General features: G+C 71.3%; 97 protein-coding genes, 4 pseudogenes and 1 riboswitch (2 of these 102 running past the window's edge). Of the genes and pseudogenes, 64 read left to right on the forward strand and 37 right to left on the reverse strand.

Annotated elements, in window-relative coordinates; translation table 11 throughout:
* The 4 genes from ACGFSA_RS04605 to glmM all read left to right on the forward strand — a co-directional run.
* Positions 1-562: the 3' portion of an ABC-F family ATP-binding cassette domain-containing protein gene (locus ACGFSA_RS04605; RefSeq protein ID WP_393300267.1), read on the forward strand. Its footprint begins 1067 nt before the window's first position; the window shows 562 of its 1629 coding nt (coding positions 1068-1629); its start codon lies off the left edge, out of view; the stop codon is at positions 560-562.
* Between the two features lie 383 nt (positions 563-945).
* Positions 946-1389: a 50S ribosomal protein L13 gene (gene rplM / locus ACGFSA_RS04610; protein WP_037688030.1), complete on the forward strand. Its 444-nt coding sequence runs from the start codon at positions 946-948 to the stop codon at positions 1387-1389.
* A 44-nt stretch (positions 1390-1433) separates the two neighbouring features.
* Positions 1434-1961: a 30S ribosomal protein S9 gene (gene rpsI / locus ACGFSA_RS04615; RefSeq protein WP_037688031.1), complete on the forward strand. Its 528-nt coding sequence runs from the start codon at positions 1434-1436 to the stop codon at positions 1959-1961.
* Positions 1962-2179: 218 nt separating this feature from the next.
* Positions 2180-3538 (forward strand): phosphoglucosamine mutase, encoded by a 1359-nt coding sequence (gene glmM, locus ACGFSA_RS04620; RefSeq protein ID WP_393299569.1) that lies wholly within the window; start codon positions 2180-2182, stop codon positions 3536-3538.
* A gap of 121 nt (positions 3539-3659) precedes the next feature.
* On the opposite strand, the gene ACGFSA_RS04625 is transcribed toward glmM, so the two are convergent.
* The 7 genes from ACGFSA_RS04625 to ACGFSA_RS04655 form a co-directional block, all read right to left on the reverse strand.
* Positions 3660-4598, reverse strand: coding sequence for a DUF389 domain-containing protein (locus ACGFSA_RS04625; protein ID WP_393299572.1), 939 nt, complete (start codon positions 4596-4598; stop codon positions 3660-3662).
* A 29-nt stretch (positions 4599-4627) separates the two neighbouring features.
* Positions 4628-5623 carry a type I pantothenate kinase gene (gene coaA / locus ACGFSA_RS04630; protein ID WP_393299575.1) on the reverse strand — a complete coding sequence of 332 codons (996 nt, stop codon included), beginning with the start codon at positions 5621-5623 and terminating at the stop codon, positions 4628-4630.
* A gap of 199 nt (positions 5624-5822) precedes the next feature.
* Positions 5823-6758, reverse strand: coding sequence for an ROK family protein (locus tag ACGFSA_RS04635; RefSeq protein WP_393299578.1), 936 nt, complete (start codon positions 6756-6758; stop codon positions 5823-5825).
* Positions 6755-8461 (reverse strand): dipeptide ABC transporter ATP-binding protein, encoded by a 1707-nt coding sequence (locus tag ACGFSA_RS04640; protein ID WP_393299581.1) that lies wholly within the window; start codon positions 8459-8461, stop codon positions 6755-6757. Before ACGFSA_RS04640 ends, ACGFSA_RS04635 begins: the two co-directional genes overlap by 4 nt.
* On the reverse strand, positions 8458-9357 hold the full coding sequence (locus tag ACGFSA_RS04645; protein WP_393299584.1) for an ABC transporter permease: 900 nt from the start codon (positions 9355-9357) through the stop codon (positions 8458-8460). The genes ACGFSA_RS04640 and ACGFSA_RS04645 overlap by 4 nt, the downstream gene beginning before the upstream one ends.
* Positions 9354-10313, reverse strand: coding sequence for an ABC transporter permease (locus tag ACGFSA_RS04650; protein WP_393299586.1), 960 nt, complete (start codon positions 10311-10313; stop codon positions 9354-9356). The genes ACGFSA_RS04645 and ACGFSA_RS04650 overlap by 4 nt, the downstream gene beginning before the upstream one ends.
* 50 nt (positions 10314-10363) lie before the next feature.
* Positions 10364-12181 carry a peptide ABC transporter substrate-binding protein gene (locus ACGFSA_RS04655; RefSeq protein ID WP_393299589.1) on the reverse strand — a complete coding sequence of 606 codons (1818 nt, stop codon included), beginning with the start codon at positions 12179-12181 and terminating at the stop codon, positions 10364-10366.
* Between the two features lie 285 nt (positions 12182-12466).
* Here ACGFSA_RS04655 and ACGFSA_RS04660 point away from each other — a divergent pair, with 285 nt between their 5' ends.
* The 11 genes from ACGFSA_RS04660 to ACGFSA_RS04710 all read left to right on the forward strand — a co-directional run bounded on the left by ACGFSA_RS04660 (position 12467) and on the right by ACGFSA_RS04710 (position 23891).
* Positions 12467-13687, forward strand: coding sequence for an ROK family protein (locus tag ACGFSA_RS04660; RefSeq protein WP_393299592.1), 1221 nt, complete (start codon positions 12467-12469; stop codon positions 13685-13687).
* A gap of 23 nt (positions 13688-13710) precedes the next feature.
* Positions 13711-15234: a M81 family metallopeptidase gene (locus ACGFSA_RS04665; RefSeq protein WP_393299595.1), complete on the forward strand. Its 1524-nt coding sequence runs from the start codon at positions 13711-13713 to the stop codon at positions 15232-15234.
* Positions 15231-16028, forward strand: coding sequence for a copper homeostasis protein CutC (locus tag ACGFSA_RS04670; protein WP_393299597.1), 798 nt, complete (start codon positions 15231-15233; stop codon positions 16026-16028). Before ACGFSA_RS04665 ends, ACGFSA_RS04670 begins: the two co-directional genes overlap by 4 nt.
* Positions 16029-16207: 179 nt before the next feature.
* Complete coding sequence (gene glmS, locus ACGFSA_RS04675) at positions 16208-18055, forward strand: glutamine--fructose-6-phosphate transaminase (isomerizing) (protein ID WP_393299600.1); 1848 nt, start codon at positions 16208-16210, stop codon at positions 18053-18055.
* Between the two features lie 24 nt (positions 18056-18079).
* The gene (locus tag ACGFSA_RS04680) at positions 18080-18448 is read left to right on the forward strand and encodes a holo-ACP synthase (RefSeq protein ID WP_266990539.1); all 369 of its coding nucleotides are present in this window, start codon (positions 18080-18082) and stop codon (positions 18446-18448) included.
* A gap of 4 nt (positions 18449-18452) precedes the next feature.
* Complete coding sequence (locus ACGFSA_RS04685; RefSeq protein WP_393299603.1) at positions 18453-19913, forward strand: NAD(P)H-hydrate dehydratase; 1461 nt, start codon at positions 18453-18455, stop codon at positions 19911-19913.
* A gap of 95 nt (positions 19914-20008) precedes the next feature.
* Positions 20009-20392, forward strand: coding sequence for a DUF488 domain-containing protein (locus tag ACGFSA_RS04690; protein WP_393299606.1), 384 nt, complete (start codon positions 20009-20011; stop codon positions 20390-20392).
* A 160-nt stretch (positions 20393-20552) separates the two neighbouring features.
* On the forward strand, positions 20553-21710 hold the full coding sequence (alr, locus tag ACGFSA_RS04695) for an alanine racemase (RefSeq protein ID WP_393299609.1): 1158 nt from the start codon (positions 20553-20555) through the stop codon (positions 21708-21710).
* A 64-nt stretch (positions 21711-21774) separates the two neighbouring features.
* Positions 21775-23037 (forward strand): alpha/beta fold hydrolase, encoded by a 1263-nt coding sequence (locus tag ACGFSA_RS04700; protein ID WP_393299612.1) that lies wholly within the window; start codon positions 21775-21777, stop codon positions 23035-23037.
* Positions 23006-23560, forward strand: coding sequence for a tRNA (adenosine(37)-N6)-threonylcarbamoyltransferase complex ATPase subunit type 1 TsaE (gene tsaE / locus ACGFSA_RS04705; RefSeq protein WP_393299615.1), 555 nt, complete (start codon positions 23006-23008; stop codon positions 23558-23560). Before ACGFSA_RS04700 ends, tsaE begins: the two co-directional genes overlap by 32 nt.
* Positions 23561-23690: 130 nt before the next feature.
* Positions 23691-23891, forward strand: coding sequence for a hypothetical protein (locus tag ACGFSA_RS04710; RefSeq protein WP_393299618.1), 201 nt, complete (start codon positions 23691-23693; stop codon positions 23889-23891).
* A 240-nt stretch (positions 23892-24131) separates the two neighbouring features.
* Here the strand turns inward: ACGFSA_RS04710 and ACGFSA_RS04715 are convergent, their stop codons facing one another.
* Complete coding sequence (locus tag ACGFSA_RS04715) at positions 24132-24701, reverse strand: hypothetical protein (RefSeq protein ID WP_393299621.1); 570 nt, start codon at positions 24699-24701, stop codon at positions 24132-24134.
* Positions 24702-24851: 150 nt separating this feature from the next.
* Here ACGFSA_RS04715 and tsaB point away from each other — a divergent pair, with 150 nt between their 5' ends.
* The 9 genes and pseudogenes from tsaB (at position 24852) to ACGFSA_RS04760 (ending at position 30246) form a co-directional block, all read left to right on the forward strand.
* Complete coding sequence (gene tsaB / locus ACGFSA_RS04720; RefSeq protein ID WP_384043665.1) at positions 24852-25514, forward strand: tRNA (adenosine(37)-N6)-threonylcarbamoyltransferase complex dimerization subunit type 1 TsaB; 663 nt, start codon at positions 24852-24854, stop codon at positions 25512-25514.
* Positions 25511-26026: a ribosomal protein S18-alanine N-acetyltransferase gene (rimI, locus tag ACGFSA_RS04725; protein WP_393299624.1), complete on the forward strand. Its 516-nt coding sequence runs from the start codon at positions 25511-25513 to the stop codon at positions 26024-26026. Before tsaB ends, rimI begins: the two co-directional genes overlap by 4 nt.
* The gene (gene tsaD / locus ACGFSA_RS04730; RefSeq protein ID WP_393299627.1) at positions 26026-27123 is read left to right on the forward strand and encodes a tRNA (adenosine(37)-N6)-threonylcarbamoyltransferase complex transferase subunit TsaD; all 1098 of its coding nucleotides are present in this window, start codon (positions 26026-26028) and stop codon (positions 27121-27123) included. The genes rimI and tsaD overlap by 1 nt, the downstream gene beginning before the upstream one ends.
* A complete protein-coding gene (locus ACGFSA_RS04735; protein WP_366694805.1) occupies positions 27120-27395 on the forward strand; it encodes a hypothetical protein in 276 nt (91 codons plus the stop codon). The genes tsaD and ACGFSA_RS04735 overlap by 4 nt, the downstream gene beginning before the upstream one ends.
* A 376-nt stretch (positions 27396-27771) precedes the next feature.
* Positions 27772-27987 (forward strand): annotated as a pseudogene (locus ACGFSA_RS04740) (YciI family protein); the annotation flags it as partial.
* A 50-nt stretch (positions 27988-28037) separates the two neighbouring features.
* On the forward strand, positions 28038-28502 hold the full coding sequence (locus ACGFSA_RS04745; protein WP_393299630.1) for a VOC family protein: 465 nt from the start codon (positions 28038-28040) through the stop codon (positions 28500-28502).
* Positions 28503-28755: 253 nt separating this feature from the next.
* Complete coding sequence (locus ACGFSA_RS04750) at positions 28756-28887, forward strand: hypothetical protein (RefSeq protein WP_393299633.1); 132 nt, start codon at positions 28756-28758, stop codon at positions 28885-28887.
* Positions 28888-29160: 273 nt separating this feature from the next.
* A complete protein-coding gene (locus ACGFSA_RS04755) occupies positions 29161-29826 on the forward strand; it encodes a hypothetical protein (protein ID WP_393299635.1) in 666 nt (221 codons plus the stop codon).
* A 54-nt stretch (positions 29827-29880) separates the two neighbouring features.
* The gene (locus tag ACGFSA_RS04760) at positions 29881-30246 is read left to right on the forward strand and encodes a hypothetical protein (protein WP_393299639.1); all 366 of its coding nucleotides are present in this window, start codon (positions 29881-29883) and stop codon (positions 30244-30246) included.
* Between the two features lie 6 nt (positions 30247-30252).
* Here ACGFSA_RS04760 and ACGFSA_RS04765 read toward each other — a convergent pair whose 3' ends face one another.
* The gene (locus ACGFSA_RS04765) at positions 30253-31473 is read right to left on the reverse strand and encodes a methyltransferase domain-containing protein (RefSeq protein ID WP_393299642.1); all 1221 of its coding nucleotides are present in this window, start codon (positions 31471-31473) and stop codon (positions 30253-30255) included.
* A gap of 283 nt (positions 31474-31756) precedes the next feature.
* Here ACGFSA_RS04765 and ACGFSA_RS04770 point away from each other — a divergent pair, with 283 nt between their 5' ends.
* From ACGFSA_RS04770 to groL, 3 genes are all read left to right on the forward strand, one after another.
* Entirely contained in the window at positions 31757-32116 is a 360-nt protein-coding gene (locus ACGFSA_RS04770; protein WP_393299645.1) for a hypothetical protein, read from the forward strand.
* Positions 32117-32396: 280 nt separating this feature from the next.
* Positions 32397-32705: a co-chaperone GroES gene (groES, locus tag ACGFSA_RS04775; protein ID WP_003998759.1), complete on the forward strand. Its 309-nt coding sequence runs from the start codon at positions 32397-32399 to the stop codon at positions 32703-32705.
* A 100-nt stretch (positions 32706-32805) separates the two neighbouring features.
* Positions 32806-34431, forward strand: a complete 1626-nt coding sequence (gene groL / locus ACGFSA_RS04780) for a chaperonin GroEL (protein ID WP_327244799.1) — start codon at positions 32806-32808, stop codon at positions 34429-34431.
* Positions 34432-34524: 93 nt separating this feature from the next.
* On the opposite strand, the gene ACGFSA_RS04785 is transcribed toward groL, so the two are convergent.
* The 4 genes and pseudogenes from ACGFSA_RS04785 to ACGFSA_RS04800 all read right to left on the reverse strand — a co-directional run bounded on the left by ACGFSA_RS04785 (position 34525) and on the right by ACGFSA_RS04800 (position 37316).
* On the reverse strand, positions 34525-35220 hold the full coding sequence (locus ACGFSA_RS04785; RefSeq protein WP_393299649.1) for an ester cyclase: 696 nt from the start codon (positions 35218-35220) through the stop codon (positions 34525-34527).
* A 72-nt stretch (positions 35221-35292) separates the two neighbouring features.
* Positions 35293-35697, reverse strand: a pseudogene (locus ACGFSA_RS04790) (NAD(P)-dependent oxidoreductase); the annotation flags it as partial.
* A 136-nt stretch (positions 35698-35833) separates the two neighbouring features.
* Positions 35834-36607 (reverse strand): SDR family NAD(P)-dependent oxidoreductase, encoded by a 774-nt coding sequence (locus ACGFSA_RS04795; RefSeq protein WP_393299652.1) that lies wholly within the window; start codon positions 36605-36607, stop codon positions 35834-35836.
* Between the two features lie 34 nt (positions 36608-36641).
* A complete protein-coding gene (locus ACGFSA_RS04800) occupies positions 36642-37316 on the reverse strand; it encodes an MOSC domain-containing protein (protein ID WP_393299655.1) in 675 nt (224 codons plus the stop codon).
* An 81-nt stretch (positions 37317-37397) separates the two neighbouring features.
* Here ACGFSA_RS04800 and ACGFSA_RS04805 point away from each other — a divergent pair, with 81 nt between their 5' ends.
* Entirely contained in the window at positions 37398-38288 is an 891-nt protein-coding gene (locus ACGFSA_RS04805; RefSeq protein WP_393299658.1) for a LysR family transcriptional regulator, read from the forward strand.
* A 90-nt stretch (positions 38289-38378) separates the two neighbouring features.
* Here ACGFSA_RS04805 and ACGFSA_RS04810 read toward each other — a convergent pair whose 3' ends face one another.
* Positions 38379-38711, reverse strand: coding sequence for a WhiB family transcriptional regulator (locus ACGFSA_RS04810; RefSeq protein WP_358860549.1), 333 nt, complete (start codon positions 38709-38711; stop codon positions 38379-38381).
* A gap of 413 nt (positions 38712-39124) precedes the next feature.
* Here ACGFSA_RS04810 and ACGFSA_RS04815 point away from each other — a divergent pair, with 413 nt between their 5' ends.
* The 4 genes from ACGFSA_RS04815 to ACGFSA_RS04830 all read left to right on the forward strand — a co-directional run bounded on the left by ACGFSA_RS04815 (position 39125) and on the right by ACGFSA_RS04830 (position 43464).
* Positions 39125-39736 carry a response regulator transcription factor gene (locus tag ACGFSA_RS04815; RefSeq protein WP_003948568.1) on the forward strand — a complete coding sequence of 204 codons (612 nt, stop codon included), beginning with the start codon at positions 39125-39127 and terminating at the stop codon, positions 39734-39736.
* A gap of 278 nt (positions 39737-40014) precedes the next feature.
* Positions 40015-40590, forward strand: a complete 576-nt coding sequence (locus tag ACGFSA_RS04820) for a sigma-70 family RNA polymerase sigma factor (protein WP_030084428.1) — start codon at positions 40015-40017, stop codon at positions 40588-40590.
* Positions 40591-40729: 139 nt separating this feature from the next.
* A complete protein-coding gene (guaB, locus tag ACGFSA_RS04825) occupies positions 40730-42235 on the forward strand; it encodes an IMP dehydrogenase (protein ID WP_393299663.1) in 1506 nt (501 codons plus the stop codon).
* A 104-nt stretch (positions 42236-42339) separates the two neighbouring features.
* Entirely contained in the window at positions 42340-43464 is a 1125-nt protein-coding gene (locus ACGFSA_RS04830) for a GuaB3 family IMP dehydrogenase-related protein (protein ID WP_030914322.1), read from the forward strand.
* Positions 43465-43531: 67 nt separating this feature from the next.
* Here the strand turns inward: ACGFSA_RS04830 and ACGFSA_RS04835 are convergent, their stop codons facing one another.
* Positions 43532-44122, reverse strand: a complete 591-nt coding sequence (locus ACGFSA_RS04835; RefSeq protein ID WP_393299666.1) for a hypothetical protein — start codon at positions 44120-44122, stop codon at positions 43532-43534.
* Between the two features lie 105 nt (positions 44123-44227).
* Positions 44228-45490, reverse strand: coding sequence for a nucleotide sugar dehydrogenase (locus ACGFSA_RS04840; RefSeq protein ID WP_393299669.1), 1263 nt, complete (start codon positions 45488-45490; stop codon positions 44228-44230).
* Positions 45491-45739: 249 nt separating this feature from the next.
* Between ACGFSA_RS04840 and ACGFSA_RS04845 the strand changes: the two genes are divergently transcribed.
* Positions 45740-47446, forward strand: coding sequence for a glycerol-3-phosphate dehydrogenase/oxidase (locus ACGFSA_RS04845; protein WP_393299672.1), 1707 nt, complete (start codon positions 45740-45742; stop codon positions 47444-47446).
* A gap of 36 nt (positions 47447-47482) precedes the next feature.
* Here the strand turns inward: ACGFSA_RS04845 and ACGFSA_RS04850 are convergent, their stop codons facing one another.
* Positions 47483-48571 carry a serine hydrolase domain-containing protein gene (locus tag ACGFSA_RS04850; RefSeq protein ID WP_393299674.1) on the reverse strand — a complete coding sequence of 363 codons (1089 nt, stop codon included), beginning with the start codon at positions 48569-48571 and terminating at the stop codon, positions 47483-47485.
* 119 nt (positions 48572-48690) lie between these two features.
* Here ACGFSA_RS04850 and ACGFSA_RS04855 point away from each other — a divergent pair, with 119 nt between their 5' ends.
* The 5 genes from ACGFSA_RS04855 (at position 48691) to ACGFSA_RS04875 (ending at position 59100) form a co-directional block, all read left to right on the forward strand.
* Entirely contained in the window at positions 48691-50676 is a 1986-nt protein-coding gene (locus tag ACGFSA_RS04855; protein WP_393299677.1) for a protein kinase, read from the forward strand.
* 167 nt (positions 50677-50843) lie between these two features.
* Complete coding sequence (locus ACGFSA_RS04860; RefSeq protein WP_393299680.1) at positions 50844-53480, forward strand: protein kinase; 2637 nt, start codon at positions 50844-50846, stop codon at positions 53478-53480.
* Between the two features lie 124 nt (positions 53481-53604).
* Complete coding sequence (locus tag ACGFSA_RS04865; protein WP_393299683.1) at positions 53605-55251, forward strand: serine/threonine-protein kinase; 1647 nt, start codon at positions 53605-53607, stop codon at positions 55249-55251.
* Positions 55252-55605: 354 nt separating this feature from the next.
* Complete coding sequence (locus tag ACGFSA_RS04870; protein WP_393299686.1) at positions 55606-57222, forward strand: succinic semialdehyde dehydrogenase; 1617 nt, start codon at positions 55606-55608, stop codon at positions 57220-57222.
* A 48-nt stretch (positions 57223-57270) separates the two neighbouring features.
* Positions 57271-59100 (forward strand): GMC oxidoreductase, encoded by a 1830-nt coding sequence (locus tag ACGFSA_RS04875; RefSeq protein ID WP_393299689.1) that lies wholly within the window; start codon positions 57271-57273, stop codon positions 59098-59100.
* Positions 59101-59195: 95 nt separating this feature from the next.
* Here the strand turns inward: ACGFSA_RS04875 and ACGFSA_RS04880 are convergent, their stop codons facing one another.
* Together ACGFSA_RS04880 and ACGFSA_RS04885 are read right to left on the reverse strand one after the other, a co-directional pair.
* A complete protein-coding gene (locus tag ACGFSA_RS04880; protein WP_393299692.1) occupies positions 59196-60209 on the reverse strand; it encodes an LAETG motif-containing sortase-dependent surface protein in 1014 nt (337 codons plus the stop codon).
* A gap of 661 nt (positions 60210-60870) precedes the next feature.
* A complete protein-coding gene (locus tag ACGFSA_RS04885) occupies positions 60871-61119 on the reverse strand; it encodes a hypothetical protein (protein WP_393299695.1) in 249 nt (82 codons plus the stop codon).
* Between the two features lie 34 nt (positions 61120-61153).
* Between ACGFSA_RS04885 and ACGFSA_RS04890 the strand changes: the two genes are divergently transcribed.
* Together ACGFSA_RS04890 and ACGFSA_RS04895 are read left to right on the forward strand one after the other, a co-directional pair.
* Positions 61154-61483, forward strand: coding sequence for a hypothetical protein (locus tag ACGFSA_RS04890; RefSeq protein ID WP_393299698.1), 330 nt, complete (start codon positions 61154-61156; stop codon positions 61481-61483).
* A complete protein-coding gene (locus tag ACGFSA_RS04895; protein WP_393299701.1) occupies positions 61459-61875 on the forward strand; it encodes a DNA-binding protein in 417 nt (138 codons plus the stop codon). The genes ACGFSA_RS04890 and ACGFSA_RS04895 overlap by 25 nt, the downstream gene beginning before the upstream one ends.
* Positions 61876-62019: 144 nt before the next feature.
* Here ACGFSA_RS04895 and ACGFSA_RS04900 read toward each other — a convergent pair.
* A pseudogene (locus tag ACGFSA_RS04900) lies at positions 62020-62342 on the reverse strand (IS200/IS605 family accessory protein TnpB-related protein); the annotation flags it as partial.
* A gap of 641 nt (positions 62343-62983) precedes the next feature.
* Positions 62984-64000 carry a helix-turn-helix domain-containing protein gene (locus tag ACGFSA_RS04905; RefSeq protein ID WP_393299704.1) on the reverse strand — a complete coding sequence of 339 codons (1017 nt, stop codon included), beginning with the start codon at positions 63998-64000 and terminating at the stop codon, positions 62984-62986.
* Between the two features lie 427 nt (positions 64001-64427).
* Between ACGFSA_RS04905 and ACGFSA_RS04910 the strand changes: the two genes are divergently transcribed.
* Entirely contained in the window at positions 64428-68129 is a 3702-nt protein-coding gene (locus ACGFSA_RS04910) for a S8 family serine peptidase (protein ID WP_393299708.1), read from the forward strand.
* Positions 68130-68323: 194 nt separating this feature from the next.
* Here ACGFSA_RS04910 and ACGFSA_RS04915 read toward each other — a convergent pair whose 3' ends face one another.
* Positions 68324-68629, reverse strand: coding sequence for a chorismate mutase (locus ACGFSA_RS04915; protein WP_393299711.1), 306 nt, complete (start codon positions 68627-68629; stop codon positions 68324-68326).
* Between the two features lie 383 nt (positions 68630-69012).
* On the opposite strand from ACGFSA_RS04915, the gene guaA reads away from it, so the two are divergent.
* The 4 genes from guaA (at position 69013) to ACGFSA_RS04935 (ending at position 73558) form a co-directional block, all read left to right on the forward strand.
* Positions 69013-70608, forward strand: coding sequence for a glutamine-hydrolyzing GMP synthase (gene guaA / locus ACGFSA_RS04920; protein ID WP_393299713.1), 1596 nt, complete (start codon positions 69013-69015; stop codon positions 70606-70608).
* A 167-nt stretch (positions 70609-70775) separates the two neighbouring features.
* Positions 70776-71546, forward strand: coding sequence for a class II aldolase/adducin family protein (locus ACGFSA_RS04925; RefSeq protein ID WP_393299716.1), 771 nt, complete (start codon positions 70776-70778; stop codon positions 71544-71546).
* A 113-nt stretch (positions 71547-71659) separates the two neighbouring features.
* Positions 71660-72925 carry a hypothetical protein gene (locus ACGFSA_RS04930; protein WP_393300270.1) on the forward strand — a complete coding sequence of 422 codons (1266 nt, stop codon included), beginning with the start codon at positions 71660-71662 and terminating at the stop codon, positions 72923-72925.
* A gap of 123 nt (positions 72926-73048) precedes the next feature.
* Complete coding sequence (locus ACGFSA_RS04935; RefSeq protein WP_393299719.1) at positions 73049-73558, forward strand: DoxX family protein; 510 nt, start codon at positions 73049-73051, stop codon at positions 73556-73558.
* Between the two features lie 156 nt (positions 73559-73714).
* On the opposite strand, the gene ACGFSA_RS04940 is transcribed toward ACGFSA_RS04935, so the two are convergent.
* On the reverse strand, positions 73715-75025 hold the full coding sequence (locus ACGFSA_RS04940) for a PspC domain-containing protein (protein WP_393299722.1): 1311 nt from the start codon (positions 75023-75025) through the stop codon (positions 73715-73717).
* Between the two features lie 189 nt (positions 75026-75214).
* Between ACGFSA_RS04940 and ACGFSA_RS04945 the strand changes: the two genes are divergently transcribed.
* Positions 75215-76501 (forward strand): PspC domain-containing protein, encoded by a 1287-nt coding sequence (locus ACGFSA_RS04945; protein WP_393299725.1) that lies wholly within the window; start codon positions 75215-75217, stop codon positions 76499-76501.
* Positions 76498-77193, forward strand: coding sequence for a LuxR C-terminal-related transcriptional regulator (locus tag ACGFSA_RS04950; protein ID WP_393299728.1), 696 nt, complete (start codon positions 76498-76500; stop codon positions 77191-77193). The genes ACGFSA_RS04945 and ACGFSA_RS04950 overlap by 4 nt, the downstream gene beginning before the upstream one ends.
* 110 nt (positions 77194-77303) lie before the next feature.
* On the opposite strand, the gene ACGFSA_RS04955 is transcribed toward ACGFSA_RS04950, so the two are convergent.
* The gene (locus ACGFSA_RS04955; RefSeq protein WP_393299731.1) at positions 77304-78353 is read right to left on the reverse strand and encodes an NlpC/P60 family protein; all 1050 of its coding nucleotides are present in this window, start codon (positions 78351-78353) and stop codon (positions 77304-77306) included.
* 353 nt (positions 78354-78706) lie between these two features.
* On the opposite strand from ACGFSA_RS04955, the gene ACGFSA_RS04960 reads away from it, so the two are divergent.
* The gene (locus ACGFSA_RS04960) at positions 78707-79060 is read left to right on the forward strand and encodes a hypothetical protein (RefSeq protein WP_393299734.1); all 354 of its coding nucleotides are present in this window, start codon (positions 78707-78709) and stop codon (positions 79058-79060) included.
* Between the two features lie 73 nt (positions 79061-79133).
* On the opposite strand, the gene ACGFSA_RS04965 is transcribed toward ACGFSA_RS04960, so the two are convergent.
* Positions 79134-80297 (reverse strand): NlpC/P60 family protein, encoded by a 1164-nt coding sequence (locus ACGFSA_RS04965; protein ID WP_393299737.1) that lies wholly within the window; start codon positions 80295-80297, stop codon positions 79134-79136.
* Positions 80298-80304: 7 nt separating this feature from the next.
* Positions 80305-80470, reverse strand: a riboswitch (cyclic di-AMP (ydaO/yuaA leader).
* 257 nt (positions 80471-80727) lie between these two features.
* Here ACGFSA_RS04965 and pcrA point away from each other — a divergent pair.
* A complete protein-coding gene (gene pcrA, locus ACGFSA_RS04970; protein WP_393299740.1) occupies positions 80728-83181 on the forward strand; it encodes a DNA helicase PcrA in 2454 nt (817 codons plus the stop codon).
* 145 nt (positions 83182-83326) lie between these two features.
* Here pcrA and ACGFSA_RS04975 read toward each other — a convergent pair whose 3' ends face one another.
* On the reverse strand, positions 83327-84817 hold the full coding sequence (locus ACGFSA_RS04975; RefSeq protein WP_393299743.1) for a M23 family metallopeptidase: 1491 nt from the start codon (positions 84815-84817) through the stop codon (positions 83327-83329).
* Positions 84818-85113: 296 nt separating this feature from the next.
* Positions 85114-85977 (reverse strand): esterase/lipase family protein, encoded by an 864-nt coding sequence (locus ACGFSA_RS04980; RefSeq protein ID WP_393299746.1) that lies wholly within the window; start codon positions 85975-85977, stop codon positions 85114-85116.
* 351 nt (positions 85978-86328) lie between these two features.
* Between ACGFSA_RS04980 and ACGFSA_RS04985 the strand changes: the two genes are divergently transcribed.
* Entirely contained in the window at positions 86329-86742 is a 414-nt protein-coding gene (locus tag ACGFSA_RS04985) for a cobalamin B12-binding domain-containing protein (RefSeq protein ID WP_266982434.1), read from the forward strand.
* Positions 86743-87038: 296 nt separating this feature from the next.
* Here ACGFSA_RS04985 and ACGFSA_RS04990 read toward each other — a convergent pair whose 3' ends face one another.
* Positions 87039-88637 carry a DUF5691 domain-containing protein gene (locus ACGFSA_RS04990; RefSeq protein WP_393299748.1) on the reverse strand — a complete coding sequence of 533 codons (1599 nt, stop codon included), beginning with the start codon at positions 88635-88637 and terminating at the stop codon, positions 87039-87041.
* A 17-nt stretch (positions 88638-88654) separates the two neighbouring features.
* A complete protein-coding gene (locus ACGFSA_RS04995; RefSeq protein ID WP_393299751.1) occupies positions 88655-90052 on the reverse strand; it encodes an SWIM zinc finger family protein in 1398 nt (465 codons plus the stop codon).
* A 118-nt stretch (positions 90053-90170) separates the two neighbouring features.
* Between ACGFSA_RS04995 and ACGFSA_RS05000 the strand changes: the two genes are divergently transcribed.
* The 5 genes from ACGFSA_RS05000 to sucD all read left to right on the forward strand — a co-directional run bounded on the left by ACGFSA_RS05000 (position 90171) and on the right by sucD (position 97619).
* On the forward strand, positions 90171-91283 hold the full coding sequence (locus ACGFSA_RS05000; RefSeq protein WP_393299754.1) for an AAA family ATPase: 1113 nt from the start codon (positions 90171-90173) through the stop codon (positions 91281-91283).
* The gene (locus ACGFSA_RS05005; RefSeq protein ID WP_393299757.1) at positions 91280-93652 is read left to right on the forward strand and encodes a DUF5682 family protein; all 2373 of its coding nucleotides are present in this window, start codon (positions 91280-91282) and stop codon (positions 93650-93652) included. Before ACGFSA_RS05000 ends, ACGFSA_RS05005 begins: the two co-directional genes overlap by 4 nt.
* Complete coding sequence (locus ACGFSA_RS05010) at positions 93649-94884, forward strand: VWA domain-containing protein (RefSeq protein WP_393299760.1); 1236 nt, start codon at positions 93649-93651, stop codon at positions 94882-94884. Before ACGFSA_RS05005 ends, ACGFSA_RS05010 begins: the two co-directional genes overlap by 4 nt.
* 647 nt (positions 94885-95531) lie before the next feature.
* Positions 95532-96713 (forward strand): ADP-forming succinate--CoA ligase subunit beta, encoded by a 1182-nt coding sequence (sucC, locus tag ACGFSA_RS05015; RefSeq protein WP_266982419.1) that lies wholly within the window; start codon positions 95532-95534, stop codon positions 96711-96713.
* A 21-nt stretch (positions 96714-96734) separates the two neighbouring features.
* Positions 96735-97619 carry a succinate--CoA ligase subunit alpha gene (gene sucD, locus ACGFSA_RS05020; RefSeq protein ID WP_037688208.1) on the forward strand — a complete coding sequence of 295 codons (885 nt, stop codon included), beginning with the start codon at positions 96735-96737 and terminating at the stop codon, positions 97617-97619.
* Positions 97620-97725: 106 nt separating this feature from the next.
* Here the strand turns inward: sucD and ACGFSA_RS05025 are convergent, their stop codons facing one another.
* Positions 97726-98934 (reverse strand): sigma factor-like helix-turn-helix DNA-binding protein, encoded by a 1209-nt coding sequence (locus ACGFSA_RS05025; protein WP_393299764.1) that lies wholly within the window; start codon positions 98932-98934, stop codon positions 97726-97728.
* A 116-nt stretch (positions 98935-99050) separates the two neighbouring features.
* Between ACGFSA_RS05025 and ACGFSA_RS05030 the strand changes: the two genes are divergently transcribed.
* The gene (locus tag ACGFSA_RS05030) at positions 99051-100754 is read left to right on the forward strand and encodes a DUF6350 family protein (RefSeq protein ID WP_393299767.1); all 1704 of its coding nucleotides are present in this window, start codon (positions 99051-99053) and stop codon (positions 100752-100754) included.
* Here ACGFSA_RS05030 and ACGFSA_RS05035 read toward each other — a convergent pair.
* Positions 100744-101604, reverse strand: coding sequence for a hypothetical protein (locus ACGFSA_RS05035; protein WP_393299770.1), 861 nt, complete (start codon positions 101602-101604; stop codon positions 100744-100746). The genes ACGFSA_RS05030 and ACGFSA_RS05035 overlap by 11 nt on opposite strands.
* 323 nt (positions 101605-101927) lie before the next feature.
* Here ACGFSA_RS05035 and purN point away from each other — a divergent pair, with 323 nt between their 5' ends.
* A complete protein-coding gene (purN, locus tag ACGFSA_RS05040; protein WP_393299773.1) occupies positions 101928-102584 on the forward strand; it encodes a phosphoribosylglycinamide formyltransferase in 657 nt (218 codons plus the stop codon).
* Complete coding sequence (purH, locus tag ACGFSA_RS05045) at positions 102571-104145, forward strand: bifunctional phosphoribosylaminoimidazolecarboxamide formyltransferase/IMP cyclohydrolase (RefSeq protein ID WP_393299776.1); 1575 nt, start codon at positions 102571-102573, stop codon at positions 104143-104145. Before purN ends, purH begins: the two co-directional genes overlap by 14 nt.
* Before the next feature lie 211 nt (positions 104146-104356).
* On the opposite strand, the gene ACGFSA_RS05050 is transcribed toward purH, so the two are convergent.
* Positions 104357-104920 (reverse strand): RDD family protein, encoded by a 564-nt coding sequence (locus tag ACGFSA_RS05050; RefSeq protein ID WP_393299779.1) that lies wholly within the window; start codon positions 104918-104920, stop codon positions 104357-104359.
* A gap of 236 nt (positions 104921-105156) precedes the next feature.
* On the opposite strand from ACGFSA_RS05050, the gene ACGFSA_RS05055 reads away from it, so the two are divergent.
* The 5 genes and pseudogenes from ACGFSA_RS05055 to ACGFSA_RS05075 all read left to right on the forward strand — a co-directional run bounded on the left by ACGFSA_RS05055 (position 105157) and on the right by ACGFSA_RS05075 (position 109836).
* Positions 105157-106035 (forward strand): bifunctional methylenetetrahydrofolate dehydrogenase/methenyltetrahydrofolate cyclohydrolase, encoded by an 879-nt coding sequence (locus ACGFSA_RS05055; protein ID WP_366135651.1) that lies wholly within the window; start codon positions 105157-105159, stop codon positions 106033-106035.
* Between the two features lie 20 nt (positions 106036-106055).
* Entirely contained in the window at positions 106056-106868 is an 813-nt protein-coding gene (locus ACGFSA_RS05060) for a DUF3017 domain-containing protein (RefSeq protein ID WP_393299782.1), read from the forward strand.
* A gap of 21 nt (positions 106869-106889) precedes the next feature.
* Positions 106890-107150, forward strand: a pseudogene (locus ACGFSA_RS05065) (NADP-dependent isocitrate dehydrogenase); the annotation flags it as partial.
* Between the two features lie 488 nt (positions 107151-107638).
* A complete protein-coding gene (locus ACGFSA_RS05070) occupies positions 107639-108664 on the forward strand; it encodes a DUF2690 domain-containing protein (RefSeq protein WP_393299785.1) in 1026 nt (341 codons plus the stop codon).
* 182 nt (positions 108665-108846) lie between these two features.
* Positions 108847-109836 (forward strand): malate dehydrogenase, encoded by a 990-nt coding sequence (locus ACGFSA_RS05075; RefSeq protein WP_358863140.1) that lies wholly within the window; start codon positions 108847-108849, stop codon positions 109834-109836.
* Between the two features lie 253 nt (positions 109837-110089).
* On the opposite strand, the gene ACGFSA_RS05080 is transcribed toward ACGFSA_RS05075, so the two are convergent.
* Both ACGFSA_RS05080 and ACGFSA_RS05085 read right to left on the reverse strand, forming a co-directional pair.
* Positions 110090-110818, reverse strand: a complete 729-nt coding sequence (locus ACGFSA_RS05080) for an isocitrate lyase/phosphoenolpyruvate mutase family protein (RefSeq protein WP_393299789.1) — start codon at positions 110816-110818, stop codon at positions 110090-110092.
* A 70-nt stretch (positions 110819-110888) separates the two neighbouring features.
* Entirely contained in the window at positions 110889-111401 is a 513-nt protein-coding gene (locus tag ACGFSA_RS05085) for a carboxymuconolactone decarboxylase family protein (protein ID WP_393299792.1), read from the reverse strand.
* A gap of 47 nt (positions 111402-111448) precedes the next feature.
* Between ACGFSA_RS05085 and ACGFSA_RS05090 the strand changes: the two genes are divergently transcribed.
* Positions 111449-112852, forward strand: coding sequence for a PLP-dependent aminotransferase family protein (locus tag ACGFSA_RS05090; protein ID WP_393299795.1), 1404 nt, complete (start codon positions 111449-111451; stop codon positions 112850-112852).
* Positions 112853-112888: 36 nt separating this feature from the next.
* Here ACGFSA_RS05090 and ACGFSA_RS05095 read toward each other — a convergent pair whose 3' ends face one another.
* The 3 genes from ACGFSA_RS05095 to ACGFSA_RS05105 form a co-directional block, all read right to left on the reverse strand.
* Positions 112889-113743 (reverse strand): hypothetical protein, encoded by an 855-nt coding sequence (locus tag ACGFSA_RS05095; RefSeq protein ID WP_393300273.1) that lies wholly within the window; start codon positions 113741-113743, stop codon positions 112889-112891.
* Positions 113744-113838: 95 nt separating this feature from the next.
* Entirely contained in the window at positions 113839-115044 is a 1206-nt protein-coding gene (gene rocD / locus ACGFSA_RS05100) for an ornithine--oxo-acid transaminase (protein ID WP_384371497.1), read from the reverse strand.
* A gap of 114 nt (positions 115045-115158) precedes the next feature.
* Positions 115159-115343 carry the end of a hypothetical protein gene (locus ACGFSA_RS05105; RefSeq protein WP_393299800.1) on the reverse strand. 505 nt of this gene lie beyond the right edge of the window, so the window shows 185 of its 690 coding nt (coding positions 506-690); the start codon falls outside the window, past its right edge — the gene reads right to left on this strand; the stop codon is at positions 115159-115161.

Consider the following 115343-nt stretch of genomic DNA (forward strand, 5'->3'; position numbering starts at 1 on the left):
GATCTACTACGGGGAACGGGTGGCCGTCCTCGGCTCGAACGGCTCGGGCAAGTCGCACTTCCTGCGGCTGCTGGCCGGGGAACCGGTCGCGCACACGGGGGAGTGGAAGCTCGGTGCGCGGGTCGTGCCCGGGCATTTCGCGCAGACGCACGCCCATCCGGAGCTGATGGGTCGCACGCTCGTCGAGATTCTGTGGACGGAGCATGCGAAGGACCGGGGCGGGGCGATGTCCGTACTGCGCCGGTACGAACTGGAGCGGCAGGGCGACCAGCCCTTCGAGAAGCTGTCCGGCGGGCAGCAGGCACGGTTCCAGATCCTGCTGCTGGAGCTGGCGGGAACCACGGCGCTGCTGCTGGACGAGCCGACGGACAACCTGGACCTGGAGTCGGCGGAGGCGCTGCAGGACGGGCTCGAGGTGTACGACGGGACCGTGGTGACCGTCACGCACGACCGGTGGTTCGCGAAGTCCTTCGACCGGTACCTGGTGTTCGGGTCGGACGGGGTGGTGCGGGAGACGGCGGAGCCGGTGTGGGACGAGCGGCGGGTGGAGCGGGCGCGGTAGAGGATGAAGGGGCGGGTGTGATGCGGGGTTCCGCCCCCCCAGGCCCCCGCTTTTCAAGCCGGACGGGCTGGATCCGGCGCCGGGAGAGGCCGGATCCGGCGGCCGGACGGGCTGGATCCGGCGCCTGTCCGGACGCCGATCGGCGCCCTGACAGGCGGGGTCTGCGGCGCGTTTTGACCCGCGTGGGGGAGCGACGGTATTCTTCTGGTTTGTTATGCGTATTGGCTTGGTCGTTCTCACGCGAGGGGCCCTTACGCCGGTCCACCGGGCCGATGACCAGCGGCAGGCACTCGGGTTGCGTCCCCGTAGCGCCGCCAAGGTTGGTTCGATCGTCCGGGTGGCCTTGTCAGGACTCACTCACTGAAGAAGCGAAGGCTACGACCGTGCGTACGTACAGCCCCAAGCCCGGCGATGTGACGCGCCAGTGGCACATCATTGACGCGCAGGACATCGTCCTGGGTCGTCTGGCCACCACGGCTGCGAACCTCCTCCGAGGCAAGCACAAGGCGATTTACGCCCCCCACATGGACATGGGCGACTTCGTCATCATCATCAACGCCGAGAAGGTTCACCTCTCCGGCAACAAGAAGACCCAGAAGATGGCGTACCGCCACTCCGGGTTCCCGGGTGGTCTGCGCTCCGTGCGTTACGACGAGCTCCTCTCCAAGAACCCGGAGAAGGCTGTCGAGAAGGCCATCAAGGGCATGATCCCCAAGAACACCCTGGGCCGTCAGATGCTCTCGAAGCTCAAGGTCTACGCGGGCGACCAGCACCCGCACGCTGCGCAGCAGCCGGTCCCGTTCGAGATCACCCAGGTCGCGCAGTAGTTCCGGCCTCCCCCTAAGACGTAAAGAAAGATCTGAGGAGAATCGTGGCCGAGACCACTGTTGAGAACCCCATCGAGGGCACCGAGGGCGAAGAGGTCTTCGCCGAGGTGACCACCTTCGAATCCGAGGTTCCCGTCGAGGGCGAGTACACCAGCGAGTCGCTGGCGTCCCGCTTCGGCGAGCCGCAGCCTGCCGCCGGCCTTGGCCGTCGCAAGAACGCCATTGCCCGCGTCCGGATCGTTCCGGGCACCGGCAAGTGGAAGATCAACGGTCGCACCCTTGAGGACTACTTCCCCAACAAGGTGCACCAGCAGGAAGTCAACGAGCCCTTCAAGGTGCTCGAGCTCGACAACCGCTACGACGTCATCGCCCGCATCTCGGGTGGCGGCGTCTCGGGTCAGGCCGGTGCCCTGCGCCTCGGTGTCGCCCGTGCGCTGAACGAGGCGGACGTGGACAACAACCGCGCCCCGCTGAAGAAGGCCGGCTTCCTCTCCCGCGACGACCGTGCGGTCGAGCGCAAGAAGGCCGGTCTCAAGAAGGCCCGTAAGGCTCCGCAGTACAGCAAGCGCTAATCCGCCTGCTCACCCGCTGTACACGTTCGCCCCGGAGGCACTCCTGTGCCCCCGGGGCGTTCGTTTATTGGCACCCACAGGCGTATAACGGCATCAGACGTTCATAGGCCCGCCATGCTTGGCATGGCTCTTTGTTGCCTTGCGTCGTCCTGGGTCATGCCTGTCATGACTTGTTTTGTTTTCGCAGTTCGGTTTCGGAGCATCTTCGGAGGACACCAGTGGGACGACTCTTCGGCACGGACGGTGTGCGCGGCGTCGCCAATGCGGACCTGACGGCCGAGCTCGCGCTCGGTCTGTCGGTCGCTGCGGCGCATGTGCTCGCCGAGACGGGCACCCTTGAGGGGCATCGGCCGACCGCGGTGGTGGGCCGTGACCCCCGCGCGTCCGGAGAGTTCCTGGAGGCCGCCGTGGTGGCCGGTCTGGCGAGCGCGGGCGTGGACGTCCTGCGCGTCGGTGTGCTGCCCACCCCCGCGGTGGCGTACCTCACCGGCGCGCTGGGCGCCGACCTCGGCGTGATGCTCTCCGCCAGTCACAACGCCATGCCGGACAACGGGGTCAAGTTCATCGCCCGCGGTGGTCACAAGCTCTCCGACGAGCTGGAGGGCCGGATCGAGACGCTCTACGAGCAGCACCGCACCGGTGAGCCGTGGGCGCGTCCGACCGGTGCCGGTGTGGGACGGGTCACGGATTACACCGAGGGCTTCGACCGGTACGTGGCCCACCTCGTCGCGGTCCTGCCGAACCGGCTCGACGGGCTGAAGGTCGTCCTCGACGAGGCGCACGGCGCGGCCGCCCGGGTCTCGCCCGAGGCATTCGCCCGGGCCGGCGCCGAGGTCGTCACCATCGGGGCCGATCCGAACGGCCTGAACATCAACGACGGCTGCGGCTCCACCCACCTGGAACTGCTGAAGGCCGCCGTCGTCGAGCACGGCGCCGACTTCGGCATCGCGCACGACGGCGACGCCGACCGCTGCCTCGCCGTGGACGCCTCGGGCGAGGAGGTCGACGGCGACCAGATCCTGGCCGTGCTGGCCCTCGCCATGCGCGAGGCCGGGCAGCTGCGCAAGGACACCGTGGTCGGCACGGTCATGTCCAACCTCGGCTTCAAGATCGCCATGGAGCGGGAGGGCATCCACCTTGTCCAGACCGCCGTCGGAGACCGATACGTCCTGGAGTCGATGAAGGCGGAGGGCTACGCGCTGGGCGGCGAGCAGTCCGGCCATGTCATCGTCCTCGACCACGCCACGACCGGTGACGGCACACTGACCGGCCTGCTGCTGGCGGCCCGGGTCGTCGCCACCGGCCGTACGCTCGCCGACCTGGCCGGTGTCATGCAGCGGCTCCCGCAGATCCTGGTCAACGTCCGGGACGTCGACAAGTTCCGGGTCGCCACCTCCCCGGAGCTGGCCGCCGCGGTCGAGGAGGCCGAGCGCGAGCTGGGCGACACCGGGCGGGTACTGCTGCGCCAGTCGGGCACCGAGCCGCTGGTACGGGTCATGGTCGAGGCGGCCGACATCGATCAGGCACGGTCGGTGGCCGGGCGGCTGGCCGACGTGGTGAAGTCCGCCCTCGGGTGACCTTCGCCGCACGAGGGTCAGGTGCCGCCCGGTGTTCCTCCTGGAGGGGCGCCGGGCGGCGCCGTGTGCGGCTGGTGCCGGGCGACAGCCGAAGGACCGTCGCCGGCCCCGGGCCGTCGCGTCAGGCAGCCCGGATCCGACGCCGGTGCATCGCCCACAGCGCCTTCTGGACCAGCAGTGTCAGCGTGCCCGCGAGCACGATCCCGCCGAGGTTCGCCATCAGCTGGCCCACCGAACCCCACGTCTGGGAAAGGTCCTGGTAGCTGAAGGCCACCGCCGCGTTGGCGGCCGCGGGCACCGTCGTCACCGAGATCGCGACGCCGATCAGCGCCCCCGACTTCGCCGAGGTGAGGGAGAGCGTCCCGCCGATACCCGCCAGGAACGCCACCACGAACGACATCCAGTCCGGCTGCCAGATGAACGCCGTATTGGGCCGCTTCGCCTCGATCATCGCCTCCGTGAACAGCCCGAGGCTGTTCATCATCCAGGCGAACCCGGCCGTCAGCACCATCGCTACGGCGAACCCGCCGACCAGCGCCCACAGCGACCGCCACACCAGCCGCGGGGCGCGCTGCACCAGCGCCGTGGAAATGCCGGCCAGTGGCCCGAACTCCGGACCCACCGCCATCGCGCCCACGATCAGGATCGCGTTGTCCAGCATCACACCGCAGGCCGCGAGCATCGTGGCGATCGTGAGGAACGCCAGGTAGGTGACGCTGAACGTCGACTCCTCGTGGGTGACGTCCGCCAGCTCCTCCCACAGCACCGCGTCCGCGCCCTCGCCCGGCGCCTCCTCCTCGGCCCGGTCGGCATGGGCGGAGAGCGCCAGGTCCGTTTCCTCGACGCTGATCGAGCCGGACTCGTCGATGCCGAGCTCGCGCAGCGATGCGATCAGCTCGTCGCCCGCCTCGCGCGCCACGTCGCACGTCACGACATCGCCCGCGGGGTCGAGGGCGACACCGGGCATGACCACCAGATGCGTGGCGCCGACGGTGTGCTGCACGACGTGCACCACCTCGTCCGTGCGGTCGTGAGGGACGATCAGGCGCAGATGCAGCACGCGGATACTCCCGGGGAAGCTCGGGGGACTCAGAGTTTGCGCAGCGAGAGACGCTGGACCTTGTGGTCCGGGCCCTTGCGCAGCACCAGGGTGGCACGGCCGCGTGTGGGTGCCACATTTTCCAGCAGATTGGGCTTGTTGATGGTCCGCCACATGGTGCGGGCGTACTCCATGGCCTCCTCCTCGGAGACCTGGGTGTACTTGCGGAAGTACGAGAACGGGTTCTGGAAGGCCGTCTCGCGCAGCTGGCGGAAACGGTTGAGATACCAGGTCTCGATGTCCTCGGCCCGCGCGTCCACGTACACACTGAAGTCGAAGTAGTCGGCGAGCCCGACCCTGGTGCGGCCGTCCTTGCCGGGGAGCGCGGGCTGCAGCACGTTGAGGCCCTCGACGATCAGGATGTCGGGGCGGCGTACGGTGAGCCGCTCGCCCGGCACGATGTCGTAGATCAGGTGCGAGTAGACGGGCGCCGTCACCTCGTCCTTGCCGGCCTTGATGTCGGCGACGAAACGGGTCAGGGCGCGCCGGTCGTACGACTCGGGGAACCCCTTGCGCGACATCAGCCCGCGCGCCCGGAGCTCCTTCATCGGCAGCAGGAACCCGTCCGTGGTGACGAGCTCCACCCGGGGGTGCTCGGGCCAGCGGGCGAGCAGCGCCTGGAGGATACGGGCACTGGTGGACTTGCCGACGGCGACACTGCCGGCGACGCCGATGACGAACGGGGTGCCCCGCTGCTCGCCATGGCCGTTGCCCGCGTCCCCGAGGAAGGTGTTCAGGGCGCCGCGCAGGCCGGAGGTGGCCTGGACGTAGAGGTTGAGGAGGCGGGAGAGCGGCAGGTAGACGTCGCGCACCTCGTCGAGGTCGATGACGTCCCCGAGCCCGCGCAGCTGCTCCACCTCGTCGGCGGTCAGCGGCAGCGGCGTCTTGTCGCGCAGGGCGCTCCACTCGGCGCGCGACAGGTCGACGTACGGCGTCGAAGCGGGCTCGGCGCGTCGGTGGGTGCTCCGTGGCGGCGAAGTGATCACGGTTTCATTGTTGCGGGAGTTTTGACGCAGTGGGGGGTGGGGTCGGTCACGTGGAAGGGCTGCGGGCCGGTGTCCGCGCCCTGCGGCGGACACCGGCCCGTTGCGTACCACTCTGTGGCCAGGACTTCTGGCCCTTGGCGTCGACGACGGCGGGCTCGTGGCATCGGAGCCCACTCGTGGCGCCTTCGACCGGGCTTCCTCAGACCCCGACCTTCGCCGCCAGATCCCGTCGGGCCCGGGCCGCGGCGCCGACCGGTACGGCGTCGGCCCCCAGGGCGGCCCTGACCAGCCGGACCGGGTGGCCGCTGACCGGCGGGTCGGCGGCCAGCGACGCCAGGATGAGGGGTTCCAGCAGGGGCCAGGCACGGCTGACCCCGCCGCCGACCACCACCGTGGTGATGTCCACGACGCCGGCCGTCATCACGATCGCCCGGGCGATCCCGGCACCGGCGGCCCGGTACACCGCGAGGGCGTCCTGGTCACCGTGGTCGGCGGCCCGCGCGACCTCGCGGGCGGTCAGCCGGCGGCCGGTGCGGTCCGCGTAACGGGCGCCGATGGAACGGCCGGAGGCCAGGGTCTCCAGATGGCCCCGGCCGCCGCACGAGCAGAGCAGATCACCGAAGCCGGGGATGTGCCCGATCTCGCCGGCCGCGCCGTGCGGCCCGGCGAACAGCGCGCCGCCGGTCCACAGCGCGCCGCCGACCCCGGTGCCCAGGGTCATCCCGAGGACATCCGACTCGCCGCGCACGGCGCCGCCGGACACCTCCCCGTAGAGGAAGGCGTTGACGTCGTTGTCCAGGAAGACCGGGACACCCAGCGCCTCCTCGACGGCGTCCGTCACCGCGAAGCCGGCCCAGCCGGTGAAGGAGTCGCTGGCCACCAGGATGCGGCCGGTGACGGAGTCCACCAGGCCGGCTGCGCCGACCCCGCTGCCGACGAGGCGGCCGGGGGTGCGCTCCAGCAGCGGGGCCAGCGCGCCCAGGGCCGCGCCGATCATGGCCTGGCCGCCGTCGGCTGCCGGGGTCGCCACCTCGGCGCGGTCCAGCACGGCCAGGTCCTCGTCGCAGAGCACCACCTGGGTGGTGGTGCCGCCGATGTCCACTCCGGCGAAGAGCGTACGGTCATGGGTGCTCACCCCTGGGCCTCCGTCCGGCCGGCCGCAAGGGTGGCCAGGCGTTCGGCTCTGCGGCCGCGCTGGATCACCGGGTCGGGCACCGGCACGGCGGCCAGCAGTCGGCGGGTGTAGTCGGTCTCCGGGTGCAGCAGGGTCGCGCCGGTGGCGCCCTGCTCCTCGACCCGGCCGGCCCGCATCACCACGACGCGCTGGGCGAAGTGCTGTACGACGGCCAGGTCGTGGGAGACGAAGAGACAGGCGAAGCCCAGCTCGTCCTGGAGGTCGGAGATCACTTCGAGCACCGCCTCCTGCACGCTCACGTCGAGCGCGCTGGTGGGCTCGTCGGCGACCAGCAGCCGGGGCTCCAGGACCAGGGCGCGGGCCAGGCTGACCCGCTGGCGCTGACCGCCGGACAGCTCCCGGGGGGCGCGCCGGGCGAGTTCACGCGGCAGCCGGACCCGGTCGAGGACGGCGGCGACCTTGCTCTGGCGGTCCTTGGCGGAGAGCTCGCGGCGGTGCACCCTGAGCGGCTCGGCGATGCACTCGCCGACTGTCATCCGGGCGTCCAGCGAGGCCACCGGGTCCTGGAGGACCACGCCGATACCGGCCCGCAGCGCCCGGCGGGCCCGGGACCGGGTGCCGGCCAGGTCGGTGCCGAACAGCGAGACGGTGCCGGAAGTCGGCGGGATCAGACCGAGCGCGACCCGGGACGCGGTGGACTTGCCGGAGCCCGACTCGCCCACCAGGCCCAGGGTCTCCCCGGCGTGGACGGCGAGCGAGACCCCGTCCAGAGCCCGCACGGCGCCCTTGCCACGGCCGAACACCACGGAGATGTCGCGGAGTTCGACCACTGGCTCGGTGTCCGGACGGGTGGCTGCGGCCGCCGCCGGCCGGCCCGCCTCGGCGACCGACAGCCGGGGCACCGCGGCCAGCAGCCGCTTGGTGTAGTCGTGGGACGGGCGGAGCAGCACGTCCTCGACCGGTCCGGTCTCCACGATCTCGCCGTGGTACATCACGGCGACCCGGTCGGCGAAGTCCGCGACCACGCCCATGTTGTGGGTGACCAGCAGGACGCCGGTGCCGGTCTCGACGGCGAGCCGGCGCAGCAGGTCGAGGATCTCGGCCTGCACCGTGACGTCCAGCGCGGTGGTCGGCTCGTCGGCGATCAGCAGGGCGGGCTCGTTGGCGATGGCCATGGCGATGACCACCCGCTGGCGCTGTCCGCCGGAGAGCTGGAAGGGGTAGGCAGTGGCCCGCCTCTCCGGCTCGGGGATGCCGACCTTGCGGAGGAGTTCGACGGCCTCGGCGGCGGCGTCCTTGGCGGACACCTCGCGGTGGTTGCGGATCACCTCGGCGATCTGCTTGCCGATCCGGGTCAGCGGGTCCAGCGCGGTCGCCGGCTCCTGGAACACCATGGAGACGGTCCGGCCGCGCAGCGCCGCCAGGTCGGCCTCATGGGCACCGACCACCTGGGTGCCGGCGATGGTGGCGCGGCCGGTGGCACGGGCGTTGCCGGCCAGCAGGCCCATCGCGGCCAGCGCGATGGTGGACTTGCCGGAGCCCGACTCGCCGACCAGGGCGAGCGTCTCGCCGGGTCTGACGTGCAGGGAGACGCCCCGCACGGCCGGCACCTCGCCGGTCTCGGTGGTGAAGATGACGCCGAGGTCGTCGAGTTCGAGAATCGGCCCGGCCGGCGGGGCGGCGGAGCGCTGGGTGGCGGTCATCCGCGTCCCCTCACGTCGAATGCGTCGCGGAGTCCGTCCCCGATCGCGTTGAACGCCCAGACCACCAGGATGATGGCCAGGCCCGGCGGCAGGATGAGCCACCAGTAGCCGGAGTAGGCGGCGGTGAGACCGGCCGAGAGCATGCCGCCCCAGTCGGTGGCCGGCGGCTGGACGCCCAGGCCCAGGTAGGAGACGTAGGCGACCAGCAGGATGGCGTCGGCGATCTGGAAGGTGGTCGCGACGATGACGGTCGAGACCGAGTTCGGCAGGATGTGCCGGGTGATCGCCCGGGAATGCGTCCCGCCGATGGCCCGCAGGGTCAGCACGTAGTCGCGGTTCTTCAGGGTCAGCGTCTCGGCCCTGATCAGCCGGGACGGCACCAGCCAGGAGACGAAGCCCAGGATGACGATCAGCCCGGTCAGGCCCGGGGTGGTGATGGCCGAGACCACCAGCAGGATGAAGAGCGCCGGGATGGCGATCCCCGCGTCCACGATCCGCATCATGACCGCGTCGATCCAGCCGCCCGCATAGCCGGCGGCGGCGCCCCACAGGGTGCCGATCACGGTGGCCAGGATGCCCGCCGCGAGGCCGACGATCAGCGACACCTTGCCGCCGTACATCAGCCGGCCCAGCTCGTCGTGGCCGACCGCGTCGGTGCCGAGCCAGTGCGAACCGCTGGGGGCGAGGTTGACCTGCTGGAGCATCGTGTGGGTCTGGTCGGTGGAGTACACCAGCGGACCGACGAAGCAGAACAGGAAGAAGAAGACCACGACGCCGAGCCCGACCACGGCGAGCCGGTTGCGCAGAAAGCGCCGGACGGCGAGCCGGGAGCCGGAGACCGCACCGGCGGCGGTGGCCGTGCCGGGCGCCTGACCCGACTGGATGACGGCGCTCATGCCCGGCCTGCCTTCACTCGGGGGTCGATGATCCGCTGGACGATGTCGGCGAGCAGCGTGCCGACCACTGTGGCGATCGCGATGACCAGCACACAGCCCAGCAGCACCGGGTAGTCGGAGGACTGCGCGGCGGTCCAGAAGAGCAGGCCCATGCCGGGGTAGTTGAAGAGCTGTTCGACCACCAGGGCGCCGCCGAACAGCACCGGCACGTAGTAGCCGAGCATGGCGATCACCGGCGTCAGCGAGTTGCGGAACACATGCCGCCACAGGATGGAGCGGGAGCGGGAGCCACCGGCCCGCGCCGTCCTGACGTAGTCCTCGGAGAGGTTCTCCAGGGTGGCCGCCCGCATGTAGCGGCTGAACACCGCGATCATCGAGGCGGCACCGGCGATGACCGGCAGCACCAGCGCCTGCGGGTCGGAGAGCACCTGGGCGAGCGTGTCCCCCTGCGGGGCCTGGGACGGGAACCACGGCAGCACCTGACTGAACACCAGCACCAGGATCAGCCCGAGGAAGTACACGGGTGTGGAGTAGGCGATGAAGCTCAGCGTGGTGATGACGTAGTCGACGGGCTTGTTGCGCCGGACGGCCTGCCACATGCCCAGCGGGATGGCCAGCACGAGGCCGACGATCGCCGACAGGGCGGTGAGGACCAGGGTCTTGGCCAGCCGCTCGGTGATGAGCTGGGAGACCGGCTCATTGAGGGTGTACGAGGTTCCGAGGTCGCCGTGCAGCAGCTGGTTCAGGTAGTAGAAGTACTGCACGGGGAGTGGCTTGTCGAGGCCCTGCTCGTGGTTGAAGGACGTGATCTGCTGCGCCGTGGCCTGCGGGCCGAGGATCCCGCGAGCGGGACCCCCGGGCAGGGCGTGCAGCAGACCGAAGACCACGATCGTCACGATGACGATCACCACGACGGCTTGGAGGACCCGTCTGATCAGGTACGAGGAAGTGCTCATGTGTTTTCCGGTCGCTTCGGCTCAGTGGTACGCACGGTCACCGGCTCGGCTCACTTGGTGGTCCACTTCCACATGGCGGGGTGGAAGTTGGCGAGCGAGTCCTGGGCGAAGCCGCTCAGGCCGTTCTTGACCACGGAGACCTGGTAGTCCGGCTCCGGCAGCCAGATGACCGGGAGGTCCTTGGCCAGGGCGGCGCTGTACTTCTGCACCGCCTCGTTGGAGGAGGAGGTGGTGGTCTGGGTGATCAGCTTGTCCACGGCGGAGTTGGAGTAGCTGCCGAAGTTGGAGCCGCCGCCGGTGGCGAAGAGGGAGTCACCGCTCGGGTAGGCCGGGAAGTACCAGCTGCCCGCGGTGCCGAAGAACGACAGCTGCCACTTGCAGCCGGCCTGGTCGGCCGTGCACTGGCCGGCCTGCGAGAGGACCGAGTTGACCGGGGCGGTCTTGATGGTGAAGTCGATGCCGGTCTTGGCGAACGACGACTGCAGGGCGCTCATCATGTTGTCGGTCACGGTCGAACCGGACTGCGAGAGCACCTGCATCTGGAACTTGGTGCCCTTGTCCACGCCGGCGCCGCACTGGCTGCCGCCGGTGCCCGGGCTGGTGCACACCATGGTGCCGTTCTGCTCGGTCCAGCCGTGGCTGGTCAGCAGCTTCTTCGCCTTGGCGGTGGAGAACGGGTACGGGTTGTTCTTCTGCTCCGACGAGACGAAGGACGAGCTCTGGCCCTGCGGGATGGGGCCGTAGGTGGGGACCGCGGTGCCGTTGAAGACGACCTTGGAGAGGGTGGTCTGGTCCACCGACATCTGGATCGCCTGGCGGGCGTAGAGCTGCTTGAAGACCGCGCCCATGGTGGGGTTGTTGAAGTTGTAGGGCATGTAGGTGATGGCCCAGCCGGACCACGGCTTCACCGCGTAGCCCTTGGAAGCGAAGGACGACTCCTGGCTGAGGTCGGTGGCGTTGATGTAGCCGTAGTCGACCGTGCCTGCCCGGAGCGCGTTCTTCTCGGCGTCCGTGGTGGTGAACGGCAGCAGGTTCACGTTCTTGATGTTGGCCTTGCCGCCGCCGTCGTACTTGGCGTTGGCGGTCAGCTCGACCTTGCCGGCCGTGGAGAACGACTTGATGGTGTACGGGCCGCTGACCGTCTTCCAGAGCGGGTCGGTGGCGTAGCCGGAGATCTTCTTGGCAGCGCCGTTCAGGTACGTCCAGACCTTCTTGGCGCCCGCGGTGGTGCGGTCGAGGTCCGACACGGCGCCCGAGTCACTGGTCTTGTCCCAGACGTGCTGCGGCATCGGGCGGATCATGCTCAACTCGTTGGCGAGCATCCACTGCTGGTTGTACGTCTGGTCGAAAGAGATGGTGAAGTGCGTGTCGTCGACGATCTTCAGCGAGGTCCAGTTGTCAGGCGCCTTGCCCGGGCTGTAGCTGGCCCAGTCGGCCTTGTTGGCCTTGACCAGGTTGAACCAGAACTCCACGTCCCGGGAGGTGATCGGCTTGCCGTCGCTCCAGTGCCGGTCGCCGAGCGTGATCGTGACGCTCTTGCTGTCCTTGGCGAAGTCGGCGGCGGTGGCCAGCGAGTTGTCCTTGTTCCAGCCGACCTCGCCGGTGGAGCCGTCGTACGCGATCAGCGGCTCCCAGACGGACTGGGATATGGAGGAGTTGTTGGTGTTCAGGTGCGCGGCGGTGCCGACCGGGAGGATCCAGTTCGGCGTGAAGTTCGCCGGCAGCGCGTAGTTGATGGTGTCCGACGAGCCGGATGCGGACGACGAGGTGTCGCCGCCGGAACAGCCGGTCAGCAGAGCGCCCGCGGTGACAGCGGCGCCCGCGACGAGGGCCCAGCGGCGGCTGTTCGCCGTGTGAGCAAGGAACATGACTCTCCTCAGAGTGAAAGGACCCGTATCTGTCCCGGGACCGGCACTGCGTTCACGACAGCTAACGACGGACGCGCCGAAGAAACAAACAAGAATTAGTAAAAAGTAAGTTACTGCGCCTCCGAAAAAAGCCTACCCACTCCGATCGCTCCTCTACATTGGGTGCATTTGGGTGGATTGAAAGGGTTTCAGGGATGGCTCTCTTCCTTCGCGAAGCTGTTCCCCTGCGCCAAGCGCGGGCGTATTGTCTTCGCCACACACACCGTTGCGGAAGTTACTTCGTACATGACTGAAATAAGTGCATGGGACCGCAGGGCCACGAAAGGCGCCCCAGCCCTCGCCGCGCGGGTCCTGGAACTCGTCGCATCGGGCCAGGCCTCGTCACGCGCCGAACTCGCCGGACTGCTGGGGGCCGCCGCCTCCACCATCTCGCTCACCGTGGCCCATCTGGTGGAGCGCGGGCTGATCGCCGAGGAGGGCACCCAGTCCTCCACCGGCGGGCGCCCCCGCAAAGCGCTGAGACTGGGAAGCAACGACGAGTTCGCCGTCGCCGCCGACCTCGGCGGCCGGCACGCCCGGATCGGTGTGGTGCTGCCCGGCGGCGGTCTGACCGATGTCTCGACCGTCCCCTTCGTGATCGCCGACGGCCCCGAGGCGGCCCTGCCCCGGCTCGCCGAGACCCTGGAGGCGCTGGCCGAGCAGCGCGGCCGCGGCCGGCTGCGCGGGGTCGGGCTCTCGCTGCCCGGGCCGGTGGACGTCGCGTCGGGCTCGGTCGTCCTGCCGTCCCGGATGCCGGGCTGGAACCGTTTCCCGGTCACCGCCTGGCTCGAGGAACGCTTCGGCGTCCCGGCCGCCGTGGACAACGACGCCAACTGCATGGCGGTCGGCGAGCACACCGTGCGGCCCGCAGGGCACCGGCAGACGATCATGGTGAAGATCGGCTCCGCGATCGGCGCCGGCGTCATCGCCGACGGACGTCTCTACCGAGGTGCCACCGGCGCGGCCGGTGACATCACCCACATCCGGATCGACGGCGGCGCCGACATCCCCTGTTCCTGCGGCAACACCGGCTGCCTGGAAACCGTGGCGTCCGGCGCCGCCCTGGTCCGCATCCTGCGCGAGCGCGGGGCCGACGTCAGCAGCACCGAGGACGTGGCCCGGCTGGCCATCGACGCCGACCCGGAGGCCACCCGCGCGGTCCGCAGGGCCGGCGACCACCTCGGCCAAGTGCTCGCCGCCAACGTCAACTTCTTCAACCCGGACGCCGTCTATCTCGGCGGCATCCTCTCCACCCTGGAGCCGTTCGTCGCCGCCGTGCGCAGCCAGCTTTACGAGAGCTGCCACCCGCTGGTCACCGAACACCTCACCATCGAGCGGGCCAGCCTGGGCGCCGACGCCGGACTGGTCGGCGCCGGGCAGTTCGCCCTGCAGCGCGCCCTGGCCCTCGCCCTGGGCGAGGTCGGCGGCACCGACCAATTCCGCGCCCCGGCGCCCCGCCACGCCTGACACCCCACCCCCTACGAGGAGCCATGCCGCAATCCCGTACCGCCGCAGCCCGCCCGGTCATCGCCATCGCCGGACTCGGCATCGAGTCGTCCACGTTCTCTCCCGCCCGCACCCAGGCCCCCGCCTTCCACCCCTCGCGCGGCGCCGAGGTTCTTGACCGCTACCCCTTCCTGACGCCCGGTGAGGAACTGCGCGAGGCGGCCGACTGGCACGGCGCCCTGGTCGGCAAGTCGCTGCCGGGCGGCACCGTCACCGCCGCCGCCTGGGCCGAGCTGACCGACGAGCTGATCGAGCGGCTCGCCGCGCTGCCCGAGCCGGACGGCCTCTGGTACGACATCCACGGCGCCATGACCGTGGAGGGCATCGACGACGCCGAGGCGGTGCTGCTGGAGCGCATCCGCGCCACCGTCGGCCCCGACGTGATCATCTCCACCTCGATGGACCTGCACGGCAACGTCTCCCGCGAACTCGCCCACGGCAGCGACCTGATCACCTGCTACCGGATGGCCCCGCACGAGGACCACATGGAGACCAAGGAGCGGGCCGTCCGCAACCTGGTGGACCTGCTGGTCTCCGGCGCGCCCCGCCCGGTCAAGGCCTGGGTGCCGGTGCCGGTGCTGCTGGCCGGCGAGCAGACCTCCACCCGGATCGAGCCGGCCAGGAGCGTGTACGCGGCCGTGGACGAGGTCGAGGCCATGGACGGTGTGATCGACGCCGCGATATGGGTCGGCTACGCCTGGGCCGACGAACCGCGCAACCGCGCCGTGGTGGTGGTTACCGGCACCGACCGGGCCGCCGTGTCGGCCGGTTCCGAGCGCCTGGCCCAGGGCTTCTGGAAGGCCCGCGACGACTTCGACTTCGTCGCCCCGACCGGCACCTTCGACGGCATCCTGGACGAGGCCCTGGCCTCCGACCGGCGCCCGTACTTCATCAGCGACACCGGGGACAACCCGACCGCGGGCGGCGCCGGCGACGTGACCTGGGGTCTGACCCGGCTGCTGACCCGCCCGGAGTTCCAGAAGGACGACGGCCCGACCGCCATCTACGCCTCGGTGCCCGGACCGGCTGCCGTCGAGACGGCCGTCGCCGCCGGTGTCGGCGCCACCGTCACGGTCACCGCCGGTGCCGAGGTGGACGACCGGCACGCGGGCCCCGTCACCCTGACCGGTGTGGTGCACGCCATCCGGCACGGCGACCGCGACGCCGAGACCGAGGTCGTCATCCGGGTCGGCAGCGTGTACGCGATCCTCACCAAGCTGCGCAAGCCCTACCACCACGAGCACGACTTCACCGACCTGCGCCTCGACCCGCGCGGCGCCGACATCGTGATCGTGAAGATCGGCTACCTGGAGCCCGAGCTCTTCGACATGTCGGTCGGCTGGAAGATGGCGCTCACCCCCGGCGGTGTGGACCAGGACCTGGTACGCCTGGGCCACCACCGCATCCGCCGCCCGATGTTCCCCTTCGACCGCGAGATGGCCGACCCGGACTTGTCGGCCCGCATCATCCCCGCCTCCGACCAGCCGCTGACCGGGGACGACGAGTGACCGCACGCCCCGCCCTGGAGATCGCCGTCACCTCACCGGCCGGCGCCCGCGTCGCCCGGGAGAACGGTGCCGACCGCGTCGAGCTCTGCGCCGCCCTGGAGCTGGGCGGCCTGACCCCGTCGGCAGCCCTGGTGGAGGCGGTCGCCGGGGCGGGGCTGCCGGTGCAGGTGCTGGTCAGGTGCCGGCCCGGCGACTTCGTCCATGACGCGGAGGAGATCGCGCTGATGGCCGCCGAGGTGCGGTCCGTCATCGCCTCCGGCGCCTCCGGTGTGGTGATCGGCGCGCTGACCGCCGATGGTGCCCTGGACACCGTGGCGGTCGGCCGGCTCGCCGAAGCGGCCCGCGCCTCGGGCCGTCCGGTGGACATCACCCTGCACCGCGCCATCGACCAGTCCGCCGACCCGGTGGCCACCGCCGCATTGCTGCCCTCGCTCGGCCTCACCCGGGTCCTCACCTCGGGCGGCGCCCCCACCGCGGCCGAGGGGCTGGAGACGATCGCCGCGATGGCCGCCTCCGCCCCCGGGGTGCAGGTGATGGCCGGCGGAGGGGTGCGCCCCGCCGACATCCCGGCCCTGACCTCCGCCGGAGCCGCCGCCGTCCACCTCTCCGCCAAGACCAGGGCGCTGCCCCGGCGTGGCGGCGGCTGGGTACCGCTCGGCGCCGGGGGTGCGTCGGCCGAGCAGGACACCCACTTCGTCACGGATCCCGACGTGGTGGCCGAGGCACGGCGGGCGGTGGGGACGGAGGGCTGGTGTCCTGCGCCGGGAGCGCCGGGTTCGGGGCCCACGGCCTGAGCGACCAGCGGATCGCGGAGCTTCGGCGGGGGCGCGGGAGCGGGAAGCGGACCCGGGGCCGCCGCTCGCAGCGGATCGCGGCGACTGCGCAGACGAATGATCCCGGCCGCCCCGCGCCCCTTCTGCGACGATGCCGAGTGAAGTGAGGGGAGGGCGGCCACGAAAGGATCGGGATCGTTATGTGTGGAATCGTCGGGTACGTCGGTGGGCAGTCCGCGCTTGATGTTGTCGTCGCAGGGCTGAAGCGCCTCGAATACCGCGGGTACGACTCCGCGGGTGTCGCCGTTCTCGCGGACGGCGGGCTGGCCTCCATGAAGAAGGCCGGCAAGCTCGTCAATCTGGAGAAGGCGCTGGTCGAACAGCCTCTTCCGGCCGGGACCACCGCGATCGGGCACACCCGGTGGGCCACCCACGGCGGACCCACCGATGCCAACGCCCACCCGCACCTCGACAACGCGGGCCGCGTCGCCGTCGTGCACAACGGAATCATCGAGAACTTCGCCGGGCTGCGCGCCGAACTCGCCGAGCGCGGGCATGATCTGGCGTCCGAGACCGACACCGAGGTCGTCGCCCATCTGCTCGCCGAGGCGTACTCGTCGACCGGTGACCCGGCAGAGGCGATGCGACAGGTCTGCCGGCAGCTCGAAGGGGCGTTCACCCTGGTCGCCGTGCATGCCGACGAGCCGGATGTGGTGGTGGGAGCCCGGCGGAACTCACCGCTCGTGGTCGGAGTGGGGGACGGGGAGGCGTTCCTGGCCTCCGATGTGGCCGCGTTCATCGCGCACACCCGGTCGGCGATCGAGCTGGGGCAGGATCAGGTCGTCGAGCTGCGGCGGGAGTCCGTCACGGTCACCGACTTCGACGGACAGCCCGCCGAGGTCCGTAAGTACCACGTGGACTGGGACGCCTCCGCCGCCGAGAAGGGCGGCTACGACTACTTCATGCTCAAGGAGATCGCCGAGCAGCCGAAGGCCGTGGCCGACACGCTCCTCGGGCGGATCGACCGCTCGGGCTCGCTCCACCTCGACGAGGTGCGCATCGCGCCGAGCGTGCTCCGGGAGGTCGACAAGGTCGTCGTCGTGGCCTGCGGGACCGCCTACCACGCCGGGATGATCGCCAAGTACGCCATCGAGCACTGGACCAGGCTGCCCTGCGAGACGGAGCTCGCCAGCGAGTTCCGGTACCGCGACCCGATCCTCGACCAGCGCACCCTCGTCATCGCGATCTCCCAGTCCGGCGAGACGATGGACACGCTGATGGCGCTTCGGCACGCCCGCGAGCAGGGGGCGAAGGTCCTCGCCATCTGCAATACGAACGGGTCGACCATTCCGCGTGAGTCCGACGCGGTGCTGTACACGCACGCCGGTCCGGAGGTCGCCGTCGCCTCGACCAAGGCGTTCCTGACACAGCTCGTCGCCTGCTACCTCGTCGCCCTGTATCTCGGCCAGACCCGCGGTACGAAGTGGGGCGACGAGATCCGGACCGTCGTCCGGCAGCTCTCCGAGGTCCCCGGGCAGGTCGAACGGGTCCTGGAGACCATGGAGCCGGTGCGCGCGCTGGCCCGTTCGCTCGCGCACAAGAACACCGTCCTCTTCCTGGGGCGCCACGTCGGTTACCCGGTCGCCCTCGAAGGCGCGTTGAAGCTCAAGGAACTCGCCTACATGCACGCCGAGGGCTTCGCCGCCGGCGAGCTCAAGCACGGGCCGATCGCGCTGATCGAGCACGATCTGCCAGTCGTCGTGGTCGTGCCGTCGCCGCGCGGGCGTTCGGTGCTCCACGAAAAGATCGTGTCGAACATCCAGGAGATCCGGGCCCGCGGCGCCCGCACCATCGTCATCGCCGAGGAGGGCGACGAGGCGGTCGTTCCGTACGCCGATCATCTGATCTGGATCCCCGCTGCGCCTACGCTGCTTCAGCCGCTGGTGGCGACCGTGCCCTTGCAGGTCTTCGCCTGCGAACTGGCCACCGCCCGCGGCAACGAGGTGGACCAGCCGCGCAATCTGGCGAAGTCCGTGACAGTCGAGTGAGTCGAAGAATGAGTGAGTGAGCGCGTGATCATCGGGGTCGGGATCGATGTGGCGGAGATCGAACGGTTCGGCGCGGCGCTGGAGCGTACGCCGCATCTGGCTCAGCGGCTCTTCCTGGAGCGGGAGTTGCTGCTGCCCAGCGGTGAGCGGCGCGGTATCGCCTCGCTGGCCGCCAGGTTCGCCGCCAAGGAAGCCGTCGCGAAGGCGCTCGGTGCGCCGGGCGGGCTGCTGTGGACGGACGCCGAGGTGTACGTCGAGGACAGCGGCCGGCCCCGGCTGCGGGTCCGCGGCAGTGTCGCCGCCTGCGCCGCCGAGCGGGGCGTACGGCACTGGCATGTCTCGCTGAGCCATGATGCGGGGGTGGCGTCGGCCGTGGTGATCGCGGAAGGTTGACCGTATGCGAACCGCGTACAGCGTGAAGACCGTACGGGCCGCCGAGCGTGCCCTGATGGCACGGTTGCCGGAGGGGGCCCTGATGCAGCGGGCCGCCGCGGGACTCGCCGTGGCCTGCGGCGATCTGCTGCGGCGCAATGGCCGCGTGTACGGGTCCCGGGTCGTCCTGCTCGTCGGCAGCGGCGACAACGGCGGTGACGCGCTGTACGCGGGCGCCCGGCTGGCCCGGCGCGGCGCGGGCGTCCGCGCGCTGCTGACCTCGCCGGGCCGCGCCCACGAGGGCGGGGTCGCGGCGCTCCGCGCGGCGGGCGGGCTGGCCCAGGACGCGGCGCAGGTGGGCACGGACCGGATCGGCCGTGTTGATCTGGTGGTCGACGGCATCACCGGCATCGGCGGGCGCGGCGGGCTGCGCCCGGACGCGGCCGCGCTGGTGCGCGCCTACGAGGCGACCGGGGCGCCGATTCTCGCCGTCGACCTGCCCAGCGGTGTCGAGGCGGACACCGGGGAGGTACTCGGCGACGCCGTGCGGGCCGATGCGACGGTCACCTTCGGTGCGTACAAGCCGGGGCTGCTCATCGACCCGGCTGCCGACCTGGCGGGCGCGCTGCACCTCGTCGACATCGGGCTCGGCGACGAGCTGCCCGGCGTACCCGATCTGGAGGCGCTGCAGTACGCCGATGTCGCCGCGCTGCTGCCGCTTCCAGGCAGCGAGAGCGACAAGTACCGGCGTGGTGTCGTCGGCATTGTTGCCGGGTCCGCGCGGTATCCGGGAGCGGCGGTGCTCGCCGTCGGCGGGGCGCTGCGGGGCGGTGCGGGCGCGGTGCGGTACGTCGGCCCGGGCGCCGGTGCCGTGATCGCCCGGCACCCGGAGACCCTGGTCCACGCGGGCCCGCCGTCGAAGGCGGGGCGGGTGCAGGCGTGGGTCGTCGGACCCGGGCTCGGGGACGGTACGGACGCCGTCTCGGCGGTCGCCGACGTGCTGGACGCCGAGGTTCCGGTGCTTGTCGACGCGGACGGGCTGCGGCTGCTCGACGTCGCCGTCGTGCGGTCGCGCACCGCGCCGACGGTGCTCACCCCGCACGCCGGGGAGGCCGCCGCGCTGCTCGGCGTCCCGCGCGAGGAGGTCGAGGAGGAGCGGCTCGCCGCCGTCCGGGAGCTCGCCGTCCGCTACCGCTCCACCGTGCTGCTCAAGGGGTCGACGACCCTGGTCGCCGACGGCACCGGTCGCGCTCCCGTCCGGGTCAACCCGACCGGCACACCCTGGCTGGCCACGGCGGGCAGCGGCGACGTCCTCTCCGGGCTGACCGGTTCCCTGCTGGCCGCGGGTCTCGACCCGCGCGACGCCGCCTCCGCCGGTGCCTATCTGCACGGCCTCGCCGCCCGCCGCGCCTCGGACGGCGGCCCGGTCTCCGCCCAGGACGTCGCGGACGCGGTCCCCGCGGCGTGGCGTGACGTGCGGGCCTGAGAGATCCTGGGCACTAGTGCCGTGACTGGCAAAGCTTGCCGGGAGGGGCACCAGACACGGAACCGCGGAGGAGAGCCGGTGAGGAGTGGTCGACAGTGGGCAGCGACTCCGTACGCGTACGCCGGGTGTACGACCCGCAGGAGGACGGTGACGGGACCCGCGTCCTCGTCGACCGGCTCTGGCCCCGCGGCGTCGCCAAGGACCGGGCACGGATCGACCGGTGGCTGAAGGACCTCACTCCGTCGAACGAACTCCGCTCCTGGTACCACGAGGACCGCAGCGGCACCCGGTACGACGACTTCGTGGACCGCTACCGCGCCGAACTCGCCGACCCCTCCCACACGGCGGCGGTGCGGGAGCTGGTCGAGCTGGTCCGCGGGGGCGGCCCGGTGACCCTCGTCACGGCGGTGAAGGACATCCCGCACAGCCATGTCCCGGTCCTCGTCGACCACGTGGAACATGAGCTGCGCCATCGGTGACATCAGCGGCCTTTCGACCGCTGCCGCCACCGATGACGCACCCCGGGCCGCGCCTGCGGATCGGACCGCACCCCGCGAGCCCGGCATGATCCGAAAGAAAGGCCCTGACCGCACCCGGCACCTGAGGGTCCTGGCGTACGCCTCTGAGAGACTGGGCGCGATGAACGAGACAGCGTCCTTGAGAGCCCGAGCCGAGATCGACCTCGCCGCACTGCGCGCCAACGTGCGTGTTCTGCGCGCCCGGGCGGCCGGCGCGCAACTCATGGCCGTCGTCAAATCCGATGCGTACGGGCACGGGGCGGTGCCCTGCGCCAGGGCAGCGCTCGAAGCCGGGGCGACCTGGCTCGGCACCGCGACCCCGCACGAGGCGCTCGCCCTGCGCGCCGCCGGGCTCGGCGGCCGGGTGATGTGCTGGCTGTGGACACCGGGCGGCCCCTGGCGCGAGGCGATCGAGGCCGACATCGATGTGTCGGTCAGCGGCATGTGGGCGCTGCGCGAGGTGGTCGCCGCGGCCCGGGAGGCCGGACGGCCGGCCCGCATCCAGCTCAAGGCCGACACCGGACTGGGGCGCAACGGCTGCCAGCCCGCCGACTGGCCCGAACTGGTCTGTGCCGCCCGCACCGCCGAGGGCGAGGGCACGGTGAAGGTCACCGGCCTCTGGTCGCACTTCGCCTGTGCCGACGAGCCCGGCCATCCGTCGATCGTCGCCCAGCTGGCGGTGTACCGCGACATGGTCGCGCACGCGGAGAAGGCGGGCGTCGAACCCGAGGTGCGGCACATGGCCAATTCCCCGGCGACGCTGACGATCCCCGAGTCGCACTTCGACCTCGTGCGGACCGGCATCGCCATGTACGGCATCTCGCCCAGCCCGGAGCTGGGCACCCCGGCCGATTTCGGGCTGCGCCCCGTGATGACGCTCGCCGCGTCGGTCGCCCTGGTCAAGCAGGTGCCGGCCGGGCACGGCATCAGCTACGGGCACCACTACACGACGTCCGCCGAGACGACACTCGGCCTGATCCCGCTCGGCTACGCGGACGGCATTCCGCGCCACGCCTCCGGGCGCGGCCCGGTCCTGGTCGGCGGCGCCCGGCGGCGGGTCGCGGGCCGGGTGGCCATGGACCAGTTCGTCGTCGATCTCGGCGGGGACACCGTCGAGGTGGGCAGCGACGCGGTGCTCTTCGGCCCGGGGGACCGGGGCGAGCCGAGCGCCGAGGACTGGGCGGAGGCGGCCGGCACGATCGCGTACGAGATCGTCACCCGCATCGGCGGCCGCGTGCCGCGCGTCTATCTGAACGAGATCCCGACCGGTTCTCTCTGATCCGCTCTGTCCTGCACGTCCTGACCTGACCTGACGGACAACGACCGACGAGGAGCACGGCACGGTGAGCGAGATCAGCGCGGGGGACGCGATGGCGTCGGCCGCTTCGGCGGTCGGCTGGCGCCGGGCGGGCATCGCCGGAGCCGCCATAGGCGTGATCGCCGCCGGTGCGGCGGCCGGTGTCGCGGTCGAGCGGATGACCGTCGGCCGGGGCATGCGCAGGCGGGCCAGGCTGGCGCTGGACGCCTCGGGGCCGTACGGCTCGCTGCGCGGCATGCCCGGCCGGGCCGCCGCCGACGACGGCACCGAGCTGTACTACGAGACCGACGAGGTCGAACCCGACGGCGGTACGGGCGCGGGCGCCGGCCCGGGTGCGGGCACCGGGCCCGCCGGTACCGGACCGCGCAGACGCCGGCTCTTCGGCCGCAAGGTCCCCGGGCCCGTCACCGTCGTCTTCAGCCACGGCTACTGCCTCAGTCAGGACTCCTGGCACTTCCAGCGGGCGGCGCTGCGCGGCCTGGTGCGTACCGTGCACTGGGACCAGCGCAGCCACGGCCGGTCCGAGCGCGGCCGGGGCCAGGCGCAGGGCGTGACGGTCGGGATCGACCAGCTCGGCCGCGATCTGAAGGCGGTCATCGACGCGGCGGCCCCCGAGGGGCGGCTGGTACTGGTCGGGCACTCGATGGGCGGCATGACGATCATGGCGCTCGCCGAGCAGTACCCGCAGCTGATCCGGGACCGGGTCGCCGCCGTCGCCTTCGTCGGTACGTCGAGCGGGAAGCTCGGCGAGGTCAGCTTCGGGCTGCCGGTCGCGGGTGTGAACGCCGTGCGGCGGGTGCTGCCCGGCGTGCTGAAGGCGCTCGGCTCGCAGGCGGAGCTGGTGGAGCGGGGGCGGCGGGCGACCGCCGATCTCTTCGCCGGACTCATCAAGCGGTACTCGTTCGGTTCGCGGGACGTGGACCCGGCGGTCGAGCGGTTCGCCGAGCGGCTCATCGAGTCCACACCGATCGACGTGGTCGCGGAGTTCTACCCGGCCTTCACCGAGCACGACAAGAGCACGGCGCTGCCCGCGTTCCGGGACGTGCCGGTGCTGATCCTGGCGGGCGACAAGGACCTGGTGACGCCCAGTTCGCACAGCGAGGCGATCGCCGACCACCTGCCGGACGCGGAGCTTGTCATCGTGCCGGACGGCGGGCATCTGGTGATGCTGGAGCACCCGGAGACGGTGACCGACCGGCTGGCGGACCTGCTGGTACGGATCGGAGCCGTACCGGCAGCGGCTAACGTTGGCGGGCATGGAAGCACCGCACAACAGCCCGGCAGCTGAAACCGCGCACACCCCGGCGGCCATGACCACACAGGCCCAGGTCATCGCCCGTCTCGATGTCACGTCCGCCGAACAGATGCAGGCGCTGGGCCGCCGTCTCGCCGGTCTGCTGCGCCCCGGCGACCTCGTGATGCTCAGCGGCGAGCTCGGTGCCGGGAAGACGACACTGACCCGGGGGCTCGGCGAGGGTCTCGGGGTGCGCGGCGCCGTCACCTCTCCCACCTTTGTGATCGCCCGTGTCCACCCGTCCCTGAGCGGTGGTCCGGCGCTCGTCCATGTCGACGCGTACCGGCTGGGCGGCCTCGACGAGATGGAGGACCTGGACCTCGATGTGTCGCTGCCGGAGTCGGTGGTGGTCGTGGAGTGGGGTGACGGCAAGGTCGAGGAGCTCTCGGACGACCGGCTGCAGGTGCTGATCCACCGCGCGGTCGGCGACACGGACGACGAACGGCGCTCGGTCACGCTGGTCGGGATCGGGGAGCGCTGGTCAGGACTGGGGGCGGCGCTGGAGGCCGGCCGCTGAGAGCACCGACACGTTTCCGACAGGCTGTCGGCATATTGTTGCGCGGGGCGGGCCGGGCGTGGTCACATGGATGCCGAGAGCTGGTTAGGCCTGCCTAACCACGCCTTCCACCGGAGCCCAGGAGGCATCCATGCCGACGCCCGAGCGTGAAGCGGAGCCGCAGCCGCAAGTGACGTCCGCGGTGTCGATGAAGGATCTGCTGGCGGCCTGCGCCGCGGCGACCGCGGTCTCGACGCCGCCGTCGGAGGAACGGCAGGAGAACCAGGAGCGGCACGAGCCCCGGGAGCAGCAGGGGTCCCAGGGGTGCGACGGGGAGCGCGACGCCGCCTGAGGTCTTCCATGTGGACGGGGGGCCGGATCGGGGGGCGGTTCGCCGCGGAGCGGCAGGTGCCGCCGTGGTGCGTGCGGCCGCAAGGCGGCGGAAGAAGCCCACGCGAAGGGCGTCCCCCATGCCTTGAAGACACCTTGAACGCCATGGGGGAGCCGGCGACCGACGACATCGCCGCAGCTGTGCGTGCCGAAACCGCCATGATCCGAACGAGAGGCCCCGGGCCGCACGTCCCCGGTGGCGTTACGGGACGACGACCACCTTGGCGCCGACCGTCGCGAACGCCCACATGGCGTCCCCGTCCGCGCGCTTCATCCGTACCCCGCCGGTCTTCAGCTTCGGGTCCGGGCTCTCCATGGAGCCGTCCTGTGCCGCGCTGAACCCCACGGGCACATCCCCGTCGGCCATTGCGAACCGCACCACGTGCTCGATCAGCACGCCGTCCGAACCCTTGATCGAGCCCGAGCGCGAACCCACCTTGTAGACCCCGGGCCGGGGGCTCAGGGCACTCGGCATGACGGCGAAGGTCCGGGTCACCTTCCCCTGCGCGTTGATCAGCCACACGCGCCGGTCGCCCAGCGCGTACACCACCCGCGCCCCGGTCCCGGTCCCGGATTCGGTGGGAAGCGCGGCCGGACGCTCTTTGTCCTTCGGTTTTTCGTGGCTGACGGCGGGGGCGCTGCTGGACGCCTTGGCCCGGGGGACGGCGACGGAGTCGGGGGCGTTCGCCGATGCCTGGTAGGCCAGGAAACCGATCGCGACGACTGCCGCCGCGGTGAGCCCGGCCACGATTCCCGAGCTGCCCCTTGCCACCGTGCGTGCCCCTTTCGCCGACGTCCGTATGTCGTACAAGCGTTTACGTCGTACCCGCGTCTACCCGGTGACGGTAGCAGCAGGGGCCGGTGGGAACGGGATGCCGTACGGGGCGCCATGGAGCCGTCGGCGGAGCCGTAGGCTGTTTGCGTGCTCTTGCTCGCCGTGGATACCGCCACCCCCGCCGTCACCGTCGCCCTGCACGACGGGAACTCCGTCGTCGCCGAGTCGGGCCAGGTCGACGCCCGAAGGCACGGGGAGCTGCTGCTGCCCGCCGTCGACCGGGTCCTCGCCGAGGCCGGGGTGAAACTCGACGCCGTGACCGGTGTGGTCGTGGGCGTCGGCCCCGGCCCGTACACCGGTCTGCGGGTCGGTCTTGTGACGGCCGCGACGTTCGGCTCGGCGCTCTCCGTGCCGGTCCACGGGCTGTGCACGCTGGACGGTCTCGCGTACGCCGCCGGGCAGGGCGGACTGGAGGGCCCGTTCGCCGTGGCGACGGACGCCCGCCGCAAGGAGGTCTACTGGGCGCGGTACGAGGATCCCCGTACCCGCGTCGGCGAACCCGCCGTCGACCGGCCCGCCGACATCGCCGAGCAGCTCGCCGGACTCCCGGTGGTCGGGGCGGGCGCGGCGCTCTACCCCGACGCGTTCCCGGACGCCCGGGGTCCCGAGCACGTCAGCGCCGGGGCGCTCGCGGCGCTGGCCGCCGAGCGGCTCGCCGCCGGAGCGGAGCTGCTGCCGCCGCAGCCGCTGTATCTGCGCCGGCCCGACGCCCAGGTCCCGAAGAACTACAAGGTGGTCACCCCGAAGTGACGAGCCCGACTGCCGTGCTGCGTGAGATGCGCTGGTGGGACATCGACCCGGTGCTGCGGCTCGAACACGAGCTGTTCCCGGAGGACGCCTGGTCGGCCGGCATGTTCTGGTCCGAGCTGGCGCACGCCCGCGGGCCGCAGGCCACCCGCCGCTATGTCGTCGCCGAGGCCCCGGACACCGGACGCATCGTCGGGTACGCGGGACTCGCCGCCGCCGGAGACCTCGCGGACGTCCAGACGATCGGCGTCGCCCGCGACCACTGGGGCGGCGGGCTGGGCTCCGAACTCCTCACCGATCTGCTGAAGCACGCCACGGCCTTCGAGTGCGCGGAGGTGCTCCTCGAAGTCCGGGTCGACAACACGCGTGCGCAGAAGCTGTACGAACGCTTCGGCTTCGAACCGATCGGCTTCCGCCGCGGCTACTACCAGCCGGGCAACATCGACGCACTCGTCATGCGTCTCCACGTACAAGAACCCGCACCAGAGCACGTACAGGAAACTGGGACTGACTGATGGCTGACGAACCGCTCGTACTCGGTATCGAGACCTCCTGCGACGAGACCGGCGTCGGCATCGTCCGCGGTACGACGCTGCTCGCGGACGCCGTCGCGTCCAGCGTCGACACCCACGCCCGCTTCGGCGGCGTCGTCCCGGAGATCGCCTCCCGCGCGCACCTGGAGTCGATGGTCCCCACCATCGAACGCGCCCTGAAGGAAGCGGGCATCAGCGCCCGCGACCTCGACGGCATCGCCGTCACCGCCGGTCCCGGGCTGGCGGGCGCGCTGCTCGTCGGCGTCTCGGCGGCGAAGGCGTACGCGTACGCGCTGAACAAGCCGCTGTACGGGGTGAACCACCTCGCCTCGCACATCTGCGTCGACCAGCTGGAGCACGGCCCGCTGCCCGAGCCGACGATGGCGCTGCTGGTCAGCGGCGGCCACTCCTCGCTGCTGCTCGCGCCGGACATCACCAACGACGTACGGCCGCTGGGCGCGACCATCGACGACGCGGCGGGCGAGGCGTTCGACAAGATCGCCCGGGTGCTGAACCTCGGCTTCCCCGGCGGCCCGGTCATCGACCGGCTGGCGAAGGAGGGCGATCCGAAGGCGATCGCGTTCCCGCGCGGACTGAGCGGCTCGCGCGACCCCGCGTACGACTTCTCCTTCTCCGGTCTGAAGACGTCCGTCGCCCGCTGGATCGAGGCGAAGCGGGCCGCGGGCGAGGAGGTGCCGGTACGGGACGTGGCGGCGTCCTTCCAGGAGGCCGTCGTCGACGTGCTCACCCGGAAGGCCGTCCGGGCCTGCAAGGACGAGGGCGTCGACCACCTGATGATCGGCGGCGGCGTCGCGGCCAACTCGCGGCTGCGGGCGCTCGCCGAGGAGCGCTGCGAGCGGGCCGGCATCCGGCTGCGGGTGCCGCGACCCGGACTGTGCACGGACAACGGGGCGATGGTCGCGGCCCTGGGCGCCGAGATGGTGGCGCGCAACCGTCCCGCGTCCGATCTGGAACTGTCGGCGGACTCGTCGCTGCCGGTGACGGACACGCATGTGCCGGGCAGCGCGCACGACCACGACCATGTGCACGAGATCAGCAAGGACAATCTCTACTCATGACCGTCGCCCTCATGTGGGAGGCCCGGGCCGTGGACGGCCGGGGCGCCGAACTGCTGGAGTGGGCCCGGGCGCGCACCGGTGAGCTGGCGGACGAGCCGCTGCGGTACGAGCTGCTGCGCGCCCCGCAGGACCGGGTGCTCGTCATCACCTGGTGGGAGGCGGCATACGGCGCCGAGCTGCCCGAGCTGCCCGAACCCGCAGCCGAGTTGATCACCCGGGCGGTGCACCGATGGCGGTTCGAGGTGGCCGGCGGCTCCACCGGCGGAACATGAGAAAACTCAAGGGATCCTGAGATTTTCCGAAGGAAAACCGAACAACGGTTCCCGTCGTCATGATTCGGACTTGCGTTCCTCGACGTGACCGGAGAGAAGAGACGCCCCCGCCCGCCCAGGGCGGCCGCCGCGGTGATCGGCTGCGTGCTGGTGCACGGTCACCATGCCTGTCGTCACCGCCCCGTCCGACCCCAACCGGGTGGTGGCGCAGGAACCGGCCGCGAGCAAACTGTGGGCGTCCCTGCGGTAGTCCGGAAAGGTCTCCCGGAAATTTCTTCAACTTCTTCGGGAGAGTGTGTCGATTGCGGCGTCCCCCGTTCGACGCGAGGGTGACAGGCAGGGAAAGCCCCCGCCCCCCCCGCACCGAGGAGTCACCATGCCGCGCTTCCTGTCGATGGTCCGCATCGATGAGCAGAACCTCCCCTCCGAGACCCCCGACCCCGACTTCGAGGCGCGCATGGGTGCACTGTTCGAGGAGATCAGCAAGGCCGGGGTCATGCTGGAGACCGCCGGGCTCACCCCCACCTCGCAGGGGACCCGGGTCACCTGGAAGGACGGCAAGCTGAGCTACACCGACGGGCCCTTCACCGACTGGTCTACCTTGCACAGCCAACGCCCGTACGGACAGCCGAGGAGCAGGCCATGCAGAAAATCAAGACCTTCCTGTGGTTCGACAGCCAGGCCGAGGAGGCCGCGAACTTCTACGTCTCCGTCTTCGGCGGCGACTCGAAGGTGCTCGGCATGTCGCACTACACCGAGTCGTCGCCCGGTGAGCCGGGCACCGTCATGACCGTCGACTTCCGGCTGGCCGACCAGGAGTACGTGGCACTCAACGGCGGTCCGCAGTTCCCCTTCACCGAGGCGATCTCGCTCGCAGTCGACTGCGAGACGCAGGCGGAGGTCGACGAGCTGTGGGACAGGCTCACCGACGGCGGCGAGGAGAGCCAGTGCGGCTGGCTCAAGGACAAGTACGGGCTGTCCTGGCAGATCGTCCCGCGCGGGCTGTCCGAGGCGCTCTCCCACCCTGACCCGGCCAAGGCGGACCGGGCCATGAAGGCCATGCTCGGCATGAAGAAGCTCGACATCGAGGCGCTGCGCAACGCCTGACGGTGTCCGTGCAGCCCGGCCGGCGGCTCCCGGCCGATGCGGACCGGGCCCGGTGGGCCGGGTGCGCGACACGTGCCTCAGGGTCGCCCCGGTGGCCACCAACTGGCGGGCCATGGGCGGGAATCGGCCAACCGGCCGATCGGGCTGTACGCCACTGAGGTGGCCCGGGTCGCGCGGGCGCATCGGCCGGTCCGGCAGCCTCGTTGACCGCGTGACCGGGGCGCATCGGGCGCCCGTCGCGAGAGGAGCCATCATGTCCGACCAGTACGACTACAGCCCCGAGTCGGGGGCGGGCGGCGACCGCGCCGACGACTCCGAGTACGACAGCGCGGACGCCGGGTTCGACGGGTACAGCGAGTACCCGGACGGCCGGTCGGACAGCTGAAACCGGACGGAACGGGCGGGATCCCCGTCGCCACCGGCCCCGCCCGTCCCGTACCCCGTTCCGGCCCCTCATTGGACCAGCGCCGTCGCGATCCCGTCGGCCGCGGCGATCAGCCACTCCGGGTCCCCGTACAGCCGCCCCCAGTGGGCCGCCGTCACCGAACGCGCCTGCGCCCGGCGGCGCACCCGGTCCCGATCATCCGGACAGCCTGGAGCGCGCTTCAACGCAAGTCACGCCGGACCGTGCCCGCACCCGGTCGGTAGGGTCGGGCCCATGTCCCGCCGCACACTGCTGCCGCCGCCCCCTCCGCCCGTCGGGATACGTTCCTGGCCCGACAGGGAAGCCCTGCTCGCCGACCGGGCGGTCGTCCTCGGCGAGCTGGCCACCCTGCATGTGGGGCGCGGCCGGCTGGTGCTGCTGTGGCTGTGGGGCGCTCTGTGCGCGCTCGGCTGGTCACTGGTGGGGACCGCGATCCTCACGTTCGAGGAGTCGTACGACATCTTCAGTGCTGTCCTCGGCGTCGTCCTCGCCGCCCTGGGCGCCTGCTGCGTCGTGCCGTCGGTGGTCTTCGTCGTCGTCGGTCTGCGCCGCGACCGGCAGATCCGCAGACTGCTCTACGCCTGGGGAGAGTTGGACCGCGATCCGGACGGCGACATGCGGCTGCGGGCCCCCGGTGCGAGCCTCGCCTGGATGCTGCTGTCGTTCGCGCTGTGCGCGGTCGGGCTGTACGCCTGCGTGGCCGTCCCGGCAGGCGCGGAGGCGCCCGAGGACACCTACGGTGCGGTCGCCCTCGTCATGGGACTCGGGATGATCGGCTGGCTGCTCGGTCTGATCGGCGTCACCAAGGCGTTCGCGCACCGCCGTTGGGTGCTGAGGGTGCTCGTCGGGGCGCCCGGGTCCGGGCCGCTGTTCTCCGTCGGCAGCGGTGCTCACCGCTGAAACCGCCTCTATCCTGGCCCCGTAAACAGGATCCGCTCAGGGGGAGGGTGCCACATGGAGTGGTACTGGTGGGTGCTCATCGTCTTCTGGACCGGCGGCTTCGGATGGGCGGTCGACAACGTCCGTACGGCGCTGCGCAACCGGCACACCCGCAGGCTGGAACTGCTGGAGGCGGGCAAACAGGAACGCCTGGCCGTCGAGGCGGCGAACCGGCCGCCGGAGCCCGTTTGCGGCTGCACGCACCACCTTGCGATCCATGACAAGCAGGGAAGGTGCCATGAGCGGGTCGAGGTGCCGACGGCCTGGGACGAGAGCAAGAAGCCGGTCCGCTTCGAAGCCGGGCAGTGCAACTGCCAGCAATACGTGGGCCCGCAGCCGCTCTCCCAGGTGTACGCGGACGACCTGACCGACCTGGCCTGACGGCCGTCAGGCCAGGTCGGGCCGCACGGGGTGGCCGATCAGCATGGTCGGCGCCCCGGCGACCCGGGTCAGGAACACAGTCGCCGCGTTGGGGCCCTGGAGCTTCATCTTCCGGCGCAGCTCCTCCGGTTCGACGGCCGAGCCCCGCTTCTTGACGGTCAGGACGCCGACCTTCCGCTCCCGCAGCAGCGCCTTCAGTTTCTTCATGTTGAAGGGCAGTTGGTCGGTGATCTCGTACGCGGAGGCGTAGGGGGAGTCGTACGGCTCGTCGCTCGTGACGTAGGCGATCGTCTCGTCGACCAGCCGGCCGCCCGACCGCTCCACGATGTCGGCGACCAGATGGGCGCGGATGACGGCGCCGTCCGGCTCGTACAGATAGCGGCCCACCGGTCCGACGGGCGGGGCGGGCAGTGCGGCCGGGGCCGACAGGGTCGCGCCCGCCGGGAGCAGTGTGGCGCGGTACGAGCCCGGGGCGAACCCTTCGCCGAACCAGAGCACCGCCTCCTTCACGTCGCCGCCGTCCGAGATCCACTCCGCCTCCGCCTGTGCCGGGATCGCCTCGTGCGGGATGCCGGGGGCGATCTTCAGCGCGGCGCGGGGGGCCGTCAGCGCGGCGCCGGTCGCCCAGGAGAGCGGCGGTGAGTACGCCTCGGGGTCGAAGATCCTGCCGCGTCCGCCGCGCCGGGCGGGGTCGACGAAGACCGCGTCGTACGCGGACGTGTCGATCTCGGTGACATCGGCGCAGCGCACCTCGATCAGGGTGTCGAGACCGAGTGCGGCGGCATTGGCGCGGGCCACCTCGGCGGTCAGCGGGTCGCGGTCCACGGCGAGGACGGAGATGCCCGCGCGGGCGAGGGCGAGGGCGTCACCGCCGATCCCGCAGCAGAGGTCGGCGACGCTGCGCACGCCCGCTTGGGCGAAGCGCCGGGCGCGGTGGGTGGCGACCGAGGTGCGGGTCGCCTGCTCGACGCCGTTCGGTGTGAAGAACATCCGGTACGCGTCCTCGGCGCCGAACTTCGCCACCGCCCGCTGCCGCAGCCGCGCCTGCCCCAGTGCCGCCGACACCAGCGGGGCCGGATGGCTGCGGCGCAGCCGGGTGGCGGTGGCGAGCTCCTGGGAGGGGTCGTAGGCCCGCAGCTCGGCGAGGAGTGCCTCGCCCTCGGGTGTGCGCAGGGCCGTGAAGGCGGCGAGCAGGTCGGTCGGGTCGGTCGGATCGAAGGCGTTCACCGGCCCATTGTGAGCCAGCCGGGGGACCGCGCGGGCCCGGCGGAGGTGTCGGCCGGGGCGGCCGAGCAGCTACGGGCAGGATGCGAAACCATGCGGCTTGTACGACAAAAGGAAGATTTAACCGCACAGGGGTATGGGCCGGGCGTGGTGCGACGCAGACCGGGCCATGTGGTCCTGGCCGCACTCCTGGTCGCCGGGGGCGGCTCCATGGCCGACTGGTCCGCGCGGTCATGAGGACCATCACGGACAAGGGGTACGCCGTGGCCCGGCTGGAGGACTGCGTATGAGAAGGGCGCACCGGCTGCTCGCCGGACTGCTGGCAACCGGTGCGCTCCTGACCGCCACCGCCGGGTGCGCGCAGTCGGTCGACCCGATCGAACGGCTGGGCCGGAAGGCCGCGCAGAAGGTGAGCCGGCCGCACCGGACGCCGGGGCCGGGACCGGCGGCGGAGTCGGAGCGCCGGCAGGGTGTGCGGGGTGATGAGGGGGCGGCGGGGCCGATGGTCGTCGGCTCCTGCGGCCGGCCGGGGCGGCCACCTGAGTCCGGGCCCTCGTGGGTGTCTCCGCCGCTGAGGCGCTGGTGGCCCGACCGGTCGGGACCGTCCGGCGGAGCGGGCGCCGGGACGGGGTGCGAGCGGCGGTAGCCGAGGTGCCCGATCCGTACCGTCACGAGGCACGGTGCGATCGTCGTCCCGATCGGAGCAGTCCGGTGCGGTGACGCCACGACCGGACTGAATTGGCACTCCGCTTGACCGAGTGCTAATCGCGGTCATAGTGTCAGCTCTGGCACTCCCCACCGGAGAGTGCCAGCAGTACTGTGCGACCGGCAGGTCCGGCACCCGCGACGACGGACCCACCTGATCGCCACCCCAGACAGTTAACCCCGCAGTTAACCCCGAGATCTCCGAAGGGGGAGGCCGGATCGTGACGACCACCAGCTCCAAGGTTGCCATCAAGCCGCTTGAGGACCGCATTGTGGTCCAGCCGCTCGACGCCGAGCAGACCACGGCCTCTGGCCTGGTCATCCCGGACACCGCCAAGGAGAAGCCCCAGGAGGGCGTCGTCCTGGCCGTGGGCCCGGGCCGCTTCGAGAACGGCGAGCGTCTGCCGCTCGACGTCAAGACCGGTGACATCGTGCTGTACAGCAAGTACGGCGGCACCGAGGTGAAGTACAACGGCGAGGAGTACCTCGTCCTCTCGGCTCGCGACGTGCTCGCGATCATCGAGAAGTAATTCACACACGTTTGCTTCCGTTCTGCGCCCCTGGTCCCCTGCGAGATAACAAGCCGGGCGGTCAGGGGCGCAGTTCGTTCGAGAGGACAGTTCAGCTCCCATGGCGAAGATTCTGAAGTTCGACGAGGACGCCCGTCGCGCCCTCGAGCGCGGCGTCAACAAGCTTGCCGACACGGTCAAGGTGACGATCGGCCCCAAGGGCCGCAACGTCGTCATCGACAAGAAGTTCGGCGCTCCCACCATCACCAACGACGGTGTCACCATCGCGCGCGAGGTCGAGCTCGACGACCCGTACGAGAACCTCGGTGCCCAGCTGGTGAAGGAGGTGGCGACCAAGACCAACGACGTAGCGGGTGACGGCACCACCACCGCCACCGTGCTCGCCCAGGCGCTCGTCCGCGAGGGCCTGCGCAACGTTGCCGCGGGTGCTTCCCCGGCCGCCCTGAAGAAGGGCATCGACGCCGCGGTCAAGGCTGTGTCCGAGGAGCTCCTCGCGACCGCCCGCCCGATCGACGACAAGTCCGACATCGCCGCCGTGGCCGCGCTCTCCGCGCAGGACTCGCAGGTCGGCGAGCTCATCGCGGACGCGATGGACAAGGTCGGCAAGGACGGTGTCATCACCGTCGAGGAGTCCAACACCTTCGGTCTGGACCTCGAGTTCACCGAGGGCATGGCCTTCGACAAGGGTTACCTGTCCCCGTACATGGTGACCGACCAGGAGCGTATGGAGGCCGTCCTCGACGACCCGTACATCCTGATCCACCAGGGCAAGATCGGCTCGATCCAGGAGCTGCTCCCGCTGCTGGAGAAGGTCATCCAGGCCGGTGGCTCCAAGCCGCTGCTGATCATCGCCGAGGACGTCGAGGGCGAGGCCCTGTCGACCCTGGTCGTCAACAAGATCCGTGGCACCTTCAACGCCGTCGCGGTGAAGGCCCCGGGCTTCGGTGACCGCCGCAAGGCCATGCTCGGCGACATCGCCACCCTCACCGGTGCGACCGTCATCGCCGAGGAGGTCGGCCTCAAGCTCGACCAGGCCGGTCTGGACGTGCTGGGCACCGCCCGCCGTGTCACCGTCTCCAAGGACGACACGACCATCGTGGACGGCGGCGGCGAGCCCGGCGACGTCAAGGGCCGGGTCAACCAGATCAAGGCCGAGATCGACGCCACCGACTCCGACTGGGACCGCGAGAAGCTCCAGGAGCGCCTCGCGAAGCTGGCCGGCGGCGTGTGCGTGATCCGTGTCGGTGCCGCCACCGAGGTGGAGCTCAAGGAGAAGAAGCACCGTCTGGAGGACGCCATCTCCGCGACCCGCGCCGCGGTCGAGGAGGGCATCGTCTCCGGTGGTGGCTCCGCTCTGGTCCACGCCGTCAAGGTCCTCGAGGGCAACCTCGACAAGACCGGCGACGAGGCCACCGGTGTCGCGGTCGTGCGCCGCGCCGCGGTCGAGCCGCTGCGCTGGATCGCCGAGAACGCCGGCCTCGAGGGTTACGTCATCACCTCGAAGGTCGCCGAGCTCGACAAGGGCCAGGGCTTCAACGCCGCGACGGGCGAGTACGGCGACCTGGTGAAGGCCGGCGTCATCGACCCGGTCAAGGTCACCCGCTCCGCGCTGGAGAACGCCGCGTCCATCGCGTCGCTGCTGCTGACGACCGAGACCCTGGTCGTCGAGAAGCCGGCCGAGGAAGAGGCCGAAGCCGGTCACGGCGGCCACGGTCACTCGCACTGACGCGCTGCCACCTCGGCTCACCGCCGCACAAGGCCCCCGTTCCCGCTGTTCAGCGAGGGGAACGGGGGCCTTCGGCTGTCCGCCGCCGTTGGATCAGTCGAGCGCGCCGAGCTGCCGCATCAGGCCGAGGAGATCCTCGTGCCACCAGCCTTCCTGGATCCTGCCGTCCTTGAACCGGAAGATCGTGGTGCCCGTCATGGTGCACTGCCTGCCCGTGGGGGCGATCCCCATGAAGTCGCCCTCGTGGGTGCCGGTCCAGGTCCACAGCGTCACGACGTCGTCACCCTCGCAGACCTGCCGGTCCAGGCTGAAGGTGAAGTCGAAGGCCGCGCGCCAACCGATCACGTCGTTCTTCAAGGAGTCGGACCCGGTCACCGTGTCCTGTTCCTTCGCGACGTCGTGGTCGATGTAGTCGGGCGCGAACACCTCGTCGATGGCTTCGAGGTTGCCCCCGACAGCGATCTCGTGGAAGAACCGGCGCGACAGTGTCTGGTTCAACTGTTCGTCACGGACCACATCGAGGTCGGTGAAGGTGGGCAACCCGTCGCAGAGCGCCACCAGCTCCTGGAAGATCTGGTCGGTCTCCGGCAGCTTCGAGTTCGCCATCGCGTCTTCGTACGAAGGGAATTCGACGATCTCGACGTAGTGGGACCCGTCGGAGCGGTCCTTGCCGATGAGGCTGTGCGTGGCCGTCCGGGTGCCCTTGGTCTGTTCGACCCATTCGTCCATGAGGCGGTCCATGTCGTCGAACCGCTCCGTCTTGCAGTCGATTACTTGTACGAATCTCATGGCGTCTCCCGGTCCTGCGGTCCGGATGGGATCCTTCCAGTTTAGAGACAGAGGCCTTTCGACGTTCGGGGCTCAGGCCGAGTGCTGCAGGCTTCCGGCGTGCACGGGGTCCGCGAAGGGCGGACCGGACGCGAACCGCTCCATCTCGTCGAGTGCCTGGTCGGCCATCCGGTGCAGCTCATCGCCCAGCGAGCCCGCGATGTGCCGAGTGAGCAGCACATTCGGCAGCTCGTACAACGGCGAGAGCACGGGCGGCAGTTCGGGATCCGTCACGTCCAGCACCGCGTGCAGCCGCCCGCTCCGCAGCTCCGGAAGCAAGGCTTCCTCGTCGATCAGCGACCCGCGAGCCGCGTTGATCGGCGTCGTGCCCGCCGCCATCGCCGCCGGCTGCGCCGCGCCGATTAGATGGTGCGCCTCCGGCAGCTACGGTGCATGCACGGAGACGACGGAACTGCTTGCGCACAGCTCGTCCAGCGCCGCGAGACGCTGGTGAGGAACGGTGAACTCGGCGACGGGCAAGGACTGGTTCGGCAACGAGCTGAAGCCCGGCGCCCCCGACATCGGCGCGTACACGGGCCGCGGCGTCAGGTAATCCGCTCACCGTCCGACCGCCCTACTGCGGACCGTACTTGCGGCCTGTCGTGGAGGTGACCCCTCCGAGCAGGCCGCGCGGCGCCACCTTCACCAGTCCCATCAGCGCCTTGTACCGCGCGTCCGGGATCGACACCGACTTCCCGCGCGCCAGATCCGCCAGCGCCGAGGCGACCAGCCTGTCCGCGTCGAGCCACATCCAGCCCGGGATGTTGCCGGTCCCCATCCCGGCGCGCTCATGGAACTCGGTCCGTACGAAGCCGGGGCACAGCGCCATCAGCCGCACCCCCGAACCGGCCAGGTCCTTCGCCGCGCCCTGGGTGAACTGAACGACCCACGCCTTGGACGCGCCGTACGTCCCGCGCGGTACGAACGCCGCCACCGAGGCCACATTGACCACCCCGCCCCGCCCGCGTTCCTTCATCCCCGCCGCGGCGGCCGAGGTCAGCCGCAGCACCGCCTCGCAGTGCACTTTCAGCATCTTCAGCTCGTCCGCCATCGACACATCCAGATAGCGGCCCTTGTTGCCGAACCCGGCATTGTTGATCAGCAGATCGACAGGCTGCCGGCGGTTCGTCAGCCGCGCCTCGACCGAGGCGATCCCGTCGTCCTCGGAGAGGTCGGCGGTCAGCACCTCGGCCTCGATGCCGTGCCGGTCGTGCAGTTCGGTGGCCTGTTCCCGGAGCCGCTCGGTGCTGCGCGCCACCAGCACCAGGTTGTGCCCGTCGGCCGCGAGACGCCGCGCGAAGGCGGCCCCGATTCCCGCGGTTGCGCCCGTAATCAATGCAGTCGTCATACCCGGCACGTTAGTGCCCCGCACACCGCACTGATCACTCGCCAGGTGCCTGCGACTCCACGTACTTCAGGGCGGCGCGCAGCGTCTCGGGATGCAATGCGGCCCGGGCCGTGAGCAGCTCCGGCAGCAGGTCCCGGCGCGTCGTCGCCGCCAGGAACTCCATCCGTACGGTGACGTCGTGGTCCGGCCGGTGCACGATCTCGACCGGGTCCCCGGCGCGGATCTCGCCCGGCTCGATCACCCGCAGGTAGGCACCCGGAGCGGCCGCCTCCGTGAATCGCTTGACCCAGCGCTTCTCTCCGAGGTGACCGGCGAACGTGCGGCACGGAATGCGGCCCGACGTCACCTCCAGGACCAGATCGGGTCCGATCCGCCAGCGCTCGCCGATCCTCGCGCCGCTCACGTCCAGTCCGGCGGTCGTCAGGTTCTCGCCGAACACGCCGTTGGCCAGCGGGCGGCCGAGCGAACGCTCCCAGGCGTCGAGATCCTCGCGGGCGACGGCGTACACGGCCTGGTCCGAGCCGCCGTGATGGCGCAGATCGCACACCGCGTCCCCGGCCACCCCACTGCCGCCGCTGCCCTTGGGGCCGGGATCGGTGACCCGCACCGGGCCGTCGGCCGGCTGCTTGTTGATCCCGGTCACGCCGCCGGCGGCGTCGGTGTAGTCGACGGCCTCGGGCCGTCCCGCATTCACAGTCAGCAGTTCCATGCGGCGAACGCTAGTGCCCCTATCCTCAAAGCCGCATGCGGATAATTCGCATCCGACCCAAGCTGCCCTTATGGTTGAAGAGTGATCGAAGCCCGTCATCTCCGTGTCCTGCGCGCCGTGGCCGCCACCGGCTCGTTCTCCGCCGCCGCGCGCGAACTGGGCTGCACCCAGCCCGCGGTCAGCCAGCAGATGAAGGCCCTGGAGTCCTCGGCCGGCACCACGCTGCTGATCCGCACAGGCCGCGAGATGCGGCTCACCCAGGCGGGTGAGGCGCTGGTACGTCACGCGTCCGGCATCCTCGCCGGGCTGACCGCCGCCGAGGAGGAGGTCGCCGCGATCGCCGGGCTGCGGGCCGGCCGGGTCCGGCTCGTCTCGTTCCCCAGTGGCAGTTCCACTCTGGTTCCCGGGGCTCTGGCCGCCCTGCGCGCCGCCCACCCGGGGACGAGGGTCTCCCTGGTCGACGCGGAGCCGCCGCGCTCGGTCGAGATGCTCAGGGAGGGTGACTGCGACATCGCTCTGGCGTTCCGCTACGGCGCCTCGGGTGGCGAGTGGGAGGACCTGGTCGTGCGCCCGCTGCTCACCGACCGGCTGATCGGCCTGGTTCCCGACGGGCACCGGCTGGCCGGCGCGGACGCGGTGGGGATCGGTGAACTGGCCGACGAGTCCTGGATCGCGGGCTGCCCGCGCTGCCGTCGACAGCTGGTGGAGGTCTGCGAGAAGTCCGGCTTCATTCCCCGGATCGACTTCGCCACCGACGACTACCCCGCGGTGATCGGCCTGGTCGGTGCCGGTCTGGGAGTGGCCGTGCTGCCGGCGCTGGCGATCGAGTCGGTACGTCCCAAGGGGGCCCGCACGGTGACGGTGGAGCCGGCGATCGAACGCGAGATCGTCGCGCTGACTCTTCCCGACCTGGCCCATGTTCCCGCGGTGGCAGCCACCCTGGACCAGCTGTCCCTGGCGGCCGCCCGCTAGGCCGGGGCCGGCGCATGCCGCTGGCCCGCCCCGCAGACATGCGGTGCAGGAACGTTTCTTCCGTTGTTGTGCAAGGTGCGGAAGGATCGATCAGCCGTGTCCGGACGGGGCGGCCATCCCTGTAGGTGCCGCCGCGATCAGCCGGTTGCGGGCCCGTCCCATGAGCTCCTCGCGCTCGTCCTCGGTCAGTCCGCCCCACACTCCGTAGGGCTCGCGCACCGCCAGGGCGTGCGCCGCACACTCGGCGCGTACGGGGCATCGCATGCAGACCTCTTTCGCCGAGTTTTCGCGGGCGCTCCGTGCTGCTCCGCGCTCACCCTCCGGATGGAAGAACAGTGAGCTGTCGACCCCACGGCAGGCCGCCAGCAGCTGCCAGTCCCACAGATCGGCGTTGGGTCCGGGAAGGCGGGAGAAATCTGCCATTGCTTGTCCCCTCGAAACCATCGTGGGTCGGAAACGTCGTTGTCGTTCGCCGTTGGACCGGTGCCCATGACCGTACATCTACGGTGTTAGTAGATGTAAATATGACTGATTGCGAATCTAGCCATAGACACCACCAAAAGGGAAGAAGAGTGACTAAATGGGGCATACGTTCAAGTGAAGTTCGGTTGACGGCTTGACGATCCGCGCCGCTCTCCTCTGTGCACGGTCCCTCACGTAGAGTGCCGAACCCGCCCCGCGGGCCCGTAACTCTTTCGAGTGACCATCGTTGAGAGGGCGGAGGCGGTTGGCAGAAAAAGCGATCGGGCAGATGTCCGAGAGCGTCAACCGCACAGGTGACGACTTGTAACAGCCTGGAGGCTCAAGGTGACGCGCATCAGCTGCGGAGGACGGTCATGACATCCGTCCTCGTCTGCGACGACTCCCCGCTTGCCCGAGAGGCGCTCCGTCGCGCGGTCGCGACCGTGCCCGGCGTCGAGCGTGTGACGACGGCGGCCAACGGCGAGGAAGTCCTCCGCCGCTGGGGAGCCGACCGTTCGGATCTGATTCTGATGGACGTACGCATGCCCGGTCTGGGAGGTGTGGAGACGGTCCGGCGGCTGCTCTCCGCCGACCCCGGGGCCCGGATCATCATGCTGACCGTCGCGGAGGACCTGGACGGTGTCGCGCTCGCGGTCGCCGCCGGTGCCCGCGGATATCTGCACAAGGACGCCTCCCGCGCGGAGCTGCGGGCGACCGTCACCCAGGCGCTGGCCGATCCGACGTGGCGGCTCGCCCCGCGTCGGCTGCGGTCCGCCGAGATGGGTGCGGCGCCCACGCTCACCGCGCGTGAGATCCAGGTGCTGGAAGGGATGAGCCATGGCCGTTCCAACGCGGAGATCGGGCGCGAGCTCTTTCTCTCCGAGGACACGGTGAAGACGCACGCCAGGCGGCTTTTCAAGAAGCTCGGTGCCTCGGACCGGGCGCACGCCGTCGCACTCGGCTTCCGCTGGGGCCTGGTCCGCTGATGACCGGCCATGACCGGTAGCCGGCCGCTTCCCCGTCCGCACTTCGGTGGACGGGGAAGCGGGGCGGCAGGACGTCGATCGGCTGCTCGGCGGCCTCGGTATGTGACGCTTCCCGGCCGATGACGCATCCTTGAGATGTGGAGTTCCTCGGGAACGATTCGGTCGAGCGGAAGGGGAGGGCGCAGGACATGACTTCCGGCGCACCCGCTCATAACGCTTCGGTGCACAACTACGGACGCGGTGCCGCGGATGAAGCGGCGTCGAGGCACCATGGTCCGATGCGCGACGACGAGACGACGGTGATCGGTGCTCTGGTGCACCGTGCCGTCGACGGCGACGCCCAGGCCACCCATGATCTGCTGGCCCATGTCCACCCCCTCGCGCTGCGCTACTGCAGGTCCAGGCTGAACCGGTTGCCCGGTGATGCTCGCCACTTCGTGGAGGACCTGGCGCAGGAGGTCTGTGTCGCGGTGCTGATGGCGTTGCCGCGCTACAAGGACACCGGGAGGCCCTTCGAAGCTTTTGTCTTCGCCATCGCCGGCCACAAGGTCGCCGATCTCCAGCGGGCCGCGATGCGGCACCCGGGGTCGACCGCCGTGCCCTCCGACGAGATGCCGGAGCGGCCGGACGATTCGCTCGGACCCGAGGAGCGTGCGCTGCTCAGCAGCGACGCGGCCTGGGCCAAGAAGCTCCTCGCCAATCTTCCGGAGAACCAGCGTGAGCTGCTGGTTCTCCGGGTGGCGGTCGGTCTGACCGCCGAGGAGACCGGACAGATGCTCGGCATGTCGCCGGGTGCGGTCCGGGTCGCCCAGCACCGCGCACTGAGCAGGCTGCGGGCCCTCGCCGAGCAGTAGAGCGGCGTCGGATTTCGTCGTACGCAGGTTCCGTACGAAGCTACAGAACCTCTAGGTGATCTTGATCGTGGAATGAGACACCCCCGGAGGCCGTTAGCATGGACATCCGCACCGATCAAGGCCATTTGGGGAAGGTGTCATGACTGCAAACGTCGACGGAGTGCCCGAGAAATTCGCGACGCTCGGGCTGACATACGACGACGTGCTGCTGCTGCCCGGCGCGTCCGACATGGCGCCCGATCAGATCGACACCTCCTCGTACATCTCCAAGAACGTACGGGTGAACATCCCGCTGCTCTCCGCGGCGATGGACAAGGTCACCGAAGCCCGCATGGCGATCGCCATGGCCCGGCAGGGCGGCGCCGGTGTACTGCACCGCAATCTCTCCATCGCCGACCAGGCCAACCAGGTCGACCTGGTGAAGCGCTCCGAGTCCGGGATGGTCACCGACCCGATCACGGTGCACCCGGACGCGACCCTGCGTGACGCCGACGAGCTGTGCGCCAAGTTCCGCATCAGCGGCGTGCCGGTCACCGACGCCGCGGGCAAGCTGCTCGGCATCGTCACCAACCGTGACATGGCCTTCGAGTCCGACCGTTCGCGCCAGGTGCGCGAGGTCATGACGCCGATGCCGCTCGTCACCGGCAAGGTCGGCATCTCCGGCGTGGACGCCATGGAGCTGCTGCGCCGCCACAAGATCGAGAAGCTTCCGCTGGTCGACGACGCCGGGGTCCTCAAGGGCCTCATCACCGTCAAGGACTTCGTCAAGGCCGAGCAGTACCCGAACGCCGCGAAGGACAAGGAAGGCCGGCTGCTGGTCGGCGCCGCGGTCGGCGTCGCGGGCGACGCCTTCGAGCGGGCCCAGGCACTCGTCGAGGCGGGCGTCGACTTCATCGTCGTCGACACCGCGCACGGCCACTCCCGCCTCGTCTCCGACATGGTCGCCAAGATCAAGTCGAACGCGTCGGGCATCGACGTCATCGGCGGCAACGTCGCCACCCGTGACGGCGCCCAGGCGCTGATCGACGCGGGCGTCGACGGCATCAAGGTCGGCGTCGGCCCCGGTTCCATCTGCACCACCCGCGTGGTCGCCGGTATCGGCGTGCCGCAGGTCACGGCTATCTACGAGGCCTCGCTCGCCGCCAAGGCGGCCGGTGTCCCGGTCATCGGGGACGGCGGCCTGCAGTACTCCGGCGACATCGCCAAGGCTCTCGTGGCCGGTGCGGACACCGTGATGCTCGGCTCGCTGCTCGCCGGCTGCGAGGAGTCCCCGGGCGAGCTGCTCTTCATCAACGGCAAGCAGTTCAAGTCGTACCGCGGCATGGGTTCGCTCGCCGCGATGCAGACCCGTGGCGACCGCAAGTCGTTCTCCAAGGACCGCTACTTCCAGGAGGGCGTCGCCTCCGACGAGAAGCTCGTCCCCGAGGGCATCGAGGGCCAGGTCCCGTACCGCGGCCCGCTCTCCGCGGTCGTCCACCAGCTCACCGGCGGTCTGCGCCAGTCGATGTTCTACGTCGGCGGCCGCACCGTCCCGGAGCTCCAGGCCAACGGCCGGTTCGTACGGATCACCTCGGCGGGGCTCAAGGAGAGCCACCCGCACGACATCCAGATGACGGTCGAGGCGCCGAACTACAGCAGGAAGTAACGCATCACCACAGGTGAGGGGCGGTCCGGGCGTACCGGGACCGCCCCTCAGCCGTGTGTCGGGGATACTGGGAACGCAGACGTAGAAGGAAAGGCCACATCATCGTGACTGAGATCGAGATCGGGCGCGGCAAGCGCGGCCGCAGGGCGTACGCATTCGACGACATCGCCGTCGTTCCGAGTCGTCGCACCCGCGACCCGAAGGAGGTCTCGATCGCCTGGCAGATCGACGCCTACCGGTTCGAGCTGCCGTTCCTGGCCGCACCCATGGACTCCGTGGTCTCCCCGCAGACCGCGATCAGGATCGGCGAGCTGGGCGGCCTCGGCGTCCTCAACCTCGAGGGCCTGTGGACCCGGCACGCCGACCCCCAGCCGCTCCTCGACGAGATCGCCGAGATGCCCGTGGAGTCGGCGACCCGCCGCCTCCAGGAGATCTACGCGGCCCCGATCCAGGAGGAGCTGATCGGGCAGCGCATCAAGGAGGTGCGCGACTCCGGTGTCGTCACCGCCGCCGCGCTCTCGCCGCAGCGCACCGCGCAGTTCTCCAAGGCCGTCGTCGACGCGGGTGTGGACATCTTCGTCATCCGCGGTACGACGGTCTCCGCCGAGCACGTCTCGGGCGCGGCCGAGCCGCTCAACCTCAAGCAGTTCATCTACGAGCTGGACGTCCCGGTCATCGTCGGCGGCTGCGCCACGTACACCGCGGCCCTGCACCTGATGCGGACCGGCGCGGCCGGTGTCCTCGTCGGCTTCGGCGGCGGCGCCGCGCACACCACGCGCAACGTCTTCGGTATCCAGGTCCCGATGGCGACCGCGGTCGCCGATGTGGCCGGGGCCCGCCGCGACTACATGGACGAGTCCGGCGGCCGGTACGTGCACGTGATCGCGGACGGCGGCGTCGGCTGGTCCGGCGACCTGCCGAAGGCCATCGCCTGCGGTGCGGACGCCGTGATGATGGGCTCCCCGCTGGCCCGCGCGACGGACGCGCCCGGCCGCGGCCGGCACTGGGGCATGGAGGCCGTCCACGAGGACGTGCCGCGCGGCAAGCTGGTCGACCTGGGCTCCGTCGGCACGACGGAGGAGGTCCTCACCGGCCCCTCGCACACCCCCGACGGGTCGATGAACATCTTCGGTGCGCTGCGCCGGGCGATGGCGACGACGGGGTACAGCGACCTCAAGGAGTTCCAGCGCGTCGAGGTGACGGTGGCGGACTCGCAGCACCGCCGCTGATTGTTCACGGACATACGGGAGGGCCCGGACCGCATGAGCGGGTCCGGGCCCTCCCGTATGCGTGCGGTCAGTCGCTCGCCTTCTTGGCACCGCCATAGGCGGCGAAGGCGGCGATGGCGATGAACATGTACGTCTTGAAGTCCGCGGCCTCGCTCCAGGCGTCGGTCAGCGCACCGAACTTGTCGAAGAAGACGTCCGTGAACGAGACGCTGAACTTGTCGGACACGATCACGGCCATGCCGATGAGCTGGCCGAGGTAGACCGCACCGAGCGACAGGACGGCGCTGACGATCGGCAGGACCGGGTTGCTGCCGCCGACCTTGCCTGCGGCGAAGCCGACCAGGAAGCCGACACCGATGGCGATGTAGCCGACCTCGCGCTCGATCGCACCGGCGATGACGCCGTAGAGGATCGCCGCGACGATTGCCGTGATCACGGCGGTGACCGCACCCAGGGCGATGTTGTCGCGAGCGGGAGCGGCCGGTGCGAACGGCGCGCCGCCGAACTGGCCGGGCTGCTGACCCGCGAACGGGTTGCCGGTCGGGACGCCGGGCTGACCGGGCTGGCCCGGCTGCTGGCCGGCGAACGGATTACCGCCGCCGGGCTGGGCGTCGTACGGCTGCTGCGACTGGTTCGGCGGCGGCACGGGCTGACTCATGGTGGTATCCCCCCTGGGACGGAGCGCACGACTGTGCGAGAAGTGACGCCGCACGCTAGCAGCCGCCTGCGACATCGCCCACCGAAATCCTTGGGGGAACCGCGCTCACAACCGGTGTGCGGCTCCGGCCGGGGTGGCGCCGCGGGTGTCCAGAAGGAGTTGGGCCTTCACGGCGAGGCCCTGGAGGTCGTACGTGCGGTGGTGCTGCAGCAGCAGCGTCAGGTCCGCGCTCGCCGCCGCCTCGTACAGCGAGTCCGCGCGCGGGACGGGCCGTTCGCGTACGCGCCAGTCCAGGACATGCGGGTCGTGGTAGCCGATCTGCGCGCCCATGTCCATCAGCCGCGTCGCGATCTCCCGGGCGGGGGACGCCTCCTGGTCGGCGAGGTCCGGCTTGTAGGTGACGCCGAGGAGCAGGACCCTGGCGCCGCGGACGGACTTGCCGTGTTCGTTCAGCAGGGTGGCGCAGCGCTGGATCACGTAACTCGGCATCCGGTCGTTGATCTCCTGGGCGAGCGAGACCATCCGCAGCGGGTGGCCGGGGGTGCGGCTGTTGTACGGGAGGTAGCCCGGGTCGACCGGGGCGCAGTGGCCTCCGACGCCGGGGCCCGGGCGGAACGGCTCGAAGCCGAACGGCTTGGTCTCGGCGCACCGGATGACGTCCCAGAGGTCGACACCGAGGTCGTGGCAGAGCACCGCCATCTCGTTCACCAGGGCGATGTTGACGTGCCGGAAGTTGGTCTCCAGAACCTTCGTCATCTCGGCCTCGCGCGGCCCGCGGGCGCGTACGACCTTGTCGGTGAGCCGGCCGTAGAACGCGGCGGCCGATTCGGTGCAGGCGGGGGTGAGGCCGCCGATGACCTTGGGGGTGTTGGCGTAGACGTGGGCGCGGTTGCCCGGGTCGAGACGGCTGGGGGAGCAGGCGAGGTGGAAGTCGCGTCCGGCGCACAGTCCTGAGCCCTCTTCGAGGAGGGGGCGCACGAAACTCTCGGTGGTGCCGGGGGGCACGGCCGATTCCAGCAGGACCGTGGTGTGCGGGCGGAGTCCGGCGGCGAGGGCGCGGGTGGCGTCGCCGACGGCGGTGAGGTCGATGGTGCGGTCGGCGCCGAGAGGGGTGGGCGCGCAGATCACGGCGGTACGGACCCGGCCCAGCTCGGCCGGGTCGGTGGTGGGCCGGAAGCCCCCCGAGAGCATGCGGCGGATCTCCGAGGCGGTGAGTGCACCTTCGACGGGGGTGCGGCCGGCGGAGAGCTCGGCGAACGGGTGTGGGTCGGTGTCGTAGCCGACGGTGCGGATACCGGCGGCGACGGCGGCTTGGGCGAGAGGCAGGCCGAGGTGACCGAGTCCGATGACGGCGAGGTCTGCGGGCATAGAGGTGGCCGTCCTTCCCTAAGACCATGAGAGCAGAAAGCGCAACCGCTGAGGACAGCGCAATGTCAGACTAGGCGTAAATATGACCTGTATGTCGCATTGCGCGGGGCCCGTCGCCCGGGTGTTGTCCACAGGCAGTGGCTGAAGTCGCGGACCGCGGACAGAATCGAGAGGTGGGTACGGGCGCCCGACCCCCCGGTCGGACCTCAGCCCCGTGCCGGACCCACCCCGATCTACCGGGAGGCAGCAGTGAGGACAGCGACACTGGGACCCGCGGAGCGTGCCGAGGCGCTCGCCGCGATGGCCGAGCGCGAACTGGACGTGCTGGTCGTGGGGGCGGGCGTGGTCGGCGCCGGAACGGCGCTGGATGCGGCGACACGAGGGCTCTCGACCGGACTGGTCGAGGCGCGCGACTGGGCGTCCGGCACGTCGAGCAGATCGAGCAAGCTGATCCATGGGGGACTGCGCTATCTGGAGATGCTCGACTTCGCGCTCGTGCGGGAGGCGCTGAAGGAGCGCGGGCTGCTGCTGGAGCGGCTGGCCCCGCATCTGGTGAAGCCGGTGCCGTTCCTCTATCCGTTGCAGCACAAGGGCTGGGAGCGGTTCTACGCCGGTTCGGGCGTCGCGCTGTACGACGCGATGTCGGTGTCGTCGGGGCACGGCCGAGGGCTGCCCGTGCACCGGCACCTCTCCCGCCGCCGGGCTCTGCAGGTCGCGCCCGCGCTGAGGAAGGACGCGCTGGTCGGGGCGTTGCAGTATTACGACGCCCAGATGGACGACGCCCGCTACGTGGCGGCGCTGGTGCGCACGGCCGCCGGATACGGCGCGCAGGTGGCGAACCGGGCCCGGGTGATCGGCTTCCTGCGCGAGGGCGAACGGGTCGTCGGCGCGCGGGTGGAGGACGTCGAGGCAGGCGGGGAGTACGAGGTCAGGGCCAAGCAGGTGGTCAACGCGACCGGGGTGTGGACGGACGACACCCAGGCGCTGATCGGTGAGCGCGGACAGTTCCACGTCCGGGCGTCCAAGGGCATTCACCTGGTCGTCCCGAAGGACCGCATCCACTCCTCGACCGGACTCATCCTGCGGACCGAGAAGTCCGTGCTGTTCGTGATCCCGTGGGGCCGCCACTGGATCATCGGGACGACGGACACCGACTGGGACCTGGACAAGGCACACCCGGCCGCGTCCAGCGCCGATATCGACTACCTCCTCGAACACGTCAACTCGGTCCTGGCCACTCCGCTGACCAGGGATGACGTCGAGGGTGTCTACGCCGGGCTGCGGCCGCTGCTGGCCGGCGAGTCGGACGCGACCAGCAAGCTCTCGCGCGAGCACACGGTGGCGCACCCGGCCCCGGGGCTCGTCGTCGTCGCGGGCGGCAAGTACACGACGTACCGGGTGATGGCGAAGGACGCCGTGGACGAGGCGGTGCACGGACTCGACCAGCGGGTGGCCGACTGTGTCACGGAGGACATCCCGCTGCTGGGCGCGGAGGGCTACCGGGCGCTGTGGAACGCACGGGCGAGGATCGCGGCCCGCACGGGACTGCATGTCGCCCGGGTGGAGCATCTGCTGAACCGGTTCGGGTCGATGACCGAGGAGATCCTGGAGCTGATCGCCGCCGATCCTTCGCTGGGCGAGCCGCTGCCGGCGGCGGACGACTATCTGAGGGCCGAGATCGTCTACGCCGCCTCGCACGAGGGGGCCCGTCACCTCGACGACGTCCTGACGAGGCGGACCCGGATCTCCATCGAGACCTTCGACCGGGGCACTCGCTCCGCGCGGATATGCGCGGAGCTGATGGCTCCGGTGCTGGGCTGGGACAAGGGGCAGATCGAGCGGGAGGTGGAGCACTACGAGAAGCGGGTGCAGGCGGAGCGGGAGTCGCAGCGTCAGCCGGACGACCTGACGGCGGACGCGGCACGGCTCGGGGCGCCGGACATCGTGCCGATCTGACGGTCCGATCGTCGGTCCGAGCCGATCGGCGGCCCTTCAGGAGATGCGGTGACGGTTCTGCCCCTCGGGGCAGAACTCGGCTTCGAGGAGGGCCGGTTCGAGGGTCGGTTCGGTCAGGGTGTCCGTGTTGATGCGGAACGTCAGGGTGTGTCGGCCGTCTCGGGTGGCTGCGGTACGGACGTAGCTGCCCGCGATGTGGCCGTTGTGACCCCAGACGGTCGTCCCGCACGAGAGCTTCTGCGGATAGATGCCCATGCCGTAGATCCCGTGCGCCGCAACGGTGTTCAGCAGGGTGCTCAGCTGGGCGGGCGGCAGCAGGCGGCCGCCCAGCAGGGCCGCGTAGAAGCGGTTCAGATCGGCGAGCGTGGAGATCAGCTCTCCGGCGGCGCCCGCGGTGCGCGGATCGAGGACAGTGACATCGCGGAGGGTGCCGTCGGCCGGGTCGCGGGAGTAGCCGCGCCCGTGCGGGGCGGGCAGGCCGGTACGGGCGCCGGGGAGCGACGTGCCGGTGAGACGGAGGGGTTTGATGATGCGGTGTCTGATCTCGGTGGCGTAGCTGTGTCCGGTGACGAGTTGAACAACCAGGCCGAGCAGGACGTAGTTGGTGTTGGAGTAGGAGTAACCGCCGGTGGTGTTCATGGGGCGGTGGGCCACGGCCGTATGGATCGCGGCGATGGCGGAGACGGGGTGCGCGCCCGGGACCGCGGTGTAGTCGTAGAGGCCGCTGGTGTGGGTGAGCAGGGCGCGCAGGGTGATGCGGCGGCCGTCGTTGCCGTGGCCGCGTACCAGCCCGGGCAGATGGCTGTCGACGGTGTCGGACAGCTGCAGCCTGTGCTCCCGGGCGAGTTGGAGGACGACCGTCGCGACGAACGTCTTGGTGATGCTGCCTGCCCGGAACCGGTCCGCCGAGCGGATGCCGGGACCCGTGGAACGGTAGGTGGCGCGGCGGACGGAGGAGGTGTCCCGGGTGAGAAGTGCCGCGGCCGGGGCGCCGCCCTCGGCGACGAGCCGGGGGAGGTACGCGGCTGCGGGCGTGAGGTGTGGTTCGCTGGGCAGGCTCGCTGTTCCGAGGCCGAACAGCGTGAGCACCGCCAGGGTGGCGCGCAGCGCCCTGAGCGTCGGCATGGCGGGGAGTCCCTTCCTCCGGCCACATCATGGCGGACCCCGGACCCGGCACCATGACCGGTCCCGGGGTGAGGGACAATGAACGCTCTGCCAGGGCGGGTTGATCGCAGAGGGGACGCATGTCGGAGGCGGAGCAGGCACGGGAGCCCCAACGGGACACGGATGGACGTCTCCTTGCGGGTAGGTACCGGCTCGGGGTGGTGCTCGGCCGGGGCGGTATGGGCACGGTCTGGCGTGCTGTCGACGAGACGCTGGGCCGGACGGTCGCGGTCAAGGAGCTGCGGTTCCCGTCGGCCATCGACGAGGACGAGAAGCGTCGGCTCATCACGCGCACACTGCGCGAGGCGAAGGCGATCGCCAGGATCCGCAACAACGGTGCGGTGACGGTCTATGACGTGGTCGACGAGGACGACCGGCCGTGGATCGTGATGGAGCTCATCGAGGGCAAGTCGCTCGCCGAGGCGGTGCGCGAGGACGGTGTGCTGACGCCGAAGCGCGCGGCCGAGGTCGGTCTTGCCATCCTCGACGTGCTGCGTTCGGCGCACCGCGAGGGCATTCTGCACCGCGATGTGAAGCCGTCCAACGTGCTGATCGCCGACGACGGCCGGGTCGTGCTGACCGACTTCGGCATCGCCCAGGTCGAGGGCGACCCGTCCGTCACCTCGACGGGCATGCTCGTCGGCGCACCGTCGTACATCTCGCCGGAGCGCGCCCGCGGACACAAGCCGGGACCGCCCGCGGACCTGTGGTCGCTCGGCGGACTGCTGTACGCGAGCGTCGAGGGCTCCCCGCCGTACGACAAGGGTTCGGCGATCGCCACCCTGACCGCGGTGATGACCGAGCCGCTCGACCCGCCGAAGAACGCGGGCCCGCTGGAGGAGGTCATCTACGGCCTGCTCGCCAGGGAGCCGGAGCAGCGGCTCGACGACGCGGGTGCGCGGGCCCTGCTCAACGACGTGATCCACGCCGCCGACAAGCCGGCCCCGGTGGTGCCGCCGCCGGCCGACTCCACCCAGGTCATGGCGCTGCCCGGAAGTGTCGTCGCTCCCCGCGCCAAGGGGGCGTCGAAGTCCGGTGAGGCGGCGGAGGGCGCCCGGGACCGGCTGCGCGGTGCGCTGCGTTCCGCGCGGAACGCGAAGGCGGCGCCGGCCGCCGCGGTGGGCGCCGCCGGGGCATCGGGCACTGCGCCGCCCTCTCCCGCGACGCCTCCGTCGGCCGCCCCCTCGACGGGCCCTTCGAAGCCTGCCCGGCCTTCGACTCCGGCGAAGCCGGCCGCTGCCGCCTCCGCCGCCGTACCGTCGCCGCGTTCCGCCACGTCGCCGACCACCCCGCCCCGTGCGTCCATCACGGATGTGGTGCCGCGCCGCACCCTGGCGGTCATCGCGGCCGTGATCGTGCTCGCCGTGATCGGCACGGTCCTCGCCCTCACCCTCAACCCGAGTGGCAAGGACGACGCGAGCGGCAGCAACGGCAAGTCCACCTCGGCCGGGGCCTCGACGGCCGGCGGCTCCCCGGACACCGACAGCGGCAGTGGCAGTGACAAGGCCCAGGACCAGGGCGGCAATCAGGACCAGGGCAAGGGCAAGGACGACAACGCGGACAAGGGTTCGGACGGTTCGAAGGGCGACGACCCGGAATCCGACACGCTGCCCACCGGATACAGAACCATCGAGAACAAGCAGTTCCACTTCACGATGGCGATGCCCGAGGACTTCCGGCTCACCCGCACGGCCGGTCGCAACTCCGGCGGCATCTACAACGTCGACGGAGGCTTTCCGCGCGTCCAGGTCGACTACACCGATTCGCCCGGCGGCGACGCCGCCGCCGCCTGGAACGCCGCCAAGGGCGCCGTCGAGGCCAGCAGCAACGGCTATCAGCACCTCGGCGTGAATGAGGTTCAGTACAACGGCTACCCGACCGTCGCCGACTGGCAGTTCGAGCGCACCCAGCAGGGCCAGCGGATCCGGGTGCTGAACCGGGGCTTCAAGGTCGATGCCACCCATGGTTACGCGATCATGATCAGCTGCAAGGCGAGCGAGTGGGACAGCAAGGAGTGCCGGACGCTGCGCAAGACCGCGTTCGACACGTTCGAGCCCAAGGACTGAGCGGCGGGTTGCGTCGACCCTGCCGCACGGCCGGCGCTTGCCACGTATGGTGAGAAGCCGAGGACCGTACGCAGCCATAACCGTAGGCGAATTGCACAGTATGTGACCGCAATTGACGGTTGATGCGGTCTCGGTGACCGGGGGACAGCGCGCTCTGGGGAGGCGTCGTGGACGACTATGCGGGTCGGGTGCTTGCCGACCGCTACCGCCTGCCGCTGCCGCCTTCCGATGAGTACGAACTGGTCGAGACCCGGGCGTTCGACACGTACAGCGGACAGGAAGTCCTGGTGCGGCACGTGCCGTTGCCGGAGGTCGTGGACGCCGAGGTGCTCGACGGGGACGGGCTACCGCCGGCGGTGCGTCGGGCCGGCGGGCGTACGGTGCGGCGGTCCACGGACCCCGCGGTCCGGCGCGCGATCGAGGCCGCGCAGGCCGCGGCCCAGGTGCCCGATCACCCGAGGCTCGACCAGGTCTTCGACGTGTTCGCCGAGGACGGATCGCTCTGGATCGTGAGCGAACTGGTCGCGGCCCGTCCGCTGGCCGCGTTGCTCGCCGAGCGGCCGCTGAATCCGTACCGGGCCGCCGAGATCGGCTCCGATGTGCTGACGGCCCTGCGGGTGCTGCATGCGCACGGCTGGACCCACCGGAACATCACCGTCCGTACGGTGCTGATCTGCGACGACGGACGCGTCATGCTGACCGGCCTGGCGGCCGGGGCGGCGGAGGAGGCGTTGTGCGGGTATGTGCCGACGCCGCAGCCCGAGGACGGGAACGGTTACGGGCGGCCCGCGCTCGAGTCGGGCCCGACCGGTCCGTTCGCACCGCCCGCGGAGCCCGCCGAACGAGCCGGACCGCCCGGACCCGTCGAGCTGCCGTCCTCGCGGGGTCCGGCCGGTGAACTGGAGGCCGCACGGTCGCCGCTGCATCCCGACGCGGCTGCCCCCGGCGCGGACGGTTCCGCTCAGCTGCGGGCCGCGCGCGCCGGAGCCATCGCCGCCTACCGGGCGGGCGCCCGCGCCGCCGCACGCGTCAGCGAGAACCAGCGACGTGCCCGGACCGGCGAGCCGGAGGAAGTGGACCGGACCGGCAGCCTCCCCGTTCAGCGTCCCGGCCCCCCCGATGCCGGCCGCCCGCAGTTCACGGGTGGGTGGGGCCCCACCGCGACGGACCCGTACGACGACGAGGCCGACGAGGACGACGACGAGTACGACGCCCCGTACGGCGGCGACGGCGGCCAGGGGCCGCCCGACCGGCGGATGCACCTGATCGGCTCATGGGGCGACGGCGCCGACTTCGGGCGCACTGTTCCCGCGGGCGGCTCCAACGAGGACGCCCTGCGCGCCGACGCCCGTCGCCACGGCAACTCCGCACCTCAGCAGCCGGAGCACCGACAGCATCCCACCTCCGGCCGCTGGGACGACATCGTCGCCGGTGACCAGGGAGCCCCCGCCTACCGCGGCCCCGCCACCACCCTCGCCGCCGAGCGCGCCCGGCAGGCACGGATCGCCGTTGTCGGCGCCGTCACCGAGCGCTGGGCACCCGAGCAGGCCGGACCGGTGCACGAGAACTGGCAGCTGGCACCGCCCATCGGCCCGGCCACCGACCTCTGGGCGCTCGGCGCCCTGCTCTACCGCGCCGTTCAGGGCCACGCCCCGTACCCCGAGGAGAACGCGGCCGAGCTCGTCCAGATGGTCTGCGGCGAGCCTCCCGCCTTCGCCGAGGAGTGCGGTCCGCTGCGTCCGGTCGTCGAGTCGCTGCTGCGCCAGGACCCCGCCGAACGCCCGGACTTCGAGGAGCTGCGCGGCTGGCTGCGCTCCCTCGTGCGGTCGGCGCCCGAGCCCGAGGCCGGTCTCGACGTCGTGCCGCTGCCGTCCGTCGACGGCACCCGGCTGCCCGTCGTGCGCCGCCGGGGCGAGCTGGTCCGCAGGCGCCGCGGCCGCATGGGCAGCGCCTCTGCGCACGGCCGCCACCGCCAGACGAGGGAGCGACCCGAGCGGTACGAGAAGCCACGGCCGCCCCGCGAGCCCAAGGGCCCCAAGGCGCTGCGCACTCCGCCCCGCCCCCGGCAGGGCGAAGGACGTGCACCGCGGCGGCTCGGACGGCTGCTGCTCGTGCTGATCCTGCTGGGCCTGGCCGCCGCCATCGCGTACGCCGTGATGTTCATGCCCAAGGCGGACAGCGGTGCCGGGCAGAGCTCTCCCTCCGGTTCCAAGGGCTCGACCGCGGCGGCCTCGGACACCGGCTCCCCCGACTCCTCCGACGGGAAGCCACCGGCACAGTCCGAGCCGCCGTCACCGTCCCGGTCACCCGGTGCGGAGCAGCCGCAGACCAGCCGCTCGGCCGTCGCGCTCGCACCCGGTTACACCCTGCGCAAGGACGCCGAGGGCTTCGAGGTCGGCGTGCTCAAGGGCTGGCAGCACAGCGCCGGCGGCGCCGACCGGCAGGTCAGGTACGGCAGCGACGGGTTCAGCCTGCTGATCGTGCCGGGCCGCGACACCGTGAAGGTGAACGGCGCCGACCCGCTCGTCTACCAGAGCGACAGGGAACGGGAGTTGCAGCCCTTCCGGGACTCCAGCTGGTCGTCGGCGACCGGGCTGCGCCGTATCGACGTCGGCCGGCAGGCCATGGCGGAAGGCCAGTTCACCTGGCAGGACGAGACCGGGCGCGAGGTGTACGTCCGCAACCTCGCGATGATCGTCGACGGCCGCTACCACGTCATCCAGGTGATCGGCCCGGAGAACGAGCGGGACAAGGTGACCGCCGTCTATGAACAGGCCATCGCCTCCTACCGCGTGAACTCCTGAGGCACCGGCAGCGGAAGAGCGCCCGCGCGACAAGCATCACAGTGCGGTTTCTTGAGCGGTGCGAGGTTCCGTGGCCGTGCTCCCCTCCGTAACCTGGCATCCGAAGAAAACGGGGCGGGGAATCGTGGAACGATCACAAGGAACGGACACGGGGCTGGTACTGGCCGGAAGATACCGGCTCGGTGAAGTCCTGGGGCGCGGCGGCATGGGCAAGGTGTGGCGCGCCCATGACGAAGTGCTGCATCGCACGGTCGCCGTCAAGGAGTTGACCGCCGGGCTGTACGTCGCCGAGGCCGACCGGGTCGTGCTGCATGCCCGGACCCAGAAGGAGGCCCGCGCCGCGGCCCGCATCACCCATCCCGGCGTGGTCACCGTTCACGACGTGATCGAGTACGACAACAGGCCCTGGATCGTCATGCAGTACGTCGACGGACCGTCACTCGCCGACGCTGCCAAGGAGAGTGGCGAGATCGCGCCGCGCGAAGCGGCCAGGATCGGCCTCCATGTCCTGAGCGCGCTGCGCGCCGCGCACAGCGCCGGCGTGCTGCACCGGGACGTGAAGCCCGGCAACGTACTCCTCGCCCGTGACGGCTCGGTGCTGCTCACCGACTTCGGTATCGCCGCGATAGAGGGCGACTCGACCATCACCAGGACCGGTGAACTCGTCGGGTCCATCGACTATCTGGCGCCCGAGCGGGTACGCGGCGGCGATCCCGGTCCCGCCTCCGACCTCTGGTCGCTCGGCGCCACGCTCTACTCCGCGGTCGAGGGACGCTCGCCGTTCCGCCGTACGTCCCCGATCTCCACCATGCAGGCCGTCGTCGCCGAGGAACCGCCGCCGCCCGCCCGGGCCGGCGCGCTCGGCCCGGTGATCACCGCGCTGCTCCGCAAGGACCCGGCGGACCGGCCCTCGGCGGCCGAGACGGAACGGATGCTGCTGGACGCGATGGAGGGGCGGGAGCCCCGGGCGGCGCAGGCGTACGTACCGACGCAGCGGGTGCCCGAGGAAGCCCTGCGGGCGACGGACCCGGGTGCCACAGGGCGCACGGCCGGCACCGGGACGGAGGCACTCGACCCCGTACCGCAGTTCACGGCCGCCCCGGTGACCCGCCGCAGCCGCGGCCGGTGGCGTACGACGGTCCTGGTCATCGCGCTGGCCGCGCTGGTAGGCGGCGGCGCCGGGCTGGCCGCGATGAAGTTCGGCGAGAGCTCCGGGACGAGCGGCCCGGAGGGCGGAACGGTCCATGCGACGAACACTCCGCCGCGCACCTCGTCCAAGGATCCGGGGCCCGGCCGCTCCGCCAAGGCAGTGCCCGACGGCTGGCACCCGGTCACCGACCCCAAAGGGTTCAGGCTGGTCGTCCCCGACGGCTGGAAACGCCGGGTGGACGGCCAGAACGTCGACTACACCCCGGACGACGGCGAGCACTACATCCGGATCAGCGTCGACCCGGAGCCCGACTTCGACAACCCGTACATGCACATGTTGGATATGGAGAAGAGGCTCACCGAGCGGCTGCCCGCCTATGAGCGCAAGACCCTCCACTCCAAGCTCTACCGCGATCGTCCCGGCTCCCTCTGGGAGTTCACCTGGACCGAGTCCAAGAAACACCCCGGCCCGCGCCACGCGATCGACCAGATGTACTTCGCGGAGGACGGCGGCCCGGAGTACGCGTTGTACATGTCGGGTCCGGCGGGGGACTGGGACACGACGCGGGACCAGTTCGACACGATGCTGCGGGGCTGGCGCGCCCCGGGTGACGCCCGCTGACGGTGCCTGCGCGTGCGGCACGATGAGCGCACGGAAAACCAGGGGGAGCAGGGGACCTGTGCTGGGCGGAGGACGGTCTGATGTACGACGTCCGGGTGTCGGCGCCGGTCGGCCGGCTCGACGTGGCGCAGGAGCAGTTCGACGCGGCACCGGACTCCTTCACCGCGGCCCGCTGAGGACCACGTTCCGCTGCCGCGCAGTTGTTTCGCGAACGGCCGGCCGGCCCGTCCGGCTCGGCAGATAGCCCCTGATCAGCAAATATGCCGCCAGTGATCGCTGGCTCGATTTGTGGGGACTGTGAAAACCTGTTACCGGCGGGTATCCAAAGTGTGCGGCTGGACATACTCTCGCCCCATGACGGACTCGCAGGCCTCTGCTGCCCACCCTGGTTCGAACCCTGTGGCCGCCGCCCCCGCGGGCGCGCGCACAGCCGCCGATGTGGTGACGCCCGAGGTGGTCGCCCAGTTGACCCGTGGCGTCGTCGGCTCCGGCCGTACCGCGAACCACACCCCCTTCACCGGGGAGAAACTCGCCGACCTGCCGGAGTCCACCCCCGAGGACGTCGCCGAAGCCTTCGCGCGGGCCCGCGTCGCCCAGCCCGCCTGGGCCGCCACCCCCGTCCGGGCCAGGGCCGCCGTCCTGCTCCGCTTCCACGACCTCGTACTCCAGCGCCAGGCCGAGGTCCTCGACCTCATCCAGCTGGAGACCGGCAAGGCCCGCCTGCACGCCCACGAGGAGGTGCAGGCGGTCGCCGTCGCCGCGCGGCACTACGGGCGCAGGGCGTCCTCGTATCTGAAGCCGAAGCGGCACACCGGTGTCGTACCGATGCTGACCAAGGTCACCGAGCTGCGCCAGCCGCGCGGCGTCGTCGGCCAGATCGCGCCGTGGAACTACCCGTTCGAGCTGTCCGTCGGCGACGCGCTGCCCGCGTTCGTCTCCGGCAACGCCCTGGTGATGAAGCCCGACACGGAGACCGCGCTCACCGCGCTCTGGGCCCGCGACCTGCTGATCGAGGCCGGGCTGCCCGCCGAGGTGTTCCAGGTTGTCCTCGGTGACGGACCGGTCGTCGGTCCCGAGGTCGTCAAGCACGCCGACTACGTCTCGTTCACCGGATCCACCCGTACCGGCCGCGAGGTCGCCCAGAGGGCCGCCGCCCGCCTGGTCGGCGTCTCGCTGGAGCTCGGCGGCAAGAACGCCATGCTGATCCTGAAGGACGCCGACGTGGAGAAGGCCGCCGCGGGCGCCGTCCGCGCCTGCTTCTCCTCCGCCGGACAGCTCTGCATCTCCATCGAGCGGCTGTACGTCCACGAGTCTGTCGCCGACGACTTCGTGGCGCGGTTCGCCGCCCGTACCAAGGCCATGCGGCTCGGCAGCTCCCTCGCGTACGGCGCCGACATGGGTTCGCTCGTCGGTGAACGCCAGCTGGAGACCGTCACGCGGCATGTCGCGGAGGCCGTCGAGAAGGGCGCCACACTCGTCGCGGGCGGCGTCGCCCGCCCCGACATCGGCCCGCTGTTCTACGAGCCGACCATCCTCGACGGCGTCGAGGCACCGATGGCCGTCTGCACCCAGGAGACCTTCGGCCCGGTCGTCTCCATCTACCGCTTCCGTGACGAGGACGAGGTCATCGCCCTCGCCAACGCCACCCCGTACGGCCTGAACTCCAGCGTCTGGACCAAGGACTCCAGGCGCGGCCACCAGGTCGCCGCCCGGCTGCGGACCGGCACGGTCAACATCAACGAGGGGTACGCCCCCGCGTACGGCAGCGTGCAGTCCCCGATGGGCGGCATGAAGGATTCCGGTCTCGGCCGGCGGCACGGCTCCGAGGGCATCCTCAAGTACACCGAGGCCCAGACGGTCGCCCAGCAGAGGCTGATCCCGCTCGCCCCGTCCTTCGGGATGGACGACGAGAAGTATGCGGCGTTCATGAGCCGCAGCCTGAAGGCGATGAAGGCGTTCCGCCTGCGCTGAGCCCGTCACACCGCAGCACGATCTGTCCTTTTCGCACCGAGGAGAGCCATGTCCCAGGACAGCCCTGCCCAGAATCAGGCCGGACCGGCGGGTGAGACCGACGACGACGCGGCGTACGACTACGACGTCCTCGTCGTCGGCTCGGGCTTCGGCGGCGCGGTGTCCGCCCTGCGGCTGAGCGAGAAGGGGTACCGGGTCGGGGTCCTGGAGGCGGGCCGCCGCTTCACCCCCGGCACCCTCCCCAAGAACTCCTGGGACATCAAGAACTACCTGTGGGCCCCCGCCCTCGGGCTCTTCGGCATCCAGCGCGTGCATCTGCTCGGCAAGGTGATGGTGCTCGCCGGGGCGGGCGTCGGCGGTGGCTCCCTCAACTACGCCAACACGCTGTACGTCCCGCCGGCCCCGTTCTTCGACGACCGCCAGTGGGCTTCCATCACCGACTGGCAGGACGAGCTGACGCCGTACTACGACCAGGCCAAGCGGATGCTCGGGGTGCGGCTCAACCCCACGATGACCCCGTCCGACGTCCATCTGAAGGCGGCCGCGCAGGCCATGGGCGTCGGCGACACCTTCCATCTCGCCCCGGTCGGTGTCTTCTTCGGCGACGGCAACGACGCCGACGGCACGGCGAGGGCGAAGCCCGGCGGAACGGTCGCCGACCCGTACTTCGGCGGCGCGGGCCCCGCCCGCAAGGCCTGCACCGAGTGCGGCGAGTGCATGACGGGCTGCCGCCACGGCGCGAAGAACACCCTCAACGAGAACTACCTCCACCTCGCCGAGAAGGCCGGCGCGGTCATCCACCCGATGACCTCCGTCGTCGCGATCACGGACGACCCGGAGGGCGGGTACCACGTCACGACCGTCCCGACGGACCGCCGGAAGAAGGGCGGGCCGACGCGGCTGCGCGCCCGCAAGGTGGTCGTCGCGGCGGGCACGTACGGCACCCAGACCCTGCTCCACACCATGAAGGACAAGGGGCTGCTGCCCCGGCTCTCCGCCAGGCTCGGCGAGCTGACCCGTACCAACTCCGAGGCGCTCGTCGGCTCCGGGACCAGCGACCGCCGCTACCGCAGGAAGCACGGCACCGCGAAGGCCGACTTCACCCAGGGTGTCGCCATCACGTCCTCGGTCCACCCCGACGAGAACACCCACATCGAGCCGGTCCGCTACGGCAAGGGTTCCAACGCCATGGGCTCCCTGTCGATCCTCCAGGTCCCGTACGGCAGCCGTCGGGTGCTGCGCTGGCTCGGCAACATGGCCAAGCACCCGGCCCTCGCCGTCCGGTCGCTCTCCAACCGCCGCTGGTCGGAGCGGACCATCATCGGTCTCGTCATGCAGTCGCTGGACAACTCCCTGACGACGTACCGCAAGCCCAGCGGTATCGGAAAGGGCCTGCTCACCGCCCGGCAGGGGCACGGGGCGCCCAACCCCACCCAGATCGAGGAGGCGACGCGCAGCGCCTCGTTGCTCGCCGACGAGATCAACGGCTTCGCCGGGTCGAACGTCGGCGAACTGATGGGTACCCCGCTCACCGCGCACTTCCTCGGTGGCTGCCCGATCGGTGCGAGCGCGGCGGACGGGGTCATCGACCCCTACCACCGGCTGTACGGGCACCCGGGCATCTCGGTCGTGGACGGCTCGGCGGTCTCCGCGAACCTCGGCGTCAACCCGTCGCTGACCATCACCGCGCAGGCGGAGCGGGCCATGTCGTTCTGGCCGAACAAGGGCGAGGCGGACCCGCGCCCGGCGCAGGGCGAGGCGTACGAGCGGCTGGCCGCGGTCGAGCCGAAGGCACCGGCGGTGCCGAAGGAGGCGTTCGGCGCGCTGAAGCTGCCGTTCCTGGGTCTGCCGACGGTCCCGCCGAAGAAGAAGCAGTAGGGCCTCTCTTTCGGACCGGGCCGGTTCCGGACAGCGGAAAGGGGCTGCACCCCCCTCCGAGTGCAGCCCCTCACGCCTACCGGTGACCTCGCCCGTTACGCGGCGGCGTCACCGTTCCTGCGACGCCGCACGACGAACATCGCACCGGCGCCGAGCACCACGGCCGCGCCGCCCGCAAGGGCGAACATCGGCACCGCGGAGGACGAACCGGTCTCGGCGAGCGTGCCGGAGACCTGGCCCTTGGTGTTGGAGGACGGCTTCGCGGCCGGGACCGGAGCGGTGCCGCCGGTCTGCGGCGTCGAACCGCTGCCGCCGGACTTCACGATCTGGAACTTGTACGCGACGTCGCTGACGCCCATGCAGTCCTTGTCGCCGACGTACAGACCGGCGCCGAGGGTGAAGCCGGCGCCGACCGGGGCGGTCGACTTCACGTTGATGCGGAGCGGGATGTCGACCTCGTAGCCCGCGCGGATCTCGTCGGACTGGCCGACGTAACCCACCGCGCGGCCGTCCTCGCTGAGGTCCTCCCACGTGTTGGTGTCCGGGTCGAGTGCCTGGAGGCTGACCTGCTTCGACTTGAACAGGTCGTTGCCGTCCTTGTCGGAGGCGGCGCCTGCGAAGTAGTCGATCTCGCGCACGGTCGTCTTCGACGAGTTGTAGACGTTCATCTTGAACTTGTGCCAGCCGCTGCCACGGGCGATCTTGCCGGGCAGGCCGTTGATCGAGATGTCCAGGTCGGACTTCTCGCACTCGGTCGGCTCCTGCGGGTCCTCGGACTCGGACGGCGTGCTGGAGGGCGTGCCGGACGGGGTGGCGCCGGTGTCCGCGGACGGCGTGCCGGACGTCTTCGCCGCAGGCTTGTCCGTCTCCTCCGCGGTCTTGCCGGTCTCCTCGGCGGGCGAGGAGGTGTTCTCGGCGGGAGCTGTGGTGGTGACCTCGTCGGACGGCGTGCCGCTGGGCGTGGTCTCGGCGCTCTCGGTCGGCTCCGGGTTCGTCGACTCGACGGTGGTGACGGTGTCGTCGGCGAACGCGACCGGGGCGGCCAGGATGGCTGCGGGTGCTATGACTGCGGTGGCGGCGGCCACCGCCATGGCGCGGCGAAGCTTCATGAAGACCTCAGAAGTACGGTGTACCGCTGTGGCCGCGGTACGCGGGTGGGGACGGGCCTTCCGCGGTGGAGTCACGGGTGGGGCCATTGTTCTGCATGCATGACCAACCACCCGCCGCAATGGTTGTCCCGGTGTTGACAGAATCTTTATGTGATACGTGCCACATGGCGCTCCGTCGCCCCCGTGGCCTGCGGAAATCCGCCGCCGCTCCATGACCAAGGGCCCCGCGGTCCGGTGTAAACCGGTCCGCGGGGCCCCTGTCGATCAGCACCGACGTCAGGGCAGCGCCGGTGCCGAGGGGCGGCGCCGGGGGCGGCGCCGCGGGAAGGTGGTGCATCGGGTCGGCGCCGCCGCGTGCGAGGTGTCGACCCACGTCGTGGGTAGTGCGATATGGGGGACTTGCCCCTTGCATCGTGCTGGATCGGCTGCGTCCCGTGCAACCGTTTCGTCCTGATACGGTCGGCTCCGGGCGTCCCCGGAGCCGACCGCTCTTGGGGTGACCGGGCTGCTGTCCCCTGCTGACCGGTCACGCACGCTGGGGCGCGGTCCCACGGCGTACCTGCAGTACGCCACACGCTCCAGCGGAGCCACGCGTGGTTTCTTCCTGAGCCGCCCCTGGCTGGCACGGACACCGGGACCAACGAAGTCGGCGAGGCGCCGGTCACGCGCCGTACGGGTGAGAGCTTGTCGGGTGGCCGGTTGATTGCGCTGCGATGGGGGCCTCGATGGTCTTGGTTCGGGCGGTCTTGCGGTGGGATTCATGGCTCCACCTTGATGGCTGCCCGGCGAGTCGGACGAGCGTCAGGCGGGTCATCGCCACCTTGATCATGGCCTCGGGGGTCGCGGTCAGCCGTTCGTGGTCGCGGGCCGGTCGACGGTTTCGGAGCAGCCGGCCGAAACTTCGCTCCACGGCTCATTGCTACATGATTTGCTACCATCGCTTCATGGACACTCCAGCGGAGTACGCCCCCGACGAGGGGCCTGCCCAGAAGGTCAGCGTCTCCATGCCGGCCGGCCGGATCGCCGCCGTGAAAGCGCGCGTCGGTGCACGAGGCTTCTCGGCCTACATCAGCGCGGCCGTCGAGCGGCAGATACAGCGTGACCTGCTGGAGGAGCTGTTGCAGGCCAAGGAGTCGGAGATCGGCCCACCGTCCCCCGAAATCCAGGAATGGGCTGCGGAAATCTTCCGGGAGGCGGAAGGGCTGGCGGCGCAGGAGCGCGCCGAGCCCGCACGTGAGGGGGACGCGGAGTGGGACGCGCGCAAGGCCGGTTGAGTCACGGCGTCGTGATCCTCGACTCCGAGGGGCTGAACAGGTTCATCCGTAACGACCATCACGTCACCGGGCTCATTCGCGCGGCCCAGTCCAAGGACGCCCTGGTCGCCATCAGTAACCTGACCCTGATCGAAGCGTGGCATTCCAAGATCAGCATGGATCGCTTCCGGTGGCACGTCTCCCACCTCCATGTGCTGCCTGTCACCGAGGCCATCACATGGCAGGCCATCGACCTCCTCCGCAATGCAAACCTCCACGGACACAAGTACGCGATCGACTCCGTCGTGGCGGCGACGGCGCTGGGCTTCGCAGGTCCCCGGATTGTTGTCACGTCGGACGTGGACGACATCAACAAGCTCTGCGGTGACCGCGTGCGCGTCGTGGGCGTCTGACGGGATCGAAACCGATGCGGGGGTCCCGCACGGATGCGACCCGCCTTGATCCATTCGGTTCCGTACCTGTTCGATCTGCGGATGACCGATACCGATGCCGATGTGGATCTGGGCGCTGTCACCGCCCCCTCCGGAGCCCTCGGCGGCCATGGAGACGAGCCGGGCCTTGAGCTTGCCGGTCGGGATGCCGGAGATCAGCTGCCGGAACCGTTTCTGAGGGCCGTGCTTCTCCCGGGTCTTCTCGGTGGTGAAGTCGAGGTCTTCGATGCCGATCGCGGCGACACCGACAGACTTGGCCCAGTTGATCAGGCGGGCAGTGCGTGGCGGATCTGGGCGTCGCGGTGACCGGCCGAACCGGACAGGTCATAGGGGAAACGCCGCGGCCCGCCGACCGGGTTGCCGTGGACATCGAGCCGGTAGGCGGCGAAGTGGTCGGCGTTGGTGTCGACGCCGACCATGCCACGCGCGGCCGGCTGGGCAACACCGCTCCGGCCGCGATTCCCCAAAGGGCCAACCCAGCTGCCCTTGTCGTAGAGACGACATGTCGCAATCACGGCACCCGCAACAGGTGACACGCGGGCCTCGGAAGCCGGAGTCTTGATCCGAACCGCGCGCTCCACGCCTGCACCTTCTCGAAGAGGCCCCCGATGATGCACCCACGGCTCCGCCCAGCCGCGCTCATAGCGGCAGGTGCCCTCATCGCCGCCCTGGCTCCTGTCCTGGCCCCGTCCTCCCACGCGGCCGCCGCCACCGCCCGCCCGGCGGCCCCCGCTTCCCGGACCTCCACCGTCACCCTCGTGACCGGAGACCGGGTGCACCTGGAGCGCTTCCCCGACGGCCGCCAGGCCGTCTCCGTCGAGCCGGGCGGGGAAGGCGCGGGGGGCAGCTACGAGCAGGTGGAGATCGACGGCGACCTCTACGTACTCCCCGGCGAGGCACTGCCGTATCTGGCCACCGGCGCACTCGGCCGCCAGCTGTTCAACATCACCGGCCTGGTGGAGCAGGGCTTCGACGACGCCCGCACCAAGAGCATCGCGCTGATCGCCCGCTACCGCTCCGGCGTCCGGCTCGACTCCGCCGAGGAGCCCGTCGGTTCCAGCCACCCCTCTCACGACAGCCACCCCCGCCGCGCCGCCTGCCACACCAACTGCGTCCGCGTCGCGGCGCCGGCGCGCTGCATCAGCACCTGGATCCGGCGCTGCACCGTGCGCTGGCTGACCCGTAGCTGCGAGGCGATCGCCTTGTCCGCGACCCCGGCGACGACCAGGGACAGCAGATACCGCTCGTCGTCGGCGACGTTCGCACCGGGCCGCGGACTGCCGCCGAAGTCGGCCAGCTCACCGGAGTCCGTGACGTGCAGCGGCGACGCCGCCGCCCACTGGCTCTCGAACAGCGCGATCAGCGCGTCGAGCAGGCTGCTGCCGTGCACCACCGCGGCCGTCGGCTCACCCATCGAACCACCCGAACCGCCGTGCATCAGCGGGCAGATGGCGATCGAACCGTCCGCGATCACCATCCGCACCGGCAGCGTCCCGGTAGCCCGCGCCTGCTCACCCGCGCGGATGCTCCGGGCAACGTTGTCGACCATGCCGGGCTCCTCCAGCAGCGCGCGCTCGTAGATAGCCTCGTACCGCACCCCACGGGCGAGCAGCTCCCACTCCTCGTCGTTCTCCGCCGCAGGCATGGCCACATGGCCGGCCTTGCAGAGCCACCGCATCTCACTGGCCCCGTACGCCATATGACGCAGCCGCTGGCGGATCACACTCACCCCCGTGATCACCTCGACAAGCTGCCCCGCGTCATGCCGCCGCCCCCCGGCCCGGTACTCCTCGGTGAGCTGCTCCACCCCCCGCCGCGCCGACTCCAGCGCCTCATGCCCACGCAGCAGCAGCGGACGCAGCGCTGCATCGGGCGCCACCGGCACATAGCGCACCGCGCCCCCCGCCGGCGAAATGGCCACCCGCCCCACCAGCCCCTTGTCGTGGAGCGAGGCCAACAGCCTGTGTGCCTGCGCCACTTCGAGCCCCAGATGCTCAGCTATCACCGCGGCATCAGCCTCACGCACCCCGACGAGGAAGCGGTACACCCGCTCCTCCCTTGCCTCGATCCCCGCGGCCTCCAGCATGAATCCGCCTCTCACGACGCCCCCACCCACCCCAACCGATGTACCACCCACCGGACAGAGCGTGATCCAACCACACCCGCACACCGGGACGATGTCCGCGCCAGTGCCCCTCCCGGCAAGCTTTGCCCCGTCGCGTCGTCCGGCACGCCCGCTCGCCGCGTTGGCCAAAAGCCCTGGTAGCTCTGCTACAAGGACTTCCGGCCGCCTTGCGATCGCACGCACCGGACGACGCTCCTCACGGGGCAAACATTGCCGGGCGCGGCACTAGCACGCACGACGGCCCTCGGACTTCGATACGCGCGAAGTGGCGGCGAGCGGACATGTCGCTTCTTCGTCAGGCGCGGCCGTAGCGTCGGTGCCCCTTCCTGCCGAGGCTTGACCCGCCGGTCGCGGAACCCTCCCTGCCGGCGGAAGGAGAGCGTTCAGCATGCGTTTCAGGCGAAGAGCCGCACTGCTCAGCTTCACCTTGGCGACCACCATGGCCACCACCGTGGCCGGCGGCGGTCTGGTGTACGGTGCCACCCCCGCACCGAAGACCGGGAAGGACGCGGTAACCACCCCGTCCCAGGCAGAAGTCCGCACCGCGAAGGTCACCCTCGTCACCGGAGACCAGGTGACGGTGGCCACGAGGGCGGGCAAGACCCTCGCCGTCAACATCACCCCGTACCACCGCAGTGCGGCCGAGCTGCGGACGTACACCGTCGGCACCGATGTGTACGTGATCCCGCGCGACGCCGAAGCACTGGTGCACAACGGCCAGGTGGACAGCCGGCTGTTCAACGTCACCCAGCTCATCGCCCAGGGGTACGACGATGCCCACCACGCGTCGACCCCGATGATCGTGCGCTACGCGTCCGGCGCCAAGGACACCGCACCCGGCGGAGCCCGCCTCACACGGAAGCTCCCTGGCGTACGCGGAGCCGCCGTCAGCGCCGACAAGCGCAAGGGCGCCGCGTTCTGGGAGGCCGTCGACGACGACAGCGCCCGCGCAGGAACCCCCAAGGCCCGCCTGTCGGGCGGCGTCCAGCGCCTCTGGCTGGACGGGAAGGTCAAGGCGCTCCTCGACAGGAGCGTCCCGCAGATCGGCGCCCCGGAGGCGTGGAAGGACGGTTTCGACGGCACCGGCGTGAAGGTCGCGGTACTGGACACCGGTGTCGACGCCACCCACCCCGACCTCGCCGGCCGCATCGTGGAAAGCCGCAGCTTCGTCCCCGGCGAGACGGTGCGCGACGGCCACGGCCACGGCACCCACGTCGCCTCCACCATCGTGGGAAGCGGAGCCGCCTCCGGCGGGAAGTACCGGGGCGTGGCACCGGGCGCCGGGCTGATCGTGGGCAAGGTGCTCGACGACGGCGGCAGCGGCTCGGAATCCTCGATCATCGACGGGATGGACTGGGCCGCGCACTCGGGGGCGAAGGTCATCTCCATGAGCCTGGGCGGCGGGGAAGGCGCCGACGGCACCGACCCCATGGCGATGGCGGTCAACGAACTGACGGCGCAGACCGGCGTGCTGTTCACCATCGCGGCGGGCAACAGTGGCCCCGCGGCGACGTCCGTCGGCTCACCCGGAGCCGCCGACGCGGCCCTGACGGTCGGCGCCGTGGACTCCACCGACGCGGTCACCGACTTCTCCAGCCGGGGCCCACGAGGCGGTAACGGCGGGCTCAAGCCGGAGATCACCGCGCCGGGCTCGCGGATCGCCGCCGCCCGCGCCGCCGGCACGACGATGGGCACACCGGTGGACGGCTCGTACACCACCGCGAGTGGCACCTCCATGGCCACGCCGCACGTGGCCGGCGCCGCCGCGATCCTCGCGCAGCGCCACCCCGACTGGACGGCGGCCCGTTTGAAGAGCCAGCTGATCAGTACGGCCAAGACCACCGCAGCCACCTCCGTCTACGCCCAGGGCGCCGGCCGCGTGGACGTGGCACGCGCACTCCGGCAGCCCGTATCGGCCAGCGGCACGGCCGACTTCGGACTGCGGGACTGGGACGCCACCGCCCCGGTCGGGAAGAAGATCGAGTACGTCAACGACGGCGACCAGCCGGTCACCCTCGCCCTGAAGGTCGAGAACGCGGGCGAGGAACTGCCGGCCGGAGTGCTCAGCCTGGGAGCCGACTCGGTGACCGTGCCGGCGCACGGCACCGCCGAGGTCGACCTCACCCTCAACACCGCCGGCGTGACGACCGGATCCCACGGCGCGCACGTCACCGCGGTCTCCGCCGACGGGCGGACGGCGGCAGTGACGGCGGTCGGCTTCGGCCGGGACGTACAGCGCTTCGACGTCACGCTGAAGGTGCTCGACCGCGACGGCAAGCCGACGAGCGGCATCGCGGCGGTCACCGCCTGGCAGCTGGGCCGCTACGGACTGCCCGAGACGTACCCGGTCGCAGCGGACGGGACCGTCGTGGTGCGGGTACCGCGCGGCGAGCACGCCTTCATCTCGGAGATCTTCCACTACACCTCCGACTGGAGCCGGCTGGAGGAGTACACCTACGCCGCCCAGCCGGGCACGGTGATCGACTCCGATCGGACCTTCACCCTGGACGGCGCCAAGGCAGGGCCGGTCACCATGACCACCTCCCGGCCGACGGAGACCAACCGCGCCCGCATCGGTCTGAACTTCCAGGCCGTGGACGGCGACCTCATCCACGACCGCGAGATGTGGCTGGACGGCGAGACGGCCGTGTACTCCATCCCGTCGCAGACCGCGAACGAGCGCTTCGAATCGCGCACCGGCTGGTCGCTCGGCGCACCCGCACTCGACGCCCGCCTCGTCGGGCACGGCAACCGGACCCTGGACGCCGCCTACCTCGAGGGCTGGACGGGCTCCGCACGTATCGACGGCACGCGCGTCCTGCGCGTGGCGAAGGCCGGCGAGGACGTCCGGGGCAAGCTCGCCCTGGTGAAGCGGAGCGCCGAGCGCACGGTGCGAGAGCAGGTCGACGACGCCGCGAGCGCCGGTGCGCTCGCCATCCTCATCTACAACGACATCCCCGAGAACTGGCTCGCAGGCAACTGGGGCACGACGGCCACCAAGATCCCGGCGATGACCCTCTCCGGCACCCAGGGCGAGGAGCTGGCGGCCCTGGACAACGCCATGATCAAGATCTCCGGTACGGCGGTGAGCCCGTACTCCTACGAACTGCTGAAGTACCGCAAGGGCGGCATCCCCGCCGACCAGCGCTACCGGGTACGCGACGAGGAACTGGCCACCGTGGACTCCTCGTTCCACGCCTCGACGCCGGCCACCGAAGGCGGATACGCCCGGCTGACGCGCTCGCCGATGCAGCCGACGGCGTACTTCGGCTTCGACCGGGTGGTCCTGCCGCGCTCCCGGACCGAGTACGTCTCCGCAGACGTGCCCACCTGGGAAGCGGTGAAGGCAGGTCCCGTGTGGGGGTGGGACGGCTCCTGGAAGCTGACGAGCATCTCGACGCTCAAGGCCGGACAGCGCGTGCACCGCGACTGGAACAAGGCCGTGGTCCGCACCGCGCTGCCGGACGCACAGTCCAACTCGGCCGTCCGGCAGGGCGATGTCGGTGTGGTCATGTCGGGCGGTCTGCTCGACACCGCGCCGGACCAGGCCTTCTCCGCCGAAGCCGCCAGCGACAAGGCGCTGTCCACCGTCTACCGGGACGGCCAGCTCCTCGGCAGCATCCGTTCGGCGCCCGTCGCCTTCCCGATGACGGCACAGCGCGCCGAATACCGCGTGGTCACCGACGTACAGCGGGACGCCCCCGGCTGGACGACCTCCACCAAGGTGCGCACCGACTGGCGCTTCCACTCCGAGCGGAAGGAAGGAATGACCCTGCTCCCCGTCCTGTCGGTCGACTACCGACTCGACGTCGACCAGGCCAACAGCGCCCGGCCGCACTCCACCACCCGCATCGGACTGGGCGTGCGCTACCCCAAGGGCCTGAACGGTCTGAAGCTCGCCGGGGCGAAGCTGTGGGCCTCGTACGACGACGGCACCAACTGGCGGCAGGTCCGCCTCGACGGCGGCCTCAACGGCACGATCGACAACCCCGCGAACGCGGACTTCGTGTCGCTGCGCGTGCAGGCCACCGATGCCGATGGCAACACCATCGAGCAGACGGTGACCCGCGCCTACCAGATCCGCCGCTGACCGATGCCGGGGCGCCTGCACCGCAGGCGCCCCGGCGTGCGCGTCCACCCAGCGACGGCCACATGGGCGGGCCACACGTGGTATCCGGCCACTGCTGGGCGACCCGATTCCGAACTCGGATACGCCTCCGGAGCCCCCGTCGGCCGCCGCGCGCCCGGCCTGCGGGTGTGTGCACGCGGCCGGCCTGCGGGGAGTCACACGCGGCCGCGGCACAGCTCCAGCAGCGTCATGGCGAGCGAGGTGCCGGGCTTGCCGAGCGCCTTCCGGTACTGGCCGAGGATCTCCATCTCGCGGGAGAGGTTGACCCGGCGGCCGCCGGAGGTGATCCGCGCCTCCTGAATGACTGCCGAGACGGCCATCCGTTCCTGGACAAGCCCGATGATCCGGTCGTCGAGGGCGTCGATGCGCTCGCGGGCGTCACCGATCAGCCGGGCGGCCTCATCGGTGTTCGCGCCGGTCTTCTCGATGGGGGTCTTCGCGGCGGCGGTGCTGTTGCTCATGGTGTGACTCCTGGGGGATGTGGTCCCCGGAGCGGTCGGACCCCGGACGCAGAACGCCCCGGGCCTGTCGGCCCGGGGCGCCTGGAACGTTGCTTGTCAGTTGCTCAAGCAGCACGACCATGGCAGCCGGCGGGCCGGATGCCATAGGTAAAGACGAAGGTCGTGTGCTGACGCATGGTGCCAGTATGGACCCGCGCCGGGCGACGGGCCAACGCGCGGCCCGGATGCTGAGACGCCGCCGGCGGCACGGCCGCGCGCTCCCTTCCGGCCGATGCCCGGAGGGCCTGCGCCCGTACCCCGGAAGGCGCGGAAATCCGTCTTCCTCGCAACCCCGGTAGAATCGGCAGAACCGACCCCCCTCTCAACGCCGGAAGGCCGCCCCCGTGCCAGCAGCACCCCCCGCCGCCCCCGACACCACACCCGACGTGGTCCTTGTCGTCGACTTCGGCGCGCAGTACGCCCAGCTCATCGCCCGCCGCGTCCGTGAGGCCCGGGTCTACAGCGAGATCGTCCCGTCCACGATGCCGGTGGCCGAGATGCTGGCCAAGAACCCCCGGGCGATCATCCTGTCCGGCGGCCCCTCCTCGGTGTACGCGGACGGCGCGCCCAGCCTCGACCGCTCGCTGTTCGAGGCCGGGGTCCCGGTCTTCGGTATGTGCTACGGCTTCCAGCTGATGGCCACCACGCTCGGCGGCACCGTCGACGACAACGGTGCCCGTGAGTACGGCCGTACCCCGCTGACGGTCTCCAAGACCGGCTCCACGCTCTTCGAGGGCACGCCCGCCGAGCAGTCCGTCTGGATGTCGCACGGCGACGCCTGCTCCGCCGCCCCCGAGGGCTTCACCGTCACCGCGTCCACGGACGTCGTACCGGTCGCCGCCTTCGAGAACGACGAGAAGAAGCTCTACGGCGTCCAGTACCACCCCGAGGTCCTGCACTCCACGTACGGCCAGCAGGTCCTGGAGCACTTCCTCTACCGCGGCGCGGGCATCGAGCCGACCTGGACCACGACGAACGTCGTCGAGGAGCAGATCGCGCTGATCCGTGAGCAGGTCGGCACCAAGCGCGCCATCTGCGGACTCTCCGGCGGTGTGGACTCCGCGGTCGCCGCAGCCCTCGTTCAGAAGGCCATCGGCTCCCAGCTGACCTGCGTGTACGTGGACCACGGTCTGATGCGCAAGGGCGAGACCGAGCAGGTGGAGAAGGACTTCGTGGCCGCCACCGGCGTCCAGCTGAAGGTCGTCGACGCCGAGGAGCGGTTCCTGAAGGCGCTGGCCGGGGTCTCCGATCCCGAGCAGAAGCGGAAGATCATCGGCCGCGAGTTCATCCGCGTCTTCGAGCAGGCCCAGGCCGAGCTCGTCGCCGAGGCGGGCGCGGCCGGTGAGGACGTCGCGTTCCTCGTGCAGGGCACGCTCTACCCGGACGTCGTCGAGTCCGGCGGCGGCACCGGCACCGCCAACATCAAGTCCCACCACAACGTGGGCGGCCTCCCCGACGACATCGAGTTCCAGCTCGTCGAGCCGCTGCGGCAGCTGTTCAAGGACGAGGTCCGGATGGTCGGCCAGGAGCTCGGCCTGCCGGAGGAGATCGTCCAGCGACAGCCGTTCCCCGGCCCCGGTCTCGGTATCCGGATCGTCGGCGAGGTCACCAAGGACCGGCTCGACCTGCTGCGCGAGGCCGACGCCATCGCCCGCGAGGAGCTGACCGCGGCCGGACTCGACCGCGACATCTGGCAGTGCCCGGTGGTCCTCCTGGCCGACGTCCGCTCGGTCGGCGTCCAGGGCGACGGCCGCACCTACGGTCACCCGATCGTGCTGCGCCCCGTCTCCTCCGAGGACGCGATGACGGCCGACTGGTCGCGCCTGCCGTACGAGGTCCTGGCGAAGATCTCCACCCGCATCACCAACGAGGTCGCCGACGTCAACCGCGTCGTCCTCGACGTGACGAGCAAGCCGCCGGGCACCATCGAGTGGGAGTAACCCCCCACCGCAGGGCCAACGCCGATGCCGTCGCTCGTTCATCCGGGCGGCGGCATCGCCGTGTCCGGGGCCGCTGCTCCGGCGAATCGATACGTGATCGCTCTGGCCACCTGCGGTGACCGGCGGTAGCTTCCGTCCGAATGCCCTGGGAGCCCCGAGGAGTCGCCATGCCCGAGCCCACGCCGATCCCCGTCGAACGGCTGCAGTTCGCGATGCCGCCCGTCCACGAGTCGGCCGGCGAGGAACGCGCGCACCGCAAGGAGCGGCTGGCCGGGGCGTTGCGGCTGTTCGGTGAGTACGGGTACGAGGACGGGGTCTCCGGCCACCTCACCGCGCGGGACCCGGAGTTCGCCGACTGCTTCTGGGTCAACCCGTTCGGCGCCCCCTTCGACGGGATGAGCCCGGAGGATCTGATCCTGGTCAACGGCGACGGGCAGGTCGTCGAGGGGCGCCATCACGTCAATCAGGCGGCGTTCGCCGTCCACGCCCAGGTGCACCGGGCGCGCCCGGACGTCGTCGCCGTCGTGCACACCCACTCCCTGCACGGCCGGGCGCTGTCCACGCTCGGTGAGTTCATCGAGCCGATCACCCAGGAATCCTGCGCGTTCTACGAGGATCACGCGGTCTACCAGGCCTACACGGGGGTCGTGGTCGACGAGGACGAGGGGCGCCGGATCGCGGCCGCGCTCGGCACCCGCAAGGCGATCATCCTGCGCAACCACGGGCTGCTGACCGTCGGTGACTCGGTGGACGCGGCCGCCTGGTGGTTCCTCGCCATGGAGCGCTCCTGCCAGGTGCAGCTGACCGCGCGGGCGGCCGGGAAGCCGGTGCTGATCGAGCACCGGGACGCCGTCGCCACCCGCGATCAGCTCGGCAGCGACCTGGTGGCCTGGATCAATTACCAGCCGCTGTGGAAGCGGATTGCCCGAACGTTCTGACGATCTGTGCGTCCGGACCGCCCCGATGCGGCACCTGCCCGTCCCGTACGGCACAATTCGCAGCAATCGGTGGTCAGTTGGCAGTACTGGGGCGGGAAAGGGCGGCGTTCTCCGTGGCGTTGGACGAGGCACGACAAGGCGCGCACGGCGGTGGCTGTACGTGCGGCGACTGCCCGCACGGAGCGCGCGAGGGACACCGGCGCGCGGTGGCCGCCTTCCTGGCCAAACGGGATGGACTCGCCGCAGGCCAGGGCCTGCCGGCCGGAGTCGCCCAGTCCGCGTCCGCGACCCGTCAGTGGGTCTCCGACGAGCTGACCGAGTCGGCCCGCACGGTCGCCGAACGCAGTCGGGAGGAGGGCGACGCCTGGCTCCACCGCGTCTGGCAGCGCACCCTGGCCGTCGTCTGGGGGAGCGTCGCCGTGCTCGTCATCGGCGAGTCGGTCACCGCGATCGGCGCGGGCTGGTCGACCGCCCGCACCGCCGGTCTGCTCGCCGGGGCCGTCACCGCGGCACTGCTGACCGGAGCCGCCCGCTTCCACCGGGTCCGCGGCGGCGTTCTCGCCCCGCTGATCGGCGAGGACAACCGGCTCTCCACCTCCCGTGCGGTCGCCGTCGCCTGGGTGCTGCTCGCCGTCTTCTCCGTACTCGTCCTCGCGCTGCAGCTGGCAGGGGCCTCCGGCCACGCGGAGCGCGACGCGCTGATCGACGGTCTGGAACTGGCGCGTGGCGCCGGGGTGCTGACCGTGCTGGCGTTGGTGTGCGCCGTCGCCGTGCTCGTGCGCCGGGTGGTGACCGTACGCGTCCTCGCGCAGCGTCTGCAGAAGCTGCGGGCGGACCGGCCGCGCGCTGCCGATCTGCTCACCGACGACTCCGGGCGCGGCAGTTTCACGGATGTGCAGTACGTGCTGGTGAGCGCCGTAGCCGTCCTCTTCGCCGCGGTCCGGCTGGCCCGCCGGCCCGAGCAGCTTCCCGATCTGCCCTGGGGGCTGGCCCTGCTGGTGGCGGTCTCCGCGGCGACGTACTTCGCGGGGAAGCACGCGGAGGGCGGGCGCCCGGTCGTGCTGTCCGTCGTACGGGCCCGGGAGGCCGGTGACCTGGACGCGCCGATCCGTACCGGCGACGACATCGAGATCCGCGGCGCGGGCTTCGTGCCGCCCGGCGCCGGGGCCCCGGACCGGCTGGCCCGCATGGTGGTCCGGATCGGCCGGGTCCATGTCCATGTCCCGCTGATCCCGGTCACCGGAGGCTTCGCCAACCCGACCGACACCGTGCTCACCGTGCCGGTCCCGGTGGAGGTGGAACCCGGGCGGGTTGACGTCCAGGTCGTGACAGCCGCCGGGGTGGAGACGAACCGGGTCGAGATCGACGTCACGGACTGAGAAGCGACAGACCGTCCTTCCCCCCGGCCGCCGCTCGGGTCTGAGCGAACCGCGGGGCAGCTGAGCAGCCCGTTCGCCGCGTACGTATGGTCTGGTGACGGGTCGACGGAAGGGCGGGGTCTTATGCATGGGTATGGCATGAATTCGCGAGGTCTGGGCGAGGTGAGAAGCATCCGGGAGCTGACGCGGGAGCATGCCCTGCTGCCGCTGCGGATCTTTCTCGGTGTCACCTTTCTCTACGCCGGGCTCGACAAACTGACGGACAGTGCCTTCTTCCGCGCCACCGGCCCCGGCTCCATCGGCGAGACGATGCACGCGGCGCGCGACTCGGCCGCGATCCCGGCCCTCGTCGACCTCGCACTGAAGAGCCCGGGAGCCTTCGGGCACGCCATCGCCCTCGGTGAGATCGCCGTCGGCATCGGCACCCTGATCGGGCTGTGGGCCCGGCTCGCCGCACTCGGCGGGGCGCTGATCTCGCTGAGCCTGTGGCTGACCGTCAGCTGGCAGGTCAGGCCGTACTACTTCGGCAACGACCTGGCCTACCTCATGGCCTGGCTGCCGCTGGTGCTCGGCGGCGCCGCGTCGTTCTCCGTGGACGCCTTCCTCGCGTCGCGACGGCGACGGATACCGTAGCCGATCCACGTCGTGGTCGCGGCGAGCCAGAGGCCGCCGAAGAACACCGGGCAGAAGAAGGCCCAGGGGGCGTCCCAGGTGCCCGCCGCGTCCGCCGCGTAACCGGCGGCGAGGGCGAGCATCGCGATCCCCGCGACCCCCCGGCCCGGCCGGATCTCATGACGCAGCACGAATGACCTCCACCTGTCCGATACCGATTTCCAGATCCAGCTCGACCGTGCCCGCCGGGGTGACGCCCGCGGGCGGGGCGATCGTGCGGTGTTCCTTCCGCGACGGGCTGATGTTCACATTGCCCGGCGGATCGCCCGGCAGCCGGATGTCGCCGACCCCGGCGTGCGCCCGCACCCGGAGCGTCACCGCCTTCGGTACGACGACGACCGCCTGGCCCGCGCCGACCCCTAGCTGCGTCCGGACCGTGTCACCCTTCAAGGCCGGCACCTTCGACAGGTCGAGTCTGCCGACACCGCTGCCCAGCTTGTACCGCGGCTGGACCGCGGCGACCGATGCCGGGCGCCATTCCTCCCGTACCCAATGGGTGCTGATGTCCTTCGGCAGCGCGGCCGCGCCCGCCAGCAGCGCTGCCATGATCATTGCCAGCAGGACGGTGCCGAACCCGGTCCTGCCGAGAAAGGTGCTGACCAGCATCCCCGCACCGAACACGGCGAGCGCCGCGGCCAGGCCGAACTGCAGGCTCGTACCGAACGGATGCGTGTGCCAGCTGAGCCCCGTGCCCAGACCGCCCGCGATCAGGGCGAGCAGAAAGACCAGGCCGCCGATCGAGCGTGGCCCCCGGTTGGCCCGGGCCGGCTCGGGTGCGCGGTACGGGGAGTCCGCCGCCCTGCGGGGTACCGGCGGACTGTCGGCCACGGCACCCGCCGGGCCCCACAGATACCCCGGTCCCACCGGCCCGGACGTGCCGTCCTTGACGATCGGATCCCGCCACCAGGACGGGCTGCCCGGCGACGGCGGCGCTTTCACCTCCGGCGGGGCGTCCGCCACCGCCTGCGCGGCGGCCGTTGGGTGCAGCGGGTCCTCGGGCGCGGCGGTCTTGCGGTGCTGCGTCCACACGCTGAAACCGATGACCGCGAGCGTCAGCATCGCGGAGAACGCCAGCGTGCCCCCGTTGCCCAGCATGGACAGGAAGAGCCCGCAGCCGATCAGCGCGAACAGCGCCGCGATCAGCGACGCCCCCTCGACCCGGCCGGACAGCAGCCTGCGCGCCTCGTTCTCCTCCTCGCCCTCCAGCGGGAGCAGCAGCCATGCGAAGCCGTAGAAGATCAGGCCGACTCCACCGGTCACCGACAGCACACCGATCACGATCCGGAAGATCACCGGGTCCACGTCGCAGTACCGGCCGAGTCCGCCGCACACCCCGGCCACTACTTTCTGCCGCGAGCTGCGCTGCAGCTGCGGTCTCGGTGCGGGCGGCGGTGCGACGCCGGGCGCGGCGTCCTGGGGAACGGTCATGGCTCCATGGTGACGGGCGGCCGGCGCCGGCGGGACCCGGGCCGACCCTGGCCGATCCCTGATATTGGTTCCCCCGGACCCTGAAGGGCGCCTTCGCGGCGTGCGGCAGGTGCGACCCGCCCGTCTCAGGGTCGAAGTGGGGGCAGACCCTGATACCGCCGCGCACCCGTCCATGTGACGATTCAGGGCATGCCGACCGCCACACCCCGAGCCGCAAGCTCCCTCAGCGCCGACCCGGAGGAGCCACCGCTGCGCAAGCTGTACCGCAGCGCCGACGGACGGCTGCTCGGCGGCGTCGCGCGCGGTCTCGCCGGACATCTCGGGCTGCCCGTCGTCTGGGTGCGGTTCGTCTTCCTCGGACTGTTCTTCGCGGACGGCCTCATGGCTCTGCTCTACGCCGTGTTCTGGATCGTCGTCCCGCTCGGCGTCGGCGGTGTCGAGGCGCCGCGCTCCGTCGTCGAGACGGCCCCCGACGGCCGGCGCAGGCTCCGCAAGCCCGACAAGGGGCAGGTGTTCGCTCTTCTCGCGCTCCTCATCGGCGCCGTCATCTTCGTCGGCAACGTCGACATGGGCAGCGGGGCCGACCGTTACATCTGGCCGATGCTGCTGATCGGCGCGGGCTCCGTCCTGGTGTGGCGGCAGGCCGACAACGCCCGCCGGGCCCGCTGGATGGAGGTCGGAGGCCGCCGCCGGGTGCTGCATCTGGCCCGGGCGCTGGCCGGGGTCGCCCTGGTCGGCCTGGGACTCGCCGTGTTCATGGTGGTACGCGGCTCCGCGGCCCAGCTCGGCAATGTCCTGACCGCGGCGATCGCCGTCCTCACCGGCATCGCGCTGCTGGCGGGTCCCTATCTCGTCCGCATGACCCAGGACCTGTCCGAGGAACGTCTGATGCGCATCAGGGCGCAGGAACGCGCCGAGGTCGCGGCTCACGTCCACGACTCCGTGCTGCACACCCTCACCCTGATCCAGCGCAACGCGGACGACGGCAACGAGGTCCGCAGACTGGCCCGCGCCCAGGAACGCGAGCTGCGCAACTGGCTGTACAACCCCGAGGGCACCGGCAAGGACGAGGGCGACGAACCGGAGACCCTCGCCGAAGCGGTCAAACGCGCCGCCGCCGAGGTCGAGGACAAGCACGGCGTCCCGCTGGAGGTCGTCGTCGTCGGTGACTGCCCGCTCGACGAGAAACTGGCCGCGCAGATGCAGGCCGCCCGCGAGGCGATGGTCAATGCCGCCAAGTACGGCGGCGAGGGCGGTGCCGTGCAGGTCTACGCGGAGGTCGAGGGCCGTACGGTCTTCGTCTCGGTGCGCGACCGGGGCCCGGGATTCGACCTGGACTCGGTACCGGGGGACAGAATGGGCGTACGAGAATCAATCATCGGCCGGATGCAGCGCAACGGCGGTACGGCGCGGCTGCGTTCGGTGCCCGGCGGGGGCACGGAAGTCGAGCTGGAGATGGAGAGGGCGAGCGAATGACGGAGACCACCGAACCGACCGGGGGCCCGGAGCGCCGGGTACGGGTCGTGCTCGTCGACGACCACCGGATGTTCCGCACCGGAGTCCAGGCCGAGATCGGCCGCACCGAGGAGACCGGTGTCGAGGTGGTCGGCGAGGCCGCCGACGTCGACCAGGCGGTCACCGTCATCACGGCGACCCGCCCCGAGGTCGTCCTCCTCGACGTGCATCTGCCGGGCGGTGGCGGCGTCGAGGTGCTGCGGCGCTGCGCCCCGCTGATGGGCGCGGTCGAGAACCCGGTGCGGTTCCTTGCGCTGTCCGTCTCCGACGCCGCCGAGGATGTCATCGGTGTCATCCGCGGCGGCGCCCGCGGCTACGTCACCAAGACGATCACCGGCACCGATCTGGTCGATTCGGTCTTCCGGGTACAGGAAGGCGACGCGGTGTTCTCGCCCCGGCTGGCCGGCTTCGTCCTCGACGCGTTCGCCTCCACGGACGCACCGCCGGTCGACGAGGACCTGGACCGGCTGACGCAGCGCGAGCGCGAGGTGCTGCGGCTGATCGCGCGCGGCTATGCGTACAAGGAGATCGCCAAGCAGCTGTTCATCTCGGTGAAGACGGTCGAGTCGCATGTCTCGGCGGTACTGCGGAAGCTCCAGCTGTCGAACCGGCACGAGCTGACGCGGTGGGCGACGGCCCGACGGCTGGTCTGAGAGCCTGTCGGGTGGCCTTCGATCGGAAAGCGGACGCGGTCTGGTGCGTGCTGATCGGACTCCCATTTTGTGAGCCCCTCTCAGGACCGCGAACCGCGGAGCAAGGGAGCCTATGCGACCCGGGTCGCTCCCGCGAAGGGCATGCCGCCGATCGGCGCGATGCGGACCGGCGCTCCGGGGTGCGGTGCGTGGATCATCTGTCCGTCGCCGATGTAGAGACCGACATGGCTGATCCCGGAGTAGAAGAACACCAGGTCACCGGGGGCGAGTTCGGAGCGGGGGATGTTCCGGCCGGCGTTGATCTGGGTGTATGTGGTGCGGGGGAGTGAGACGCCGGCGGAGCGCCAGGCGGCCTGGGTCAGCCCGGAGCAGTCGAACGAGGACGGTCCGGTCGCGCCCCAGACGTACGGCTTGCCGAGCGCCCCGTAGGCGAATGCGATGGCCTCCGCGGCGCGGGCGTTGGGGGCCTGGACGGTGCCTAAGCGCGGGGCGCTGCGATCCGCGCGGGCGGTGGCGCGGGCGGTGTCCGAGCGTTCGAACTCGGCGCGCTCCGCGGGCGAGAGGGTGTCCAGGAGCTTCTGGGCGTCGGCCAGTCTGGCCCTGACCGTCGTCCGGTGCTTCTTCAGGTCGGCCCGGCGGGCGGTGAGGGCCGCCAGCTCGTCCTTCGCCTCCGCGCGCAGCTGGGCGATCTCGGTGACCTGCCGCTGCACGTCGGAGACCTCGGCCGCCTGGCGGTCGGCGGCCCGGTCCACGTACGAGGCCCGTTGCAGATACTGGTCGGGGTCCGAGGACAGCGCCAGCTGCACGGCCGGGTCGAGGCCGCCGGTGCGGTACTCCGCGGCGGCGAGCGAACCGAGTGCGTTGCGGGAGGCGTTGAGGCGTTCGGTCCTGCGGGCGGCCTCGTCGCGCAGTGCGTTCAGGGACTCGGCGGCGGCGGTCGCCTTCTCCTTCGCGCCGTTGTACTGCTCGGTGGCGACCTCGGCGTCGTGGTACAGCCGGTCCACCGCGGCCTTGATCCGGGCGGGGGTGGGCTGTGGTTCGGCGTGCGCGGAGCCCGGCAGGGCGGCGGCGGTCGCCGCCGCGGCGAAGGCGAGGGTGGCTGCGGTGCGGGCGGCGGAGCCGGTGTGCGGGCGCTGCCTGGGTTTGCGATGCGCTGCCACGGGGGCGGGGCTCCTTGCGTCGACTGCCCGTCGGGGCCTACCGGCGGGCCGCTGAGGTCCGGCGGCGGGACGCCAACAGGGGGAGCGGCCCGCCGCCGGATTTCTCGGCGGGGCGACCGGGGTGCCGTCCGGGTGCGGAGCGGTGAAGCCGGCCACCTGGACAGGGACGCTAAGCCCGGGGCGCGGGGAAGAGTCGCAATGACGGTCATTGCCCGAATTTGGCGATGTGTTGTCGTTGAGTGACTGAAAAATTGCACCAGAGTCAGGCAATTGGTGCAGATGCAAGCGAAATGCCGAGGAGTGCCCCACCTCGCCGAAGAGGGGTGATATGGCCCCGGCTAGGCTGCTGCCTCATGGACGTACTCATCAATGTCTTCGTCGCGCTGCACATCATCGGCATCGCCTCCCTCCTGGGCGGTTTCCTGACCCAGATGAAGGCGATGGGCGCGGGCACGGCACGCTTCGTCCCGGCGATGCTGCACGGCGCGCTGACCATGCTGGTCACCGGTGTCGCGCTGGTCGGGCTCAACCAGGCCGACGGCCACTCGGTCAACAACATCAAGATCGGCGTGAAGCTGGCGGTCCTGGTGGTGATCCTCGCGCTGGTCTACATCAAGCGGGACGAGGAGAAGGTCGAGAAAGGCGTGTTCGCGGCGGTCGGCGGACTGACGGTCGCCAACATCTTCATCGCGACGCTCTGGACCTGAGCCGGACCACCCTCATGCGCGAGTGAGCCCCTGCCGGATCCGGCAGGGGCTCACTCGCGCATGAGGGCCGGCGTCACGCCGGGCGCACGCTGCCGTAGATCGGCATGTAGTAGATCGACTCCTCGCGGACGTTCGCCCCCGGCTTCGGCGCGTGGATCATCATGCCGTCGCCCTTGTAGATACCGACGTGGCTGATGTCGTCGTAGAAGAAGACGAGGTCGCCCGGCTGCAGGTCGGCCGTGGCTATCCGGGTGCCGATCTTCACCTGGTCCCAGGTGGTGCGGGGGATGTCGACGCCCGCCGCCTTCCAGGCGGCCTGGGTCAGCCCCGAGCAGTCGTACGAGGAGGGGCCCGTCGCTCCCCAGACGTACGGCTTGCCGATCTGGGCGCGGGCGAACGCGAGAACCTTCTCGGCGTTCGTGGTGGCGCTGGTGTCCGCGCCGGTCCCGGTCCCGGTTCCCGCGCCCGTCCCGGTGCCGCCGGTGGAGCCGGCCGCCTTCGCCGCCTCCTCGGCCTTGCGGTCCGCCTCGGCCTTGGCGGCGGCCTGCCGGCGGGCGAGTTCCTCCGCCTTGCGCTTGGCCTCCGCCTCCTTCTCGCGCTCCAGTGCCGCCAGCCGCGCCTTCTCCTCGGCCGTCAGCTTCGACAGCGTCGCGCGCGCCTCGCCCAGCTTCTTCTGGACGGCTTGCTTGCTGGTCCGGAGCGTGGCCTGGGACTCGGTGAGCGTCTCCAGGCTCTTCACCGCCTCGGTGCGCTTCTTCGCCGCCGCTTCCTGCTGCGTACGGAAGTCCGTGACCGCCTTCTGCTGCTGGGCGGTCATCCGGTCCATCAGCTGGTTCTGGTCGAAGTACGACTGCGGGTCGTCGGCCAGGAAGAAGGTGGCGGTCGGGGCGATGGAGCCGGTGCGGTACTGCGCGGCCGCGTAGTTGCCGAGCGTCCTGCGCGCCTCGTTCAGCTTGTCGGCGCGCTCGGCCACGTCCGCCAGCAGGGCGTCGACCTTGCCGCGCTGCGTGGCGGAGGCCTCCTTCGCCCTGTTGTACTGCTGGGTCGCGGTGCCCGCCTGCCGGTAGAGATCGTCGACCTTCTTCTGCACGTCCTCGATGCTGGGCCTGGGTGCACCCGGAGCGGCCATGGCGCTCTGGGTCGACAGCAGGGTCACCCCTGCCAGTGCGGCCGTCGTGAGCCCGACGGCGGGGGTGGTGGTGCGTGCCCGGCTGCGCGGTTTGCGATGCGATGCCAAAGCCGGCGTCTCCTTCCGTGGCACGCCTACCGGGTTAGCTGTCGGGTTCGGGCTGAAATGGAAGGCTGCCCTACGGTCCGAGTGGGGATATGGACCGATTCACCCCGGTTTTGCCTGTGGGTCCCCGGTTCCGAACTCCCCTGTGGGCAGCGCGGATTCGGCGGGGGAGCCCGCTCGGCGTGGTTCGCCTCAAGGGGGTACGGGCCACCTGACGGAGCACGCTAGCCAACCGTGGTGCCGCTGTGAAGGTTGATGTTCGATATGTCCGATACGTTTTCGTGACCTTGGCGAAGAGGGGCCGGAGGGCGTGATCCGGGCCTCGATTTCCTTACGGGGCGTGGGTGGCCGCTCTCCGTACGTAGGCGCCTTCCGGCCGCACTTCTCCATGCGGCCGCAGAGTGTCGGTGCGTCGCCCTAGACTCGTGAGGCGATGAGCAGCCTCTTTGACGACAGTTTCCTGGCCGGCCTCCAGCACTCGGAGGAAGAACCCCCGCCGCCTCCCGAGGACTCCGCACCCGAAGCGGTGCCGGAGGACCTCTTCGCGGGCGTGTTCGACGCGCCCCCGCCGCCTCGGGACGCGTACTACCGGGACGGCGCCCACCGCCCCGCCATCGACTCCACCGCCCTGCTCGACGGGCTGAACACCGAGCAGCGCGCCGCGGTCGTGCACGCCGGATCGCCGCTGCTCATCGTCGCCGGCGCGGGCTCCGGCAAGACCCGGGTGCTCACCCACCGCATCGCCCACCTGCTGGCCGAGCGCGGCGTGCACCCCGGCCAGATCCTGGCGATCACCTTCACCAACAAGGCCGCGGGCGAGATGAAGGAGCGCGTCGAACAGCTCGTCGGACCGCGCGCCAACGCCATGTGGGTCATGACGTTCCACAGCGCGTGCGTACGGATCCTGCGCCGCGAGTCGAAGCGGCTCGGCTTCACCTCGTCGTTCTCGATCTACGACGCGGCCGACTCCAAGCGGCTGATGGCCCTGGTCTGCCGCGATCTGGACCTCGACCCGAAGCGCTTCCCGCCGAAGTCGTTCACGGCCAAGGTCTCGAACCTGAAGAACGAGCTGATCGACGAGGAGACCTTCGCCGGCCAGGCTGCGGACGGCTTCGAGAAGACGCTCGCCCAGGCGTACGCGATGTACCAGTCCCGGCTGCGCGAGGCCAACGCACTGGACTTCGACGACATCATCATGACGACGGTCCATCTGCTCCAGGCGTTCCCCGACGTCGCCGAGCACTACCGCCGCCGCTTCCGGCACGTCCTCGTCGACGAGTACCAGGACACCAACCACGCGCAGTACACGCTCGTACGCGAACTGGTCGGCCCGGCCGGGGAGGCCGACGCCCCCGCCGAGCTCTGCGTCGTGGGTGACGCCGACCAGTCGATCTACGCCTTCCGCGGCGCGACGATCCGCAACATCCTCCAGTTCGAGGAGGACTACCCGAACGCGACGACGATCCTGCTGGAGCAGAACTACCGCTCCACGCAGACGATCCTCTCCGCCGCCAACGCGGTCATCGAGCGCAACGAGAGCCGCCGCCCCAAGAACCTCTGGACGAATGCGGGCGAGGGCGCCCGGATCGCCGGCTACGTCGCGGACACCGAGCACGACGAGGCGCAGTTCGTCGCCGACGAGATCGACCGGCTGACCGACGCGGGCGACGCGAAGGCCGGCGACGTCGCGATCTTCTACCGGACGAACGCGCAGTCCCGCGTCTTCGAAGAGATCTTCATCCGCGTCGGCCTGCCCTACAAGGTCGTCGGCGGCGTGCGCTTCTACGAGCGCAAGGAGGTCCGGGACATCCTGGCCTACCTCCGGGTCCTCGCCAACCCCGAGGACACCGTTCCGCTGCGCCGCATCCTCAACGTGCCCAAGCGCGGTATCGGTGACCGCGCCGAGGCGATGATCGACGCCCTGTCGCTGCGCGAGAAGATCACGTTCCCGCAGGCACTGCGCCGCGTCGACGAGGCGTACGGCATGGCGGCCCGCTCGGCCAACGCCGTCAAGCGGTTCAACACGCTGATGGAGGAACTGCGCACGATCGTCGAGTCCGGCGCAGGCCCCGCCGTGGTGCTGGAGGCGGTGCTGGAACGGACCGGCTATCTCGCCGAGCTCCAGGCGTCCACGGACCCGCAGGACGAGACGCGGATCGAGAACCTTCAGGAACTCGCCGCCGTCGCGCTCGAATTCGAGCAGGAGCGGGGGGAGTCCGCCGGGGAGGAAGGTGCGGGCACGGGCACGCTCGCCGAGTTCCTGGAGAAGGTCGCGCTCGTGGCCGACTCCGACCAGATCCCCGACGAGGACGAGGACGGCTCCGGCGTCATCACGCTGATGACGCTGCACACGGCCAAGGGGCTCGAATTCCCGGTGGTGTTCCTGACCGGCATGGAGGACGGCGTCTTCCCGCACATGCGCGCCCTGGGACAGGTCAAGGAGCTGGAGGAGGAGCGGCGCCTCGCGTACGTCGGGATCACCCGTGCCCGTGAGCGGCTCTACCTGACGCGGGCGGCGATGCGCAGTGCGTGGGGTCAGCCCTCGTACAACCCGCCGTCGCGGTTCCTGGAGGAGATCCCGGACCAGCACCTGGAGTGGAAGCGGACCGGGCCGATGGCGGCCCCGGCCGGACCGACGTCGGGGATCACGTCGTCGCTGTCCTCGTCGCGTGCCCGCTCGGGCCCCTCGGGCTTCGCGACCCGGCGCACCTCGGACAAGCCGACGGTCACGCTGGTGGTCGGGGACCGGGTCACGCACGACCAGTTCGGGCTCGGCACGGTGACGGCGGTCGAGGGGATCGGCGACCAGGCGAAGGCGACGGTCGACTTCGGGGACGAACGACCGAAGAAGCTGCTGCTGCGGTACGCGCCGGTGGAGAAGCTCTAGGAGGGCACTGAAGATCTTGGCCGGGCTCCCGTCCGGCCTGATCCAAACGAAAGACCCTGGGGGTCCGCCCCGGAGCCGACGGGGCGGGCGCGGGTGCCCGCCCCCTGCTGACGGGTAGGGCCTGCGCCGTGGCGGGCTCTGCCGCTCAGGTCGGGTCGAGGCCGTGGCTGCGGAGCCAGGGCAGCGGGTCTATGGCTGCTCCGCCACCGGGCCGGACCTCGAAGTGCAGGTGCGGGCCGGTGGAGTTGCCGGAGTCCCCGGAGTAGGCGATGACGTCACCGGCCTTGACCGGGCCCGAGCGGATCCTGGTGCTGCTGAGGTGGCAGTACCAGGTCTCGGTGCCATCGGCCGTGGTGACGATGGCCATGTTCCCGTAGGCACTGTTCCACTGGGTGCGCACGGTGCCGTCGGTCGCGGCCATCACCGGAGTGCCGTACGAGACGGGGAAGTCGATGCCCGTGTGCACGGACATCCAGTTGACGCCCGCCTGGCCGAAGTAGGCGCTGAGGCCGTGCTCCTTGACCGGCAGGAGGAACTTGGGCCGCAGTGCCTCTTTCCGGGCGGCCTCCTCCTCGCGCTTCTTCTTCTCGGCGGCCTGCCGCTCCCTCAGGTCGATGCGCTCCTGGGTGCGGCTGGCGCGGTCGGCGAAGTTCTTGGCGTCGGCGCTGACGTTGGCGAGCTGGGTATCGAGCTTGTTGTTGGCGGCGACCGGCTTGACGCTGCCGGGGTCGGCGGCCGCCATCGACATGGTGTCGTCCTTGGTGTCCCCGCCGCTGCCGAGTCCGCCGACGGAGGCGGCGGCGATACCGGCGACGCTCATCACGCAGGCGGAGGGGACGGCGACGGTGAGAAGAGCGGAACGCTTGGCGGGGGTACGACGCCGGCCGCGGCTGCCACCGCCGCCGCGGGTGACGGAACGGCTCGCAGGGCGGGGGATGCCGACGGGGTGGTGCACCGCGTGGTCTGCCCGGTCCGCCGCGTCGTCCGCGTCGTCCGCATCGGCGTCGAGGTCCGGGCCCAGGTCGACGACGCCGAACTCGGAGGTCGCGGCGATGTCCGCGGGCTCCGCGGTCCCGGCCGGCGGGCAGGGCTCGTACGGAGCGTAGGAACCCCGGTCCTCGTACACCTCGTACGCGGCCTGTTCGGGTTCGTACGACTCGTGCGCAGTTTGCGCGGTTTGCTGTTCGTGCTCGGGCGTGGCGCCGGTGTTCCAGGCAGTGGCGTCGTACGCGCCGGTGTCGTAGGCGGCCGTCCCGGTCGTCGCCCACTGGCCGTTCTGGTGCCAGCCGTTGGTGTCCCACTCGCCCGAGGTGTCCGGAGCGCCGCCCTGCGCGGGGATGCCCGGGGCCTCCGGCATCCAGGTCGCGGTGGTGTCGTACTGCTGCGGGTGCTGGGTCCCGTACGCGGCATAGGGGTCGTACGCGGTGGCCCGATGCGCGCCGGTGTCCCACTGGGCGGAGTCGTACTGACCGCTGTACCCGGCCTGTCCGGTGTCGTAGCCGCTGCTGTAGCCGGTGGTGTCGTACGTGCCGTCGTAGCTGCCCGGGAGGGAGCCGAAGAGCGGGTCGCTGTTGTAGCTGCCCGTGGAGTGGCTGTCGAAACCGACATACCCGGCGTGGGGGTGCTGGTCGTTCACCAACTTCTCTCTCGCCTCGGCAGCAGGACCTGGTTCTGGGGGCCCGGTGGGGAATCCCAGGGGGAAAGCAGTGGCCGCGACTGTACCCGGCAGTATGTGACGGCGACAATCCTCGTCAGGCCCTGGGCCCGCAGGAAACGGGCAATCGGCCGTCTTTCGGCGGACTGTGCACAGACCCTTGGCTCTATGTTCGAAACGTGTTCTATTTGTGAGCGCGCTCCGGGCGGGCATGGTGCCCGGGGGCGCGTGCCCCGGCACGGCGTGGCGGCCTTGCGCCGGTGAGGGACTCCGGCCCTTCAGGCCACCGAGGCGGCTCCCATGAGTCCGGTGGCCGATTCCGGGGACTCCAGGGCCTGCCGGATCCCGGCGGCGACCGCCGGGTGGACCGGCAGCGCGAGGTGGCCGATCCCGGTGACGCGCACGTTCAGCGCATCGAGGTCCGGATGGTCGATGCAGGCCGCCTCGGCCGGGACGATCACCTGGTCCAGCTCGCTCCAGAAGCTCACGAACCGGGTGCGGCAGCCGGGCGCGGGGCGGCGCAGCTCCTCGATCGGGGCGGAACCGCTGCGCATCTGGCGCACGATCGGGTGCGCACTGGCCACCGGGGCGACGGCGGTCCCGCCGTGCGGGGTGCCGAGCGTGACCAGAGTGCGGACCCGTCGGTCACCGCCGAGTCGCTGCACGTAATAACGGGCGATCAGGCCACCGAGGCTGTGGCCGACGATGTCGACCTCGTGGTGACCGGTGCGGGTGCAGATCTCCTCGACATGCCGGCCGAGAAGTTCGGCGGCCGTGCGGATGTCACAGGTCAGCGGTGAGTAGTTGAGGGACTCCAGATGGTGCCAGCCGTGCCGGGCGAGGGAACGGCGCAGCAGCACGAAGACGGAGCGGTTGTCGATGAACCCGTGCAGGAGCACGACGGGCCGCCGCTCGGGGCTCTCGGTGGGCAGGGCCCGGGCTCCGGCCGGCGCGGTGGGCGGCTGTTCGGCCGGGGGCGTCGCGTCATGCCGCTCCCCGGTCATGCCCGAGGGGTAGAGGAGTACGTGCCCGACGAGCACGACCAGCTCCAGCGCGGTGGCCCTCAGCAGTGCCGATGACAGCCAGGTGCGGCGCAGACACGGCCGGCGCAGCAGTAGCGGAAGGAAAGGCAGGACCTTCATGGCCGACCTCCTGCTTCGGCGCACGGGAGGCGGCTCAAGTCCCCGTATGCCCTCATGGGGCGCCGTGGCAGAGGCGCGGATGGCTGGTCGGGCCACCTTGTCGACGAGCCGTACCACCGTGCCGTGCGGCTGACGGCGCGGTGGTACGGCGACCTCGTTGCGGCTCCCCTTGCTCCGTGGCCCGCGCGGCAGGTGTGCTGCGTGATGCGGGAACGGGGCCTGGCGAACATGTCCCAGGTGTGATTTCCCCCTCCCGGCCCACCGCGAAACGGCGGGTTGCGGGATGCTGTAGATAACGTTCGTTCACATCCCCGGCCCTTTCCGGCACGGGAGACGCATGTGGAGGCAGTGATGGGTGTGACCGGTCCGATCCGTGTGGTGGTGGCCAAGCCGGGCCTCGACGGCCATGACCGCGGGGCGAAGGTGATCGCGCGGGCGCTGCGCGACGCCGGTATGGAGGTCATCTACACCGGGCTCCACCAGACGCCCGAGCAGATCGTCGACACCGCGATCCAGGAGGACGCCGACGCGATCGGCCTCTCGATCCTCTCCGGCGCGCACAACACGCTCTTCGCCAAGGTGATCGAGCTCCTGAAGGAGCGCGACGCGGAGGACATCAAGGTCTTCGGCGGCGGCATCATCCCCGAGGCGGACATCGCGCCGTTGAAGGAGCAGGGCGTCGCGGCGATCTTCACCCCGGGTGCGACGACGGGCTCGATCGTCGACTGGGTGAACGCCAACGTCCGACAGTCCGCAGACGCCTGACCCGGGCGGGCCGGAGCGCCCGTCCGCCCGGTGCCCTGTGTCCTTAGACGCCGCCCCACCTGTGTGCGCGGCCTCTAAGAGCCTGTCGGGCGACCTCTGATCGGGCGGACGCGGCGTGGCACGCACGCTTCCGGCGTTGCCGAAATGCCCTAGTAGCTCCGCTACGAGGCCATCCCGGCGCCTTGGAATCGCACGCACCACGCCGCGTCCGCTCTCCGATCGAAGGTCACCCGACAGGCTCTAAGGACACAGCACGGCGCGGGCCGCGCAACCCGCCGCCGGCACCACCGCACCCCCTACACCGCCTCCGGCCTCAGCTCCGCCTCCATCGCCGCGCGCAGCCGCAGGGTGGAGACCAGACGCCGGAACGCCTCCGACCAGTAGCCGGCGGCTCCCGGCGACGCGCCCTCCGGCTCGTCCGGTGTCGTCGTGAGGACCTCCAGGCGGTCCGCTTCCGCCGGGTTCAGGCAGCGCTCGGCGAGGCCCATCACGCCGCTGAAGCTCCACGGATAACTCCCCGCGTCGCGGGCGATGTCGAGTGCGTCGACGACCGATCTGCCCAGCGGCTCCGCCCAGGGAATCGCGCAGACCCCCAGGAGCTGGAACGCCTCGGACAGCCCGTGCGCGGCAATGAAGTCGGCCACCCACGCGGCCCGTTCCGCACCGGGCAGTGTGGCGAGGAGTTTGGAGCGCTCGGCGAGCGACGCCGTGCCGGGGCCGTTCGACGGGGGTACAGAGGGGGCGCCCAGCAGCGCGCGGGCCCACTCCGGGGCCCGCTGCCGCACCGCCGCCCGGCACCACGCCGCGTGCAGTTCCTCACCCCAGCCGTCGGCGACGGGCAGCGCGACGATCTCCTGCGCCGTACGCCCGCCGAACCGCGCCGGCCAGGTGGACAGCGGGGCCGACTCCACCAACTGGCCCAGCCACCACGACCGTTCGCCCCGGCCGGACGGCGGCGCCGCGACCACGCCGTCGCGCTGCATCTCCGCATCGCATTCATGCGGTGCCTCCACGGCGACGGACGCGGAACTGGCTGTCAGGTCCGGGTTCACGCACGACGCCGCACGGGCCGCCATCCGCCCGGCCAGCGCCGACTCCGGCAGCGCGGACAGCAGCTCGGCGGCCGTCGCGCGGACATTGCGGCTGCGGTCGGAGAGCGCCTGCTCCAGGAACGGTTCGTCCGCACCGGACAGCCCGGTACGCAGCGAGTCCACGAACATCAGCCGGTCCTCGGCACGCTCCGTCGGCCAGGTGCTGGTCAGCAGCGCGAGCGCGCTCCCCGGATCATGCGCGCGTACGGCCCCGAGCAGGGCGACGCGCTCGGCGAACAAGCCCTCCTCCCACAGCCTGCGCACCGCCTCCGGGTCCGTCACCTCGGGCCGCGGCGCGCCGCCGGCCGAGCCGCGCAGCGCGAACTTCCACTCGGGATTCAGCCGGGCCAGCCACAGCCCGCGCGGCCCGGCGAACGCCAGGGCCTGCGGCCGCAGGTCGGTACGGGCGCGGGCCGCGTCCAACAGCGCCGGGAGCAGTGCCGCCGGAGCCCGGTAGCCGTGCAGACCGGCTGTGGCCAGCCACTGCGGGATCAGCTCGGTGAGATCCGGCGCGGCACCGCGCCGGCCGCCCGCACCGCCCGGCGCCGACCGGTCGGCGAGCAGCTGGGCGAGTCTGCGCCGCGCGGCCGGCGGCAGGGGCGGCCGGGGGTCGGCGGGCGCCGTCCCCGGCCGCGCGGCCGCGGGCGCGGGCAGCAGTCCGGCTCTGTGCCGCACGGTCTGGAGCGCCGCCGCGTCCAGGAGCGCGACCGGCCCCCGATCGCCGCCCGCCGTCGACGGTCGGCGATCGGTGCCGAGCAACGCCGAGGTGACGAGCTCTTCCCACGGGGTGGTTGTACTGGGCATCGGTCCTCCTCCAACGGTCAGATGAGCGGTACGGTCTCGGCCGCACCGCCGTCGGAGCCATCGGCCCAGGCGGCGAGCGGGTCGAAGCCGCGGTGGCCGCATTCGCCGAACACCGTGACGGGCGCGCCGCCGGACAGCGCGACGAGCTTCCACAGGCCCGGCCGGGACAGCGCCGACGGGACGACGGGCAGGGCCGTACCGCCTGTGGCGTCCGCCAGTTGCCAGCCGTCGCCCGACGGCACCGGTATGACCTCGCGCAGCGTCGCCGGCCAGGACTCCAGCCAGGGGTCGTCCCGCAGGGCGCGCCCGTACGCGGCGGCCGCGGCCGCGGTCGTGGAGCCCCGAGGGGGAGTGCCGGACGGCACCGGCGCACCGAACTGCGCGCCCAGCTCCGCCCGTAGCTGCCCGGCCCCCTGATACGGCGTGAGTTCGGCGTCGAGCGTGACGCCCACCGGCAGGGCCTGCCCGGGGGAGCGCCCGGCCGCTCCGAAGGAAAGCAGCAGCGCGGTGCGGCCCGAGTCCTTTCCGTACAGCCAGATCCGACGCGTGACGATCCTGCCGTCCGGGGTGTCGTACTGGGCGAGGACCAGCCACCGGTCACGGACCGGGAGGCCGTCGGCGGGGGATGTCAGCCCCACCCGCGTACGGACCGTCGCGGCCAGCGGCTCCGGCAGCCGGTCGATGCCCAGCCAGGCGGTGTCCAGCAGATGCAGCAGCGCGCACTCCTGCAGCAACCGCGCCGGCCAGCCGGGGCCGGACGCCGGGATCGCCCCCAACTCACGGACCCGGCCGGCAAGTCCCGGCGCCTGTGCGTCGACCATGCGGGCCGCCGTCTCCTCCCACAGTCCGTACCCCGACTGGTCGGCCGCCGCCAGACCGCCGCGCACCAGGTCCGTCAGCCGCTGCTCCAACTCCTGTGCACCGCCGGTGATCCGCCCGGCCCGCCGCTCGGCGCGCCGCCGGGCGGCCTCCGGGTCCGCCGGACCCGCCGCGGCGCCACCCGCGGCCGCCTCCGGCTGCGCCTTCGCCGCCGCGCGTCCGCGCCGGCCGTCGAGCCACTCCCCGGCCCAGTCCGGCACCTCCGCCGGTCCGAGCACCGCCTCGTCCGACGCCCAGAGCAGCAGCAGACCCAGGGCGTGCTTGCACGGGAACTTCCGGCTGGGGCAACTGCACTTGTACGCGGGGCCCGTCGTATCGACCACCGTCCGGTACGGCCTGCTTCCGCTTCCCTTGCACAGACCCCACACCGCGCCCGACCCGTCGCAGCCCCCACCGGACCACGGCCCGGCCGAACCGAGCCTGCCTCCCGCCTTGCGCGATGACTCGTCAGGAGCGAGGGCCAGCACCTGCTCCACCGTCCAGCGCGCCACCGGAGCAGCGGTGCGCAAGGGTTCTCCCCCGTGAGATAGCAGCATGGCGACGACGGTAGGACGCGGCACTGACAATCGGCTCCGACCTGCGGAGACAGCCGATTGTCAGTGGCGTGGTGCACGGTGGGAACCACATCCGGTCGACCGATCTGGAGGGGGATCCATGACCGTGTCCGAATCCACCGCAGGCGTCGGCGCAGCAGCTCTGCGCCCGCATGCCGAGGACGCTTTCGCCGACGAGCTGAAGGCGCTCGCCGCAGCCGACGACCGCCCGCGTCCCGCCCGATGGAAGCTGTCCCCGTGGGCGGTGGCCACCTATCTCCTCGGCGGCGTGCTGGCGGACGGGACGGTGATCACACCCAAGTACGTGGGGCCGCGCCGCCTCGTCGAGGTCGCCGTGACGACACTCGCCACCGACCGGGCGCTGCTGCTCCTCGGTGTTCCCGGCACCGCCAAGACCTGGGTCTCCGAGCACCTCGCGGCCGCTGTCAGCGGCGACTCGACGCTGCTCGTCCAGGGCACGGCGGGCACACCCGAGGAAGCCGTCCGCTACGGGTGGAACTACGCGCAGCTGCTGGCGCACGGCCCCAGCCGCGACGCACTGGTACCCAGCCCGCTGATGCGTGCCATGTCCGAGGGCATGACCGCGCGGATCGAGGAGCTCACCCGCATCCCCGCCGATGTGCAGGACTCGCTCATCACGATCCTGTCGGAGAAGACGCTCCCCGTTCCGGAGCTGGGACAGGAGGTCCAGGCCGTCCGGGGATTCAACGTCATCGCGACGGCCAACGACCGCGACCGCGGGGTCAACGAGCTGTCCAGCGCCCTGCGCCGCCGGTTCAACACGGTCGTGCTGCCGCTGCCCGCCACGCCCGACGCCGAGGTCGACATCGTGTCCCGGCGCGTCGACCAGATGGGGCGCTCGCTCGACCTTCCGGCCGCCCCGGACGGCATGGCCGAGATCCGACGGGTGGTCACGGTCTTCCGTGAACTGCGCGACGGCATCACGACGGACGGACGCACCAAGCTCAAGTCCCCGTCGGGCACGCTGTCCACGGCCGAGGCCATCTCCGTCGTCACCAACGGCCTGGCGCTCGCCGCCCACTTCGGCGACGGAGTGCTGCGCCCCGGCGATGTCGCGGCCGGCATCCTCGGCGCGGTCGTCCGGGACCCGGCGGCGGACCGGGTGGTCTGGCAGGAGTACCTGGAGACGGTGGTCCGGGAGCGGGACGGCTGGAAGGACTTCTACCGCGCCTGCCGCGAGGTCTCCGTATGACCGGGGCAGCGCCCGCCGCCGGGCCGCTGCTGCTCGGGGTCCGGCACCACGGGCCAGGCTCCGCCCGCGCGGTCCGCGCCGCACTGGAGGCCGCCCTTCCGAAGGCGGTCCTCATCGAGGGGCCGCCCGAGGGGGACGCACTCCTGCCGCTCGCCGCCGACGAGCAGATGCGGCCACCTGTCGCGCTGCTCGCCCATGCAGTGGACGATCCGGGGCGGGCGGCGTTCTGGCCGCTGGCCGAGTTCTCGCCCGAGTGGGTCGCGATCCGCTGGGCGCTGGGCCACGATGTCCCGGTCCGCTTCATCGACCTGCCTGCGGCGCATTCCCTGGCCATGACCGACTCCCCGGACGGGAGCGAGGACAAGGAGCGGGGAGCTGAGGAAGCCGCCCCGGCCGACGCGGTCGCCGCGCCTCCGGTCGACCCGATCGGCGCCCTCGCCGAAGCCGCCGGATACGACGACCCGGAGCGCTGGTGGGAGGACGTCGTCGAGCACCGCGCACCGAACGGCGAACTCGCCGACCCACGCGCCCCGTTCGCCGCGCTCGGCGAGGCGATGACGGCGCTGCGCGAGGTGTACGGGGACGGCGGGCATCCCCGCGACGCCGTCCGCGAGGCGCACATGCGGATCCAGCTGCGGGCCGCGCGCAAGGAGTTCGGGGACGACATCGCCGTCGTCTGCGGCGCCTGGCACGTGCCCGCGCTCGGCGCGCGGACGACCGTCACCGCCGACCGGGCCCTCGTCAGGGGGCTGCCCAAGGTGAAGGCCGAGCTGACGTGGGTGCCCTGGACCCATCGCCGGCTCGCCCGGCACAGCGGATACGGGGCGGGCATCGACTCGCCCGGCTGGTACGGACACCTCTTCGCCGCCCCCGACCGTCCCGTCGAGCGGTGGATGACCAAGGTCGCCGGACTCCTGCGCGACGAGGACCGGTTCGTGTCCTCCGCCCATGTCATCGAGGCTGTCCGGCTCGCCGGGACCCTCGCGGCGATGCGCGGCCGCCCGCTCGCCGGACTGGACGAGACGACGGACGCGATCCGGGCGGTGATGTGCGAGGGCTCCGATGTGCCGCTCGCGCTCGTCCGGGACCGGCTCATCGTCGGCGAGACGCTCGGCGAGGTGCCGGACACTGCCCCGGCCGTACCGTTGCAGCGCGACCTCACCCGGCTCCAGCGCGCCCTGCGGCTCAAACCGGAAGCGCAGGAGCGGGAGTTGGAGCTCGACCTCCGCAAGGACACCGACGCGTCCCGCAGCCGCATGCTGCACCGCCTGCGGCTCCTCGCCGTCTGCTGGGGTGAACCGGCCACGGGGCGGGGGAGCACCGGCACCTTCCGGGAGACCTGGCGGCTGCACTGGGAGCCCGAGCTGCACGTACGCGTCGCGGAGGCCGGGGTCTGGGGCACCACCGTGCTCTCCGCCGCGACGGCCAGGGCCGAGTCGGAGGCCGTATCGGCGACCGCCCTCGCCGAGGTCACCGCGCTCGCCGAGTGCTGTCTCCTCGCCGAACTGCCCGAGGCGCTGCCCGTGGTGATGCGGGCCCTCGCCGACCGCGCCGCGCTCGACGCAGACGTCGGCCACCTCGCCGACGCCCTGCCCGCCCTCGCCCGCACCCTGCGGTACGGGGACGTGCGGTCCACGGACACCGCGGCGCTCGGCGAAGTCGCTGCCGGGCTCGCCGAGCGGATCTGCGTCGGACTGCCGCCCGCCTGCACCGGGCTCGACGCCGACGGAGCCGCCGAACTGCGCCGCAAGGTGGACGGCGTCCACATCGCGATCGGGCTGCTCGCCGGAACCGTACCGGCGGACGGACTCCGTGAGCGCTGGGCCGCCGTGCTGCACAAGCTGGCCGCCCGGGACACGGTCGCGGGCGTCATCCGGGGCCGCTCGACGCGGCTGCTCCTCGACGACGGGCGGCTCGAAGAGGACGACGCGGCACGGCTGATGGGCCTCGCCCTCTCGCCCGGCACACCCCCGGCCGACGCGGCGGCCTGGATCGAGGGGTTCGTCGGCGGGGCCGACGGGGGCGGCATGCTCCTTGTCCACGACGAGCGGCTGCTCGGCCTGGTCGACGCCTGGCTGGCCGGTGTCCCCGCCGACACGTTCACCGATGTGCTCCCGCTGCTGCGCCGCACCTTCTCGGCGTACGAAGCAGGCGTACGGCGCACGCTCGGCGAGCTCGTACGACGCGGTCCGGCCGCCGGGGCACCGGCCGCGACCGCCGTCGGGACAGGGACACCCGGCTTCGGGCCAGGCCTCGACGAGGCGCGGGCGGACGCGGTGGTGCCGGTGCTGCGGCTGCTGCTGGGACTGGAAGCCGCGGGCGCGGAGGGTGCCGACAACGCCATGGAACCGCTGGGGGCAACAGGATGACGACGGTCACGGAATCAGGCACGGACGCGGAGCGGCCGGGCGCCGCCGGGCGGGGCCCGGCGGACGACGAACGGCTCCGGCGGTGGCGCATGGCGCTGGGCGCGGACAGCGCCGAGTCCACCGGGTGCACCCTGACCGGACAGGACGCCGCGATGGACGGCGCGCTGAACGCGCTGTACGGCGGTGGGGGCAGGCCCGGCGGTCGCGGCGGGACCGAGCGCTCGGCCGGACTCGGCGCCTCCGCCCCGTCCGTCGCCCGCTGGCTCGGCGACATCCGCACGTACTTCCCCAGCTCTGTCGTCCAGGTCATGCAGCGCGACGCGATCGACCGGCTCGGTCTCTCCGCGCTGCTGCTGGAGCCGGAGATGCTGGAGGCCGTCGAGGCGGACGTCCACCTGGTCGGCACCCTGCTCTCGCTCAACAAGGCGATGCCCGAGACGACGAAGGAGACGGCACGAGCCGTCGTACGCAAGGTGGTCGACGACCTGGAGAAGCGGCTCGCCACCCGCACCCGGGCCACACTGACCGGCGCGCTCGACCGCTCGGCGAGGATCAGCCAGCCGCGTCACCACGACATCGACTGGGACCGCACCATCCGGGCCAACCTCAAGAACTACCTCCTCCTTCCTGGCGGGGACGGGGCCGGCACGGTCGTCCCCGAGCGGCTCATCGGCTACGGACGCGCCGCGCAGGCGGTGAAGAAGGACGTCATCCTCTGCATCGACCAGTCGGGGTCGATGGCCGCCTCCGTCGTCTACGCCTCCGTCTTCGGCGCGGTGCTCGCCTCCATGCGTACGTTGCGGACCAGGCTCGTCGTCTTCGACACGGCTGTCGTCGACCTCACCGAGCAGCTCGACGACCCCGTCGACGTACTCTTCGGCACCCAGCTCGGCGGCGGCACGGACATCAACCGGGCGCTCGCCTACTGCCAGTCCCGGATCACCCGGCCCGCCGACACCGTCGTGGTTCTCATCAGCGACCTCTACGAAGGCGGCATCCGCAACGAAATGCTGAAGCGGGTGGCGGCGATGAAGGCGTCCGGTGTGCAGTTCGTGACGCTGCTCGCCCTGTCCGACGAGGGCGCGCCCGCCTACGACCGCGAGCACGCGGCGGCGCTCGGCGCGCTCGGAGCACCGGCTTTCGCGTGCACCCCGGACCTCTTTCCGGAGGTGATGGCAGCGGCACTGGAGAAGAGGCCACTGCCCGTACCGGACAAGGAGACCCATCAGTAACAAGGGACGTGCGTCAGCCCGGGAAGGTCGTGCATCGTCCCGTCGCCCGCGGAGGGCCGCGTTCCGCGGTCCGCGCCCTTCCGGGAGGGCTCACTCCGAGGTGACGGCAGCAGCCGTACGTTCAGACGCCGGCCCGCGCCCGGTGCGCGGGCCGGCCGCGACGCCCGTCCGGCCGTCGAGCACGCGGCGCACGGAGCGGCGGGTCCGGATCCGATCGCTCCCGCCTGTCCGGGCGACGCGGTGGCCGCCTTCACCGCTCCGGAGTATCCGGCCCGAGAGATCCGAGACCCCTCGGGGCGCCGAGTGCTCGTCCCGGCCCGCGGCCGGGCGGTTCCCCGCCGTGTCCGGACCACCGCGTCCCGACCGTGGGCTCCGCCCGGCCACGGGCCGCCCTCGCTCCACCGGCGCGGCCCGTGCCGTTCCATCCACCGCGACCCGGTCGCCGGCACGGTCTGTGACCGTAATCACCGCCCAGGTGCGATCTGCGATTTAGGGTCATGCGGAGCTCGGGGATAACCTGCGAGATGGACATGCCGCGTACTCGGTAACCGTGTGCGCCTTCCTTGTGACCGAGCAGTCACGTTGCCCCTCGCGGCACGCCCACGCTGAAAACGAACCGCGAGACCACTGAAAAGGGACGGACGCGCGTGGACCTGTTCGAGTACCAGGCGAGGGACCTCTTCGCCAAGCACGGTGTACCGGTGCTGGCCGGTGAAGTCATTGACACGCCTGAGGCAGCCCGCGAGGCGACCGAGCGGCTGGGCGGAAAGTCTGTCGTCAAGGCGCAGGTGAAGGTCGGCGGCCGCGGCAAGGCCGGCGGCGTCAAGCTGGCCGCCACCCCCGACGAGGCGGTCGCCCGGGCGACCGACATTCTCGGCATGGACATCAAGGGCCACACGGTCCACAAGGTGATGATCGCCGAGACCGCGCCGGAAATTCTTGAGGAGTACTACGTCTCGTACCTCCTCGACCGCACCAACCGCACCTTCCTGGCCATGGCCTCGGTGCAGGGCGGCATGGACATCGAGGAGGTCGCGGAGAAGACCCCCGAGGCCCTCGCGAAGGTCCCGGTCGACTCCAACACCGGTGTCACGATCGAGAAGGCCCGCGAGATCGTCGCCCAGGCGAAGTTCCCGGCCGAGGTGGCCGAGAAGGTCGCCGAGGTCATGGTGACGCTGTGGGAGACGTTCGTCGCCGAGGACGCACTCCTTGTCGAGGTCAACCCGCTCGCCAAGGTCGCCTCCGGCGACGTCCTGGCGCTGGACGGCAAGGTGTCTCTCGACGAGAACGCCGACTTCCGTCAGCCCGGCCACGAGGCCCTCGAGGACAAGGACGCGGCCAACCCGCTCGAGGCTGCCGCCAAGGCCAAGAACCTCAACTACGTCAAGCTCGACGGCGAGGTCGGCATCATCGGTAACGGTGCCGGTCTGGTCATGTCGACCCTGGACGTCGTCGCGTACGCCGGTGAGAACCACGGCAACGTGAAGCCCGCCAACTTCCTCGACATCGGTGGCGGCGCCTCCGCAGAGGTCATGGCGAACGGCCTGGAGATCATCCTCGGCGACCCGGACGTCAAGTCCGTCTTCGTCAACGTCTTCGGTGGCATCACCGCCTGCGACGAGGTCGCCAACGGCATCGTCCAGGCTCTCGCGCTGCTCAAGAGCAAGGGCGAAGAGGTCACCAAGCCGCTGGTCGTGCGCCTCGACGGCAACAACGCGGAGCTGGGTCGCAGGATCCTTTCCGACGCCAACCACCCGCTGGTGCAGCGTGTGGACACCATGGACGGCGCGGCCGACAAGGCCGCCGAGCTCGCCGCGGCTGCGAAGTAAGGGACGAGGGACTCCAACACCATGGCTATCTTCCTCACCAAGGACAGCAAGGTCATCGTCCAGGGGATGACCGGTGCCACCGGCATGAAGCACACCAAGCTCATGCTGGCCGACGGCACCAACATCGTCGGCGGCGTGAACCCGCGCAAGGCCGGCACGACCGTCGACTTCGACGGCACCGAGGTACCCGTCTTCGGCTCCGTCGCCGAGGCGATGGAGAAGACCGGCGCCGACGTGTCCGTCCTCTTCGTGCCGCCGGCCTTCGCGAAGGCCGCCGTCGTCGAGGCGATCGACGCCGAGATCCCCCTCGCCGTCGTGATCACCGAGGGCATCGCCGTCCACGACTCGGCCGCCTTCTGGGCGTACGCCGGTTCGAAGGGCAACAAGACCCGGATCATCGGCCCGAACTGCCCCGGCCTGATCACCCCCGGCCAGTCCAACGCGGGCATCATCCCGGGCGACATCACCAAGCCCGGCCGCATCGGTCTCGTGTCGAAGTCCGGCACGCTGACCTACCAGATGATGTACGAGCTCCGTGACATCGGCTTCTCGTCCGCCGTCGGCATCGGTGGCGACCCGATCATCGGTACGACGCACATCGACGCCCTCGCGGCGTTCGAGGCCGACCCCGAGACCGACCTGATCGTCATGATCGGCGAGATCGGCGGCGACGCCGAGGAGCGTGCGGCGGACTTCATCGCGAAGAACGTCACCAAGCCGGTCGTCGGTTACGTCGCGGGCTTCACCGCCCCCGAGGGCAAGACCATGGGCCACGCAGGCGCCATCGTCTCCGGCTCCTCCGGCACCGCCCAGGCGAAGAAGGAGGCCCTTGAGGCCGCCGGCGTCAAGGTCGGCAAGACGCCGACCGAGACCGCCAAGCTGGCGCGCGAGATCCTCGGCGCCTGATCACCTCTTCGCGGGACTGCCTCCGCACAGACGGCGCGGGCCCGTACCCCTCCTCCGGGGTACGGGCCCGCGCCGTTTTCTGTGCGCCGGCCGCAGCGCGCTGAAGTCACCTCAGGTCCGGTACCAGTCGCGCCGGACCATGGACGAGCTCTTCGCGGAGCTTCTTCTGCAGCTCGAGGTCCTGTGGGGTCAGCTTCTGGGGACCGCCGCGGGGAGGCACGCCGCCGACCCGCTCGGCGGGCGGATTCCCGTGCCGCATCGGAGACGTCACCATAGTGATCAGTGCGATCCCGACGATCAGGGCCGTCAGGGCGATGGCTGCCCGTGTCCAGAGCCCGGCCTTGTGCTCACTGCCGTCACGGATCGCATGGGCCGCGGGCATCGCGGCCACCGGCTGAGTGAGGGCGAGCGCGCCCAGTTGCTCGTGCAGCAGCGCCGACTGTCCGGTGGGCCATGAGGGTTCCGCCAGCCCGGGCACCTGCTCGGCCACCGCGGCACGCGCGTTCATCAGCCGGCTCGCAGCCGCCGGAGTGCTCGCCTCCGTCTCCGCGGCGGTCTCCGGCAGGTCCAGGCCGACACCGTCGTAGAGCAGCAGGGTGCGACGGTAGGACGGCGGCAGGTCGAGCAGTGCGTCGAGCAGGGCGCCCGCGCCGGGGGCGGCGGGCGGCGGGTCGGGGTGGCGGTGCGCCCGGCGCAGCCGGTGCCAGGGCGACACCGCGTACTCGTATGCGGCCGCCCGTACCCAGCCCGCGGGGTCCCGGTCCACCGCGACCTCGGGCCAGCGCTGCCAGGCCTGCTCGAAGGCCCGCTCGACAGCCTCCCTGGAGAGGTTCCGGCGCCCGGTCAGCAGGAACGTCTGGCGGAAGAGGGCGGCGGCGTTCTTCGAGTACAGGGCGTCGAACGCCTCGGCGGGTGTCAGAGCGGGTACGGGGGCGCCCGGCCGGTCGCCGGCCGGAGGCTCGTCGGCCCGCGCCGTTTCCGCCGCTCCCGCTGACGTTCCTGCTGCCGGTGCCGGGGACGACGACGGCTTCGTCAGGTCGGCCCGCTTGCCGTGGGCGACCGGAGGGGTGCTTTCCGAGGTGCCCCGCGCCTCCGTGGTGCCCGTGCCGGCCGAGCCGATCAGCTTCGCGTACGCCTCACGCTTCCGTCCCCGAGGGCTGGCGCGGCCCGCCTCCCAGGACCGGACCACGGCCGGGGTGACGCCCACGGCCGCGGCGACCTGCTCCTCACTCAGTGACTTCGCCTCGCGCAGTCGGCGCAGCTCCTTCGGGGAGGGCAGGGGGAAGGAGGCCGTGTCGGTGACGCCCTGGGTCATGAGGAACCCCCGGCAGGCCTCCACGGGATGGAAATGTACATAACCGTATATTGGGCGACACAGCGGCTAATCGCCCGTTACATGGATTAAGTGCGTGTCGTTGGGAGCATTGCGGTGTGATCCACAAGACCGAACGCACCCCGTCGCTCTCGGCAGAGCAGGGAAGGACCGCCGTACTGGCATCCGCCTTTGTGCGGGGGGTGCTTGCCGCGGGGCTCGGACTCGGCTCGCTCGCCGTCCTCGCCCTGGTGGTGTGGATCAGCTCCCCGGCCCCCGACAGCGGCCCCGGCGGGGCCCTCCACGCGGCGGCCGGGATCTGGCTGCTGGCGCACGGCGCGGCACTCGTCAGGACCGACACCCTCAGCGGCGCCCCCGCCCCCGTCGGCATCGTCCCGTTGCTGCTCACCGGGGTGCTGGTGTGGCTGGTGCACCGGGCCGCCCGCGACGTGATGGAGCCGGACGAGGGGCGCACCCCACCGTCGGGCGCGAGCGCCTTCTTCCTGGTGACGGCGGGATATTTGCTGGTCGCGGCGGCGATTGTCCTCTATGCGAAGGGCGGGCCGATGTTCGCGCAGCCGGACTCGCTCCTGTTCCCGATGGCCCCCGTGGTGGCGGGCGGGGCAGCCGCCGGGGTGTGGGCGGCGGCCGGGCGCCCGATCGGGCCGCCGCCGGCCCCGGCGCCGGAGCGGCCGCGCGGGGCACCGGCACGGTCCCGCTTCGTTGAGCGGGCGGAGGCGGTGCTCCGGTCGGCGGTGGCCGGGACGGCGGTGCTGCTGGGTGGCGGGGCGCTGCTCGTCGCGGTGGCCCTGGTGTGGCATGAGCAGCCGGTTCGGGACTCGTTCCTGGGGCTGTCCGGCGACTGGGCGGGCAGGGCCGCGGTCCTGCTGCTGGCGCTGGTGCTCGTGCCGAACGCGGCGATGTGGGGTGCCGCGTACGGGATGGGGCCAGGATTCACCCTCGGTACGGCGTCCACGGTCACCCCGCTCGCCTTCACCGGGCGACCGGCCCTGCCGAACTTCCCGCTGCTGGCGGCGGTCCCCGCCCACGGAACCGGAACGGCTCCGAACTGGGCGGCCGCGGCGGTACCGGTCGCGGCCGGGGTGACGATCGCCTGGTTCACGGTACGGAGGGCAGCGCCCGCCCGTGGTGTGGGGGAGCCGGCGTGGGGCCTGCGGGGGACCGCGCTGACGGCTGCCCTGGCCGCGCTGGGATGCGGCGCCTGCACGGCGCTGCTGACCGCGGCGGCGGGCGGTCCGCTGGGGACCGGGGCGCTGGCGGAGTTCGGCCCGGTGTGGTGGCTGACCGGGGCGGCGGCGGTGGCGTGGACGGCACTGCTCGGTGTGCCGGGGGCGCTGCTGCTGAGGGCGTGGCGGCTGCGGGAACCCGGCAGCGAGGGGGAGAGCGCCGAGGCGGCGGAGAAAACGGTGCCCCCCGTGACACCTGGGGTGGCCGATGCACAGGCGCCCGGGCAGCCGGGAGAGGAGCGGCGCCGGTGGTGGCGCCCGCGGCGCGGGCCCGGGGGCGAGGACGCGGCTGCCGGCACGGAGTCCGGAACCGGACCTGCGGCTGGAGCAGGCTCCGTGCGGCCGTCCGCGACCGCGCCCGCCTCCGTGCCCACCACCCCCACACCCAACTCCGCGTCCCGCGACGAGGAACACGCGGGCCGGGACGCGTACGACTTCCTGCCGACCGATCCGTGGCATGGGCGAGCGGCCCAGGATTCCTCCTGGGCCCCCCTCCTCACGGAGCTGGAAACGCCGTCGGCCCGGCCTTCGGAGGCCGGGCCGACGAGTGGGCCGGGGGGAAGTGCTAGTTCTTGACGCCGAAGAACGGCTCCAGCGGCTTCGGCAGGAGATCGTTGCAGGCCAGCTGTCCGGACTTGGTGAGCGCGTCGTTCACGCAGGTGTAGTAGTCGCGGTAGACCAGCTGCACCGTGAACGTCATCGCGACGATCGACAGCGCCAGCAACGCCGTGACGAGCCCGCTGACCGCGGCCGTCGTCTGCGGCCTGCCCTGGACCTGCGCATACGGCGCACCGGGTCCGGAGGCCGGGGTGCCTGTCGGAGTGGAGCCCGTACCGGAAGAACCGGCGGCGCCGTCCGCCGCCGTCGCGCTCTTGGGCTTGGCGCGCAGGGAGCTGATCGACCAGTACACGGCCAGCGCGCCGAGCAGCAGGGCGATCTCCGGGAAATCGAAGATCGCGAAGAAGAAGGCCCACATACCGGAGAGCAGCGCGTAGCGGGCGCGGCGCTGGGCGGGGTCGGTCGGGTCCCAGCGCAGTCCGCCGGGGTTGTTCTCGGGTCCGCCCCGGCCGCCCGGGCCGTTCGGTCCGCCCTGGCCGCCGGGACGGCCACCGAAGCCGCCGCTCTGGCGTCCCGGCTGGTGGCGGCTCCACTGACTGCCCCAGACGGGGCGGTCGTCGGAGGGACCGTCCTCGGGTGCCCCGTCGCCGTTTCCGTTCCCGTTGCCGTCTCCGTCGGCCCCGCCGTTCGACGGGTGGCGGGGCTGCCACGGCTGGTCGGGGCGGTTCTCCGGCGGTGCGGCGAACGGGTTGTCGTCGTTGTCCGGGGAAGTGGAGGAGCCCGTGGGGGGCCGGCGTTCCCTCAGCAGCACTGAGGACCGCTCGGGCAGCGGGAGGCGGAAGGCGGTGCGGCGGCGTCGGTCCGGCATGTGGTGAACGTCTTCCCCATCTCGTCATTTCCGCCCTGCGGACGGTTCCCTGTCCCCTGACGCTACCTCCCGGCCCTCAGGGGCCGAAAGCGGGGAGCGCGGCCGCGGCGGCCCGTGCCTTCCGTCCGGACCCCCTCCTCTCTTCGATCCGGCCCCTCACCCCCGTCCCGTGGGGGTCCCCCGATGTGCCGGTATCGTTGCTGACGGTCGACTCCTTCGTAGGGTTCCCCGTATTGAGGGGAGCGATTCTTTCGTACGACCGTACAAATAGCGTCGCTCTGCTTCACCACGCGAGGCTTCACCACGCGAGAAAGGGCCCAGCCGTGGCCTCCCCGCCCTCCTCCGCCGCTCCGGCCCGCCTGGTCGTGCTGGTCTCCGGCTCGGGTACGAACCTCCAAGCCCTGCTCGACGCGATCGATGACGACCCTGCGGGCTTCGGCGCCCAGGTCGTCGCGGTCGGCGCCGACCGCGACGACATCGTCGGTCTGGAACGGGCGGAGCGCGCGGGGCTGCCGACCTTCGTCTGCAAGGTCAAGGACTACGCCACCCGCGAGGAGTGGGACGCGGCGCTCGCCGCGGCCACCGCAGCGCACCATCCGGACCTCGTGGTGTCCGCGGGCTTCATGAAGATCGTGGGCAAGCGGTTCCTCGCCGAGTTCGGCGGCCGGTTCGTCAACACCCACCCCGCCCTGCTCCCCAGCTTTCCCGGTGCCCACGGGGTGCGTGACGCCCTCGCGTACGGCGCGAAGGTCACCGGGTGCACCGTCCACTTCGTCGACGACGGTGTCGACACCGGTCCGATCATCGCGCAGGGCGTGGTCGAAGTGACCGAAGAGGACACGCCGGAGGGCGAAGCCGCTCTCCACGAACGCATCAAGGAAGTCGAGCGCAAGCTGCTCGTCGAGGTCGTGGGGCGGCTCGCCCGTAACGGCTATCGCATTGAGGGACGAAAGGTTCATCTCGGTCATGTCGGTGAATAAGCCCATCCGCCGCGCCCTGGTCAGTGTCTACGACAAGACGGGGCTCGAAGACCTCGCCCGCGGTCTTCACGAGGCGGGCGTCGAGCTCGTCTCCACCGGTTCGACCGCCGGGAAGATCGCCGCTGCCGGTGTGCCGGTCACCAAGGTCGAGGAGCTCACCGGCTTCCCCGAGTGCCTCGACGGCCGCGTGAAGACGCTGCACCCGCGCGTCCACGCCGGCATCCTCGCCGACCTGCGCCTGGACGCCCACCGCGAGCAGCTCGCCGAGCTGGGTGTCGAGCCCTTCGACCTCGTCGTCGTCAACCTGTACCCGTTCAAGGAGACCGTCGCCTCCGGCGCCTCCGCCGACGAGTGCGTGGAGCAGATCGATATCGGCGGCCCGTCGATGGTCCGCGCCGCCGCCAAGAACCACCCGTCCGTGGCCGTCGTCACCAGCCCCGGGCGGTACGCCGACGTCCTTGCCGCGGTCAAGGCGGGTGGCTTCGACCTGACTGCCCGCAAGCGGCTCGCCGCCGAGGCGTTCCAGCACACCGCGGCGTACGACGTGGCCGTCGCCTCCTGGTTCGCGGGTGCCGTCGGCGAAGCCGCTGAAGCGTACGCGCCCGCCGACGACTCGGGCTTCCCCGACTTCTTCGGTGCGACGTACGAGCGCAGCGACGTCCTGCGGTACGGCGAGAACCCGCACCAGCCCGCCGCGCTGTACACCTCCGGCTCCGGTGGCCTGGCCGAGGCGGAGCAGCTGCACGGCAAGGAGATGTCGTACAACAACTACACGGACACGGACGCCGCGCGCCGTGCCGCGTACGACCACGCCGAGCCGTGTGTCGCGATCATCAAGCACGCCAACCCGTGCGGCATCGCGATCGCCGACGACATCGCCGAGGCGCACCGCAACGCGCACGCCTGCGACCCGCTGTCGGCGTTCGGCGGGGTCATCGCCACCAACCGTCCGGTGACCGTCGCCATGGCCGAACAGGTCGCGGAGATCTTCACCGAGGTCATCGTCGCCCCGGCGTACGAGGACGGCGCGGTCGAGATCCTCGCCCGCAAGAAGAACGTCCGCGTGCTGCGCTGCCCCGACGCCCCGAGCTCCGCGGTCGAGCTCAAGCCGATCGACGGCGGCGCGCTGCTCCAGGTCACCGACCGGCTCCAGGCCGACGGCGACAACCCGGCCAACTGGACCCTCGCCACCGGTGAGGCTCTCTCCGAGGACGAGCTCGCCGAGCTCGCCTTCGCCTGGAAGGCGTGTCGCGCGGTCAAGTCCAACGCGATCCTGCTCGCCAAGGACGGCGCCTCCGTCGGCGTCGGCATGGGTCAGGTCAACCGCGTCGACTCCGCGAAGCTCGCCGTCGAGCGGGCGGGCGAGGAGCGGGCACGCGGGGCGTACGCCGCCTCGGACGCGTTCTTCCCGTTCCCGGACGGCCTGGAGATCCTGACCGCGGCCGGCATCAAGGCCGTGGCCCAGCCCGGCGGTTCGGTCCGTGACGAGCTGGTCGTCGAGGCCGCGAGGAAGGCGGGCGTGACGATGTACTTCACGGGTACCCGGCACTTCTTCCACTGACGGCGAGCGGTACGCACAAAGGGTGCCCCCGGACATGGAGTCCGGGGGCGCACACGGGGGGCGCCGCGCCCCCCGCGGCGAGACCGGTTGAGCGGACGTCCGGAGACCCGCCGCCTCGCAGGACCCAGAGCGGACCGCCGTCCACAGGCCCGGAAACGCCGGGAGGCCGCGCCCGGTGAACGGGAGCGGCCTCCGGGGCGAACGGGTCAGATCACGAGGACTTGACGACCAGCGTCGAGCACACCTTGTCCGCGAAGGTCTGCTTCTTCGCGTCCCACAGCGGCCACAGCCAGCCGAGGTAGCAGGCGAAGCTGTCCAGGAAGTGGGCGAGCCGGCGCACGAACGCCATGCCGAAACCGATCGGCTGGCCGTCGGACTCGCGCAGCAGCCGGATGCCGAGGGCCTTCTTGCCGACGGTCTGGCCGGTCGTCCCCTCCTGGTACAGCAGCCAGATCGCGAGGCCGATCATGGCGATGAACCCGATGACGCCGAGGATGCCGCCCCCGGTGCCGCCTATGCCGGCGCCGATGCCGACCAGGATGTACGGGACGCAGAGGATGAGGCCGTCGATGAGGAGCGCCGCGAACCGCAGACCCCAGTGGGCGAGGACGGGCCCGGCGCCGTAGCCGGGCTGCTGCGGGTAGCCTTCGCCGTACGGCTGGCCGGGCTGCTGCGGGTACCCGTAGCCCTGCTGCGGGACGCCCTGCGGGGCCTGCTGGGGGTACCCGTAGCCGGGCTGCTGACCGTAGGGGTTGTTCGGGTCGCCGTTGCTCATGGCGATTTCCTCCGTTGTGAAAGTGCGGGGACGACGCGGTCCGGGTGGAGGAACGGTGCACGATCGGAACGGCCTGTCCCCCCGACACTGCCCGCGGTGCTGCGCGGCTCATCGTGGTCTTGACATCGGCTTTTTGTCCAGCCAATAGCCGTATGTGTTGTGCAAGCGCAATCTGATGGCCACCGACGGCACCCAGAATTGGTATGCGGGCGGGGTCATCCGCGAGGATGGGCACCATGACTGCCCAGATTCTCGATGGCAAGGCCACCGCAGCCGCGATCAAGTCCGATCTGACCGCCCGCGTGGCGGCCCTCAAGGCGCAGGGCATCACCCCTGGCCTGGGAACCCTGCTCGTCGGGGACGACCCGGGCAGCCGGTGGTACGTGAACGGCAAGCACCGCGACTGCGCGCAGGTCGGTATCGGCTCCATCCAGCGCGAACTCCCCGGCACCGCCACCCAGGAGGAGATCGAGGACGTCGTACGGGAGCTCAACGCGAACCCCGACTGCACGGGTTACATCGTGCAGCTTCCCCTTCCGAAGGGAATCGACACCAACCGGGTCCTGGAACTGATGGATCCGGCCAAGGACGCCGACGGTCTGCACCCGATGAACCTCGGCCGCCTCGTACTGAACGAGACGGGTCCGCTGCCGTGCACCCCGCAGGGCGTCGTCCAGCTGCTACGCCACCACGGTGTGGAGATCAACGGGGCGCACGTCGTGGTCGTCGGCCGCGGTGTCACCATCGGCCGCTCGATCCCGCTGCTGCTGACCCGTAAGTCCGAGAACGCCACCGTCACCCAGTGCCACACCGGTACGCGTGACCTCTCCGCCCAGCTCAAGCAGGCCGACATCATCGTCGCCGCCGCGGGTGTCCCGCACATCATCAAGCCCGAGGACGTGAAGCCGGGCGCTGCCGTGCTCGACGTCGGCGTCAGCCGGGACGAGCACGGCAAGATCGTCGGCGATGTGCACCCCGGTGTGGCCGAGGTCGCCGCGTGGATCTCCCCGAACCCGGGTGGTGTGGGCCCGATGACCCGCGCCCAGCTGCTCGTCAACGTGGTCGAGGCGGCCGAGCGCGACGCGGCTGCCGCGTCCTCCGGCTCCGCCGGCTGACCTGATCCGGAAGGAACCCCATGGGTGCTGGTACGAGTCCGGCCGATCCGGCCGCTGCGGCGGACCGGGCGATTCCGGCGCCGCCGGGTGAGGGAGTGACTGCGGTGGAGGCCTCCGGCGGGGCGGCAGCGGACGACCGTGCCCGGCAGGCCCGAGGTGCGGACGCGCGGCGGGACGGCGGCTCGGGAACCGGGCCGGAGGCCGGTTCCGGCGCGGACGCGACTCTCGGTTCCGATGCGGACTCGGCCCCAGGTTCGCGGGACGACGTGGCTCGCGGCGCGGAGGCCGGCGCGGGCGGCGACTCCGGCAGCGGTGCGGGCGGCTCCGACGGCGGCGAGCCGGACAGCGGAGCCGAGGGCGGGGGCTCCGACGAGAACGGCTCGGACCGGGGCCCGGACGACGCCGTCTCCGCCCCCGCGCCCGGTGGCGGCCCGCGCGGATCGCGACGGTTCCCGTCGTTCACCCGGGACACCGCCCGCCCCGAGGGCGGTGGCCGGGCCGCGTCGGGGGACGCGCCCGCCCCGGCCCGCCAGTGGCCGCTGCTGGCCGTGCTCTGCACGGCCGGGACCGGACTGCTGATCGTCGTCCTTAACCCCTTCGCGGAGGCCTTCCGGATCGGCACGATACTGATCGGCGCGGCCCTCATCGGGGGCGCCGTGCTGCGCTGCGTCGTCCCCTCGGTGGGCATGCTCGCGGTCCGTTCCCGCTTCACCGACCTGGTGACGTACGGACTCCTGGGCGTCCTGATCGTGATGCTCGCACTCGTGGCGCAGCCCAAGCCATGGCTCGACCTCCCTTTCCTGGAGCACGCGGTCCGGTTCACGATCCGCTGACACCGCCGCCCGTGCGGCCCCACACGTCACTGCCGCCGGCACCGGCGCGGCGAGGCGACGTCGGCCAACCCGATCGCGTCGATCTTCGCCTGGCCCCGCGGACTCGCCCACCGCGGCAGGCGGGACGGCACGCCGGAGGTGGTCGCGTTCGCCGAAGCGCTGGAGCGGGTCTGCGTCGAGACCGTGGAAGGCGGCCGGATGACGAAGGATCTGGCGCGGCTGATCTCCGCGGACGCCCCGTGGCTGACCACGGAGGAGTTCCTGGACGTGCTCGACGTGAACCCGCAGAAGGAGACCGCGTCGCTCCGACGGCCTCGCGCCGACTGCCCGCACGCCGATCTGTGGTGTCCGTCCCCTCCCCCGAGAAGGGACGGACACCCGAGGCCGGAGCCCGCCGGAGCGCGGATGCCCCCGGAACGTGGCGACTTGAGCGGCCTTGCCCCGACCTGCCGTCAGCTTTGTCGACGGGGTGTCAGGTATCAAGGGGTGTCAGGAGCCTGTGGCACGGAAGTGACCATTCCGCCACGGTGTGATCGCTGCGCGACGGTGGCGGTCCGGCGCGGCGGAGCACCACGGAAGGGGGCGCGCAGGGGTGTGCGCCGATCCCCCGAATGCCGCCGTGCGCCATCTCTCCCGGAACTGGCAGCCTGCCTCCGGGCATCCTTCTGGGTAGTCCGGAACGGTGGACCGCCGTATCGGGGCAGGGGGAACGACAGGGTGACGGAAGAGCGGGGCACGCCAGGCACGTTCGGGGGAACGGAGGGGGAACAATGCCTCGTTGGAAGGCATTACCGGATGAACTCGACCCGCAGGTGAGGGAGTTTGCGGGCCAGCTGCGCAGGCTCATCGACCGCGGCGGTCTGAGCGTCGCAGCGGTGGCCGACCGTACGGGCTGCAGCAGGACGTCGTGGGAGCGCTATCTGAACGGGCGGTTGCTCGCACCCAAGGGGGCGATCGTCGCTCTGGCCGAGGTCACGGGCACCGACCAGGCGCATCTGGCCACCATGTGGGAGTTGGCGGAGCGGGCCTGGAGCCGCTCCGAGATGCGCCACGACCTGACGATGGAAGGCATCCGGGTCGCGCAGGCGCGCGCGGCGCTCGGCGAGTTCGGGCCGGACCCGTTGGGTGACGACAGCAGCCGCCGCTTCGGCGGCCGGACCACCGGCGCGGCCGTGGACGAGGGTGAAGGCGCGGGTGCGGGCGGCGGGGGCCGCCCGCCATCCGTACCGATCCAGCGCGGGAACGCACCACGGCCGCCGCGGCCCGACGGCGTCCGGCGGGAGCCGGCCGACCGCCGCAGGCTGACCCTGCTGCTCACCGGTGTGGTGGGCGCACTGCTGGTGCTGGCCGCGGCGGTACTCCTGACCGGCCCGGGCGGCGACGGCAATGGCGGGAAGGCCGCGGCCACCCCGTCGTCCGCATCGCCGACGGCCAGTGCGCCCGCACTGCCCGCCGGGGCCGGGTGCAGCGGCGCCGACTGCACGGGACAGGACCCGGAGGGCGCGGGGTGCGGCGGCCGGTCCGCGCGCACGGTCTCCAGTGCCACGGTCGGCGGAAGCCTCGTCGAGGTGCGGTACAGCAGGACGTGTGGCGCGGCGTGGGCCCGCATCACCGATGCCGTCCGGGGGGACACGGTACGGATCACCGCGGGCGGCGCCGCGCGGCAGGACGGCACGGTCGACGCCGGCGCGGACGCGTACACCCCAATGGTCTCAGTGGAGAAGGCCGCCGACGCCAAGGCATGCGCGACCCTCGCCTCCGGCACGAAGGGGTGCACCACCGCCGCCGCCCAGTGAGAACGGGCGGGGCACGGTGAGCGGTGAGTGACCGGTTGTGTGCGGTGCCACAGGGGGCCGGGCGGCCGGGAGGTCCCGGGTCGGATAGCCTGATCGCTGGATATCTCTTCACATCAAGATTCAGGGGATATCCAGCACCAGGGGCAGGGACCCCCACCGCCAGCTGTCTAACGGAGATCGCCATGACCCGCACTCCCGTGAATGTCACCGTGACCGGCGCAGCCGGCCAGATCGGCTACGCGCTGCTCTTCCGCATCGCCTCCGGCCACCTGCTCGGCCCGGACGTGCCGGTCAACCTGCGCCTCCTGGAGATCCCGCAGGGGCTGAAGGCCGCCGAGGGCACCGCGATGGAGCTCGACGACTGCGCCTTCCCGCTGCTGCGCAACATCGAGATCACGGACGACGCCAACGTCGGCTTCGCCGGTGCGAACGTCGCCCTGCTCGTCGGCGCCCGCCCGCGCACGAAGGGCATGGAGCGCGGCGACCTGCTCTCCGCCAACGGCGGCATCTTCAAGCCGCAGGGCAAGGCCATCAACGACAACGCGGCGGACGACATCAAGGTCCTCGTCGTCGGCAACCCGGCCAACACCAACGCGCTCATCGCGCAGGCCGCCGCCCCGGACGTACCGGCCGAGCGCTTCACCGCGATGACCCGCCTGGACCACAACCGCGCGATCTCGCAGCTGGCCGCCAAGACCGGTGCCGCCGTCTCCGACATCAAGAAGCTGACGATCTGGGGCAACCACTCGGCGACCCAGTACCCGGACATCTTCCACGCGGAGATCGCCGGCAAGAACGCCGCCGAGATCGTCAACGACGAGGCGTGGCTGGCCGACACCTTCATCCCGACCGTCGCCAAGCGCGGCGCCGCGATCATCGAGGCCCGTGGCGCGTCCTCGGCCGCCTCGGCTGCCAACGCCGCCATCGACCACGTGTACACCTGGGTCAACGGCACCGCCGCCGGCGACTGGACCTCGATGGGTATCCCGTCGGACGGCTCCTACGGTGTGCCCGAGGGCCTCATCTCGTCCTTCCCGGTCACCACGAAGGACGGCAAGTACGAGATCGTCCAGGGCCTGGACATCAACGAGTTCTCCCGTGCGCGCATCGACGCGTCCGTGCAGGAGCTCACCGAGGAGCGCGACGCGGTCCGCGAGCTCGGCCTGATCTGACCGTCGGATCCGGTCGTTCCCGATCCGGTCCGTACGCCCTTCGCGTACCTCACCGCCCCCGGCAGCCGTTGCTGCCGGGGGCGGCCGCGTATGCGGACCCGTACGCCTCGCCCGGGAACTGATGAGGACGCCCTGATCTGCTCCCGCAACGTGGTGCGGGCCATGCCCATGCTGGAGCGGACCCTGGCGGCCTTCGGCGGCCGACAGGCCACGGCCGGCTCGCCCGGCTCACGGCGATGAGCCGCCCGACCGGCTAGCCGGCGTGCAGCCGGTCGGCCATCTCCCGCACGGCTGCCATGGCCCGGCGCTGCAGGCCGGGGCCGAAGGTGATGCGCGTGGCGCCCAGCTCGCCGAGCCGGCGCGGGGTCGGGCCGTCCGGCAGCGCCAGCGCGTTGAGCGGGGCCGCGACGGCGGCGGCCAGGCGGGGAAGGGACTCGGGCGGTGCGGCGATCGGGTAGACACAGTCCGCGCCGGCCGCCGCGTACAGCCGGGCCCGGGCGATCGTCTCCGCCTCCGGGTCCGTGCCGTCCGGGACGCCGCGTACGTACGTATCGACGCGGGCGTTGACGAAGAGGTCCTCGCCCGCCACCGCCCGCACCTCGGCCAGCCGGTCCGCCTGTCGCCGCGGGTCGAGGAGGACGCCGTCCACCGAGTCCTCCAGATTGCAGCCGACCGCGCCGGTGGCCAGAAGACGCTCCACGAGCTCCTTCGGCGGCAGCCCGTAACCGGCCTCGATGTCTGCCGACACGGGTACGGGGACGGCGCGCACGATCCGGGCGACGGCCGCGAACATCTCGGCGGCGGGCGTCGCCCCGTCCTCGTACCCGAGCGACGCCGCGACCCCGGCGCTCGGGGTGGCCAGCGCCGGGAAGCCCGCGTCGGCGAAGACACGGGCGCTCGCGGCGTCCCACGGGCCGGGGAGGACCAGCGGGTCGCCGGGGGCGCGGCCGTGGTGCAGCGCGCGGAGAACGGACACAGTCATCGCGGGGCTCCTCGGGTGGGGTGCGCTGACGGTCCGGGGCGTGGCCCGGACCGGATCTGCCGGATCAGGGTCAGTGCTTGCTGTCGCCCGGGGTGTAGTGGCCCGGGACCATTCGGGTGGTCACCCCGAACCGGTTCCAGGCGTTGATCACCGTGATGGCGGCGATCAGCTGGGCGAGCTCGGCCTCCTCGAAGTGCTTCGCGGCCTTCTCGTACACCTCGTCCCGCACGAAACCGTCGGTCAGGACCGTCACGGCCTCCGTCAGCTCGATCGCAGCGATCTCCTTCTCCGTGTAGAAGTGCTGCGACTCCTCCCACGCGCTCAGCTGAATGATCCGTTCGACGGACTCGCCCGCCGCGAGCGCGTCCTTGGTGTGCATGTCGAGGCAGAACGCACAGTGGTTCAGCTGCGAGGCGCGGACCTTCACCAGTTCGACGAGGACCGGGTCGAGGCCCTTACGGGACGCGGCGTCCAGCCGGACCATGGCCTTGTAGACATCGGGGGCGAGCTGGGCCCAGTGCAGCCGGGCGCTGTGCTCGGGGGCGTGGCCGGAGTTCGGGTGGGAGTGCTCGTTCGTGGTCATGGATACGACGCTACGGGGTGGATGGCGCACGAGTATGGTCCATTTTCATGACGGATTCCTGGGCCGCTTTCGGAGCCGACCTGCACATCGACCCGACCGGTGCGGCAGGGCTGCGGGCCGGGCTGATGGACGCGCTGCGGGAGGCCGTACGGACCGGGCGACTGGCACCCGGTACCCGGCTGCCGTCCTCCCGTACGCTCGCCGCGGACCTCGGTATCGCCCGGAACACCGTCGCCGACGCCTACGCCGAACTGACCGCCGAGGGATGGCTCACCGCCCGGCAGGGCTCCGGTACGAGGGTCGCACAGCGGGCCGAACCGCGCCCGGTGGCCACGACGGCGCCGCGCTCCGGGCCGGTGCGCCGACGGCCCGCGTACAGCCTGATGCCCGGCTCGCCGGATCTCTCCACGTTCCCCCGCGCCGACTGGCTCAAGGCGGCCCGGCGCGCCCTGACCGCCGCACCCAACGACGCCTTCGGATACGGCGATCCGCGCGGACGCATCGAGCTGCGCACCGTACTGGCCGGCTATCTGGCGCGGGCGCGCGGCGTGTACGCGGACCCGGAGCGGATCGTGATCTGTTCCGGCTTCGTCCATGGCCTGATGCTGATGGGGAAGGTGCTGCGGCAGCGGCGGGTACGCGAGGTGGCCGTCGAGTCGTACGGACTGGACATGCACTGGAAGCTGTTCGCTGATGCCGGACTGCGCACCCCCTGCCTGCCGCTCGACGGACTCGGCTCCCGGACCGGGGAACTGGCCGGGATGCGCGGGGTGGGTGCGGCCCTGATGACGCCCGCGCACCAGTTCCCCACGGGGGTCCCGCTCCATCCGGACCGGCGGGCCGCGGTGGTCGACTGGGCGCGGGGCACGGGCGGACTGATCCTGGAGGACGACTACGACGGGGAGTTCCGCTACGACCGGCAGCCGGTCGGCGCCCTCCAGGGCCTCGACCCGGAACGGGTCGTCTACCTGGGGACGTCCAGCAAGTCCTTGGCGCCCGGGCTGCGACTGGCCTGGATGGTGCTGCCGCGGGGGCTGGTGGGGGCGGTGGCCGAGGCCAAGGGCCAGGTCGACTGGGTGTCGAGCACGCTGGATCAGCTGACGCTCGCGGAGTTCATCGAGTCCGGCGCCTACGACCGCCATGTGCGCTCCATGCGGCTGCGCTACCGGCGCCGCCGCGACCAGCTCGTCGCGGCGCTCGCCGAACATGCTCCCGCGCTCCGAGTCAGCGGGATCGCCGCGGGTCTGCACGCCGTGGTCGAACTCCCGGAGGGCACCGAGCGAGCGGTGATCCAGGCCGCCGCCTGGCAGGGCCTGGCACTGGAGGGCCTGGCCCGCTTCCGGCACACGGACGCGGAGGTGGGCAGCGACGCCCTGGTCATCAGCTACGGGGCGCCGACCGAAAGCGCCTGGGCAGGAACCCTGGAGGCGCTCTGCCGGGTGCTCCCGTAGGGGTGCGGGAGGACCGTCCCGAGCGCGCAGTACGCCCTACCGCGCGCTCGGGACGGCCGGCTCGGTGATGTCCGCCGGAGCCTCGCCGAACCGGGTCAGCGCCAGCGCGCCCGCCACCGCCACGGCGAACCCGGTGACCGCCAGCCAGCCGAGACCCTCCTGCGTACGGTCCCCGAGCCAGACGACGCCCACCAGCGCCGGGCCGATCGTCTCGCCGATCACCATGCCGGCCGTCGCTGTCGTCACCGAGCCCCGCTGCAGCGCGGACGTGAGCAGCAGGAACGCCGCGCCTCCGCCCAACAGCAGCGCATACGTCGCCGGGTTGGCGACCAGCGCCGACGGCGAGACGTCGTCGATCAGCCGCACAGCGACCTCGACCACCCCGAAACCGCACCCTGCCCCCAGCCCAAGCACCAGTGCGCGGGACTTCTCCGGCAGCCGCCCGGCCGCCGCGCCGATCACCAGGACACCCAGTGCGACACCGAGCATCCACCAGCGCAGGGCGGTCGAGCCGGTCCGGTCGCCCTCGCCGCCGGCGGCGAGCCCCAGCATGGCGAGACCCGCGCAGACCACGCCGACGGCGGCCCACTCGGTACGGCGCAGCCGCACATGCAGCAGGCGCGCGGCGACCACGGCCGTCACCGCGAGACTTGCGGCGAGGGCCGCGCCCACCGCATAGATGGGCAGGGAGCGCAGGGCGATGATCTGGAGGACGAAACCACAGCCGTCGAGGGCGAGCCCGGCCATGTAACGCCACTGCCGCACGGCGCGCAGCAACAACGCCGGATCGACCCCCGCACCGGACCCCGGCCCGGCAGCCGCCCGCGCGGCTACGGCCTGGAGGACGGAGGCCGTACCGAAGCAGACCGCGGATCCGAGCGCGCAGATCATCCCAAGAAGCACATGAGGACTCTACGTGGGCGGTCCCGGCCACCGGATCCCGGCCGAAAGCCCGAGTACCGGCCGTGGGCGACATGCGCGTCCCGTCAGCCGCGCAGCACCTCCCGGAGTTGCTCCAGGCCCCAGTCCAGGTCCTCCTTGCTGATCACCAGGGGCGGGGCGATCCGGATCGTCGAACCGTGGGTGTCCTTGACCAGCACCCGGCGGTCCATCAGCTTCTCGGAGATCTCCCGGCCCGTGCCGCGGCTCGGGACGATGTCCACGCCCGCCCACAGCCCGCGCCCCCGCACCGCCTCCACGGCGCCGCCGCCCACGAGCAGCCCCAGCTCCTGATGGAGGTGGTCGCCCAACTCCGTGGCCCGTTGCTGGAATTCACCGGTACGCAGCATTGCGATGACTTCCAGTGCGACCGCGCAGGCGAGCGGATTCCCGCCGAACGTCGAACCGTGCTCACCGGGCCGGTAGACCCCCAGCACCTCGGCCGACGAGACGACGGCCGACACCGGGACCACGCCGCCGCCCAGCGCCTTGCCGAGCACGTACATGTCCGGCACGACGCCCTCGTGCTCACAGGCGAAGGTCTTGCCCGTCCGGCCCAGACCCGACTGGATCTCGTCCGCGATGAACAGCACATTCCGCTCTCGGGTCAGCTCGCGTACCCCGGGGAGATAGCCGGGCGGCGGCACCAGCACCCCGGCCTCGCCCTGGATCGGCTCCATCAGCACCGCCACGGTGTTCTCGGTCATCGCCGCACGGAGCGCGGTGAGGTCCCCGTACGGAACGATCTCGAACCCCGGTGTGTACGGGCCGAAGTCCGCCCGAGCCTCCTGGTCCGTGGAGAAGCTGATGATGGTCGTCGTCCGGCCGTGGAAATTGTTCGCGGCGACGATGATCTTCGCCATGCCGTCCGGGATGTCCTTGACCCGGTAGCCCCACTTGCGGGCGGTCTTCACCGCCGTCTCCACGGCCTCCGCCCCCGTGTTCATCGGCAGCACCATCTCCATGCCGCACAACTCGGCGAGCTGCGTGCAGAAATCGGCGAACCGGTCGTGGTGGAAGGCGCGCGAGGTCAGGGTCACCCGGTCCAGCTGCGCCTTGGCGGCCTCGATCAGACGCCGGTTGCCATGGCCGAAGTTGAGCGCCGAGTAGCCCGCGAGCATGTCGAGATACCGCCGGCCCTCGACGTCGGTCATCCAGGCGCCGTCCGCCGAGGCGACGACGACCGGAAGCGGATGGTAGTTGTGCGCGCTGTGCGCCTCGGCGGAGGCGATGGCAGTTTCCGTGGTCGACACGGGATCTCCGTTCGTCGTGCGGCGTCGGGCTTGGGACAACCCCCACTCTGTATCGTCGGTCGGATCCTCGGGGAGGAAACCTTCAGTCCACGGTGCGCCCATGCGTTTGCGCAGTCAGAGGTCCAGGAGCTCCTGGCGGGGGCCGCTCTCCCGGCCGCCCCGGCCTCCGCCACCCCCGCCACCACCCCGGCGGGCTGCCAGGGGGCGCAGGGCCAGGGCGAGCGCCGCCCCCGCCACCAGCCCGGGTACGGCCCACCACACGCCGTCGAAGCGGTCGGAGGAGTCGGCGGCACCGGCCG

The organism is Streptomyces sp. NPDC048496, assembly GCF_043200055.1.
Taxonomy (GTDB): domain Bacteria; phylum Actinomycetota; class Actinomycetes; order Streptomycetales; family Streptomycetaceae; genus Streptomyces.

Coding starts and splice junctions, on each gene's coding strand:
- ACGFSA_RS04640 (WP_393299581.1), bottom strand. CDS start 8,461: ATGACCGCCACCCAGCGCTCCGCCGCCCCGCCGGCCGGGCCGATTCTC.
- ACGFSA_RS04645 (WP_393299584.1), bottom strand. CDS start 9,357: ATGAGCGCCGTCATCCAGTCGGGTCAGGCGCCCGGCACGGCCACCGCC.
- ACGFSA_RS04650 (WP_393299586.1), bottom strand. CDS start 10,313: ATGAGCACTTCCTCGTACCTGATCAGACGGGTCCTCCAAGCCGTCGTG.
- ACGFSA_RS04655 (WP_393299589.1), bottom strand. CDS start 12,181: ATGTTCCTTGCTCACACGGCGAACAGCCGCCGCTGGGCCCTCGTCGCG.
- ACGFSA_RS04660 (WP_393299592.1), top strand. CDS start 12,467: ATGACTGAAATAAGTGCATGGGACCGCAGGGCCACGAAAGGCGCCCCA.
- ACGFSA_RS04665 (WP_393299595.1), top strand. CDS start 13,711: ATGCCGCAATCCCGTACCGCCGCAGCCCGCCCGGTCATCGCCATCGCC.
- glmS (WP_393299600.1), top strand. CDS start 16,208: ATGTGTGGAATCGTCGGGTACGTCGGTGGGCAGTCCGCGCTTGATGTT.
- ACGFSA_RS04685 (WP_393299603.1), top strand. CDS start 18,453: ATGCGAACCGCGTACAGCGTGAAGACCGTACGGGCCGCCGAGCGTGCC.
- alr (WP_393299609.1), top strand. CDS start 20,553: ATGAACGAGACAGCGTCCTTGAGAGCCCGAGCCGAGATCGACCTCGCC.
- tsaE (WP_393299615.1), top strand. CDS start 23,006: ATGGAAGCACCGCACAACAGCCCGGCAGCTGAAACCGCGCACACCCCG.
- ACGFSA_RS04710 (WP_393299618.1), top strand. CDS start 23,691: ATGCCGACGCCCGAGCGTGAAGCGGAGCCGCAGCCGCAAGTGACGTCC.
- tsaD (WP_393299627.1), top strand. CDS start 26,026: ATGGCTGACGAACCGCTCGTACTCGGTATCGAGACCTCCTGCGACGAG.
- ACGFSA_RS04735 (WP_366694805.1), top strand. CDS start 27,120: ATGACCGTCGCCCTCATGTGGGAGGCCCGGGCCGTGGACGGCCGGGGC.
- ACGFSA_RS04745 (WP_393299630.1), top strand. CDS start 28,038: ATGCAGAAAATCAAGACCTTCCTGTGGTTCGACAGCCAGGCCGAGGAG.
- ACGFSA_RS04750 (WP_393299633.1), top strand. CDS start 28,756: ATGTCCGACCAGTACGACTACAGCCCCGAGTCGGGGGCGGGCGGCGAC.
- ACGFSA_RS04755 (WP_393299635.1), top strand. CDS start 29,161: ATGTCCCGCCGCACACTGCTGCCGCCGCCCCCTCCGCCCGTCGGGATA.
- ACGFSA_RS04760 (WP_393299639.1), top strand. CDS start 29,881: ATGGAGTGGTACTGGTGGGTGCTCATCGTCTTCTGGACCGGCGGCTTC.
- ACGFSA_RS04770 (WP_393299645.1), top strand. CDS start 31,757: ATGAGAAGGGCGCACCGGCTGCTCGCCGGACTGCTGGCAACCGGTGCG.
- groL (WP_327244799.1), top strand. CDS start 32,806: ATGGCGAAGATTCTGAAGTTCGACGAGGACGCCCGTCGCGCCCTCGAG.
- ACGFSA_RS04785 (WP_393299649.1), bottom strand. CDS start 35,220: ATGAGATTCGTACAAGTAATCGACTGCAAGACGGAGCGGTTCGACGAC.
- ACGFSA_RS04795 (WP_393299652.1), bottom strand. CDS start 36,607: ATGACGACTGCATTGATTACGGGCGCAACCGCGGGAATCGGGGCCGCC.
- ACGFSA_RS04800 (WP_393299655.1), bottom strand. CDS start 37,316: ATGGAACTGCTGACTGTGAATGCGGGACGGCCCGAGGCCGTCGACTAC.
- ACGFSA_RS04810 (WP_358860549.1), bottom strand. CDS start 38,711: ATGGCAGATTTCTCCCGCCTTCCCGGACCCAACGCCGATCTGTGGGAC.
- ACGFSA_RS04815 (WP_003948568.1), top strand. CDS start 39,125: ATGACATCCGTCCTCGTCTGCGACGACTCCCCGCTTGCCCGAGAGGCG.
- ACGFSA_RS04820 (WP_030084428.1), top strand. CDS start 40,015: ATGCGCGACGACGAGACGACGGTGATCGGTGCTCTGGTGCACCGTGCC.
- guaB (WP_393299663.1), top strand. CDS start 40,730: ATGACTGCAAACGTCGACGGAGTGCCCGAGAAATTCGCGACGCTCGGG.
- ACGFSA_RS04835 (WP_393299666.1), bottom strand. CDS start 44,122: ATGAGTCAGCCCGTGCCGCCGCCGAACCAGTCGCAGCAGCCGTACGAC.
- ACGFSA_RS04840 (WP_393299669.1), bottom strand. CDS start 45,490: ATGCCCGCAGACCTCGCCGTCATCGGACTCGGTCACCTCGGCCTGCCT.
- ACGFSA_RS04850 (WP_393299674.1), bottom strand. CDS start 48,571: ATGCCGACGCTCAGGGCGCTGCGCGCCACCCTGGCGGTGCTCACGCTG.
- ACGFSA_RS04855 (WP_393299677.1), top strand. CDS start 48,691: ATGTCGGAGGCGGAGCAGGCACGGGAGCCCCAACGGGACACGGATGGA.
- ACGFSA_RS04870 (WP_393299686.1), top strand. CDS start 55,606: ATGACGGACTCGCAGGCCTCTGCTGCCCACCCTGGTTCGAACCCTGTG.
- ACGFSA_RS04875 (WP_393299689.1), top strand. CDS start 57,271: ATGTCCCAGGACAGCCCTGCCCAGAATCAGGCCGGACCGGCGGGTGAG.
- ACGFSA_RS04880 (WP_393299692.1), bottom strand. CDS start 60,209: ATGAAGCTTCGCCGCGCCATGGCGGTGGCCGCCGCCACCGCAGTCATA.
- ACGFSA_RS04890 (WP_393299698.1), top strand. CDS start 61,154: ATGGACACTCCAGCGGAGTACGCCCCCGACGAGGGGCCTGCCCAGAAG.
- ACGFSA_RS04905 (WP_393299704.1), bottom strand. CDS start 64,000: ATGCTGGAGGCCGCGGGGATCGAGGCAAGGGAGGAGCGGGTGTACCGC.
- ACGFSA_RS04910 (WP_393299708.1), top strand. CDS start 64,428: ATGCGTTTCAGGCGAAGAGCCGCACTGCTCAGCTTCACCTTGGCGACC.
- ACGFSA_RS04915 (WP_393299711.1), bottom strand. CDS start 68,629: ATGAGCAACAGCACCGCCGCCGCGAAGACCCCCATCGAGAAGACCGGC.
- ACGFSA_RS04925 (WP_393299716.1), top strand. CDS start 70,776: ATGCCCGAGCCCACGCCGATCCCCGTCGAACGGCTGCAGTTCGCGATG.
- ACGFSA_RS04935 (WP_393299719.1), top strand. CDS start 73,049: ATGCATGGGTATGGCATGAATTCGCGAGGTCTGGGCGAGGTGAGAAGC.
- ACGFSA_RS04940 (WP_393299722.1), bottom strand. CDS start 75,025: ATGACCGTTCCCCAGGACGCCGCGCCCGGCGTCGCACCGCCGCCCGCA.
- ACGFSA_RS04945 (WP_393299725.1), top strand. CDS start 75,215: ATGCCGACCGCCACACCCCGAGCCGCAAGCTCCCTCAGCGCCGACCCG.
- ACGFSA_RS04950 (WP_393299728.1), top strand. CDS start 76,498: ATGACGGAGACCACCGAACCGACCGGGGGCCCGGAGCGCCGGGTACGG.
- ACGFSA_RS04960 (WP_393299734.1), top strand. CDS start 78,707: ATGGACGTACTCATCAATGTCTTCGTCGCGCTGCACATCATCGGCATC.
- pcrA (WP_393299740.1), top strand. CDS start 80,728: ATGAGCAGCCTCTTTGACGACAGTTTCCTGGCCGGCCTCCAGCACTCG.
- ACGFSA_RS04980 (WP_393299746.1), bottom strand. CDS start 85,977: ATGAAGGTCCTGCCTTTCCTTCCGCTACTGCTGCGCCGGCCGTGTCTG.
- ACGFSA_RS04985 (WP_266982434.1), top strand. CDS start 86,329: ATGGGTGTGACCGGTCCGATCCGTGTGGTGGTGGCCAAGCCGGGCCTC.
- ACGFSA_RS04990 (WP_393299748.1), bottom strand. CDS start 88,637: ATGCCCAGTACAACCACCCCGTGGGAAGAGCTCGTCACCTCGGCGTTG.
- ACGFSA_RS04995 (WP_393299751.1), bottom strand. CDS start 90,052: ATGCTGCTATCTCACGGGGGAGAACCCTTGCGCACCGCTGCTCCGGTG.
- ACGFSA_RS05000 (WP_393299754.1), top strand. CDS start 90,171: ATGACCGTGTCCGAATCCACCGCAGGCGTCGGCGCAGCAGCTCTGCGC.
- ACGFSA_RS05005 (WP_393299757.1), top strand. CDS start 91,280: ATGACCGGGGCAGCGCCCGCCGCCGGGCCGCTGCTGCTCGGGGTCCGG.
- ACGFSA_RS05010 (WP_393299760.1), top strand. CDS start 93,649: ATGACGACGGTCACGGAATCAGGCACGGACGCGGAGCGGCCGGGCGCC.
- sucD (WP_037688208.1), top strand. CDS start 96,735: ATGGCTATCTTCCTCACCAAGGACAGCAAGGTCATCGTCCAGGGGATG.
- ACGFSA_RS05025 (WP_393299764.1), bottom strand. CDS start 98,934: ATGACCCAGGGCGTCACCGACACGGCCTCCTTCCCCCTGCCCTCCCCG.
- ACGFSA_RS05035 (WP_393299770.1), bottom strand. CDS start 101,604: ATGCCGGACCGACGCCGCCGCACCGCCTTCCGCCTCCCGCTGCCCGAG.
- purH (WP_393299776.1), top strand. CDS start 102,571: ATGTCGGTGAATAAGCCCATCCGCCGCGCCCTGGTCAGTGTCTACGAC.
- ACGFSA_RS05050 (WP_393299779.1), bottom strand. CDS start 104,920: ATGAGCAACGGCGACCCGAACAACCCCTACGGTCAGCAGCCCGGCTAC.
- ACGFSA_RS05055 (WP_366135651.1), top strand. CDS start 105,157: ATGACTGCCCAGATTCTCGATGGCAAGGCCACCGCAGCCGCGATCAAG.
- ACGFSA_RS05060 (WP_393299782.1), top strand. CDS start 106,056: ATGGGTGCTGGTACGAGTCCGGCCGATCCGGCCGCTGCGGCGGACCGG.
- ACGFSA_RS05070 (WP_393299785.1), top strand. CDS start 107,639: ATGCCTCGTTGGAAGGCATTACCGGATGAACTCGACCCGCAGGTGAGG.
- ACGFSA_RS05075 (WP_358863140.1), top strand. CDS start 108,847: ATGACCCGCACTCCCGTGAATGTCACCGTGACCGGCGCAGCCGGCCAG.
- ACGFSA_RS05080 (WP_393299789.1), bottom strand. CDS start 110,818: ATGACTGTGTCCGTTCTCCGCGCGCTGCACCACGGCCGCGCCCCCGGC.
- ACGFSA_RS05085 (WP_393299792.1), bottom strand. CDS start 111,401: ATGACCACGAACGAGCACTCCCACCCGAACTCCGGCCACGCCCCCGAG.
- ACGFSA_RS05090 (WP_393299795.1), top strand. CDS start 111,449: ATGACGGATTCCTGGGCCGCTTTCGGAGCCGACCTGCACATCGACCCG.
- ACGFSA_RS05095 (WP_393300273.1), bottom strand. CDS start 113,743: ATGATCTGCGCGCTCGGATCCGCGGTCTGCTTCGGTACGGCCTCCGTC.